The following is a 115,343-nucleotide window of genomic DNA, read 5'->3' as shown; positions in this document are numbered from 1 at the left end:
TGCGTCATCAAGGCATATCGTTCACTTTACCTCTGTTATGTATACAGGATTTTGTCGCTGTAGGTCATGTAATATAAGCCATGTGGCAAATGCTTAGCCCCGATTGTAGCGGATATACTGCTTAGAGAGACGAGTTGCAGTGGCTTGATTTGACGCGGCGCACGAAGTAAGCGACTCGTCAACTCTTAGCCAATGCCTCACATCGATAAGTAGATAGTAGCGAAAGCGGGAATGGCTCCATAAACCCTAACTACTTTTAATAATCTACTTTTATGTATTAAATATTAAATCCCTAAACTCTTTAGCTTCTTAATATTTAAATAACCGACATAGTCTTTATCTTCACTGACTGGCCGGCCATGACTCTCATCGCTATCAATCGGTGAAATAACAATTTTGCCTGAAGTCTTACTATAAGTAAGCAGACCGTTGACATCCTATATCTCATTAACATCTACCTGCATTTTTCATCGATATGCGAGGCGCCATTGATGATAGAGTCTGGGTCATTTACACTGAACATATTTTAAAGAAAGCGACTCATGAGGTCGCTTTCATTTGAAATGAACTTATTGCTTTAAGTTAGCTTCGATTTGAACTCAAAGCAGCTTTGACACGGCTGCTATTTCATTGAGACTACAGTTATACATTAAAACTAGAGTTTAAGGCGCTTGTCTTGCTCTATTCGAGTCATTACTTCTGGTAATTTATCACCTGCAGCCTGTAGTAATGATTGTGTTGCCGTGCTAACCAATCCTGATACCGCAGAATGAGCTGCATTAGCGAAACCTAGCTTTTCAGCTAAGGTTGGTTTTTGACGTGACATCAGCGCATAGACTTGATGCTTATCCATTTGCTTTAACAAATACGCGTCAGAGGTGGTTAACTCATCAACCAAGCTTAAATGCAACGCATCTTCACCATACCAATGATCACCATTGGCAACTTTCTCTAAATCAAGCTGCGGGCGATAGGTGGTCACAAAATGCTTAAATAACTTATGCGTTTGCTCAAGCTCTTCGCGATATTTGGCACGGTCTTCATCTTCATTTTCACCAAACATGGTTACCGTACGCTTATACTCGCCAGCAGTAAACATCTCATAATCGATGTCATGCTTTTTAAGCCACTTGTTAAAATTGGGCATTTGCGAGACCACACCGATAGAGCCTATCACCGCAAACGGTGCAGCCAAGATTTTATCTGCGACACACGCCATCATGTAACCACCGCTGGCCGCAATTTTATCGACCACAATGGTCAAGGTTAACCCTGCGTCTTTTAGGCGCACCAACTGAGCAGCTGCTAGACCATAGCTGTGTACCATACCGCCGCCAGACTCCAAACGTACAACGACCTCATCACCCTCTCGAGCTGTACTAATGATGGTGCTAATCTCTTCACGTAAATGCTTGACAGCAGACGCTTTAATATCACCATCGAAATCTAATACGAAAATGCGTTTTTCTTTAGATTTATTTTTGACTTTATCTTTTAAAGCTTGCTTAGCCTTTTTCGCTAAGGTCTTTCTAAATTGTTTGACCGCATTTTTGTCTTCTAACACTTCCATTAATTTGCTGCGGCGCTCATTTTGAGTCTTATTTAGATGTACAACTTTTAGTTCTACAGGGTTTTTGGCAGGGTGAAACAACATAAATAGTCCTTAGGGTCAATAAAACAATCAAATAATCGTGTTGTGTTAATACGGCAATCATTGAAATAGGGTATTATTAATATGCGTTTGCATTTGTATAATTTCAAGGGTGCTTGGTTGTATCAATGCCTAAGATTAGGCATAATGTGCGTTTGATAAAAATTCTTTGAGAGAACTTTTTTAATTTTATAATTATTTTTTTAATAACCGATAGGTAGTGGACAGTTTATGATGCGTACCGAGTATTGTGGGGCAGTAACCGAAGCGTTGCTAGAACAAACCATCCCTGTAACAGGATGGGTTCACCGTCGCCGTGACCATGGTGGTGTAATCTTTTTAGACATGCGTGATCGTGAAGGTATCTTACAGGTTGTCATCGATCCAGATACCCCAGAGGCATTTGCCACCGCTGATGCAGCACGTCCTGAATATGTATTAAAAATCACTGGCCGTGTGCGTAAACGTTATGAAGGCACTGAAAACCCAAATATGACCAGTGGTCAGGTTGAGCTTTTAGGTAAAGAAATCGAAGTCTTGGCTAAATCTGAAACGCCTCCGTTCCCATTGAACGATGAAAATACGACGGTAAACGAAGATTTACGCTTAAAGTATCGCTATTTAGATATGCGTCGTCCGCAAATGCAAGAGCGCATGATGTTCCGTGCTAAAGCGACCTCTACTATCCGTCGTTATTTAGACGATCACGGCTTCTTAGACGTAGAAACGCCTATCCTTACTCGTGCAACACCTGAAGGTGCACGTGATTATCTTGTACCATCACGTACGCGTCCTGGTAACTTCTTTGCATTACCTCAGTCGCCACAGCTATTTAAACAGCTATTAATGGTGTCTGGTTTTGATCGTTATTATCAAATCGCTAAATGTTTCCGTGATGAAGATTTACGTGCCGATCGTCAGCCAGAATTTACTCAGGTGGATATCGAAACGTCTTTCTTAGACGAAGAAGACATCATGGACATTAACGAAGGTCTAATCCAAGACTTATTCAAGAAAATGCTTGATGTTGATTTAGGTAAATTCCCACGCATGACTTACGCAGAAGCGATGCGTGACTATGCGTCAGATAAGCCTGACTTACGTATTCCATTAAAATTAGTCGACGTGGCTGATTTAATGCAGTCCGTTGAATTCAAAGTATTCGCTGGTCCTGCAAATGACCCTAAAGGCCGTGTTGCTGCGTTACGTGTACCAAACGGTGGTTCATTAACTCGTAAGCAGATCGATGAATACACCAAGTTTGTGGGCATTTATGGCGCGCGTGGTCTGGCTTATATCAAAGTAAATGATACCAGTAACATCAATAATGGCGTTGATAAAGACTCTGGTCTACAGTCACCAATCATCAAAAACATGAGCGATGACGTACTGGTTAGCCTAATTGAGCGTACTGGTGCAGAAAATGGCGATATCATCTTCTTCGGCGCAGATAAAGCCAAGGTTGTAAATGATGCGATGGGTGCACTACGTGTGAAAGTGGGTCTAGACATGAACATGGAGACCTGTGAATGGGCACCTCTATGGGTTGTTGACTTTCCAATGTTCGAAGAAACAGACGATGGTAAGTGGACCTCAATGCACCACCCATTCACTAAGCCAAAAGGCTCAGTTGACGAGCTGAAAAATAGCCCTGAAACTGCCCTGTCAGTTGCTTATGACATGGTATTAAACGGTACTGAAATTGGCGGCGGTAGCTTACGTATTAACACCGTTGAGATGCAGCGTGCCGTATTTGACGCACTAGGTATCTCTGAAGAAGAAGCCAATGAGAAATTCAGCTTCTTACTAGACGCGCTTAAATTTGGTGCGCCTCCTCACGGCGGCTTAGCATTCGGTTTAGACCGTCTAATCATGTTAATGGTAGGCGCAAGCTCTATCCGTGACGTGATTGCGTTCCCGAAAACTAAGACTGCTGAGGACCCATTAACTCAGGCGCCTGCTGAGGTGGACAATCGCCAACTACGCGAGCTTGGCATTCGTATTCGTGAAAAGGCGCAACCTGAAAATAAAGAATAAAGACCGTTAACCCCTTTTCTCTTTATTCTCACTCTTAGCCTACTTAACATACAAGACAGCGGCCACCTAATTATTAAAGCTTGATAATCGGGTGGCCTCTTTCTTGTTACGAGTTGATTATTATGAATCCATTAAATGTTGTGAAGTTTGTGCCATTGTCTGCTATGCGGGCCGTGGCACTATTTGTCGCTCCTCTGACAAATCATCTACCTAATGTCTCTATCAAACGTAATATTGATACCAACTTGCGTCTGGCTTATCCTGAATTAGACAATCAAGAACGCCAGCAATTTTCTGCGAAAGTCATTCGCAACCAATTTTTAAGTGCCGTTGAATCTATTAAGTGCTGGGCGATGGCGCCAGAATGGAGTGTTGAGCAAGTCAACACTGTTCACAATCAAGAAGTGCTCGAAAAAGCGTTAGAAAATCCCAACGGCCTGCTTGTGATTGTGCCTCATTTAGGCACGTGGGAGATTATGAATGCATGGTTCAATCAGTTCGACTCCCCCACCATTATGTACAAACCGGTCGAGAATAAATGGCAAAATAATTTTATTCTAAAAGGCCGTCAAAAACTTAAAGCCACCTTAGTGCCAACCGATGCCGTTGGTGTCAAAGCCATTTTTAAAACCTTAAAATCTGGTGGCTCTAGTATTGTTCTACCTGATCATGTGCCCAATCGCTCAAGTGGCGTGAATGCGCCATTTTTCGGTGTTGATACCTTAACCAGCACCTTGGCGCCCAAACTTGCTAGCAAAACCAAATGTTCGATGGTTGGTCTGATTTGCCTACGCAGTGACAATGCACATCCATTAAATAGTGGCTTTGATATTCACTGCATCGCCCTTGATGACCCTGATCTCTTTGATAAAGACATCACTGTCGCCACCACCGCATTAAATAAAGCCATTGAAAACATGGTTAGAGAACACCCTACTCATTATATGTGGGGCTATAGACGCTTTAAAAACCACCCTCTACTAAGAAATCCTTACAAAGCCAATGCAGAGCAATTAAAGGCATTTATCGCCTCTGTGGTAGCAAATAAACAAGCGACTCCTGCTTAACGGCTATATATTGTTAACCTATTAGGCCTTGCGATGGTGTTGTCTTTAAAATCAGCGCTCGTCTTACCTGATAATCTGTTAGAATTTTAAGCATCCTTAATTTGGTTTGAGTAACTCATGACAAAGCTATCAACAGACCCAAGCACCCCCTTAGACGCAGAGACCCGCTATGTTATCTGTATGAAATGGGGTAACAAATACGGTCCAGAGTACGTCAATCGTTTGTATAACATGGTCAAGCGTCATCTCACCTTAGACTTCCAGATGATATGCTTAACCGATGATGAAACGGGCATTGATAGTAATGTGACTTGCTACCCGATTCCTGAATTGAATCTACCTGAAGGGTTACCTGAGCGTGGCTGGAAGAAACTAACTACCTTTAAGCCTGAGCTGTATGATTTAAAAGGTACTGCCCTATTCTTAGATATCGACATTGTTATTGTTGATAACATCGATGCCTTTTTTGAATATAAAGCCAAGCATGACGACAGCGTGGTGATTATTCGTGATTGGAAAAAACCGTGGCGTATGGTAGGTAATAGCTCAGTGTACCGCTTTAAAGTGGGTCAAAATACTTACCCTAATCTGCTGAGTAACTTTGAACAAAATTTTGCCAAGATTAGCTCTGAGGTGCGCCATGAGCAGGCCTACTTGTCCAATTATTTGCGTAAATACCATCATCTGGAATATTGGGATAAGTCTTGGTGCGTGAGCTTTAAGTATCAATGTATGGCGCCTAGTCCATTGAACTTTGTCAAAGCACCGCGCTTGCCTGAGGGCGCAAAAATTGTCATTTTCCATGGAGAGATTAATCCACCAGATGCCATCAAAGGTGGCGGTGGTAAGTGGTATCGTCATGTGAAGCCCAGCCCTTGGCTTAAAGACTACTGGCAATAACCTTTGGGAGACGTCATGACTGAATCTAATGAACCGACAATAGACATTGTTATTGCCTGGGTAGACGGTGATGACCCTGCTCTCAAGCAAAAAAGAGCCCGCTATCAAAAGACGACCAAAGCGGCCTCCGATGCGATTAGCTCGACCCGCTTTGCCAGTAACAATGAAATCTACTATAACGTCGCCTCTATCTTAAAATACGTGCCTTTTTGCCGTTATATTTATATTGTCTCAGATGAGCAGCAACCGAAGTTTATTGAAGGTTTTGCCGCTCAAGGGATATGCGCCGAAGATAAGATTCGTATTATCGATCATAAAGTTATCTTTGCAGGCTATGAGCAGTATTTGCCTACCTTTAATACCCGCTCTATCGAAACCATGCTGTGGAATATACCAAGTCTGTCAGACTATTTTATTTACCTAAATGACGACTTTTATTTTAATCAGCCCGCCCATATTGAAGATTTTATTGATGACGGCAATATGGTGGTGTACGGACATTGGCGTAATAGCCTGCCGCTGCAAGCAAAGCTTGAATACCGAAAATCTTTAAACAAACTAACCGGTAAGCCGCTACAGCCAAAACATACCATTGCGCAAATGATGGGTGCTAAATTGGCAGGATTAAATAAGTTCTTTGAAATCCATCATTACCCACATATTGTCGATAAGAATATACTAAAAAACTATCTGCTTGAGCATCCGCAGCGACTAGAAAAACAAATCCAGTACAAGTTTCGCCATGTTGAGCAGTTCAACCCCATATCACTGATGAACCATTTAAAAATTCAGAAAAATGAGGTCACTTTACAGCCTGATATCAAGGTCAATTACCTTAAAGATGCCCGCAGCGTGAATAGCTTCGTTGAAGGACTGCAAGACCCTACCATTAAGTATGGCTGTATCCAAAGCATGGATATGCTCGATAGTGCGTCGTTTCAGCGTATCAGCAACGCCATGATTGACAAACTATCTGCTTATTTGCCGCATGCATTATTGACTGATACTAGGCAACACTAGACTTAAAATAGTCTTTATTAGACGAGATAACCTATGAAAGTATTGACCTACTTAATTAATTTAGACGGTAGCGATGAGCGCTTAGAGCGATCAAAACAACAGCTTGCAGCTATTGATTGGCCGTTTGAGAGAATTTCGGCTTATGATGGCCGCGGCAAGGCCTTATCTGAGTTTGCCGATTACGAAGACCAACAGACTCGATCCAACTTAGGGCGTAGTTTATTAAACTCAGAGATTGGCTGTTACTTAAGTCATTATCAGTGCGCTAAGCAGTTTCTTGAGACTGACGCTGATATGCTAGTGGTCTTAGAAGATGATATGAAAATGGCCGAGAGTTTTAAGACTGTTATTAATCAGACCTTAGCGTATTTACATGCCCATCCAGACTTAGACTGGTATTTGGTGAATATCGCCGCTAAAAAGAAAAAGCTGGCCAAAGACATCACTGAATTTGATGAACATACCCTGTGGCATGCATACTACTTCCCTATCCGAGGTCTAGGGCTGATTTGGTCAAGGAAAGGTGCTGAAGAATTTATTAAACAAGGCAAACCGATTAACATGCCTGTTGATATCTTCTTTCAAAGATGGCTTAGCCAAAATGGTAAAGGCTTAGGGGTTTGGCCTGCGGTAATTAGCCCAATGGGTATTGATAGCGATATTTTAGGAACGCAGGCTTCACAAAAGATATCCCGTAAAGAAAAAGAGGGCCGCGACGCCACTTATAATATAAAAAAGCAAAAAAGAATGCTGCAAGATAAAGCGGCGGCCATTAAAAACTTAGTCACTAGCAAATAATGCAGGATTATCCTTACTATGAAAAAATTTGTTATTAGCTTAACATCTGCGACTGATCGTAGAGCACATATCGAAGCAGAGTTTGGTAAACATAATGTTGATTACGAGTTCTTTGATGCGTTAACGCCGGATGTTGCTAAGCCTTATGCAGAGCGCCTTAATTTGGATTTGGCCTCTGCTAATTTAACCCCTGGAGAGCTGGCATGTATGATGAGTCATGTGGCTATCTGGGAGAAAATGATAGATGAAAACTTAGCCTATGCGACCATCTTTGAAGACGATATTTATCTGGGTGAAGATGCTGAAGCACTATTAAATAATGACGACTGGATTCGACCAGAATGGAATATTATTAAGATAGAAGCCTTTGCTAATAAAACCTACCTTGCCAAAGATAGTCATTCTATCTTATCTAACAAACGTCAGGTGACTGAATTAAAAGGTAAAAATCTAGGTACGGCAGGATATATCTTATCGCTACAGGGCGCAAAGATATACTTAGACTATATCAAGAATAATGCTTTATTACCGCTTGATAGGCTGATGTTTGATGACTTTATTGAGCACAGTGCTGAGCCGGTTCAACAGTTGGTCCCTGCTCTGTGTATTCAAGAAATGCTTTTGCATAAAAACAATCCTTCTTTACCGAGCGCACTGCTAAAAGAGCGTAAAGATCGCATGAAGTCAGAGAAGAAACAAGGCTTAGCCAAAGTAAATAAAGAAGCTAATCGACTGGTTAAACAAGCTAAAAAAGCACTATTTGCAAAAGAAGTAGCTTTTAAATAGCGATGATTAACAATCAACAATCTGCAATTACTCTATTGAAAATTATTATTGATAAACTACAGGAAAATTCAAATAATGCTTAAAGTTAAAGACTTAGAGTTTTTGGGTCAAGAAAAAGACAAAGTAATATAGAGTGACTTCGGCTCGTTTTTGTCTCTAAGCTTAGCCGTTTAAAAGCTACTTTTAAGCAGAGGGCTTGCTACTACAAATGAAGCGGCGGATATAAGTGAAATCGGTCTCTCAATCTAATAATCGAGGTTTGTATGCCATCTAATATATCTAATGAAAATAATGCCAATCGACCCTCTGTGGCTATCCTATATATCGCAACAGGTCGATACACGGTTTTCTGGGATTACTTTTATAAGTCTGCAGAAAAATACTTACTTCCTGATTGTCAGAAGCATTATATTTTGTTTACCGATGAAGATGAGATCATAGACGCAATTAGTACACAAAACAACGTAACGGCTTTCAAAAAAGAAGCGCTTGAATGGCCATTTAGCACGCTAATGAGATTTAAGTTCTTTTTAGACGCAGAGTCATTAATTAAACAACATGATTTTGTTTTCTTCTTTAATGCTAATACAGAGTTCCTAAAGACCGTTACCCAAGAAGACCTATTGCCATTAAAGCCTACTGAAAATTTAACGCTTTGTTTGCAGCCACATATGTTTCATAAAAATAGAAAAAAATACACCTATGACCGTAATCCGAAATCTTTGGCCTATATCCCTTATAACCAAGGTAAATACTACTTTACCGGTGCTTTGAATGGTGGTAAGAGTGCAGCTTACTTAGACTTATGTCGGACACTATACAATAATATCCAAACCGATTTAAAACAGGATGTCATAGCATTATGGCACGATGAAAGCCATCTAAATAAGTATGCTTTAGGAAGAGATGACGTTAAAATCCTTCCTCCTTATTTTACTCGTGGTGAACACGAATACTGGAAAAAGAAATCCAAAGTTATGTTTTCCAACAAATCTCATTACCGCTTTGGCGGGCATGCATATCTTAGAGGTGAGACAAATCAAAAAACCACAGCGGCAGAATGGAAGAAAAGTAATGCTAAACCTAAAAGAAAACTTAAATTCAGAGTCAAACAGTATATCGCCTCACTTCTTTTCAGACAGTGAGGCATATAAAGTACTAAAAAATAAGAAGAAAAAACCTTATCGTTATTTTTATAATTTGAAAAATTCTCATGATAAGCGTAAAGCCTTTGAGAAATCAGTGGATATCGAGCAGCAAAATCAAGTGGCAAAAGATTGGGCTGCTTTTATTGAGCTTTATAACCAAGGTAAGTTAGATACATTCTCCCTTCAGCCTAAAAAAGAGTTTCAGAATGAAAAGATAATTTGGCAATATTGGGGGCAAGGAATCTCTGAGAATCTATTACCTGAGACGGTTAAACTGTGTTTTAAATCCATCGATAACCATGCAGCAGATTATACTGTCATTCGATTAGATGACAGCAATATCCATGAATACCTAGATTTGCCTGATTTTGTTTGGGATAAAAAAACGTATCCAGGGTTTAGGCCGGCCTTTTTTGCTGATTTACTGCGTCTTGCTTTGCTTGAGGTCTATGGTGGTGTTTGGCTAGATGCTACTATTTACTTGACTGCACCACTACCTAATATGCTTAAAGACAGTGGCTTCTTTATGTATCAAAGGGCTGCTGGTGCGGATAACAAACAGCAGTGGTATCAATTTAATGGTTATTACTTTAACTGGGATGAAAGACATAGGGTAAACCTACTTAATAGTGTTATTTTCGCTCGTAAAAATAATCCGGTTATTCACACTTGCTTAGACTTATTATTAAACTTCTGGCAGACTCAAGAGTATATCCCACACTATTTTTTCTTCCAAATAATGTTTGATACACTAATGAAAGGAGAGCTTGCTGATCATCAATGCCCTATTGTAGATGATACTAAACCACATCTTTTAGCTGCTAACTTGCAAAAGCCCTTTAATGAAGCCGAATATCTACAGATCATTTCACAAGCTAGCATTCACAAAATGTCTTACGTCAAAGCGGTAAAGCCTGATACATTATATGAGTATCTTGTAAAACATACTTAGTTTAAAAGCACATTAGTTTAAGAGTATGGCTTAATAAATAAATATAAATTAAGGTAAATTCAAATGTTAACAATTGCAGATTTAGAGTATATAGGTAGAGGTGGTCATAAATATGTATATCAGCATCCACGTCATGATGATAAAGTTATTAAGGTCATGATTCCTGATAGAGCGACTGATGATGGAGGAAGAATCGAACAAAATGTCATCCGTGCTCATCGTCATCAGGGTATTTATCGTCAATTTAGACGTGAAATCATTCAATATTTACAGCTATGTAAAACACACTACAAGAAACATAAATATATTTTTCCTGTTGAAAAAGTGTATGGTTTTGAACCCACCGATAAAGGGTTGGGATTGGTTGCTGAAAAAATTGTCAGTCCTTTTGGTAAGCCAATGACTATTGAGCAGATTGTTCAAGAAGGTTTGTTCAACGACGACATTAAAAATGCTTTCAATCAGTTTTTTGATGACTGCTGTAAGTACCATATTATCTTCGGTGAAGTTAATTTAGGCGGTATCATGTATACCGAATCGCGTCATAATAAACCAGAATTTGTATTGGTCGATGGTATGGGAGAAAAAGTAATAATCCCTCTACGTTCAATGTTCAAATCGATTAATACTAGTAATATTAGAAAAGTTGAAAGAAAATTAAAAAATCAATTACTAAATATAGACGACTCTTTAAAATTCGATTAAGAACTCTTTAAACATTGATTATGTTACCCACAAGCCTCTCAGACTTAAACTGTTGACTTATCTATACAATCAATTTAATACTTTAACTATATCTTGGTGGCTGGGATACACTGCTTTTTTGGACGTTCTTTATGAAAATATTAGTAACAGGTGCTGCAGGATTTATTGGTTTCCATGTCTGTCAAAAGCTACTATCTCGTGGAGATGAGGTCGTCGGCATTGACAATCTGAATGATTATTATGACGTGTCGTTAAAATTAGCGCGGCTTAAAGAGTTAGGCGTCAGCATTGATAGTCAGTTATCCCCAGAGCCTTTGCAAAACCAGCAAAGACATCAATCCTCTACTCAGCCAAACTTTGCTTTTATTCGATTGGATATCTCAGATCGCAGTGGCATGGAAGCTTTATTTAATGAGTATCCATTTGATGCTGTCTGTCATCTGGCTGCTCAAGCAGGCGTTCGTTATTCACTAGAAAATCCGCATCAATATGTTGAAACCAATGTGGTTGGCTTTTTACATATATTAGAGGGCTGCCGTCAGAATAATATTGATAATTTATGCTTTGCGTCGAGCTCATCGGTTTATGGCCTAAATCAATCTCAACCCTTTAAAACTTCAGACCATACGGATCATCCCATCTCTCTATATGCAGCGACCAAAAAATCAAATGAGATGATGGCGCACACTTACGCTCATTTATTTGGCATTCGCTGTACAGGCTTGCGCTTTTTTACGGTTTATGGTCCTTGGGGTCGACCGGATATGGCACCGATGTTGTTTGCTGATGCTATTTTGCATAATCGTCCGATTAAAGTGTTTAATCATGGTGAGATGAGTCGAGATTTTACTTATGTCGATGATATTTCAGAGGGCGTGATTGCCATTTTAGATACGCCAGCAGCAAGTAAAGATGACGAGGTGTTCGACCCTCAAAATCCAAGTCCGCAGCTGTCTTCTGCGCCTTACCGGATTTACAACATCGGTAATAACTCTCCCGTTAAATTGATGGACTTTATTGCCACTTTAGAAAAAGAGCTTGGGGTTGATGCGGATACAATCATGATGGATATGCAACCTGGTGATGTGGCATCTACCTATGCAGACTCTAGCTCTCTAACCCAGCTAACAGGGTTTAAACCTAATACAGATTTGGCTGAAGGTATTAAACAGTTTGCCGCTTGGTATCGTGACTTTTATACTGTTTAAATGAAGCCTTGTTATACATTAAAAAAGACCGAACATATTATGCTCGGTCTTTTTATCACTTATTCTCTACTTAAAGATAGGCTTTATAACTTTTAGTCAATAAAAGTTAACCAATCTTTATACTGCTCATTACGCCCATGCACCACATCAAAATAGAGCGTTTGCAGCTTCTCAGTAATCTCTCCACGGCCACCATTACCAATCTCACGGTCATCATATTCACGAATCGGTGTGACTTCGGCTGCTGTACCGGTCATAAATACTTCATCTGCCAAATAAAACTCATCACGAGTAATACGGCGCTCGGTGACTTTAATTCCTAAGTCTTCTGCAAATTGAATAATCGTACGACGGGTAATACCATCTAATGCACCGCCGCCCAAGTCTGGTGTATGTAGCTCACCATTTTTAACTAAAAATAAGTTTTCACCAGAGCCTTGGCATACATAACCTTGTGGATCCATCAAGATGGCTTCATCATAGCCATTACGAGTCACCTCCTGATTGGCCATAATCGATACGGGATAATTGCTGGCTGCTTTGGCTTTACACATGGTCACGTTGGTCATGTGATGGGTATACGAAGAGGTTTTAACACGGATACCTTTTTCAATACCCTCTTCCCCAAGATATGCACCCCATTTCCAAGCCGCTACCATAGCGTTGATACTGTTATCGCGTGACGATAAACCTAACTTCTCTGCACCTACCCAAATTAGTGGACGAATGTAGGCAGACTCAAAGCCATTTTGCTTAACCACATCTTTTTGGGCTTGGTCTAAAGCCGTTTTATCATAAGGCACTTTCATTTGAAAAATCTTGGCTGAGCCTAATAGACGCTCGGTATGGTCGTCTAATCTAAATATAGCCGTACGACCGTCATCTGTTTGATACGCACGCACGCCCTCAAAGACAGCCATACCATAATGCAAGCTATGGGTTAATACGTGTACCTTTGCATCGGGTTGATTAATCATGTCACCGTTTAACCAGAGTTTTCCGTCAGTCGTTGCCATATTCATAAAGTTTATTCCATATTTTCAAATTCAATAAAACTAAAAACAATTTTTTTAACAAAAAATAAAGTATAGCATTGCTGACTAATTTGACTGTCAAATTTTAGTTTAATCAAACATATTTTTTGGTTATAACCCATTTCTAGTTATAGCCAAGCTTCAGTTATGGCTTAGTAAGCACCTTAACAAACCACTTACTAAAGACGCAATAAAGAACCGTCAAATAAGGATGGTCGCTATGCAATAATCTCATTCCATTTAGAGATAACATATTCGCGGCACTCTATCCAAATTGACTCATCAACAACCACATTTTCATTTGCCAAAGCCAATTGATGCATTGCAGCTCTCAATAATAAATAAGACTGAGTCAAACCTTCACAAGTCTCTCTATCCCAAACGCCATGCTCCGCTAAACTTTCAAAAATTCTAACATTATCGCTCCACTGCACCAAATCCGGATAGTCATGAGCGTGAGCAAGTACACCGTACTGCGCCATAAATTCGATATCAACAATACCGCCTGCGTCTTGTTTCAGATGGAACTTGCCTTGCTCTTGCATCTGTTTGTCACTGCCTAAATGATCTTTCATCTTGGCGCGCATCTCAATCACATTCTTCTTAAGCTCATTCAAATCACGGCTTTGTGTCAATACTTGCTTACGAATATGGTTAAAGGCATTCATGACACGATTGTCGCCGCATATCGCACGCGCTCTAACCAGTGCTTGATGCTCCCACACCCATGCTTTCTCTAGTTGATAACGCTCAAATGAGCGGCTAGAGACCACCATCATGCCTGCATTACCAGACGGTCTAAGGCGCATATCAATCTCATAAGCACGGCCATCGCGCGTTTGAGTATTAAGGTAAGTCATCAGCTTCTGAGCTAAACGAGCCGTAAATTTCATTCCACTTACTGGCTTATTACCCGTGGTCATCGCCTGCTCATTAATCTGATGAATAAATACCAAATCAAGGTCGGAGGTATACGACATTTCAATACCCCCAAGCTTGCCATAGCCAATAATTGCAAAGCCGCTATGCGCTTCAGTTACTGACTCGCCTTGCTGATTAATAGGATAGCCATGACGTTTCACTAATTCTGCAAAGGCGCGCTCTAAAGCAAATTCGAGCACCACCTCTGCCACATAGGTCAGCGAGTCCGAGACTTTCATAATCGGGCGTTCTGCTAGGACATCACTGGCTGCCACCGCCAATACTTGATTGTTTTTAAACAGCCTGAGCACGTTTAAAAGCATTTCTTCATCATCAGGCTCAACACGCAATAAGCGCTGACGCAAAATGTCGCGCAGCTCATCTTTATCCGGCAAATAACGATAGCGCTGCTGTAAGAACGAATCTAATAACACAGGATAACGGATTAACTCGCCAGCAATCCAAGGACTTGCAGAGAGCATCGGAATTAGATTAACCGTGGCATCTGGGTTCTCTGCAAGCATCACCAAATAAATAGATCGGCGTGAGATGGCTTCTAGCAAATCAATCAACCGAGGCAAAGCAATATTTGCCAGTCCCTGCTTAGCTTCATGGGTTAAAAGCGCATGTACCAACACAGGATAGGCAGCATCCAAACGCTCTCTGGCCTCCTCAGATAAATTTGCCACCATCTTACTGTCCCAAAACTGTTGCAGCTTTTGGGCATTCTCTTCGTTTAAAATATCTTCAAGACAGCTGATTTCGTTACCATCATAGTCGACAGTACTGGTCGGTGTCTGACGCTCAGTCACCATACGATCAAACGGTACATGTACATTACGGCGATGCTCGTTTAAGCGTTGTAGGAAAGACTGCCAATTCTCAAAGCCCAAAGTAATGGCTAGATTATGCTGACATTCAGGATTGCTCGGTAATCGCTGCGTCTGTTGATCATTCACCGCTTGAATCGCATGCTCCACTCGGCGGAAGAATCGATAAGCCGCTTCTAAATTACGGTAAGTTTCATCATCCAAGAAGTCAAAGTCATTGAGCACTTGCATTGCTTGCAAACAGGATTTCACTTCAAGTTGACTATGCCGCCCGCCATAAATAAGCTGAAACGCTTGTACCACAAATTCAATATCACGAATACCACCGGCACCTAATTTGACATTGTCTAAATCCTCACGCTGTGCGACCTGATTTTGAATCAAGGATTTCATTTCACGCAAAGCGGCAAAGGCACTGTAATCGACATAGTATCTAAAGACAAAAGGCTTAATAATATCTTCTAAATTATCAGCAAATACCTCATCGACCTCATTGACCACACGCGCTTTTAACCATGCAAAACGCTCCCAAGCTCGTCCATGCGCAGAAAAATACTTATCGAGCGCAGACAGATGAATGGCAAGGTCACTACCCTCACCCCATGGTCTAAGACGCATATCAACACGGAACACAAAGCCTTCTGCGGTATTACTATCCAATATTTTGATAATGCCTTGACCTAGGCGAATCATAAACCGCTTGTTATCAATGCACTTGGTACCTGTTGATTTATCGCCATCTGTCTCACCGCGGTGACGATGCACAAAAATCAAATCAATATCACTAGACAAGTTCAGCTCTTGTGCGCCAAGTTTACCCATAGCAAATATCGCCATATCATCAAACTGACGCTCACCTTTGGTATCGATATAGGTGGGACGACCGTAGCGTGCAACCAGCTGTTGCCAAACATAGTCTTTAGTAAAGATAATGCAAGTATCCGCAAAATCAGACAGCTCAAGCGTCAACTGCTCAAGAGAGATAATGCCCAGCGCATCTTCCCAAATCCAGCGCATCATAAGCAGCTCACGCAAGCGACGTAAACCTCGCATCACGCCTGCTTCATCAGCACGCTCAAGCCCGCCATCTAAACCATCATCTAACGTATAGTCATCTATCAAATCACTAATCTGCTGACGCGTTAAGCTCTCCCCTAAGGGATAACTGGTCAGAAAGTTCTGGCAAACAGCGGGTTTGTTTTCCCATATTTGATAGGCGAAAGGGCTAGCGATTTTAAGCGTTTGAATATGCTCTGTCGTTAATTGACTGGGGGTTAAGGGTGGCATGGACTGAGCTAAATGATTAACGAGACTGTTATCAGAAGGCATGGTAGGGAACGGCTCCTTGAAAGTGCTAGTGTGCTATAAGCCTACCACATAAAAAGAGGTTATAAGATGACTCTTCGTGTTAAATTTTTATATTGTTATGCTAAGAATAATGATGGCTTAAGTTACAGCGTGAGCCAAAACGGCAAGCTGCTTTCTATACCTGATTGTAGACTTGGCGCCCAAAAAGATAGGCCATAACCGATACCTGCACCAATCAAGACATCCGTTGGATAATGTAGACCTAACACCATACGTGATAACGCAACTAAGATGGCAAACGGTAACATTAAGGGTAATAACTCTGGGAAGTATCCGCCTAGTGTGGCCGTGAATAACACCGCTTGCAGTGTATGCCCAGATGGGAAACTAAACACATCTAGCGGACGCTCGCCTAATACAATTACTTGATGCACTTGATACGGTCTTGGGCGTACAGTTTTGACTTTTAATAGCTTATAAATAACCAGTCCGACCATACTCACAATCAAGGTAGTTATGAGAGGCAAGATGGCTGAAGTACCATAGAATATTAAGGCGGTGGCAAGCATGATATACCAGAAACAGCCATCACCCAATCGACTGATGGTTTTGAAGAATAAAGCGACCACATAGTTGGTTGAATAGCGATTAATATGGATACATAAGTTGGTATCCCAAGAGATGAACTGGTTAACATAAACTGCCACAACTGGGTTGCGTGAAAACAGGGTGAATATAGGGCTAGGTGCAACTGCTGGCTCTATTATTTTACGACTCGTAGCTGGCTTAGTTTTAACAGATTTCAAAGCGTATCCCCTTATGTATGATGGTTAAAATCAACCGGTTTGTGCGTTTGATTAAATCATCTTGTGTGCAGTACTCATTTAAATTAATCGTCAAATTTACATCTCATTAATTGCTTATCACCTCTATTTATCGCTCAGTTCAATGACTGTTTTAACTATACTCTTATTCAATCAAACTTTAGCTAAACGGTTGATTATATTTAATTTATAAAATACTTACGTAAAAATTTATTTCATATCATTCTTGGTTTAATATTAAGGTTAGTAGCTGGTGCTCATTTTGTTGGTATCAGCAACCGCATGATTGAACATGGTAAGCATCTGCTTTGCCGGACGTTGCCATGAAAATCCAGATACGCACTGTGCGGCATTAGCGCCCTGCTCTTTTAACTGCTGCATTTTTGGCAGTGCCGCCACTTGGCTAATAAAGGCCTTCTTATCCCCCATAGCGACCAGACCACCGCGACTTGACGTAACCAACATACCGGCTGCGGCATCATCAAAGGCATAAACGGGTAAACCGCTTGCCATTGCTTCAACTACCACGTTACCGAAGGTCTCAACTTGACTGGCGAAAACAAACACATCACCGCTGGCGTAGTGTCTGGATAAATCCTCGCCTGTCTGGAGGCCTGCAAACACAATATCGTCACCACTATCAGCCGCTAAGGCTTCAAGGCGTGCTCTATCAGGTCCGTCACCGACAATGACTAACTTAACTGCGCGGTGAAGTTGATCGCGCTGTAAGGCTTTGAAGCTTTGGATAACCAAATCGACGCCTTTTTCAGGAGACAATCGGCTCACCATAATTAGCACTGTATGCTGCTTTTGCGCGCCCCACTGTGCTCTTAACTCTTCACTACGGTATTGCGGATTAAAGCGCTCCAAATCGATACCACGACCCACTTCGACCAAGCCTTTAAAACCAAGTTGATCTAAGTCTTTAAAGGTCTTATGGCTTGGCACGCAGGTCGCTTTAGAGACGTTATGGAACCATTTAAAATAAGCCATAATCGGCCCTGCTAATACGCCTAGACCAAAGTGTTTACTAAAGTCATGAAACTGGGTGTGATACCCTGTCGTTGCTGGTATCTTAAGACGTTTTGCCGCCAATAATGCTGTCAGACCCAAAGGCCCCTCTGTTGCGATATGCACCACATCCGGCTGCAAACGCTCAAGCTCTTTTTTGATGGTAAAATAGGCCGGCAAGCCAAATTGCAAATCAGGATATTTGGGAATAGCAAGCCCTTTGACCTGAATATCATGGCTAATAAACTTTCTATTTACATGGTTTGTCAAAGCTGTATCACTGTGTTCAGCTACCTTATCCGGTGATACGCTATAGATATTCTCAGTTGAGGCGGATTTAGATCTAGGCTTGGGTCTCAGCAAGCTGATATCATGACCGGCTAAATGAAGCTGCTTCATCAATTGCTGTAAGCTCATTGCTACACCATTGACATCCGGTGCCCATGTTTCTGTGACCAATAGCACATGTAGCCCTTGCGAGGTATTTTGATGGGCTGTAGAGTTTGAGCTTACCGATGCGGTTTCAGGCATACTGGTTGCTGCGCTGACACTGTCCATAACTCGACGCTGTAATCCTGTATGACTGTCTGTGATAGCGTTATAAGTCATCGCCATATTACGTTTTACACTGTCTTTAACTTGGGTCACATTAACGTTTGCTGCTGACACGGTGTCCCTTAACATGTTGAACTCCATTTAATTATTTCTTCTATAATGTCACTGTACGTTAGTCATCTGACAGTTTTATGGCGTTTTAATCACAGTTTGATGACAGTCCTACCCTAATATCAGTACACCACCTATCCATCGATTTGAAATACGTGACAGACTTAAGAGAACTTAGTCCTTACGTGATAAAACGTTACTTTGCTTGAGAAATAAGCAACTGACCCTAATAATAGCGATAGATGATCATCAATCCCATTTGCTGCCATGTGATACCGCCTATGTCTACTTTATTACTGATTACTGCCGATCCTAGCCAGCCCATTGCTTGGCATGCGTATCGTTATGCCAAAGCATTTTTGCAGGCCAATACTGATGAGCAAGCAAACGTGCAAAAGCTGAGCATCTTTTTTTATGCAGATGCCGCTCATACAGCCAACAAATTGCGCTGGCAAACCGCTGACAGATCTAATTTAACCAAAGCGTGGATAAACTTAAGTGAGCAATATAAACAAAGCTTACCGGTCTGCGTCAGCACAGCATTAACTCGCGGCGTGACCGATAGCGACAATGCTGCCCGCCATCAATTAGACAGCGATAACATTGCCTCAGGCTTTGAGTTAGTAGGTTTAGGAGAATTGGCAGAACAACTGGCCAATGCCAATAAAGTTATTCAGTTTTAGCGTTGCTATCTATTAAAAGCTGTCGTCTATTTAACATTAGAGTAGATAGGCTATTAGATACAAAAGGCCCAATATTTAATAAGGAATGTGTGTGTCTATACTGATTCGTTTAACCACCCCGTCCGAAACTGCGACTTATGAAGGCTGTGCACTGGCGTTGACCATGGCGACCTTTGGTAATAATGTACAGCTAATGCTTGGTAGTTCAGTGTTTGGCATATTAATGCAGCCAGATAGCCGCTTGCATGGCATGATTAAGTCACTAGACTTATATGATTTACCGCCGGCTTGGCTCCCTGATGATGTCTTTAGCAGTTGGATTTTAGGTATGGTACCTAAAGAGATTGCTCAGCAGATTGAGTTTATCCCTGAAGACTTTGACTCTCAGCAATTTGAGCACGTTTTTACCTTTTAACACGCCCTAGTCATTACCTTTCTCTATCTGCGATTAATAAGTTGACCAATTATGACCACCTTGTTTCAAATACATGCCAATATGACCAATCTAAAGTCTCTTTTGCAAGAGATGGCAACCTTATGGCACGCCGGTGATAGCGTTTTATTATTGGGAGAAACTGCGGCTTATTTAGACTGGTTTCATGCGTATGTCGATGACATTAACGCTAATGATGAAATAGAGGCAGAGATTCGCGAAATTGACGGCTTATTTGTCTTATCTGATGATATTCAGGTGTTAAATGATAGCGCGAAAATTAACCTAATCTTAGGTCAGGTTAAACAGTTAACCGACAACGACTGGATAGCACTAACTGATAAAGTGGACCGAGTTATTACCCTAACCAGAACGGTTTAAATTTTTTGGCTTAGGCTATTTATGTCAGCGCATTTTTATTATCTTAACTTTCATTATCTTAAAAATTGATGAACCCTTTACCCTACCTTTAATAGAGCCTTTTTATGACCCACTCTAAAATTCATACTGAGGACAATCAGTCACCAAACGTTAATAATAGCGCTTCTTTGAATAACCTAGCACTTGATGAAGAAGGTCATCTGGTTGACCATACCGCATGGACACCTGAAATCGCTCAACAGCTTGCTAATACGCTTAATATCACCTTAACGGATACTCATTATGAAATCCTGACTCAAGTTCGCATGTTTCACCAAGAGTTTAATCACCCGCCTGCAACGCGGCCACTGATTAAATATTTGATGAGAACTCTGCCGAAGCATGACATTAGCAATCAGCAGTTACAGCAGCTGTTCAAGACTGGATTGGTTGCACGTCATGTAAATCGTATTGCCGGACTGCCTAAACCGCCTAATTGTTTATAATTAAATGCAAAAAATCCCGTCTATTTGTTAGACGGGTTTATTATTATTTGAACTTAATAAAAACAGCTTAGCTACTTAAGCTATTCAGAATTACTTGGGGTCATATGGCGTCAGCTCAGTGTACCCAGTACTGCGCCCCTCATCACCGAAGAACCCTTGTTGACGCCATACCTCATACAGGCAGATACCCACGCTATTGGCTAAATTAAGACTGCGCGAATCGGGCAACATCGGTAATCTTAGCCAGTTATGTTCGCCAATGTCCGCTCTGATATTATCGGCCAACCCTGCTGTTTCTGAACCAAATACTAAAGCGATATTTTCAGGTATCCCTTCAGCATCCGTGTCACTAAAGTCATACTCATAAAAAGGATGGCTTAGCTTTGTGGTTAATGCCACCATCCGCTTGCATCCTGATTGTTGCAGTGCGTCTTTTGCTTGCTGCCAATCTTTATGTACCTTCATGTTGGCATATTCGTGATAATCCAATCCCGCACGCTTTAACTTTTTATCTTCCAAATCAAATCCAAGTGGCTCTACTAAATGCAGCTGAGCGCCGGTGTTGGCACATAGGCGAATGGCACTACCCGTATTATTTGGGATTCTTGGATTTACAAGTACGATGTGGATGGTCATTAACACTGCCCTTTAATGGTCTAATAAAGATTTAGAAAATAGCTATTAAGTTTACAATTCTATGACATTTTACAGTAAATTCATCACATTTCTATGTTGTTGTGTCTGTCACTATTGATATATTATGTTACTAAGGATGACGCCTGTGTGTCTTACCTAATAATTGAATTTTCTGTTTCTATTTTGAGTTTTTATTTGCCGTTACGTATTAAAGTGACGATTAAATAATGAGCTTTAATAAATAGATAGCTCGTTGCATTCATAACGGGTTAAATTGATTATTGGTAAGCATTTTTATATTATTGCGACATTCTTAAATTTACCGTCATTATCTATTTTATTATTCTTTTTTCCTCACTATTAAGGACTAAATATGAAAAAGTTAGCTATCGCTTCTTTAACTGCTCTAGTTGTACTATCTGGTTGCAACACTTTCAAAGGTTTTGGTCAAGACGTTTCTAAAGCTGGCGACGGCGTTAGCAACGCAGCTGACAAAGTTGAAAAGAAAATCTAAGATACTTATTCTTAAGTTTTCTACCTTATTGCGTCTTAATTTGCAGGTATTATTCCCTGTACTTATTTCATATTAAGTCTGCGATAAGCATAATAGAAGCTCACCTTACGGTGGGCTTTTATTTTAGCTAGGTTTTGGTGTCTTAAAGGCCTTGAGACACGGCATATACCCTGTTGATAGTTGCTAATGTTAATTTGGAATAGTGTCATACCTTGGCATCTAACCAAAACTTGGTATAATCAGCATGACATTGATAACCATTACAATATAACGCTCATACTAGAGCCCCTACTGGAGAAAAAGATGGCAGATTTTAACGTAATTTTAGATGCAGGCGATGTTGACGGTGGCGAGATTAACGTTGTTGTTGAAATCCCAACAGGAAGCAACCACAAGATTGAGTGGAACCGTGAATTAGCGGTGTTTGAACTAGACCGTGTTGAGCCCGCTATCTTTGCTAAACCATGTAACTATGGCTTCATTCCACAAACTCTTGATGAAGATGGTGATGAGCTTGATGCCCTAATCATCACTGAGCAGCCACTAACGACTGGTATTTTCTTAAAAGCCAAAGTTATCGGCGTAATGAAGTTTGTTGATGATAACGAAGTAGATGATAAAATCGTTGTTGTTCCTGCAGACGACCGTAACAACGGCAATGCCTACAACAGCTTAGAAGACCTACCAAAACGTCTAATCGAACAGCTAGAGTTCCATTTCAGCCACTACAAAGACCTTAAGAAAGCAGGCACTACTGTTGTTCAGTCTTGGGGCGATGTTGCTGAAGCAAAAGAGGTTATCAAAGAAGCGATTCAGCGCTGGAAAGATAAATAAGCCCTTCTTTACTAGCTACCAATACTTACTATCATAAGATGATATGAGTATTGATATTAATAGCAGATAGTTTCACTAAAAGCACTTTGACACCAGTTGAAGTGCTTTTTTATTTGTCTATATTGTATCTATGCAGTGATAAAATAAAATGCAGTGATAAGATATAAGCCATTAAATGAATTATTTAAATCGGCAATTTAAAGTACTGTCCACTTCTATATAAGAGCTCATTTCTCATGTCTACAAAACTACCCAAACACATCGCTCAAATGGTTGAAAAAAATAACTTGGTATTAGCGATTAAAACACTAGCGCAAGAACAAGATATCAGTATGGGTGAGGCCAAAGTCATCATAGATGAACATGAGGAAAAGTTAAAAAATAAACAGCAACAAAAGGTAGAGGCTATCGCGGCAAAGCAGGACAAAAGAAAACCGGTTAAAGAAGCCAACGCAGCGCCTTCCTCGAATATCAATATGGAGAACCTTAATGCTGGATTGGATCAGCATTTACAACAAATTGGCTATAAAAAACCCTTAATGCCGTATTGGGCAAAAAGGGTATTAATTATATTAATCGTGACGATTGCGCTAAGCTTACTGTTTTGGCGCATGATGCCTTAACTCTTTATCTCTCATTTAAGATTAAGCCACTTCATTTAAATTTTAGCGCCTCATCTATTGCTGCGACTTAAGCTGGGCATAGCCTGCTAAACGCTTTTGCTCAGCTTCATTAAACAGCTGCTGCTCTAGCTCTTTAATTTGAGCTTGCTGAGTGGCTTTATCGTTGGTTGTCGTCATAATACGCTGCTTGGCACTTCGATACTGCTCAAAACGGCTATCAAAGTCTTTATTCTTCTGATCCACTTCAGCCAAACGCTCGGCAGCTGGAATTCCGACCAATTCTGCACGCATTGCAAACAACTCTGAATCACTGGCACCACTTTGCTTTAAGCGCTCTGTACGCGTCATTAGCGTTTCCATATTTTCTTTTTGTAACACACGCTCTTTGATTGTCGGGTCTGATAAACGGCTGACATAATCTAACCGAGCTTGTCTTTTTTGGTCCTCGGTCATGTTATCATTCTTAGCAATCTCTATCATCGCCACGTTATAATCGTGCAATTGATCGTCTGTCTCAAAAAAAGCCTGTACCGTCTCAGGATTAAATAACTGGTTACGGATACTTTTGACCTCAAATTGACGCTGACGTATAGTATTTAGATCAAGCTCGCCCGCTTGAGTTGCCTGCAATTGCAAATTACCGTAGCGCTCTTGAACGGCACTCAATTGCTGCAAGTATGTTTTGTATTGATGATATAAAGCAACCGCTGTACTCGCAGCAGGCTCTGGCGTGTGGCTTTTGATATAAGTCTCTACCCGAGCGTCAATGGTTTGCGCTGACTCCTCACCCATAGCCGATAAAAAATAATCAAACAGGCGGCGTAATCCACGCGTCGGCACTAAGTTTTTATTGCCATCGATAATAATCTCACCATCGACATCAGTACCTTGTAACGAGCGTGGTAAATTCTCTACACCAGTAACAAACGTTCCAGATTGACCAGATCCATTATTATTTGCGGTCTGCGAATCATCGTTAGCCATAAGCTCTGGCATATCATATTGCTGATTCTGAGAAGCAGTGGCTTCCTCTTTGACCTCTATCTCTTTATCACTGCTTAACCAGCGATAGAGCATAACTACCATAATAATTAGCAGTATTGCCAATAGTATTCGCTTTATCGTTTGACCCGTTTTCATATACTGTTCTCAATTATTCTAATATTTCTAACTCTTTTATTTATAAATTCTCTATCTATAGGTTATCTATTAATTACTGCTAAAACCCTTGCTTTTTAAGTCTATTAACTTGACTTCGATACACAGAGATTGGGTCTACCTCATCTTCTGCGACCAAGCCTAATACCTGATTGATAGAATCTAAATGATACATCTTATAGTTATCTCGAATTACGTAGCCGATTCGACTAGAGCAAGCGGATACTAATCCATCATTGGCATCGTTCTCATCAAAGGCCCGCGCCGTTAATGACAATAAGTAATCACTGGCATCTAGCTTATTCGTTAAAGTACTCACCCCTGAAAATGAATAGTAAGGGATACCATTGACGACATAATCTTTGGGCGGCTGACCACAGTATTGTGTTGGCATGGCAGCAGGGTATTTTTTATTAAAGTGGGTAGTCATATACTCTGTGGTAAGACCAATCGCTGCTTCAGCGCCATCTTGCATCTGGAACTCTTCACGAGAGATACCTGATCCGTAATCTAGAAACTCACCGATGAACTTAAAAAAAGCAATCAAAGAACGGCTCATAGCATTATATTCACCTTGCGGATATCCAGAAGCGGCACTACTGTCGGTTACCAATTTAAATACCCAGTCTGCCATTTTTGAGCCTTGCTCTGGACTAGCCACTGCGGTTACTGAGGCAACTTTATCAGGTGCAACAGCTGCCACGTAGCGAATATCAATACCGCCCAAGCTATGGCCTATTAAATTTACCTTATCTTTACCTGTTAAAGCAGTGATGACTCGAACTTGTTGTAATAACTGCTCTCCCCGAAACTCCGCATTATGCACAGAGGAGGTTTTAGTGATATAGACATCACTGCCCCCTTCTATCAGTGCTTCAGGAATGCCATTAAAATAATCAATCAGATGAAACAAGGAGTTAAAACCACCAAGACCATGCGCCAATATAATCGGATATTCTGTCGCGGTTCTATCATTGGTTGGGTTTTTGCTATCGACGGGCAAGCAGCCTGTGGGATTCGAACAGTTGTAGTAAGCAGTAGTCTTTTCAGCGGTGCGAAGGGTACTGCATCCGGCAAGTGAAAAGCTAATCGCCACTGACATAACAGCAACTGGCAATACTCTTCTTGAGACTATAGTTTTAGAAGTCGATGTACGGTGAGCAGTAATAGAGTTATTCGCCGAAGAGATACGGGGTTTATTGAATAAGCGCATTATTGTATGGAAATTGCCTTGTGGTTGATAGTCTTGGGGCTTTGGCTGCTGACTTAAAAGCTAAGTTTAGCCATTTGCGCTTAGTATAAGACAATCCACATACTAATAGTCAACTGAACCGATTAAGTCAAGCTTCGCGCCTATAACAAACACCTAAGCTGCAATAATTAAAATATTGCCCGACTCCTCTATTAAAACCAGATGAGCGGGCAATTTGCATTTAACTGTTAAACAGGTAAACCATGAAATCAAACTAGGCCGTTACAAGCCTTGCTTTTTAAGACGGTTTACTTGAGTGCGATACAGTGAAATAGGATCTGCGCGTCCCCAAGCAACTAAGCCCAGTACCTGATTCACAGAATCCAAATGATTCAGCTTATAGTCATCTTTAATCACATAACCCAAACGGCTTGAGCATGAAGATACTAGACCATCATTGGCATCATTTTTATCAAACGGCAAAGACGTTAAACCAAGCAAATAATCACTAGGATCAAGCGGGTTTAATACCGTACCGGTACCTGAAAATGAGTAATATTGAATATCGTTGACGACATTGTTAGCCGGTGGCTGACCGCAATAGGTGGTTGGCATGGCTTGCGGATACTTAACATTAAAGTAATTGGTCATGTAATCGGTGGTTAAGCCAGTGACTGCTTGAATACCGTCTTGCTCTTGCAGGTCCTGCACGCTAATGCCTGAACCAACATCCATAAATTCGCCAACGAATTTAAAGAAAGCAATGGTGGCACGGCTGGCAAGGTTATATTCGCCCTCAGCATAGCCACTCTTCGCACTACCCTCGGTAATCATTTTGACGACCCAATCCGCCATTTTAGAGCCTTGCTCTGGGCTAGATACAGCAGTGACCGACGCCACATATTCTGGTGCCACTGCGGCCACATATCGAATATCAATACCACCCAAGCTGTGTCCGATTAAGTTGACCTTCTCTTTACCAGTAATGGCAGAGATAGTCTGAACTTGCTGTAACAACTGCTCACCACGGTACTCAGCATTATGAATAGATGAGGTCTTTGTAATATAGACGTCTGTACCGCCTTTCATAAGCGCTTCTGGAATACCATTGAAGTAATCGATTAACCCAAACAAGCGCGTCCAACCGCCTAGCCCATGTGCTAATACGACAGGGTATTGGGTCGCAGTGGCATCATTTCTTGGATTTTTACTAGAGACAAGCTGACAGCCATTAGGATTAGAGCAGTCATAATATTCGGCGGCTTGAGCAGCGACAGGAACGGCGGCGAAGCTTGAAGCAAGCGTTGCTGCTGCAGCTAATTTGGGTAGTATTTTCATAAACATCCTTGTAAGGCCAGTGAACGTATTTTATTACACAATTGTAAGTATTTCAATATTTTAGTCACTTATTAGATTGCTAATAAGTGACTAGCACTACTGATAATATGCAATAACTCGACAACTTTCAAGTATTTAATTTTAATTAGCATTTTCAATGATTTACAAAACAAGTGTTTTAAATACCAATAATTAAAAAAGCAGCTTAGAGAATAGATAATCTATCCTACAAGGCGCTTTTATCTAAAATACAGAGCGGTTATCAATTATATGCCCGATAGCGATAGCTTAGCTCAATACATTATTTAACCACTGACCGATAGCTTTAATTTGTGGTAAGCAGACCTGATGCGCCATCGGATAAGTCGTGAATTCAACTGGATAGCCCAGCTGTTTAAGAGAGTCGCCGGCTCGTTGACCTAAAATTACAGGCACCACTGGATCTTGTGTGCCGTGATCAATTTTAACTGGTAATTTAGCATTCGCATCCGAGAAATTCTCGGCATCATCAATTGCCAGATAGGTCGATAAAGCAAGTAAACCTGCCAGCTTTTGTGGATGGGTTAACGCGACTTGATAGGCAATGGCGCCGCCTTGCGAGAAACCGGCAATAACAATATTCTCAGGTAATACGCCGCGCTCTATTTCACGCGTAATCAAATCATTAATGTGCTGTGCTGACTTTTGAATCTGTTCAACATCGACCTTACGCTCGAGGCTCATCTCCAAAATATCATACCAAGCCGGCATCACCATACCACCATTAATAGTAACCGGGATTTGCGGTGCGTGCGGAAAAACAAAGCGAACCGCCAAGTCTGAACTTAACCCAAGCTCCGGCACGACAGGTTCAAAATCATGACCACTAGCGCCCAAGCCATGCATCCAGATGACAGCTTTATCGATGGTTTTATTGGCAGGATTGTGCTCAACGGTGACACAGTCTAAATAAGTTGTCATAGTTATCCTTCTATTTTCATTGTTAGTTATAGGTTGTTCGTTTCTGGTTCTTAATAAATAGTTATTGATGTTGTTTATTGACAGTATCAAGGGGTTTGAACCTTGGTTTAAAAATATCGCAGCGTTGTCATACAATCGTCAATATCTTACGGTAGCTTAACGCTAACACACCTTATGATTCAATGTTGATTTTAACACATCCTCTTATTAGGAACCGTCCATGTTAGCTTGCCAAACGCTTCATTCTCACATTAATAAACTTAAGCCGTCGACTCCTTTTTTTCGTCAGCCTTATGCGCTACCTGTGTTCGCCATTGGTCTTGCCTCGCTTGCGATGACCGGCTGTAATAATGAGCGTAGTGTCACATCCTCTCATTCAGCCTCTACGCCACTGGTTGTAAATAAAGTGTCGAATAACACCTCCAATGGCCAAGGTAATTTTCAGGTCAAACAGGTCGGCTATAGCTATGGTACACGCCCCTTTTATCTGATTGATGATATGGATGAGGGCCCGTTAAAAGAAGAGCTCAAGTCATGTGAGGGACAGACACCTAAAAAGACTGATTTTTCTATCTCTCATCGCGGTGCGCCGCTGCAATATCCAGAACATACCTTCGATGGCTACATGGCAGCCGCTCGCATGGGTGCCGGTATTCTAGAGTGTGATGTGGCCTTTACCAAGGACAAGCAGCTGGTATGTCGTCACGCACAAAATGATTTGCATACCACCACCAATATTTTAGTCACTCCTTTAGCCAATCAGTGTACGCAGCCGCCTAAATTTGATGCGATAGGCAATTTAACCAACGCTGAGAACATTGAATGTCGTACCTCAGATATTAGCCTAGCGCAGTTTAAATCATTGCATGGCAAAATGGATGCAGCAAATAAAAAAGCCAAGACGCTTAAAGAATATATGAATGCCACTGCCCCATGGCGTACTGAGCTGTATAATCAAAACGGGCAGCTATTGAGCTTAGATGAGCACATTGCTCTAACCAAATCCTTGGGTCTTAAGCACACGCCTGAGTTAAAAAGCCCGAGCGAGACCATGCCATTTGGCGATTATACTCAAGCTGATTATCGACAGCAGCTCATTAATGCGTATCGCCGTGCCGGTGTCTCCGCTGACGATGTGTATGCGCAATCCTTTGATATCGAAGATGTGACCGCTTGGCTTAAGACCGCACCTGATTTTGGTAAAAATGCAGTCTATCTAATTGACGACAGCAATGAGACCGCTGCTAATAAAACCTTTGACAAAGATGACTCTACCACATGGAAACATTCACCGCAGCAGCTTAAAGCCATGGGTATTAATATCATTGCCCCAGCAACATGGCTACTGGTCAGCAGTGATGGACGCGGTCATTTGCAGCCATCAGAGTATGCCAAACAAGCCAATAAAGCAGGGCTTGAGATCATCACTTGGTCTATTGAACGCTCAGGTCCACTGGCCAGCGGTGGCGGTTGGTATTACACCGGTCTTGAAGATGCGATTAATAACGATGGTGATATGTTCAATTATATTGATGTGTTGGCCCAAGATGTTGGTGTTAAAGGTATCTTCTCAGACTGGCCAGCGACTGTGACCTATTATGCTAACTGTAAGGGGCTGTAAAGGGCTGTAAGCTAGAGACGGTAGTAAAAGAGTGCTTACACCTCTATTAAAGGGGTCAGATGTGAGTTAAATTAGTCCTTATTCAATAAGCACAAACATTGAGAGGTTTATTAAGGATTTAATTTATCATGCTCACCACTTTATTAGACACCCTACTGCAATTGCCACTCTGGCATCTATTGATATTATTTGCTTTAGGCATAGTCTCTTTTTTAATTTCGACCCTATCTGGCGGCGGCGGCGCGTTATTATTAATACCGGCGGTGTCTTGGTTAATAGGTGCCCCCGCCGCACCGCCGATTATTAACCTAGGTACGTTTTTATCACGCCCCTCACGCATGGTACTGTTTTGGCATGACATCGATTGGCGCCTTATTAAATATTATGTGCCCAGTGCCATTGCTGGTGCTTGGCTCTCTGGTCTCATCTTTAGTCGCTTAAATGCTGGCTGGATACAATTAGCAGTCGGTATCTTTTTGGTCTCCACTTTAGTTCAATACAAATTTGGCAAAGTAGATAAAACCTTTGATATGCCCAAATTAGGCTTTGCGCCTTTGGGCTTTATGGTGGCTTTTATTAGCACCTTGGTTGGTGGCCTTGGACCTGTATTAAATCCTTTTTATATGAATGCAGGGCTCAAAAAGGAGGACTTAATTGCTACCAAAACCGCCAACTCCTTTTTTGTGGGTATCGCTCAGATTAGTAGCTATGCTTTTTTTGGTATATTAACCGTTCAATTATGGATTTACGGTCTTGCGTTAGGCATCGGCGCAATTGTCGGTAATATTATTGGCAAGCACTTTTTAGCTGGCATGAGTGTCACCCAGTTTCGCACCGCTTTGCTGATTCTGATGAGCGTCAGCGGGGTGATTATGATAGTAGATAATATAGATGTGCTGTTAGACGCATTCTCATAATTATTTGTCAGCTTCTTATGCTTCATCAAATTTTCATAATCTGCTCATCGTAATCACACACCTGCCAATATGGGGTATGCTAGGATATAGAAATATTATTAACACTCTATTCTTCTTATATTTCCCCTATTTGGCCAATATTATGACTCCCTCTGCAACACATTCAGCCCCTTCTCATAGCGCTCAGCCGCATATTCTTTTGGTCGAAGACGATCCTGCCATTGCTACCTCATTAAAAGTCACTTTTAAGCGCGAGGGCTGGCAGGTTACTTGGCTCGATAACGCCACCAGTGTATTGCCAACCTTGACCGATTTTCATAATCATCAACAGCCATTATCGGGCATTATTTTGGATGTGGGCCTGCCAGATGGGGATGGCTTAAGTCTGTGTCAGAATATCCGTCATGCCGATCATATTGGCAACTTAATGCAGCTTCCCATTGTATTTCTGACTGCTCGCAGCGATGAAGTTGACCGTATTTTAGGTCTAGAGATGGGCGGTGATGATTATTGTCCAAAACCTTTTAGCCCAAGAGAGTTGGTCGCTCGTCTAAAAGCCATTTGGCGCCGAGAACAAATTACCGCGAGCAGTGTTGAAGCGCAGCCAGCCGAGACAGAAGAAGACATTACTCCGCAACAGTTTGAGCTTGATTCTGGTGTCTGGCGCTACGAGCCACTGACCTACACCTTGTATTGGAATGATCACAAGCTTGAACTGAGTAACACTGAACGCAAACTGTTATTGGCTTTATTAGCCAATCCCGACCGTGTATTTAGCCGTGAACAACTGCTCAGCGCCATTAGTGAATATCCAGATCACCGTCTAGCGCGCACTATTGATAGCCATGTGAAATCTATCCGCAAGCAGTTGGTACAAATCAATCCCTCTAATGATATTGAAATCATCCACACCCACCGCGGGCTCGGTTATGGACTGTGCGGCTCATGAGTAATGCCCTACCCGATGACGATGACGCTAATAAAATAGCCCAATCTAGTGAAAATACTGCGCATAATTGGTACGCCAAACTCCATCCCATTGGTAAAGACAATGGTACGGAGCCGCAGCAGCAACCGCCTAAGAAAATACTGAATCTAAGTTTGTTTTTTAGAATTTGGATAGCCGTTGGGGTGATCGTGATCATCTCTGGCATTGTGGTTTTTAATCAGCTGTTTAACTATGTGCGCCCGATTACCCAGCAGGTGATTGAAGATACCTTGGTCGATACCTCAAAGCTACTGGCGGCAAGTTTGCAGTCTGCGGTTGAGTCTGGAGAGATATACGACGAGCGATATCAGCAAATGCTAGACAATGCCTTTACCGACCCTAGCGATAGTAATCAAACAGCAAAGACCGTTAGTGAAAATGCGGATGCTCAACTCAATTCAAATATGACCGACGCCACTTGGTATCATCAAAAGACACACAGTAGCTTTCGTGTTTATGTTACCGATGCCAAAGGCAAAGTCATTTACGACTCTCTACCCAAGATTGATACTCAGCAAACAGCCATTTCACAAAATTCAGACACAGATACGCCTGATAGTAATGCCGAGGGAGAGGATTATTCGCGTTGGAATGATATTAATCTGACTCTAAAAGGTGAGTATGGGGCGCGTACTACCCGCAAAGACCCTAATGACTCGACCACTTCTATTATGTATGTGGCGCAGCCCATATATGACAGCAATAACAATCAAATCATTGGTGTGGTCAGCGTTGGTAAACCCACCTCAACCATTCTTCCCTACCTTGATGCCACCCGCCAGCGTATGTTAACTGCGTCGTTTATTATTAGCGTGATGGCGTTATTTATGGCAGGATTGATTGCTTGGTGGCTGCAACAAAGTACCTTATTGGTGACACGTTATACCCAAGCTTTGGCGCAAGATACCAAAAAGCCGTACTTTTATTTGGGGCGTGAACTAAATGAGTTGACCGATACAATTGAGAGCATGAAGCATCGACTGGAAAACCGTGCTTATGTAACCGATTATGTGCACACGTTAACGCACGAACTTAAAAGCCCATTGACTGCCATTCGCGCCAGCGGTGAGCTATTAGAAGAGACCGACTTAGACAGTGAAGACCGGCTAATGCTAAGCCAAACAATTACTGAGCAAAGCATCAAACTGCAATCTCTAATTGATAGGCTATTATTATTAGCAAAAATTGAGCAGCCGACCTTTAAATTAAGCAGGCAAGCAATTAATCCAGATGCCCTTTTAAAGACCTTGATTGATGGCAGTGAGATGCAGCGTCAGCATCAACACGTTGTGATTGACTATCAAAATAAGCTACAGCATCCAGAGGATACTCGCATACTTGCCGATGAGTTTTGGATGACCCAAGCGCTGCAAAATATTTTGGATAATGCGTTATATTTCGCTCATACGCAGGTCAATATGATACTCACCACTGATTATCATGGAAAAGCGCCTTATATTAAGCTTTCTATTGCCAACGATGGTGAAGCAATCCCTGAGTATGCATTAGATAAAGTATTCGACCGTTATTTTAGTTTGTCACATCAATATACCAAACCTACGACGCCATCCATGCAGCAATCGACCGCCAATCGCCAAGGCAAAAAAGGCACAGGACTGGGTTTAACCTTAGTTAAACAAGTTATTGAACGTCATGGCGGGCATGTTGATATTCATAATATAGTCTCGATTACTAACATCTCTACAGAGAATGCAGATAGCAATACTGCCGGTGTCGAGGTGACGATTCATCTGCCTATAGCGAACTTAACGCAAGTCGCAAATTAGATAGCTAAAGCGTTATCGCCAAGACAGCCAAACTAAATTGCATCCACAAAAAAGGCTCTACAGTTAATACTATAGAGCCTTTTAGTTAGGTGCTTGTTTTACAAGCTAATCCTTGCAGTTATTCCGCCTCGCTTAGTGGAATAATATGGTTTTTTTGACCACTACCGAGCATTACTTCACTGCCGATACCGTCAGGATTACCCTCTAAATATTCTTTTAGTTTGGCAATCGCCTGCTCATCACCACTGTCGATAATACGTTGCTGAATCAGTTCAACAGGCGGAATTGGCAAGTTTTTGAGTAATGACAACAGTTGGTCGTTATCGCCTTTGAGCGTTACCATCTCGATAAGCTTACGCGCATCAATAGGAAGGTCGGGCGTCGACTGTGCCATTAGCGCCAAGTGATAAGCACCAAACGTATCTTCGTCTTCTAAAACGCGTTCTTGAATCGCTTTATAAGTCTGATTGGTTGCTCCGCCTGCCACGCTGACTAAGTGAATACATCTCAGTGCTGATTGTGGCTCATTATTGATGATATCCAAAATCTCAGCAGACTGTTTTTGCATCTCTTGTTTTTTGGCAATTAATTTGGCTTCAGAGTTCATAATATCTTCCTATTTGTTGTTTTACTCTATTGTGAAAGGTTATCTAATATCTTATTAACCTAATCCGTTAACTGCTGCTTTGTCTTTTAAAAGAGTTTGCTAAGTTATTAAACCAATAGAGCTTTTGTACTTATTCTCTATATGGGGTCTATTAGAAAGTTATAAAGTTTAAATTGTATAAATTACGTTATTGATTAGTTTTATTAATCAAAATATGGCACTCAAAAAAAAGCCTCAGGGTTAGTCTGAGGCTCTTTTGTATGTTGAGCTGAATACTAACCATTAGCCGGCTGGGCTATGTTCTTCTACTAAGGTCTTTAATTCGCCTGACTGATACATCTCTAAAATAATATCAGAACCACCCATTAACTCACCGTTAATCCATAACTGTGGGAACGTTGGCCAGTTTGCAATTTTTGGTAACGTTGCACGGATATCTGGATTCTCAAGAATGTTAACAAACGCAAATGGACGACCGATTTGAGTCAATACTTCAATCGCACGTGCTGAGAAACCACACTGTGGAAATTGCGGTGTGCCTTTCATATATAAAAGCACTGGATTTTCTTTGATTTGGTTGCGAATCAACGTTTCGATGTCATTGGCTGCGTTTGGGGCTTGGTCAGTCATAATAAATCCTTCATTGGGATATCAGTTTGATAATGGCTAACTGCTTAGTTTGATTTACTATTTACGCTTATTGCTAATAATAAGGCCATAAAATCAAAATAAGTGGTTAAAATGTGTCAGATAACTCATTAATGGGGATGCAAATAAAAAAGTCAACAGTGGTGCTTTAGCAATAGAGGCTATCAGCTATTTATCGTTGCTAAGTAAAACAACAGCGCTTACCATAATACCTTCTTGACGTCCGGTAAAGCCCAGTTTTTCAGTCGTCGTCGCTTTGACGCTGATTATATCAATATCTGTCTGCAAATCCTCAGCTATATTACTGCGCATGGCCAAATTATGCTTAGCTAATTTAGGGCGCTCACACATTACTGTGATATCCGCATTCACCAGATGATAGCCTTTTTGCTTTACTAAATCATACACATGACGCAGCAGTACTCGAGAGTCAAGACCAGCGTTCTCTTCTGCAGTATCAGGAAAATGCTGTCCGATATCGCCTAAGGCCAATGCGCCCAGTAGCGCATCAGCAAGCGCATGCAGTACCACATCGCCATCAGAATGCGCCAGTAAGCTGTGCGTATGCTCGATATTCACGCCAGCTAATATGACATATTGCTGCGACTCGCCCGCTTCAAGCGGCCTGTCATAAAAGGCGTGTACGTCAATACCTTGTCCAATCCTTATCATTATTGCCTCATCAGTGTTATAATTCTCCCAAATTTTATCATAGTTTCTGACGCTTATGACGACCTCTCTCTCATCCCAAAATACCGACTATCATTTACCCGCTCTACGCCTAAGCGATGTACACAATCCGAGTCAAACTCGCGTCATTGTGGGTATGTCTGGTGGCGTGGATTCTTCTGTATCAGCAGTACTGCTGCAACAGGCCGGCTTTCAGGTAGAAGGCCTATTTATGAAAAACTGGGAAGAAGATGATGGCACCGAGTACTGCACTGCTATGGAAGACTTAGCCGATGCGCAGGCAGTGTGTGACAAGATCGGTATTACCTTACATACTGCAAACTTCGCGATGGAGTATTGGGACCGAGTGTTCGAGCATTTCTTAGCCGAATACCAATCCGGCCGTACGCCAAATCCAGATATTCTGTGTAATAAAGAAATTAAGTTCAAAGCCTTTTTGGACTACGCCGTGACCTTAGGTGCAGATTATATTGCCACCGGTCATTACACCCGCCGCAGCATTAATTATCAGCGCGAAGATGGCCTAGAAGTCGCTCATCTCATGCGTGGTCTCGATAATAATAAAGACCAAAGCTATTTCTTACATGCTGTTGGCGGTGACAAGATTGCTAAGACCTTGTTCCCTGTTGGCGAATTAGAGAAGCCTGAAGTACGCCGTATTGCTGAAGAGCATGACCTCGCAACGGCTAAAAAGAAAGATTCTACAGGTATTTGCTTTATTGGTGAGCGCCGCTTTAAGGACTTCTTGCAGCAGTACTTGCCGGCTAAGCCCGGTAATATCGTCACTGATGATGGCGTTACTATTGGCAAGCATGATGGCCTGATGTATTACACCTTAGGTCAGCGCGGCGGTATTGGCATTGGCGGCGTTAAAGACCGACCTGAAGAGCCATGGTTTGTGCTGCAAAAAGACTTGAGTAATAACGAGCTAATCGTGGGTCAAGGTCATGACCATGCTATGCTACTAAGCCAAAGCTTAACCGCTTATAAACTTGACTGGGTTGAGCGTGTCGCACCGGCCGCTATATTTAGTGAGCAAGGTCTAAAGTGTATGGCCAAAACCCGTTATCGTCAGCCTGATCAAAGCTGTACTGTATTTGTCGATAAAGAGGATGACAATAAAGTTAAGGTTATCTTTGATGAGCCGCAGCGTGCGGTTACTCCAGGTCAATCCGCTGTATTTTATATTGGTGAAGTTTGCTTAGGCGGCGGTGTGATTGAGTCGTTTGAGTAGCTTAGCTAATAACGCCAGTTTTTTAGACTTTACAAGTCACTGTGTGTAATTAGTTGCTATAATTACAAACCACGGTAATTACAAACTGTATTTCATTTAAGTTTTGCTATTTTGTCTGACTTTTGCTGCCAATCACGACATCCTTTTTTATTTATCGCTTTAAAGAATTAGCGTTTACTAAATTTATTTTTCACCCACTGAGCTAAAGGATATTTATGTCTGCCTCTTTATCTGCCTTAACCGCCCTATCTCCAATTGACGGTCGCTATGCCAGCCGTGCTGACTCATTACGCGCTCACTTATCAGAGTTTGGTCTTATTAAAGCCCGAGTTACTGTTGAGATTCGCTGGTTACAAGCCTTAGCTGATAACGACGCCATTACTGAATTGGCCAAATTTGATCACGATACCAATGCCTTTTTAGACGCCATCGTTGATAACTTTAGCGAAGACGACGCACAAGCGATTAAAGATATCGAAAAAACCACCAACCATGATGTTAAAGCGGTTGAGTACTTCATCAAAGACAAATTCCGCGGCAATGCTCAGTTAGAAGACAGCCTAGAATTTATTCACTTTGCTTGTACCTCGGAGGACATAAACAACCTATCTTATGCGTTAATGCTAAAAGACAGCCGTGACATCGTCGTTGCTAAATTGCAAGAAGTGACAGACTCTATTGTGGCACTGGCGAAAGAACACGCCAAACAGCCTATGTTGTCTCGTACCCACGGTCAGACTGCTAGCCCAACAACTTTGGGTAAAGAGATGGCCAATGTGGCTTATCGCCTAGCCCGTCAAATTAAGCAAATCAATCAAGTAGAACTATTAGGTAAAATTAACGGTGCCGTTGGTAATTACAATGCTCACCTATCTGCTTATCCAAATGTTGATTGGACAGCACATGCACAGCAATTTATCACTGAGCGCTTAGGCCTAACTTTTAACCCATACACCACTCAAATTGAGCCACACGACTATATCGCTGAGCTATTTGATGCGCTGCGCCGTTTTAACACTGTGCTAATCGATTTTAACCGTGATATCTGGCAGTACATCAGCTTAGGCTATTTCAAGCAAAAACTTAAAGACGGTGAAGTGGGTTCATCAACTATGCCGCATAAGGTTAACCCGATTGATTTTGAAAACTCTGAAGGTAACTTAGGCGTTGCAAATGCTATGCTTGCACATTTAGGCGAAAAACTGCCTATCTCTCGTATGCAGCGCGACCTATCTGACTCAACCGTTCTACGTAATATTGGTGTTGGCCTTGCTCAAGGTATGATTGCTTATGATGCATGCTTAAAAGGCGTTGGCAAACTAGAAGTCAATCCTGAGAAGCTTGATAGCGATTTAGATAATGCACAAGAAGTATTGGCAGAGCCTATCCAAACTGTGATGCGCCGCTACCGTGTAGAAAACCCATACGAGAAGCTAAAAGCCTTAACCCGTGGTCAAGCCATGACCCGTGAGAAAATGCTTGAGTTTGTCGATAGTAATGAGCTAGATGCTGTGCCAGATGCCGACAAAGCCCGCCTACGTGAGCTAACCCCTGCGACCTATATTGGTAATGCAGATGAGCAAGCATTGGCTATCGATGAGTGGATTGCCAAGCTATAAGTAATCACTTATTGCCGATAGTATGACAAAGACAGCAAGTCCTCGCTTGAATCACCCTATCGTCAATGCTTGCCTGATAGTGGTCACTTTAGTGATGCTACTGGCAAGCATTCATCCTTTAAATTGGAGCGATTATCTGCTGCATCAAGCAGGTACGGTTATTTTTATGGCGGTGCTATGGCTTTGTTATCGAAGGTGTGATAGCAGGCCTTTATCGTTTTTATTGGCCAGTGTGTTTATTATGATTCACATCATTGGGGCAAGATATTTATACTCTTACGTCCCTTATAATGATTGGACTCAGCAGCTATTTTCAATTGATTTAAATGAGGTGTTTGGTTGGCAGCGTAACATGTATGACAGGCTGGTACATTTCAGTTATGGCTTGCTATTACTTCCGCTAATGTACGATGTGTTTCGTCATTTTATGCCAAGCTTATCGCTCAAAACCTTACTACTGCTTGTGCTTCAGTTTAATCTGGCAAGCAGTGCTTTGTATGAGCTATTTGAATGGTCAATCGCCATCACCTTATCACCAGAAGCTGCTGAGGCGTATAATGGTCAGCAGGGTGATCTATGGGATGCACAAAAAGATATTGCCATCGCCTTTTTAGGCAGCATTATCAGTGCTTTGATTTATTGGTTTAAGCGTAAAACGATATCATCCGTGCTAGAAGACGGCTAGAGTCTTCAAACGAGTGGTCTACTCTTGATTGTGGCTTACCTTATTATTGTTAATTATCTCATACTGGCTAATCACCGCCTGGGATAACCGCACGAGTCACTGCTGCCGTGCCTTTTACCACGCCTTTGGTAGTTTTATAAGCCACTTTCACAGGCACAGTCACCACTTTGTGAATACATGCTTGCAAAATTATGCTACTAATAATGATGGTAATAAAGGTTAGCTTCTTCATAAATATCCTAAAATATTAAGGGATTTATCTGCACCTACAATCATAAACTATTCACGTCATTTGCTAAAGCTTTTCCTCGACACTTTTATTCATCGTATGACATGGACTTATCAATGAGCGCACTTAATTTTTGCTTACCGGATCATATTACCCCTGAACAGTTTTTGGCAGAATATTGGCAAAAAAAGCCGTTGTTAATCAAACAAGGCTTACCGCAACTTGCTGATATGTTTGAGCCTGAGGATATTTTAGGCCTCAGCTTAGATGAAGCAGCAACTGCCCGCTTGATTACTCAGCACAAAATAGACAATGATAGCGAACATAACGAGCAATGGAAACTGCAACAAAGCCCACTATCTGAAGAGATGTTTGCTGATTTACCTGAACAATGGACGGTACTGGTACAGAACTTAGAACAATGGTCACCAGAGCTTGGTCAATTATGGAATGCATTTGACTTTATTCCGCAGTGGCAGCGTGACGATATTATGGTGTCGTATGCACCTTTTGGCGGATCTGTGGGCAAGCATTATGATGACTATGATGTGTTCCTTGCTCAAGGCTATGGTCATAGACGCTGGCAACTGGGCAAATACTGCGACTTAACCACTGAGTTTATTCCAAATCAGCCGATTCGTATTTTTGATGACATGGGCGATATTATCTTTGATGAGATATTAGAGCCTGGCGACGTACTATATGTACCGCCTAAGCTGTCGCATTATGGGGTTGCTCAAGATGACTGTATAACCTTTTCATTTGGCTTTAGACGTCCGAACGTGATGCAAGTATTGGATAGTTTGGTCGATACGGCCACTACCGATGCGTCGCTTTTTGTGCCTATGTTACTTGAGCAAGCGATGCAGCCGGCAGGTCAGTTAGATAAAGCCAGTATTGACCAGATTAAAGCACAGCTACTTGAAATGCTACAGTCGCCCAAGGGAGATAAGATTATTGAGCAAGCCGTGAGTGAAGTGGTCAGTAAGCGTGAATATGAGCTGCTTATTCCAGAAGAGTCGCTAGATGCTCAACAGTTACAGCAAGCGTTATATGAAGGCGCTGTACTTCGCCCAGACTATAGTAGCCGTCTTATCTATACTCATATTGATAATGAGCTGCGCCTTTACGCGAACGGTCAATATTTGAATGATATTAGTGATTTTGAAGCCAGCTTATTAAGGCGCTTGGCAGATGGTGAGTCGTTAAGTGAAGAAGACTTATCATTAGCGGACAAATTATCTGTACAAACTGTTATGGCTTGGCTTGAAAACAGCTGGGTATGGTTAGACTTCTAATCAGGTTATTAGCACATCTTTATCTAGGCCATTTACAAATTTACGCTTATAAAATATTAGTTTACATATGTAAACACATTGAGCGATATTTCCTTCTATAATAAACTTATGATTTAGTAGAGGTGATAAGCTGCCTCTATTATGACTAAAAGGGACAACAACAAAATTAGACATCAAATAGAGCAATAATTTGTAGGAGACAGCAATCATGACAAACAAAACTGATAAAACGACCAAAATGGCACGTAACGATATTAACCAAGATCATTTAGATAAACAAGATCAGCAGCGTACTGATGACTGTGCGTTAGATATGATGAAAGGCATGCACGAGCATGAAGATCATGAAGAAGAAAAAGACAGCTAATTTGTCTTACGCACCTTTTAAACAAAAAGAAGACGCCTAATTTAGGCGTCTTCTTTTTTATTGATACCAATATATTGATATCAATTAGGGTCAGAGAAATCTAAAATAGCAACAACTCGACCGAGCGCCAGTACTACAAAAGTAGGCTTAGAGAGGTTAACACTGTAACAATTTAGTAGTTCGCTGACTATCAATTAGCTGTCTGAATCATCATCCATATTTAGTAATGCATCGCTCATGGCCACGGTATTAAAGCCGCCATCGACAAACAATATCTCACCCGTAATACCAGACGCCCAAGGTGACAATAAGAATAAGGCGGCATTGCCCACCTCTATCTGACTGACATTACGCTGTAGCGGTGCTATTTTGGCGTTAACATCGAGCATTTTACGAAATGACTTAATACCACTGGCTGCCAAGGTACGAATTGGCCCAGCAGAGATTGCATTGACTCGGATACCTTCAGGACCCAAGGACGCAGCCAGATAACGCACGCTGGCCTCCAGACTGGCTTTTGCCATACCCATAACATTATAATTAGGCAATACTGAGGTGCTGCCTTGATAGGTCAATGTCAGTAATGCGCCTTTACGTTTTGATAATAGCTCTCGTGATGCTTTTGCCAACGCGACAAAACTATAAGCAGAGATATCATGCGCAATCGCACTACCCTCACGAGTAGTGACGTCTGTAAAATCACCATTGAGCTCTTCAGCAGGTGCAAATCCAATGGCATGCACCACACCATCGATGCCATCGCTCCAATGTTCGCTGACCGTATCAAAGCAGTCTTTTATCTGCTCATCCGATGAGACGTCACAAGCGACAACCAATTCTGCACCAAATTTTTCGGCGGCCTTATCCACGCGTTTTTTCATTTTTTGGTTAGGATAAGTCAGAATTAGTGACGCCCCTTCGCGGTGTAATGCTTCTGCAATTGCCCAAGCGATTGATAATTTACTGGCAATGCCGGTCACCACAAATCGCTTTCCATGTAACAACATAGTTAAACTCCAAGATTTATTATTCTAATACGAGCATTTTCGATGAAAATTTAAAAATAATCCGCTATTTTTTGACAAAGACCTTTACAATTTATCTATAGCCGTTAAGCTATAGCATTCTTTTATTTTGCTACTGATGACTATGTGTGATTCTAATTCAAATTCGTCAAATACGCCACTAGATCCAAGGCTACCTAGCCCAGATCTTTATGCCAAACTCATCGCCTCAACCGGTGAGGATTTAAGCCGTCCAGGATTACTAGATACTCCGACCCGTGCGGCAAAGGCTTTTGGTTATCTTACCCAAGGGTATCATCAATCCTTAGAGGAAGTCACCAATCAAGCGGTATTTCCAACCGATAACTCAGAACTGGTACTAATACACAACATTGAGTTCTACTCTTTATGTGAACACCACCTATTGCCTTTCTATGGTGTGGCTCATGTTGGTTATCTGCCCGATGGCAAAGTATTGGGCCTATCTAAAGTTGCGCGTATTATAGATATGTTTGCACGCCGCTTACAGATTCAGGAGAACTTAACCGAGCAGGTTGCTGAAGCCATTATGGAGGTCACGGGTTGTCGCGGCGTCGCTGTAGTCATGGATGCCTCGCACATGTGTATGATGATGCGTGGTGTCAATAAACAGCGCTCAAGCACACGCACCACCTCTATGCTAGGCGTGTATAAAACTGACGTGCAAGCCCGTAATGAATTCTTATCGGCAGTGCCTCAGTCCAAACTGTAGATACCGTAACTGATGGTTTATGCTAAATAAACTGTGGTTCTTAGCAACTACGCATAAAAAATAGCACCTTCCTTAGGTGCTATTTTTTTGCTTTATTTATTAGGGCGTGTGGAACATTCGACCATGGCACTGGCGGCGACTATTTTTTAGTCAATATGCAGTGAAATTTTTGACGCTTAGTCATTCTAAGTTAGACAATTTCGCAATATATTGGCAAAAAAGAGTCCCGCCCCTGAGAACGGATTAAGCAAAGCACTGCTTTGCCCGTTCGCAAGGCGAGAGCTGTGCTCGAGTGAGGCTGATGCTAAAATCGCCCCAGACGTTGTTGCAAACCTAGTCAAGGTCTAGACATTAACGACGGTTTACGCCTAGTCTGAAACAATTTTAGCTATCAGCAGTGCTAATTTGCGAATGTTCCACACGCCCTAATAAAGAAACCATAAAAAAGCGACCCAATTCGGGTCGCTTTTTTAGCTAATAAGATGAACTATCTCATTTGTGCTTTAAGTTATCTATGCTTGAAGAAAGTGGCTTAACGCTCTAGATACTGAATCTTGCCTTCCACACCGTCCCACTTTTCAGCGTCAGGTAGTGGACCTTGCATTTCAATGATGTTTGGCCATTCTTCTGCAAGCTCAGCGTTTAGCTCAATAAACTCTTCTTGGCCTTTAGGCACTTCGTCTTCAGAGAAAATCGCATTTGCTGGACATTCAGGTTCACACAACGCACAGTCAATACATTCATCAGGGTGAATGACCAAGAAGTTAGGCCCTTCATAAAAGCAGTCCACAGGGCAGACTTCAACACAATCGGTGTATTTGCAGCGGATGCAATTATCAGTGACAACAAATGTCATAGCGAGCTACCTTTATAAAAGTTATCTTAGCAGTCTATGTCAGTCACTATGGCGTATGGTGCTCTTATGATAATCACTGGATAAAAATCTATTATCAGTGACCAAGAGTCCATCTCAAGCTAAGTGAAATGTGCAACCAAGATAAATTAGGAGTGAGTAATAAGATTAATTTAGGGTGCTATTTTACCCTGTTAAGGTCTATTTCACAAATTCGCATCAGTCAAGTTTTGTTGCCTGTTTTAATTCATAAATTAAATCCAGTGCTTGCTTCGGCGTAAGCTCATCAGGTTGCAGCTGCTGTAGCCTCTCTAAAAGAGCGTTAGCCTTAGCGTCTATAGGGCTAGGCGCTATATTTATAGCTGACTGCTGGGCAACTAAATCCTCTTTTTCTAAGTGAGAATTATAGTGTTCCGTCGCAGAACCAGCCTCGGTTTGTCGCTTATTTACACCGCTATCGTCAGCATTTGCATAAGCTTTATCGAATTTAGCATGATTATCATCAGTATCTAGCGATTCAAAATCGAATCCATTCTCAATGCTATCTATTGATTGGTTTAGTGGCTTGGTCAATAAAGTGTTTTGCTCGTTAAGATAATGCTGAGCGGCTTCTAAAACGCTGTCGGGGATACCGGCCATTTTTGCCACGTGCAGACCAAAGCTTGAGCTGGCAGCGCCTTGTTGAATTTTGTGCAGCAGTAATAGCTGTCCATCAATATGACTGGCTGCCACATGCACGTTGCGCAGTTGATGTCTAAGCGCGTCTTGATGGGCAAGCTCGGTCAACTCAAAATAATGGGTAGCAAATAAAGTCAGGCTACGCATAACACAAAGCTGTACTGCACAAGCATGAGCGATGGCCAGACCATCTGTGGTCGAGGTACCGCGTCCAACTTCATCCATCAGCACCAAGGAGCGATCAGTGGCTAAATTTAGAATTTGAGCGGTCTCAATCATCTCAACCATAAAGGTGGATTTACCGCCTGCCAAGTCATCGGCAGAGCCAATACGGGTAAAAATACGGTCGATATCACCGATAATGGCTTTTGAGGCAGGCACAAAGCTACCACAGCAGGCAAGCAATACAATCAAAGCTGTTTGACGCATATAAGTGGATTTACCACCCATATTCGGGCCAGTAATAAGTAAAAGTCGCTCGGGATTTTCTACCGTACCTAACTGGCAGTCATTTGCCACGAAGTGTTGAGGACTGGAGGTGCTGCCGGCTTGATGATTGGCGATTTTGGGCTGACTCATGGCTTCAACCACCAAGTGACGCCCGGCTTCGATATTAATATAACTGCTGCTGCTATCGAGAGCAGGACGCACCCAGTTATTCTCTTTGGCCAGTATTGCCCAATTAAGCAACACATCAATTTGAGCCACTGCCGCACTGAGACGCTGAAGATGGCTTAGCTGCTCGCTTAAATCGAGCAATAGCTTTTGATAGAGCGCCTTTTCAAGGGCCAGTGCATTAGTCTGCGCATCAAGATAGTTAATCTCTAAATCTTTTAGCGGCTCGGTAATAAAGCGCTCGCTGTTCTTTAAGGTTTGACGGCGGATAAAATGATCAGGTGCTTGAGCCGCTTGTCCTTTTGGCAGTTCAAAATAAAAACCGCTCACTTTATTAAAGCCAACTTTTAAGCTCGGCAATTGATGTTCATGGCGTGCGTCATTTGCCATGTCATCCAAGGTTTCTTGAATATTGTCATGCAAATGCACCAGACGATCAAAATCCTCATCAAAGCCTGTCGCAATCATACCGCCATCACGAATGTGCGCTGGTGGCTCTTCTACGATTGCAGACTCTAAAAGTGCTTTGATATCCAACAGCTCTACATGCTGTTCGGGCAGTTGACCGCTTAGCATCGGTAGCAAGCCTGAATCATCAGAATTTAGCCCCATATTTTGTAGGGAGTTTGCCAATTGCTGACTGTGATGGATACTGTCTGCTAAGCGGCGTAGGTCACGAGGCTTAGCACTGTGCAGACCAATACGACTGCTAATACGTTCAATATCAAAGATATTATGTAGCGTTTCTTGTAGTGTTATAAGGTTAGATAGCGTAGGCTGATTTACCAACCACTCAACTGCATCAAGGCGTTGTATTAAGGTGCCTTGTGATTGAGCCAAACGTAGGGGACGCTTTAATTGATTAGCGAGCAGGCGTTTACCCATAGGCGTTTGACACTGATTAACCACGGTCAATAGACTGGTGCCGGTCGGACTAACTGGCGCAAATAGCTCTAGGTTACGACTGCTGATATCATCAATAATCAGATAGTCTTCATCTCGTTCAACGATAAGCTCGGTCACTTGCGGCGTATGGCGCTGCTGCGTTTGCTGTGCATAATGAATCAGTGCTGCGCTACTGGTCTGAGCGACTATGCTATCAGCAATGCCAAGACCCTCTAATGTTTGTACATTAAATTGTCGGCATACGGTTTCGCCGGCATGCTGTGGATGAAAGTCACTGGCGGCGACACTAATCACCGGACAATACAGCTTGTCTTGTAGCCAGTGTCGCCAATCATCACTAAGGGTCTCAGAAATGATGACTTCACTTGGCGCAAAGCGGGTTAACACCGTAAGTAAGCGCTGTTTTAGGATATTTTCATAATCAGTACTCTGACTCTGCGACGCTAGCTGATTATCAGTGTTGAGCAGTGTTTGAGTGCGTAAAGTACCGGCATTGATGTCCAGTTGACTGACACCAATTTGCATGTATTTAAGCTTGTTAGCCCCTTTACCAAGCTTTAGGTCAATGGCGACCACGCTCGGTGTTTGATTGGGCGCAATGAGAGCATCATCGGTCAATGTTCCCGCAGTTAGCTTTTTAACTACTTCACGGCGCATAATGCCTTTATTGGCCGGTTTGTCTGCTTCATCATCGGCAGTAGGCTCTTCTTCGACTTGCTCACAAATCACTACAGTTTCGCCTGCCGCAATGAGACGTGCCATATAGCTTTCTGCGGCGTGAAAGGGAACCCCTGCCATGGCAATATTATTTCCGGCTTTGTCATTACCGCGGCGGGTTAGGGTGATGTCTAAGATATCAGCGGCGCGCTGTGCATCTTCAAAAAACAGCTCATAAAAGTCGCCCATACGGTATAGCAGTAATGCATGCGGATATTGAGCTTTTAAAGTGAGATATTGCACCATCATTGGCGTGTGGTCATCCAGATTATACTGGGTGCCAGCGATGTTTAAGATATTAGTATTACTTCGATTACTTGGGGTATTAGACATAGTAGACGCTTAAGCAAAGTCGCAAATAAAAATTAAAAAGAGAGGAGACAGCCGAATTCGATGTTATAAAAGAGGTTATCAAAAACCACCATTTTAACATCTATTGCCTAATAAATAATGGGGGCGCATACCTTATTGAACAACCAGAGATAGTAAACATTCATGCTGATTTTAGGAAAAAGAATAAATATATTGTGAGTGTAGAATCACTTGCCCTTGTATCTATCAATACTGTTACCATATATAATAAATAAAATTTTTTTCGGTCGGCACCTAAAGATGCCAGACTCAGTCGATAGATAGGTCCACAAAGTTATGTTGTCAAAAATAGTCGGAAGCGTTATTGGAACAAAGAACGATCGTGAGCTGAAACGTATGCGTCAGATTGTCGCAAAAGTGAATGCTCAAGAAGAGGCAGTTGCTGCGCTCACAGATGAGCAGCTTCGCGAAAAGACGGCAGAGTTTAAGCGTCGTTTCGATGAAGGCGCCAGTTTAGACTCTTTGTTGCCCGAAGCCTTTGCGGTGTGTCGTGAAGCCTCGAAGCGTGTACTGGGTATGCGCCATTATGATGTGCAGATTATCGGTGGTATCACCTTGCATGAAGGCAAAATTGCCGAGATGCGTACTGGTGAGGGTAAAACCTTAATGGCGACTCTTGCCATTTACCTAAATGCCATCAGCGGTAAAGGCGTGCACGTAGTTACTGTCAACGATTACTTAGCGGCGCGCGATGCAGAGTTAAACCGTCCATTATTTGACTTCTTAGGTTTAACGGTTGGCGTTATCTACTCGCAGCAGCCACCTCAAGAGAAGATTGAAGCCTATCAATCTGATATTACTTATGGTACTAACAACGAATACGGCTTTGATTATCTGCGCGATAACATGGTGTTTAGCCTGGCTGAGAAAAAACAGCGCCCGCTTAACTACTGTATTATTGATGAAATTGATTCTATCTTAATTGATGAGGCGCGAACGCCGCTGATTATCTCAGGTCAAGCCGATGATTCATCTGCAACTTATGCGCTGATTAATACCATTATTCCTCGATTGAACCGTTCGCAAGATGAAGAAGCTAATAAGAATAATGAAGATGGCGACTTCTGGATTGATGAGAAAAACCGCTCAATTGAGATTAGCGAAAAAGGTTACGAGAAGATTGAGTCTTTCTTAATCGAAGTGGGCGAGCTTGACGAGAATGAAAGTTTATATAGCCCAACCCGTCTGCCATTATTAGCTCATGTACAAGCAGCAATTCGTGCGCATCATATCTTTGTGAAAAACGTGCACTACATCGTTGATGATGGCGAAGTAATTATTGTTGATGAAAATACGGGCCGTACCATGCCGGGTCGCCGCTGGTCAGATGGTCTGCATCAGGCAGTTGAAGCTAAAGAGGGCGTTGAGATTCAAGCAGAAAACCAAACGCTTGCAACAACCACTTTCCAAAACTATTTCCGTCTCTATGAGAAGCTATCAGGTATGACTGGTACAGCCGATACCGAAGCGGCTGAATTTAAATCAACGTATGACATCGACGTCGTGGTTATCCCAACCCATAAGCCGATTGCACGTATTGATTTAGATGACCAGATTTTCTTAACCAAGCTTGGTAAATACAAAGGTATTATCCGCGAGATTAAAGAGATTCAGAAAAAAGGCGCACCAGTACTGGTTGGTACCGCAACCATTGAGGCCAGTGAAGAGCTGTCTTATTTGATGGATCAAGAAGGTATTAAGCACAACGTTCTAAACGCCAAACAGCACGAACGTGAAGCTGAGATTATTGCGCAGGCGGGTAGTCCACGTGCGGTGACCATCGCGACTAACATGGCCGGCCGTGGTACCGATATTATCTTGGGTGGTAACTGGCAGGCGTATATTACTGACCCTGACAATGTTAGCCCAGAGGAGATGGCGCGATTAAAAGCGGCTTGGCAGAAAAAGCATGACGAAGTCATCGCTGCTGGCGGCCTGCACATTATCGGTTCTGAGCGTCATGAGTCACGCCGTATTGATAATCAGCTGCGTGGTCGTGCCGGTCGTCAAGGTGACCCAGGTCAATCTCGATTCTTCCTATCGCTTGAAGATGACTTAATGCGTATCTTCGCCGGTGACCGCGTGGTGAATATGATGCGCGCCATGGGTCTAAAAGAAGATGAAGCGATTGAACATAAAATGGTGTCTCGCTCTATCGAGAACGCGCAAGGTAAAGTAGAAAGCCGCGACTTTGACGCGCGTAAAAACCTTCTAAAATACGATGATGTGGCAAACGAGCAGCGTAAGGTTATCTACTCACAGCGTGATGATTTGCTTGCAGAAGCGGACCTTAAAGAGGCGATTGAAGAGATGCATCGTGATGTTTATGATGCGTTAATCAGCCAGTTTGTGCCACCAGGCTCTATCGATGATCAGTGGGATATTGACGGCCTAGAAGATGAGCTTGAAAGCGAGTTCAAATACTATATGCCGATTAATGATTGGCTTGATGAAGATCGCCGCTTAGATGAAGATGGTCTGCGTGAGAAAATCATCGACACTGCAATTATGCGTTATCGTCATCGCCGCGAGCAAATGGCACCAGAGAATGCTGCACAGCTTGAGCGTCACTTTATGCTACAAAGCTTAGACCGTCACTGGAAAGAGCATTTAACCCAAATGGATCAGCTGCGTAAAGGGATTCACTTGCGTGGTTATGCTCAAAAAAATCCAGAGCAAGAGTATAAGCGTGAGTCGTTTGATTTATTCCAGATGATGCTGGGTGCTATTAAATCAGATACGGTACAAGATTTATCGCGTGTCCATATCCCGACTAAAGAAGAATTAGAGGCGATGGAAGCGGAGCGTCTGGCTCAAGCCGAACGTCAGAGAATGATGTTTGAGCACGACGAAGTCGATAGTTTGACCGGTGAGCGTCATAATTCACCAGAGGTTGATGCGCTTAACCAATCTCAGGCGAATAATAGTCCAGTAAACAACAATACACAACTGAATAACTTAGCAGCGGCACAAGCGGCAGGCGCAGCGGGAAATCAAGGTGAAAATCCTTATGCCAATATGGGTATCAGCCGTAATGCACCATGCCCATGTGGTTCTGGTCTACGCTACAAGCAGTGTCATGGCAAAATCTAGTTCTAATGTTGTCTGGTTTAATTTTAAAATATGGGTTAAATTAGATGAATTGGGTTCTAGCATAAGTCATGCTATTGCATATATAATTTGGTAAATGGCGTAGCCTTGATAGTAGTCAGTAGTAAATGGTTTCGCCAAATTAGGCTTGTTTTAAGGCCACTTTGCACATAAGGATAAGTAGTATGATAAACAACAAGTCATTAAAATTAAGTTTATGGACCGCCATGTTTGCCGCTACTATTGGGCTAAGTGCATGTCAAAAAGATGCTGCAGACGCACCAGAGCAAGAGACGGATGCTGAAGTAGCGACAATGTCAGCTGATCCAGCTGAGGGTAATCAGCCTGCGATTGTGGCAGATGATCTCGATGATTTAGACAGTGCAGACGCACATGAGCAGTCAGTAGAAACACCTGAAGTAGGTGCAGAAAGCAGTACTCCGTCAGCTTCTGCTATTGATGACAGCAGTGAAGTAGATGCTATTGATAATGCACCAGTAACTGACTCAGCGATTGGACCTGCCGAAGGTACAGTTCAAGAAGGGACAACCACCGCACAATAATATTTGTTGATTAGCTTTAGCTGTTATTGAATAGGTTATTTGTAGATTAACTGCTTACAATGATAACCATAAAAAAAGAGACCGCCCATTATGAGCGGTCTCTTTTTGGTTTAAATACTTTTGATTTACATACAATCAAATAGCCCGTTTTATTTAGGCTGAGTAGCTGCATTTTTATGAGTAAAGTCGCCTTCTTCAATAACCTCAAGCTCTTCATGACGCAGCTCAACCTCGAAGCTGTCTTTATGGACATGTGTTGATTTCTCAATAGCAATATCTTGCACTGCATACGTCTCTTTTTTGATAACAGCAACTTGGCGAGAGATAACAATCTCAACCGGACCATCTTCTAACGATATATCTGAACCGTTAACTTTGATAGTCGCTGTGTGATTTAAAGTAGGTTCGATATGGCGGATAATATCTTGATCGCCTACATCATTGGCTAAAAATCTTTGTGAGTCGGCATCGTAATACTCAGTATCAATAACCAATACTTCTTCACTTAGCTCAATAGGTACGTTGACGGTTCTGGTACGCACGTGCTTAGTAGCGGTAATTTTACCCACATCCAAACGCTCTTTATCTACCACAGCACGTTCTTCTAGCAGCTCAATTTTACCAACTGTTGTACGCTGCTCATTAATAGGCGCTTCATACGCTTCACGTCTCAGCGCACTGCGGCGTTCTTCTGATAATTCAGTGGTGGTATTTTGATTTTTATCATTGATATTATTATCCATAAGGTAGTTCTCCAAAATTAATGTTTAAGATAGGTATGAATCTTTATCAGTCTTAGTTTTTTAAGACAGGTTAAACTAATATTATGTATTATGATTTGTCTATCGTAGCGCATTGCCAGCGTGTGCACTGTATATTTTACTTATTAATCAGGTTAATAATATGCATAAATAGACAAACTTTGGTTTTATACTTGGGTTTAGTGGTCCAATATAACCAGTATTAAATTCAGTTATCAAGAAAGGTGCAGACATTAAAAAAGCCAGAGTAAAAACCCTGGCTTCTTGTTAAGAATACACTCAACTATTGTACTCATTAACCAGTTAGATAATTAATAATGATTACCTAAAGCTGGCCGAATACAATGCTGTCAATTACTTACCGCGAGCGGCACGAACGTCATCAGCAGTGATGTCATCACGGTTCACAATGTTACCTTCACGGTCTACAACGTTGCCATCACGGTCGATGTCAAGTTCTTCACGTTGGATAGTTTCGCGAATAGTTTCAGTATGACGCTCAGTTGTTTTACCAACGTTTACTTCTTCTGTTACGTAAGTTTCTTTACCAACACGAGCACGTTCAGCTTCAAGCTCAACTTCTACTGTATTGTGACCAGCGTCATCACCGATTTTACGGTCAGTACGGCGATCAACATCAGTACGCTCAATATGTGCATGCTCTTCTTCAAGCTCTACATCTACTTGACGATCTTCAGTTACTACGTGCTTACCAACTTTAACTAGGCCGGCAACGATGCGATCTTTATTCACTGTTAAGCGTTCTTCTAAAAGCTCTAACGTGTTTGGTGCATTGTAGAAATCTTCTTTAACATCTACACGCTCTTGCTCTGGTACAGTGTCAGCAACGAATGCAGCACGATCTTTATGAGTTTGTTCTTCATAGCTGTACTGATAGTCGTGGTCATACTCTTCCATCGCTTCAACTTGTGCTTTGGTTAAGCTGTCAAAGAATACATCATCACCAACGATACGAGCTAGACCTGCTGGTACTAATACTTCTTTAGATGAAAACCAACCACCAGCATCAACGATTAAGTAACGGATACGGCCTGTGCTGTCTTCAACTAGAGCACCTTCAATTTTACCGATTTTTTCTTCACCAGCACCATAAGCGCTTTTGCCAGTTGGATCATAATAATCATCACCAATTAGGTCGCGGTGAGTTGCTTGAATATCTTTTAATCGAATTAGTTGACTCATTATAATTTTCCTTTTATTTATTGTGAATGTTAAATCCGTAGATGGATTTTACAGGTTACTATTTTTCTAAGTAATTAAATTTGTCATAACCATCATCGGATTTGATTTTTAAAAACAAGGTTATTTAACTTAAATAGCCATTGGTTTAAAAACAGTCCTTACTCTTATTAACCAGTCCAATCTAATAATCAATAATTTAGATGGCTTAGCGAGAAGTGCTGTTGTTCCTCAAAGCTAATCTCGATGACTTGGTAGATACTTTAACAACTGGGTTTCGAGGTTTATATAGTAAACAGGTATCACTGTATTAAGGCTCGTAAAATCATGTAATCAGCTGTAATTGAAATAACACATCTTATTCCTTGCTTTACATTCGCTCACTATGATGTGCATTTTTCTGTTCTTTAGGTAACAAAAAAAGAGCCTCCCGAAGGAGACTCTCTTATAAGGCCTTGTTTATAGAGCCATCGAATTTATATTTAGTAATTAACTTAGGTTTGGGCTTTTATTTCAAACCTATAATTAATGCTTAAATACGCTTATGGGAGTTCAATAGCAACGGCTACTGCTTCACCGCCGCCGATACATAATGAGGCAACACCTTTTTTGCCACCAGTACGCTTCAATGAGTTGATAAGCGTTATTAGGATACGTGCGCCTGAACAGCCTACTGGGTGACCTAGAGCACAAGCACCGCCTTCGATGTTTACTTTGGCATGTGGAATGTTTAATTCATCCATTGCTACCATCGTTACCATAGCAAAAGCTTCGTTGATTTCCCAAAGATCCACATCATCAACTGACCAGCCTGCTTTTTCTAGTACTTTTTCTATAGAGCCGATAGGTGCAATGGTGAACTCTGAAGGGTGACGAGAATGTGTGGCAGTCGCAACGATACGCGCTTGAATATCAAGGCCTTTATCATTTGCTACTTGCTCTGAGGTGACAACAACCGCGGCTGCACCGTCAGAGATTGAGCTGGCGTTTGCTGCAGTGATTGTACCGTCTTTTGCGAAAGCTGGACGCAGGGTAGGGATACGCTCTGCATTAGCCAGACCTGGCTCTTCATCAGTATCAACAACCATTTCACCTTTACGGTTTTTAACGGTCACTGGCGTAACTTCATTATCAAAGTGGCGTTCAGAGATTGCTGTTAACGCACGATTTAATGACTCAATAGCAAAGTCATCCATCTGCTCACGGGTATACCCTATTTTGTCTGCCATTTCTTGAGCAAACTGACCCATTAGCTTACCGGTATCAGCATCTTCTAAGCCATCAAGGAACATATGGTCTTTGATTTCTTTGTGACCCATACGTAGGCCTGCACGTGCTTGCGGCAGAACATATGGAGCGTTAGTCATCGATTCCATACCACCTGCAACAATGATTTCAGCACTACCAGCTTTAATAGCGTCGTGTGCTTGCATCACGGCTTTAAGGCCTGAGCCACATAGTTTATTAATCGTCACTGCACCAGTGCTGTCTGGAATGCCTGCTTGACGCATGGCCTGACGAGCAGGACCTTGACCGACACCTGCGGTCAAGATACAGCCCATGATAACTTCATCAATCTCTTCGGGCTTAACACCGGCACGCTCTACAGCAGCCTTGATAGCTGTGGCACCAAGCTGAGGGGCATTAGCACCAGTAAGGGCGCCTTGGAAGCCGCCCATAGGAGTACGTGCGCCATTTACAATAACAATTGAATCTGATGACATAATATTATCCTTATTAAATGGCCTATACGTAAGCGCTGAATAGGCCGAAAACTGCTACGTTTATAGGGTTTAACGATATTTTGTTAAACAGTTATTTTTATAATATACAAATTACGAAAAACTAATCAAGCTCATGTAAGCGAATACGCACCACATCTGAGGTGATGGCGTCGAGCTTCTCAATCTTATTAATGGCGACATTCATCTGACTTTCAACAACCGGTAGGGTCAGGATAATAATAGGCACCTGACCTTTTTGATGCGCAGGCTTTTGCAAAATAGCATCAATGTTAATGCCTGCATCACTTAGGATACGAGTCACATCAGCAAGCACACCTGGGGTGTCTTTGGCTTGCAGGCGAAGATAATAACCTGTAATCATATCTTCTGCCGGTAAAATAGGCGTATCAGACAGCTGATTTGGCATAAAGGCCAAATGTGGGACATGGTGACCATAATCATCAACAGTTAGCACTCGGATTAAATCCATTACATCGGCCATAACCGCAGAAGCAGTCGCACCGGCACCCGCGCCATCACCGTAATATAAAGTCTGGCCCAGTGGGTGAGAATTGACCAATACTGCGTTTTTAACGCCATTGACGTTGGCCAGTAACTTATCTTCTGGAATTAGGGTTGGATGAACGCGTAGCTCAATACCGTCGGCTTTTTTGTTAATACTACGGCTGTTCTCATCGTTATAACGACGCACTGCAAAGCCTAGATGCTTAATGCGATAACCAAGCTCTTCGGCATAGGTCACATCTTGCAAAGTAATATTGGTGATACCTTCGCAGTACACCTTGTCAAATTGTAATGGGATACCAAAAGCGATAGAAGCAAGGAGGGTCAGCTTATGCGCCGCATCGATACCTTCGACATCAAAGGTCGGATCAGCTTCGGCATAACCGAGTGCTTGCGCTTCGGCTAAAACGTCATCAAAGTCGCGACCTTTGTCACGCATCTCAGACATAATAAAGTTACCCGTACCATTAATAATACCAGTTAGCCAGTTCACGTTATTGGCAGCAAGCGCTTCACGCATTACTTTGATAATAGGAATACCGCCAGCCACTGCTGCTTCATAGGCCACATGTACATTGTGCTTATCGGCTAAGGCAAAAATCTCATTACCATGTTCGGCCAGTAGCGCTTTGTTAGCAGTAACCACATGCTTGCCATTTTTGATCGCATGGATAATCACGTCTTTGGCGACAGTCATACCGCCAATGACCTCAACAATAATATCGACATCATCGCTTTCAGCGATCGCCATTAAATTGCTTTGTTGTTTGATGCTTTGGTCAATATCATCACGTTGGCGGCGGGTACCGACTTGGGTAATAACAATGTCATGACCACTACGTCTTTGTAGTTCTGACAAGTTATCTTTAAGTAGGTCAAGCACGCCCGTGCCGACAGTACCTAGCCCTAATATGGCAAGTTTAATTGATTTACTCACGGTATCCTCAGTAGTGTTATCAAGCATTATTATAAGTGTATATAGGGTTAAGCGGTGACAGTGGCCATTTGGATTTGCCTAACAATACGTCAGCAATCAAGGCAAGCTGTCAGGATTGTTTTAGGGTTAGTCCATTTGAGAGTATGGTCAGCCTATCTAGCAAATAGTACCACCCTGATATTAAAAAACTAAATAATACGGATTTAGAAGGTTAAAATATAGCGGTTAATAAACGGTAACACGGCAGCGCTTTAAAAGTCACTTAACTGTGCTGAGTTTAACTGACGGCTGAGTCCAAAACGTACTCTATATTAGCAGCCAATCTGCTGTGAATAAAGCGATTAGCATATTCCATACCGCGGTTACGTTAGGCAAATTAGTTAGCAATGGCTGCTTCTGCTAATTGCTGTGCAGGTAGATAGCCACCGATTTGATTGCCTGACTCGGTAAAGATAGCAGGGGTGCCGCTCACGCCCAAGCTTAAGCCAAGCTGCATATGTTTGCGAACTGGGTCATCGCAAGATTTAGTCGATAGTGGCAGACCTGATTTTGCTTGAGTCATCGCTTTAACGCGATCATCACTACACCAGATGGCTTGCATCTTAGGTACGCTTTGCTCACTGCGTGGCCAAGCTAAATAACGCACCTCAATGCCGAGCTTATTAATCTCATCCATCTCTGAATGCAGCTTGGTGCAATAAGGACAGTCGGCATCGGTAAAGACATAAACGGCCGCTTTGGTTTCGCCCTTAGCGGGATAAATAATCATCTCGTCTTTATCGACTTCAGCCAGTTTCTTTTTAGCCGATTTTGCGATAAGTGCGGAGCTGATATCGACCGGTTGCGGCTGACCAATTTCAACGATTTGACCTTGGATAATGTGTTTGCCTTCTTTGTCGCTAAAGAATGCGGGCATGCCCTCGCTGGTCACCCAGTAGATGTTCTCCATTTGAGTAGGCACAGCGGAGATAATCTTTTGCTCGAAACCTGAAGCTTTGAAGTTTTTCTCTAAGGCGGCGACCACTTGTGGGTCAGATTCAGGATCGGCCTGAGTGGCTGCGTTCACAGAGTTAGAAGCATTCGCATCATTTTGTTTGGCTTCGGTGCTGTTGCTATTACAGCCGGCGACCGCAATGGCGAGTGCTATCAATGAGGCTTTGGTTAAAGCTGGAGATTTTTTTAATAATTGTTTTTGGAATGTAAGGGTCATAACGGATGTCTCTTAAAGGGTAATTCTTAAAAATATGAGGGGTAATATGTAGTGTTAATCAAAGTCAGCGTCAGTTTAGCATATTATATTGACGATATAATTGAGATAAACAAAAGCCCCACTGCGGTTAACAGTGAGGCAATTATTATGTCAAGTTTATGGCGAATTTAGTCTAAATAGCTAATCTGCTATTTTGTAGCGCGTGGCGGTAAACCAGTATGCTGAGTTTGGAAATTACCCTTTTTAATTTGCTTACCACTTGAGCGCTTATTGGTTGCAGGCTTACCCGCTGAGTTATTCTGACGCTTCACTGAGTCTGAACCCACACGGCTGTTTTTCTTACGAGCCGATTGATAGGTATCTTGACTGTCACGACCTTCTAAACGTGAGTTAAATGGCGGAATTAAACAGTGACGTGCAGTACCAATCAAATCTTCACGGCCCAAGCTTTTAAGCGCAGCACGTAACATACCCCAGTTTTTCGGGTCATGATAACGAAGGAATGCTTTGTGCAATTTACGCTGTTTGCCTGATTTCACAATGTCCACATCGCCTTCGCTGCGTGTCACTTTGTGCAGCGGATCTTTGTGGGTGTGGTACATAGTGGTCGCTGTCGCCATTGGGCTTGGGTAGAAGGCTTGAACCTGATCGGTTCTAAAGTCATTCCGCTTGAGCCACAATGCTAAATTCATCATATCTTCATCCGTAGTACCTGGATGCGCTGCGATGAAATAGGGAATCAAATACTGCTCTTTACCAGCTTCTTGACTGTATTGCTCAAACATCTGTTTGAACAAATCATATGAGCCCATACCCGGTTTCATCATCTTCGATAACACGCCTTCTTCTGAATGCTCAGGCGCAATTTTTAGATAACCACCGACGTGATGGGTCACCAGCTCTTTCACATATTCTGGGTCTTTTACCGCTAAGTCATAGCGTAGACCAGAGGCAATTAGAATTTTCTTCACACCCTTAATATCACGGGCCTTACGATACAGCTTGGTCAGATTGCTGTGATCGGTTAATAGGTTTTCACAGATGTCTGGATAGACACAAGATGGCTTACGGCAATTCTTCTCAATATTCTCATCTTTACAGCTGAGACGATACATATTGGCAGTCGGGCCACCCAAATCTGAAATCACACCCGTAAAGTTCGGTGCGGTATCCCGAATGGCTTCCACTTCACGTAAGATAGAGTCTTCAGAGCGGTTTTGAATAATACGGCCTTCGTGTTCAGTGATTGAACAGAAGGTACAGCCGCCAAAACAGCCACGCATGATATTGACCGAAAATTTAATCATATCAAACGCCGGAATACGCGCATCGCCATAACTTGGGTGTGGTACACGGGCATACGGTAAATCAAAAACAAAATCCATCTCTTCGGTTGATAATGGAATTGCTGGCGGATTTAACCATACATCAATGTCAGTTCTTGAGTTACCACCGCCGGTACCATGACGCTGAACCAGCGCACGCGCGTTACCAGGGTTGGTCTCTAAATGCAAAATACGGTTGGCATGTGCATAAAGTACGGAATCTGATTTTACTTGCTCATAATCTGGCAAGCGAATTACCGTCTTTTCGCGAGGCGGCAGCTTTAGCTTGTGCTTACGTGCTGTTTTAGGTGCATTGTTCTTAGGTCTGTGCTCAGGCTCAGGGATTTCAAGCCCCACCATTTTGACCACTTGCACGTCATCGTTAACTTGATCGGCATTGATAATCTTATTATCGACAGGCTCGGCTTTAAAGCCTTTATATTGACGCTCCATCGCTGATAAGCTTTGGCTGACTTTACTTTCAGAATGGCCTTTTTCTTTTTCGATAGAGCAGCTGTCTAAATCTTCGGTCATCACATACGGATTGATAATAGGATCAACACGGCCGACCGTGTCCACATCATTACTTTCTATCTCAATCATGCCCGCTTTCCAGTGCCGACGTGATGGCGTCAATAGATAAGCGGTACCGCGCAAATCGCTCATTTGCTCAAAGGTATAGCCCTTTGATAATCCATGTACAATATCGACAATCGCACGCTCGGCATTACCATATAACAGTACATCTGCACGGCTGTCGAGCAAGATACTACGGCGTACTTTATCTGACCAATAATCGTAATGTGCGATACGGCGTAAGCTGCCTTCAATACCACCTAAAAGAATTGGCACATCAGGATAAGCCTCGCGGCAGCGCTGACTGTACACAATTGCCGCACGATCAGGACGTTTGTCTGGTGCATTATTAGGTGAATACGCATCATCACTGCGAATACGGCGATCGGCCGTATAGCGGTTAATCATACTGTCCATATTACCGGCGGTTACGCCATAAGCATAAACTGGCTTACCTAGCTCCATAAACGCATCTTTGCTGGTCCAATCAGGCTGCGCAATGATACCGACTCGGAAGCCTTGTGCTTCTAGCAAACGACCAATAATCGCCATGCCAAAGCTTGGGTGATCGACATAGGCATCGCCTGAGATGATGATGACATCACACGCATCCCAGCCTAGCTCGTCCATTTCGGCGCGGCTCATCGGCAAGAAGGGGGCAGGCTCGTAGCAGCTTGCCCAGTGCTTATCGTAGTCGTATAAAGGAGTCACGCCTTGTTTAAAGGCAGTGCGAGCGATGGTTTCAGCAGACATGGGGATGACCTAGGTAATGATTTAAATAAACAATAGAATATAAAAGAGGTAGTGCAGAGGGTAGGCAAAAAAGAATAACGCTCATTTTACCATGAATTTGGTTCAAGTTGAGCGTTATAAATGACTATATCTATTTCTAATAGCTTGGCTTATGAAAAATGCTGAATACTGGTATTCGCTTTATTCAAACTCTTACTTAGTTGTTAAATATATCTTTGATAGCTTTCAATTAATTGTTTGTGATGGTCTGGATCATCTTGTAGATAAGTGAGATTTATTGCTAAGTAGGTGTAGCCAAGCTAGAATTATTAGATTAAGCGGATGTAATAAAAGCTAAATATAGTGACTATTAATTAGGTGAGAATTATTATATGAAAAGAACGGCATTAGCACTTTTTTTAGGGTTGTTTATGGTTGCATGCTCATCATCAGATGATACATCTAAATTGTCGGCCGAAGATTCGGTAAGTGATGCATCTGAGGGTATCTCAATACCAATGTCAGATTCGCATGAAAACGGTCGATATTTCTTAACCTCGCAAACCACCGAAGATGGTATTGAAACAATTGAATATACTCGTAAAGGAAATACGAGTGATACCTATGCAAGGATGCAGATTAACTGTTCTAGTAATGAGATGAGGAAATACTCATCGGAGAATCTTGAAAGTGTTCACCAAGCTGATCTTGGTGATTGGATTGTGACCCCACCTGATTGGACAGATGAAGACATTGTAAAATTCGTCTGTACACAAAAATAGGCTGATAGTATGTACATATTTAAAAGCCTTTTAATTCTTCTTCCTTCCATGATGCTATTAGGATGTGGGAATAGTAGTGATTCACATTCATCAGGAGTCACAAGTTCTCAGGCTGTCGGTGGAGAGTCGTATACTATGGAGCAATGCAAAAACCGAATTGATGAAACTGCTAAAAAATACAATGTAACCTACCAAGTTAATTTCGATGAACCTGACTACTTTTCTGGATATATCGTTAAGGACGGTATTCAAACAGACTTATTAGTATCTTGTGATAAGAAAGGTGATTATTATCAAGGACTATTTGAAATACCAGACTAAGTAGGTTTATTAATATCTGACTTGTTAAAGATCTTGTTTGAGTATTACTTCTCTAGTAGTTTGGGCAATATTATTATCTATTGCCCAATTTTTTGTACAACATATAATCGTTTGAAGATTAGACTAGTGGCCTTTCATCTTCAATGATTTGTACTGATCGCAACCGTCTTGCTCTCCATTGTCACAAGACTTTCCAAACCACTCTTTGGCAATACTATAGCTTTGTCTAACCCCCTCTCCATCGAGGTACATATAACCAATCATAAGTTGCGCCATTCCATCATCGTGTTCTGCAGCTTTTTTAAACCATTTCAAAGACTCAAAGTAATCGTTTTTTTCGCTATAAAGAAACCCTAACATAGTGTATGCCTTAGAATTACCTAACTCGACAGCCTTGGTGTAAAATAAAATAGCTTCATTATAATCTTGTTTAGTGCCTGTACCGCTTTGATACATATGTCCAAGATATAATAGGGCCATAGTAAAATCCTGATCGGCAGACTTCTTATACCACTCCATAGCTTTATTATAATCCTGTTTGACACCTTCACCTTCATAATACATTGTTCCAAGCTGCCACTGTGATGGTGGATGCCCCTTCTCAGCAGCTACCTTAAACCATTTGAAGGCTAGGGCATGATTCTGTGGTGTCTCACTAGCGTAGAAATTTAGCATTGTGGCTGTACCAAATAGAGCATCTAAATCACCTTTCTCAGCTTCAATCTTAGCAGCGCTTTCAAACCACTTCGTAGACTCAATAGGATCGGACTTTGCTAGCATTACAGCTAAGACATATTGCGCACCTGAACTACCGTTTTGGGCAGCTTTTAAGCGCAAGTCATTAGCCTTTTTAGTGTCTTTCTGAACTCCATGACCATTGTGATACATAATACTAAGCCCATAGTAACCATCAGCATCTCCTTTCTCGGCAGCCTCTTTAAACCATTTATATGCTTTCGAGTAACTATGTTCATTATGAGTTTCATCGTAATAGATATGCCCAGCCAGTACCATTGCTTTAATATGGCCTTGTTTTGCAGCTTTTTCAGCCCAGATTAATGCTTGTGTCACATCGTTATTAGTATCTTTATGCTCCATATAACTCTTAGCGAGATTAAACTGAGCATTTACATCCCCTTGCTGAGCTAGTCTATTAATCTCTATTAAGTTTGAAGCAGAAGCGGTGAAAGTGTATATATTGAAGATAAATAAAAACAATATAAGTTTGTGTAGTAATAATTTCATCTTTTTCATGATTTAATTAAATTATCTTAGTTGATTTGAGTGGTTTTCATATAAGGGTTTAAATAATGGTATTTTGAACATCATAGACCAAGTGATAAGAATACCAGTTTTTAATTTGAAGAGTAGTGGATTGAAAAAGGATAATTTCGAAATTGATTTCACAAGAGGCTAAAACTCAATATTCGCATTACAGTTACTGCATTAAATGGCTTTTGCTCATAGTTTTTTAAGATATATTCCATGAAAAAGCCCCATGCTAGGGGCTTTTTCTGTGCAAAATTAAACTACTAAAACCATCGTACATTTAAATCACGGTAAGCATCACAACCTTTTTAAATTCTATTAATGGTAAGTATTAACCTAAGCACTCGGCTTATTCACCTGACCCATAAACAAAATCGTATTGGTTTTATCGTCCTGAATTACAAACATAAAGGGGTGGTCTGCTTTAAATTCAGTTGTCATCTTCGCACTTTCCGCATTAATAGTAACGGCAGTTGCCGCAGCAGCTTCAGTACCGGTTTCATCCACTTCGACTACCGCTTTATGAATCACATCATCCACATACAGCAGTTCATTAATATCATTGGCTTTATCAAAAATATCGAACTCAGCATTACTGGTGAACGCTTTGGGCATACCCATATTACCTAATACAGGCTTTAATTTATAGCTCTCTTGCAGCTTAAACTTAGGCAGATACAAATCAAGCAGTTGCCGGTTTAAACCTTGATTCCACTGTTTAAGCGTATCAACGGTTAAACCATTAACCAGATTATCCATCGCTTGTTTGGATATTTCTTTGGGTAATACCACCAGCATTGATAAATCGTCACCCTTATAAGGCAGGCGGATAATTTGGGCTTGGTTATTTTCAAGATAATCCACGGACTTTTCTTGATACATCAGATGACTATCAACTTGACCACCGTCGAAGGTATAAAACGGCTGAGTACTCGTGTTTCTAGGCTGAAATGGCATCTGCCAATCACCCTTAAAATACACTGAATTGGTCAATACAGTGACGGTATTATTGGCAATACTACCGGAGGGCAATAAATCAACAATCATATTATTGGTTTGCTGCTCGATGGTGTCATTAATGGTTTTACGTGACCCCTCAGGATTGCCACTGAAATTAAGATTTTTGACCTCGCCACCATAGTATTTCTTGACCGTATCGATATAGTGCTTGTTGGCTATAAGACCTTGCTGCATCCATAAGTTATTGGTAGTTGCCAGTTTATAATCGTCATGTTGCGCATTAAAACGATGATAAAGCTCGCCACTGTTAGGATTAAGGATATTTAGAGCAGGGTAGTGGAATGTATCTTGAATCTGCTGTTTTGTCTCACCCTCAGCGCTGACATATAGCATCGCCATTGCCGTTGATAAGCTATAGGGAGAGAAGAACACGTTGCTCGCAGATTTTGTAGGATGATTATTAATATAGCGATACAGAGATAACGCAAATTGGTTGTTTGCATTCACGACCTGCTCGACACCCTCTGGCGTAGCGGATAATTCTGGGGTTTGGTCTTGAGTGGTATTTGTGGATGACTTATTTGAATGAGAGGCCGCTGATTGATTGGTGTTATCTGCTTTGCTGGCGAGAATCGGATTAGACTCAGAGTTTTGAGGTAGTTTATCGCTACACCCTGTTAAGCCTATGCCAAGCGTACAAGCGACGAGTAAGCCGAGAGTACTGCGATGGAAGTTTGGTTGATTAGCGTTTGATTTTTCGATGTCATGATTTGACATAAAGATAGGCTCGATCCATTAGAAAGTTTAGGCTTTTGCTTAGAAGAGGGTGTAGTTAATTGCACAGTGGGTAAAAAAGAGAATAAATAAAAAAAGAGAATGAACGCAGAGGTAAATTACTTCTGCCCCGTAATCCGCTTATATTTTGCCATCAAATCATTATCAGATTCGACATGGTTTGGGTCATTAGGAATACAGTCAATCGGGCAAATCTCAACACATTGTGGCTCATCAAAATGGCCAACACATTCAGTGCAAAGGTCAGGATTAATCTCGTAGATATCCTCGCCTTCATAAATAGCATCGTTAGGGCAAACAGGCTCACACACATCACAGTTGATGCATTCATCAGTAATCATTAAGGCCATTTTATGCTCCTAGTCAATTTAGAATAAACGGCTCAAAAGTGATTTAATAGGCCGTTATATAACGCCCATCTATTAAATCAGCAATACATTATCGCTAAACCTCTAAAATATTTGCCTATTTCCAGTCATTCGCACGTTTGTCATGAAACGCTTGCTGCACATTGTTCGGTACAAACTTTTTGACATCACCGTTTAGCTTAGCTATTTCGCGAATCATGGTCGATGAGATAAACGAATACTCAGGCGCAGGCGTTAAGAATACGGCTTCAAAGTTATCATCAAGTTCACGGTTCATATTGGCCAACTGAAATTCATATTCAAAGTCGGACATGGCGCGAAGTCCACGCAATACGGCAGTCGCTTTTTGCTCACGCATAAAGTCAACTAGGAGACCTTCAAAGCCGACGACCGATACTTGGGGTAGGTCGGCAAACACCTCTTCTACCAAGGTGACACGCTCTTCGAAGCTAAACATGGGTTTTTTGTGATGTCCAAGTGCCACAGAGATAACCACTTCATCAAAGAGCTTGACGGCGCGGTTAACCAAATCAATATGACCATTGGTAATGGGGTCGAAGGTGCCAGGGTAGACGACTTTTGTGTACAGCGATGACGATTTATTCATGATGATTAAATAGGCTTTAAAATAAGCGCTTATCGTAACAAATTTTAGGCATTGAGGTAAGCTAATTAGCAAGGTGTTTGGTGAGTTTGGGTAGTTTTTTAGCAGTCACAGGGAGAATATTGTCTAAATCTCAACCTGTTTGTTGCAAGCTTACGACCTATACTTGCTTACAAAGCGACGAAAAAGTGAGCCGGTCAAATTTGGTATACTGTCGGCTCGACCTAACTTAAAGGCTACTTTATTATTCTGTGGCTATTTTAAGATTAGGGACATGCACGACAAACCATTGGCAATATAGATATTACGTAGCCAGTCGGTTTAAATTTTAATGAGACATTATTTATGGCGAAGAAATCAAGAAAACCGTCCAATCAGATTGCCGCTAACAAAAAAGCGCGGCATGAGTATTTTATTGAAGAGACCTTTGAAGCTGGTCTGGTATTGCAAGGCTGGGAAGTGAAAGCAATTCGCGCTGGCAAGATGAGTATCACAGAGGCTTATGTAGTGTTCCGTGGTAATGAAGCCTTCTTATTCGGTGCACACATTCAGCCGCTGTTATCGAGCTCAACCCATGTTGATCCTGACAGCATTCGTACCCGTAAGCTGCTATTAAACCGTAAAGAGATTGATACTTTATTCGGTGCGGTAAATCAAAAAGGCTATGCTTGTGTGCCGTTAGAGGTCTATTGGAAAAACTCGCTAGTGAAATGTAAAATCGGCTTAGCCAAAGGTAAAAAGCTGCACGATAAGCGTAAGACACTGAAAGATAGAGATTGGGAACGCGATCAGCAGCGCGGTTTCAAACAGCATTTGGATTAGATGCTTTTCTATATAGCGCTTAATATCATTAAAAAAGGTAGGCATTAAGCGAAGATAAATTTACAACAAACTCAGTAGATGGCTCTAAGAACAAAACAAATAGTACAGTTACTAAAGTTACTGGTCCTGCTGTAGTCTATCAAGACTCAAGAAATATGAGTTATTTTCCATGGGTATCTTGGGACTTGGTTTCTTAGCATTCTGCGTTATGGGTGCTGTTAAATGCTCAAGCGGTGACCACTTTGAAGTGCCTTTCAATATTCGTCTGATTAAATAAGCTTTAACGAAGCTCGACTTTCACTAAAGACAAAAAGGCAGAATCTATATAAATAGATTCTGCCTTTCTTATATTCTAAAAATATCAAGTTAAAAGAGCAGACTGCTACTTGCCCAATGACTGTCATTTGAATCAATTTCACGAAGAGGTGTTTGTTGAGGCGTGGTATCGAAGAGCGCTTTATATTGTTCAGTTATTGCTTGGGTTATTTGCTCAAACTGTGGCAAATCTGCCTCATTGATATTAATGCGAATGGATTTTTGTAATGATTCAATTTGTAGCGCTTGTGCCAATACATAGTCAAAGGCACGATGCTCAAGACTATAAATCTCTGTCTGCGCTAATGCTTGACGCTGAAAAAGCTGGTCTTGATAAACACTACCATCGCATTTAGCCTCATCATATATATACAACGCCATAATTTTATAACGCATTTGGGCATCTTGTAGCGCCGGATTGGCCATGATACTTGATAGGTAATAAGACACTTCAGATTGAAGCCCATTACCAGACTCTATGGCATTGATAATGTCATATTTATCCGTCGTATCAATCACTAGAAAGTCGCATTGCTGCTCAACAGCTTGCGCGATAAGCTGAATGCCAGCATCCATTTTATGGATATCATTAATAGTATCAGTACGATAGCTATAACTATTATCCACAGTATCAGTATCAGTATCAGTATCAGAGTCTGGCAGCATAAATGCCTGAGTAATCAGCTCAAAGCCTCTCTCATAAATCGCGTTGACTTCATTTGCTGCAATGGCTTGTTCAGTGAGTGCTTTTGCTTGAGCGAGGGCCTGCTCTTTGCTGAGATCAAGCTCTAGTGCTTCCCGCAATTCAGCATTTTTTAGAACGTGTGCATAGAGCCATTTATCTGTGGCAGGACTGTCTGCTTTGAGTGCTTGTTGCTGATTTTGCTGCAGCACACTAAGCGATTGAGCATCGATATCCTCCTCTTCATAACTACCACTACCACTACCACCACCTATATCAGATAGCATAGCCACACACATACCACCGCCAATTAATAAGGTAGCCACCATACCTAATAAAAAGCTGCCAATCATATTTCCTTTTGACTGCTCATCGTTTGGGGTTTGGTTATGATTATCGCGGCGGTATTCTGGTGATTGATTGTTCATAAACGGCCTTGTGCTAGGTGGCTTTGTTATTGATGGAGGTAGGGCTTTTTAAAAATACATAACGTATTATCAGGTTTTTAACTATATCAAATAAGACCAGCTAATGTTATTAAAATCACAAAGAGTGATTAACTATTCTTTATCAAAAGCAGTTGCATAGAGAGAGACAGATAGCAAAAAGCCACTCAGATTTGAGTGACTTTTGACTAATAAATTATATAAATCTACATACCATTAACGCATGGTCACAAACTCTTCAGAACCGGTCGGGTGAATAGCGACTGTGTTATCGAAGTCGGCTTTGGTAGCGCCCATTTTAATAGCGACTGCAAAGCCTTGAATCATCTCATCCACACCGAAGCCAATACCGTGTAGGCCGATGACTTTCTCTTCTTCACCCAAACATACCAATTTCATGGTACATCTTTGGCGGTGCTGAGTAACGGCGCTGTACATTGGGGTAAAGGTTGAGGTGTAGCATTTAATATCATCTTTGCCATACTGCTCAATCGCCTGTATTTCAGACAGACCAATGGTTCCGATAGGCGGGTGTGTAAAAATAACCGTTGGTACTAGGCTATAATCTAAATGCTCGTTTGGCTTGTTATTAAATAGGCGCTCTGACAGACGACGACCGGCAGCAATGGCCACAGGCGTTAAATCGATGCTATTTTCAATAATGTCACCAACGGCATAGATGCCATCTACGTTGGTATTTTGGAACTTATCGACTTTGATTTTACCCGCTGAGTTAGTCTTCACGCCAGTAACTTCTAGGTTAATGGTATCGGTTGAAGGCTCACGACCTACTGCCCAAATTAAACAATCAACCGTTTTCTCGTTGCCGTCTGCTAGGCGGATAGTTAAGCTGCCATCATCATTTTTGGTGACTTCTTCAATTTGGCTATGAGTGTGTAGACGAATGCCGTCTTGCTCAAAGACTTCGAGTAATAGGTTAGTGATGCTGTGGTCAAATGAGCGAAGTGGCTTATGTTGACGCACATACAAATCAACTTCAGAGCCTAGACTGCGTAATACACCGGCAACCTCTACGGCGATATAGCCTGCGCCAGCAATAGCCACCCGCTTTGGTTGCTCGGTCAATGCAAAGAAGCCGTCTGAATCAATACCGTATTCTGCACCTTTAACATCAGGCATAATAGGACGACCACCGGTTGCAATCAATATATGGTCTGCTGTAATGTGCTCGCCATTGACTTCAACAGTCTTGGCATCGACAAATTTAGCAAAGCCATTGATAACTTCGACGTTATTTTTGGCCAGGTTGGTCTCATAAGAGCGGTGGATATTACCAATATACTTCTCGCGTGTTTCTACCAGTTTACTAAAATCAAAGCTTTTAACATCAACATCAAAGCCATAATCTGGGGCGTATTTGTGCATGGCTTCGGCTACTTGAGCGCCATACCACATGACTTTTTTGGGTACGCAGCCGAGGTTAACGCAAGTGCCACCTAAATGATTGGCTTCGATGATGGCGCATTTTTTGCCATACATGGCTGCTCGGTTGATAGAAGCGATGCCGCCGCTACCGCCGCCAATGGCGATATAGTCATAGTGTCTGCTCATAATGAGTCCTTTTTTATTTGTGATCAAAAATATGATGTCGCTTATCTCGATAGCAAATAATGCCGTAGTTTAGCGAATGATATTAGATTAACAATGTTTGCAAGCGTCTAGAAGTAGAGTAGATCCAACGCCGCTTGTCAGATGGATTAATTGTAAAGGTTATTGAGCCTAGTGTTTACTTGAATTGCTTATCCTTAACCAAAACAATACCTTTGATATATTATCTGCTTCAGCTTTGACATGTCACTAGAACAGGTTCGGTTATTACACAATAGGCCGGCGGCGATAGAATAGCAGTCCTGGAATAGAGATACCTAATACCAAGCCTGAAGTGACAAACAGCGCTTCAAACAGATAAATCATCATCTGGCTAAATAACGCGTCTGAGAAACCAAAATAGCCAATTTGCACCATGCTGACCATGGCTTTATAAGCGGCGATACCTGGCATCATACAGATAACGCTAGGCGAGATAAGCGCCTTGGGTGGCAAGGTGTATTTTTTGGAAAAATAAACGCCCAAGAAGCTCGATAACATCGCACCGCAGAAGCTTGCAACGACCAAATGAACATTTTCATGAACCAGTGCAGTCTTTAAGCCAAACCCAAACGCCGTCATTAACAAACAAGGCAAAATATAGCGTTTGGGCACAGTAAACATTAGCGTCCAACCTAGGGTGATAATACAGGCGAGTATTGCACTTTCAATAAGCCACATATCAAAACCCCCAATGCTGAATTTGAAGTAGAATCAGCGCGATGACAATACCCACGCACGATGACAATGTCAACATATAGGTAAAGACTGCACGTCCAATACCGATATTGACATAGCCCTTTAAAATATCAGATAACGAGTTAATCAAAGGGAAGCTAGGCACCAGTAGTAGCACGCTTGAGGCCACAGCAATATCGGCATTATGACCAATATCTAGATAATAAGTAGTCGCACCGATTAATGAGGCGATAAAGGCAGTTACGATGACCGTAATAAACGGATTAAAATGATGATTTGACAGGAAGATACGGGTGAACATCGCCACCATGCCAGCCATAAAGGTCACTACCGAAATCATCCATCCGCCGCCATTTAGATAGGCAAAAGTAGCACAAGATAAGCCAACGAATATGGCTACGAGCCACGTCGGGTAGACCGTCTTATCAAGCTCATCAAGCGCACGTGAGGTCGTTACCACCAACTCGCCACTACAGGGCGTCTCTTCGGTCTTATTGACGATTTGCTGAATCTGCACCAATAAATTAACGTTAATACTTTGGTTAATCGTATCGCGAGTGGTGGTAATGCAGCGCTCATTGTAGATAGTGGTCAAGGTGATGGCATTAAAGTTCAGCGCACACTCGACGCTGTCCATGCCAAGAGCCAGTCCCAGACGCTTTGATAAATCCACCACGACGGCTGACTCAGCGCCATATTGCATGAGTAATAATCCGCAGCGCACGCATAGTCGGGTAGTAAGTTGCTGCTGAGTGTAGGTGATTTGAGTCATGATGGTCTTTGATTCTATAGGTTTGCGAGCGATTGTTATATGTATTGTCATGCAAATTGGGGTCTAAAAGCAAAGTAAAATAGCACTGTTTACATCAAAAAAGCCATTCCTATTATTTAGAAATGGCTTTTTGTTTGCTAGCTATAAATCTCTGTATTTAAGAGCAGGTGTTATAGGGCAATTTAGAGGTGGATTATGACCTTTTCGCGTTGGTACGCTGTCCCCACCACGACAATGCTGATACCAATACCGCACCTAAAATCATTAAACCAATAGTGGTGAACCACTGCGCGCCGGCAGGATAGTTCCATGGTGCCACATTGTGTACAGCCTCAGTATTTAACGCGCCTAACGCATCGACTTTCCAAGGCCAGACCTTGACCAAAGAGCCTGCGATAAAGCCAGTTAACAAGGCCAATGTGCCTTGATAATAACGTGCTAATAACCATTTTAATGCGCGGGTAAATAGCAATAGTCCCGTGACCATGCCGGCCATCAGGGTGACAATGACAGGTTGATTAAAGTTATGCACTGCCTCTAATACCGCATCGTAAACACCAAGCAGCAGTAATATAAAGGAGCCTGATATTCCAGGTAAAATCATTGCACAAATAGCAATCGCGCCAGCAAAGAAGATATAAGGAAGGCTAGGCTCCGTGCTTAGTATCGGCATATTACTAACACCGACAGCAGCGACGATACCGAAGATAAATAAGGCGCCGCGGGTTATATTCCACTGCTTAATCTCGGCCAGCAAAATGACTACGGTGGTCATTACTAGGCCAAAGAAGAACGACCAGATAAATAGGGGCTGATTGTCCAACAGGTATTTAATCATGCCCGCTAATGTGGCAAAGCTGGTGACGATACCTAACATCAACACCAATAAGAACGTCGCATCGACTTCACGCCAAATCGCCATTAAGCCTTTTAATCCGCCATGCTCACGAAACACATGCCATAAGCTTGGACCAATACTGCCCAGCGCATTAATAAGGCGCTCATAAATACCGGCAATCAGTGCAATGGTACCACCGGACACACCGGGTACGATGTCTGCAGCGCCCATCGCCATACCCTTGACATAGGTGGCAGCTAGATTTTTGGGGCTGTTGTCTGGGCTAGTCTGAACATCGGGGTTATGCGGTTGTGACGACGATTCTTGATGAGGCGGTCTGGGTGAGTGTGATGTCGTCATAGACATTCCTTGCAAGATAAGAGATAAAAAAAGAGTATATAAATTTTGAGAGCAAAGCGAAAGACACTTTACTAAACGGCTATTTTAACCCATCTGGATAACAAAAAAGGCCATTCTATCAACAATAGCCTTTCTATAAATACTTAAGCGTGCTATTGATAAGCAATTAGCCAAATTTTTTTACAACTGGTTAGATTTGGTTAGTAACTAATGATTACAGTTCACAGAAATTTTATCTACAAATCATATTGGATTGTGTGGCTGAGTATGAAATAAGCTAGGATACAGTAGTAAATTTAATATTTTGGGAGACAACTATGCCAATCGGAATTTTAACCCTGACTTTCTCACTTCCTGGTTGTGGTTCATTAAAAGAAAAGAGGATGCGTATGGGCGGATTGCATGAGCGTTTTGGGCGCAATCCTGCGGTAGCGGTGTGTGAAAGCGGTGAGCGTAACCGTCATGATGCCAGTGAATGGACGTTTGTGGTGGTAGGGCTAAACAAGCGTGAGATTGAATCCGAATTTAGTCAGATTGAAGACAAGATTCAGCGTGTGGTTGAGGCACGGATTATGGATGTGAGACGGGAGTTTATTTAAATATTTTTTCAAGTGAACCGCCCTGACTATATCGGAGAGTGGATTACTTGAGTCAGGCAGCTTTGTCTGACTCACTAAGACTATCATAGCATCGTCTATCAAACTCAAAAGGCCACACATAACCAATCGTACTATGCAAACGTGTTTTGTTAAACCTGAGACGGGTTAAGAATCGTTTAAGTATCGATTTAGCTTTGCAAGGCGAGAGCTGTGCTCGAGTAGATCACCTGTCGTGCCAACAGATGCAATGACGCCAGAATCAGCCATCTTATCAGTATAGCGAATGGATAAATACTGAACCCCTCTATCACTTCTGTCAGGGCCCACGTTAACCTCTATGTTCAATTATGAAAGTATGAGTTTTGGAAGCGCCACGCAAACCTACGGAATATGCAAGAATATGAGAAGAATATTACGCCGCACAGTTTGTCTCCTTAATACAAGCGACAAACATAATAGGCAAAATAATTAACAAGTAAAGTCTAAGCCCTAAACCTCCACTGAGCATACGTATAGGAGACTCTTGGATATGTTCTGGGACTGAATATTCTGTGATAGTAATTGGATAACTATGATAAGTCTGAATAGCATTAGCGGCAACGTCAGTCGCTGTATAGACGTCTCCAACTAATGCTATCTCAAAGTGCTCACTGCCATCTGGTAAACACACCCTAGGGGCACATTTCTTAACCTCAAATATTGTTGTTGTGATGCCATGAATCTAGGGGCCGTTAATACCTATGAAGGCACTCATGATATTCATGCTCTTATTTTGAGGCGTACAAAACAGGCATCCAAGCATTCACCTAAGTTGACTGGTAATTAAAAATAAATTATAGAACATTTGTCGATTATATGATATAAAATATCAAAATTAGAATGATGATTTAATAAATCAATCATAGTTTTTCCTAATATAAAGTTCACTATGGGTGACGTCTGGTATATCTTGTTTGTTAAGGGATAGGCAAGGGAGAAAGCTTGTCGATTCTTGTAATACCACATACATAATCTGAACTTATAGTAACGATCATAAAATCAACGCTTTAACCAACAGTTTGGTGAAAAGGCTCACTGAGGAGTGGACTATCTCTACTAAACTGAAAACAGAGCATTAAATTGCTCCAAACCATCATAGGAAATTAAAAGTGTCTAATACTGATAATACCCAAAACAACCCAAACACCAACACCACTTACGATCAAGGGAATGGTGAAGGTCCTACAATTCACAGCGAAAATGCGGATCAAACCCATACTCCTGAACGTCCAAGTGCTGGCGTGTGTCCTGTAATGCATCAAGCGCACACCACTAAGGCGTCTTCAGTCACTGATTGGTGGCCAAACACGCTTAACCTAGATATCTTGCATCAACATGATCAAAAGACCAACCCAATGGATCCAGACTTTGATTATGCCAAAGCATTCTCTGAGTTAGATTTGGAAGCGGTAAAACAAGATTTAAAACAATTCATGACAGATTCGCAAGAATGGTGGCCAGCGGATTGGGGTCATTACGGCGGCTTAATGATTCGTATGGCGTGGCACTCGGCAGGTACTTATCGCCGTGCGGATGGTCGTGGCGGTTCAGGTACGGGCAATCAACGTTTTGCGCCTTTAAACAGCTGGCCAGACAACGCAAACTTAGATAAGGCCCGTCGATTGTTATGGCCTATTAAGCGCAAATATGGCAACAAGCTATCTTGGGCAGACCTTATGATTCTAGCGGGTAATATGGCTTATGAGTCAATGGGCTTTAAAACATTAGGATTCGCTGGTGGCCGTGAAGATATCTGGCACCCAGAAAAAGATATTTATTGGGGTTCAGAGCGTGAATGGTTGGCAGAAACTAAAAACCGTTATGAAGATGATGCCAAACGTGAAAGTCTTGAAAATCCTCTTGCTGCCGTGCAGATGGGTCTAATCTATGTGAACCCAGAAGGTGTGGATGGTAATCCTGATCCATTGAAAACCGCTGCTGATATTCGTACGACCTTTGGCCGTATGTCTATGAATGACGAAGAGACAGTTGCTTTGACAGCAGGTGGTCACACAGTAGGTAAAACTCACGGTAATGGCGATGCTTCATTATTAGAAGATGAGCCAGAAGCTGCGGATGTGAAAGAGCAAGGTCTAGGTTGGCGCAATCCTAAAGGTAAAGGTAATGCGGGCGACACGGTAACCAGTGGTATTGAAGGTGCGTGGACCACTCATCCGACGCAGTGGGACTATGGCTACTTTGACTTATTATTCAAGTATGACTGGGAGCTTACTAAGAGCCCTGCCGGTGCTTGGCAGTGGGAACCTGTTAACATCGCTGAAGAAGACCGTCCAGTCGATGCTCATGATCCAAGTGTACGCCGTAACCCAATCATGACAGATGCTGATATGGCCATGATTAAAGATCCTGAGTATCGTAAAATCTCTGAGAAGTTCCATAACGATCCAGAGTATTTTGATCAAGTATTCGCCAAAGCTTGGTTTAAATTGACGCACCGTGATTTGGGTCCAAAGTCTCGCTATTTAGGTGCAGATGTTCCTGCTGAAGACTTCATTTGGCAAGATCCTATCCCAGAGGGCAATGCTAATTTAACCGATGATGATATCGCTAAACTAAGCGCTCAAATTCTAGACAGCGGTTTAGAAAGACGCGAGCTGATCATTACGGCTTGGGATAGCGCACGTACTTATCGTCAGTCAGATTATCGTGGTGGCGCTAATGGCGCTCGTATTCGTCTTGCTCCACAAAAGGACTGGATTGGTAATGAGCCTGAACAGTTAAAACGTGTATTAGATACTTTAACTCGCATTCAGTCTGAATTTGATAAACCAGTTAGCCTAGCTGATTTAATTGTATTAGGTGGTAATGCTGCGATTGAGGAAGCGGCTAAAGAGGCTGGCGTTGATGTCAAAGTACCTTTTGTAGCTGGCCGTGGTGATGCGACAGATGAGATGACAGACGTTGATTCTTTCTCTGACCTTGAGCCTTTACACGATGGCTATCGTAACTGGGTGAAGAGAGACTATGCGGTGTCTCCAGAAGAGATGCTATTGGATCGCACTCAGTTAATGGGTCTAACTGCTCCTGAAATGGTCGTATTAATCGGTGGTATGCGTGTACTTGATACTAATTATGGTCACAGTAATAAAGGTGTATTTACCGATCGCCCAGGTGTGTTAACCAATGATTTCTTCGTTAACTTAACGGATATGAATTACACTTGGGAACCTGTTAAGACCGATAATACTGCTGCTCAATCTTATATTATTCGTGAACGTCGTACGGGTAATATGAAATGGGAAGCGACGCGTGTTGACCTAGTCTTTGGTTCAAACTCTATCTTACGCTCTTATGCAGAGCTTTATGCACAAGACGATAACTTAGAGAAATTTGTCAAAGACTTCGTGAACGCTTGGAACAAAGTTATGATGGCCGATCGTTATGATGTTAACCAAGCTGGTTAATCTATTTAGCTTGCTTTGATATCATTAGACTTTAGAGTCTTAAATTAAAAAGCAGCTACCTAATTAGGTGGCTGCTTTTTTTATATGGCGCAAAAACATATCGGTTAAAATAAAGTTATATCAAATCTAGAAATTAACCTATCGAGGAAGACGCGTGCATACGCTAAAAATAGTAGGTTCAGCGAGACTGAAAAAGATAGGTTGTTTTATAGAAAAGGTATCATTAACGTTTTAAGCGCTAATCAAAGGATGCTAAATGAACCACCTCTTTGTGCAACAGACCCTAATTTAACTTTTATCTGTAGTTACGCATATATCTCTTCCAGTCTAATACACGACACCAACCGTTCCTCCCACTCCCGCAATTCAGGCTCAACTTGCGCACACTCTGCTGTTGCATAAGGGCAGCGCTTATGTAGTGCACACCCAGAAGGTGGATTTAATGGACTTGGAAGCTCCCCCTTTAATGTTAATGCTTTTTTATGCCCATGAATACTGGGAGCGGCACTTAACAAGGCGATGGTATAGGGATGTTTTGGATTGTTATAGATAGCTTCTTTTGGGCCATGCTCGACAACTTTACCGAGATACATGACCATAAGGTCGTCTGCCACATGCCTAACGACGGACAAATCATGCGAAATAAAGACGTAAGCGGTATGGTATTCGTCTTGCAAATCCATAAATAGATTAAGTACCTGAGCTTGGATGGACACATCAAGTGCCGAAGTCGGCTCATCAGCCACCACAATCTTTGGATTAAGCATCATAGCGCGGGCAAGGGCGATACGTTGTCTTTGACCCCCTGAAAACATATGCGGGTATCGACCTGAGTGTTCAGGACGTAGACCCACAAGGCGCATCATCTTATGTATTTTTTCTTTTTTCTCATTCGCGGAAAGATTGGTATGAATATCTAAAGGTTCTGTCAGTTGATACCCAATCGTATGGCGAGGATTGAGACTGCCATAAGGATTTTGGAATACCATCTGAATTTCAGTACGGATTTTTTTAAGCGCGCGGCGACCAAAGCTGGTGGTATTGACGTCATTAATAAAAAGCTGACCTTGGGTGGGCTGCTCAATTAAGGTCAACTGTCTAGCAAGGGTTGATTTTCCACATCCTGACTCACCGACGACTGCTAAGGTTTTCCCCGCTTTAAGCTCGAAGGATATCCCATTTAACGCCTTAACTTGCCCTTTGGGTTTTCCGATACCTTGAGACACTGGGTAGTGCTTATGTAGGTTTTCTGCTTTTAAAACGACTTTGTCCGAGTTCATATTAAGCTCCCCATTGACGCAGGGTCATTCTGTGAAGGTGTTGTAGTAGGCTTGGTTGGGAGAGTGGTGTGGATACAACGTACCTTTCCGTGTTCAGTCTTTAGTATCGGCGGCGGTACCTCGCAGGCCTCTTCTTTATAAGGACACCGAGGTGATAGCAAACAGCCTTTAGGTCGATCATACTGACTGGGCACCACACCAGGTAGACTGTTAAGCCGAGCTTGTCCGATGGCAAGCTCAGGTATGGCTTGCAGTAGTGCTTCGGTGTAGGGATGCACAGGTTGTTCAAAAATATGGGGAACGGTATTGGTTTCAACCATTTGACCAGCATACATGACGGCGACATCGCGCGCATTTTGTGAGACCAAACCAAGATCATGAGTGATGAGTACCATCGCCATTTGTTTTTCACGTTGCAGACGACTTAATAAATCCATAATCTGGGCTTGAACGGTGACATCGAGGGCGGTAGTTGGTTCGTCGGCAATCAGGAGTTTGGGCTCACAAGCCAGCGCCATGGCGATCATAACCCGTTGACTCATTCCCCCTGACAGTTGATGTGGATATACTTTTAGTCGGTTCTTAGCATCAGGAATCTCAACCAACTCTAGCAGTTCTAATATACGCTGACGAACCGCGTCACCTTTAAGTCCTAAATGTGTCTTTAACACTTCCGCTATCTGAAATTCAATGGTAAAGCTTGGGTTAAGGCAAGACATGGCGTTTTGAAAAATCATAGAGATATCTTTACCGATGACCTGACGTCTGTCACGGTCGTTAAGGGTAAGCATATCCTTACCATCAAACTGCATCTTATTAGCAGCGACAGTCGCACTTGATGGTAGTAGACCCATTAATGCCATCATAGTGACTGATTTCCCAGAGCCTGATTCACCCACTACAGCTAGAACTTCGCCTTGATGAAGTTGCAGTGACACATCATCGACAGCCCGAAAGGCACGTGCGCCTTTACCAAAGGTCACTGATAGATTGTCAATATCAAGCAAAAGAGGTTTGGTATCTTTAGTCATAGCAGCGTCATTCATTGGATAATTATTAAACTCATCAGCATTATTTGCAGTGGTCTTATCATTTTTCGTCGTATGTGTCGTAGTATGTGTCGTAAGTCGGCTCATTAGGATACCTGCTTTAATTTAGGGTCAAGCGCATCACGTAAGCCATCACCGGTTAGGTTAATGGACAAAGCCGCTAAGAAAATCGCTAAACCAGGCCAGATTGCCAACCACACATTACTTTGAATATATTGGCGGGCAGTACCTAGCATTGCTCCCCATTCAGCATCAGGAGGCTGAACGCCGAAACCTAAGAAACCAATAGCACCTGCTTCCAAAATAGCAGAAGAGAATATCATCGTTGCTTGTACGATCAAAGGTGCCATACAGTTCGGTAATATAGTGATAAATAGCAAGCGTATGACACTAGCACCCATGACTTTTGAGGCAACAAAATACTCACGTTGAAGTTCAACCATAGCTGTTGCACGGGTTAAGCGAATAAAAGGTGGCGTACATACCAAGGCAATAGTGATAATGGTATTGGTCATTGACGGCCCTAATATCGCAGCGATGATAATCGCTAATAATAGACTTGGATAAGACATCAAAATATCATTGACCAACATGACCGCCTTACCCCAGATCTTAGGCCAAAAGGCAGCACTAAGACCAAGACTGACCCCCGAAATCATAGCTAATGTTGTGGCGCTTAGCCCAATAAATAAGGAGTAGCGGGCGCCATACATGACCCGAGAAAGGGTGTCACGGCCGGCGTCATCAGTGCCTAAAAAAAACTGAGCATCGCCGCCACTAAAAAAAGATGGTGGCAGTTGCTCTTGGCCTGTATATAGCTCATAGGGATCATGAGGAGCAATGGCAGGCGCTAATAGTGCCACTATCACCATAATGATTAATACCAATAGACCTAGGACCGCTCCTCGGTTACGACAAAATGTTGACACAAACAGTCGCATCGATGAGGGTGGGTTGGCAGAGAGAAGATCTTCATCTTCAATAAGTACGGTAGGCTTCATCAAGATTTCCTATTTTCAAATGCTTTTATTTAAGATTGCTAGGGTTGTTTGCTCGACCTATTGAGTTAGGAGGTATGACGTACACGAGGATTGATGAGCCCGTATAAAATATCCACCATCAAACTCACTAAGATTAGCGCCGTTGCCACCAGCAAAATACCGTTTTGAACGATGGGATAGTCTCGGGTGAAGAACCCATCGAGGAGCCAGTTGCCAACACCTGGCCAACTAAAGATTGTCTCCGTGATAATTGCCCCTGCCAATAAGGTCGCCATCTGTAAGCCAATAACGGTCACGACAGTTATAAGAGCATTTCGCATCACATGAATTAATATGACACGCTTCGGAGATAAGCCCTTGGCTTTTGCAGTGCGCACGTAGTCTTCATCCAACACCTCAAGCATGGCAGAGCGTGTCATACGGGCAATCATAGCCAAAGGAATTGTTGATAACGCGATAGAAGGTAGAATAAAGTGTTTTACCACATTCCAAAAAGCTCCAGGAATGCCTGAGGACAGTGAGCCCAATAGCCAAGAGCCATATAGAGGCTTAACATCCAAAAACTGAGCGACAGAGATGACCCCTGATACAGGAAGCAATCCTAAATAGTGTGCAAATATACCCGTCAAGATAGGGCCTAATAGATAAATAGGCATTGAGTAACCAGCCAATGCCCCTGACATAAGGGTGTAATCAAGCCAAGACCCCCGTCTCAATGCTGCCAAAATTCCAAGGCTGACACCAACGATACTGGCGATGACAATGGCACATAGCGCTAATTCTAACGTTGGCACAAAGTGGGCAAAGAAGTCTTGTAAAACAGGGGTTCGGGTCCTAAAAGAGGCACCGAAATCCCCTTGCAAGATACCGGTAATATAATCCCAATACTGGATAGGCAAAGGTTTGTCTAGTCCTAGTCGGGCTAAGGCCTGTGCATGCATTTCAGGATCAACCATGCGTTCACCCATCATAATTTCTACCGCGTCACCCGGTACAAGGCGTATCAGGGTAAAGGTGGACAGAGTGAGACCAATATAAACGGGGATAAGAATCATTATTCGGCGAAGAATATACAATAGCATGAGTAAGCTCGAATTTTAGAAGAATGAGTTTGCTATAAACGTCACGTCAACAAGGTAACGTATCAGAAGTTTTAGAGATATGGACACCAATAATATTAGGACTGACATAATTAGTATTGACGCAAAACAATATTTGACAAGTGACATGCGACTGGACGTTATATACTGCGCCTGATGGAGATTCCATACAATCAGCGTCAATAAATGATTAGCAGTCGCTACAAGTCAATGATGTGTCAGTCCTAAATATAAAAAAGGCTGGAACAGAGTTTGTCTGAACCAGCCAATTTACCTAGCTATCGATTGATAGGTTTACTGGGTAAGGTTCTTAACATTATTGGTGTCTTAATTACTGAAAATATTGCTTAGTAATCATTAACTAATTGCTCAGTAAATAGTCAGCAACTATTAAGTAGTTAATAAGTAGCTACTCAATATCGACACCATCAAAACGAATCGAACCCAATGGACTAATTTTATAGTCTTTAACATTCGGCGTTGTTAGTACGGTTACAACTGAGTTGGCTACCGTGGTCCAAGGCAATTGTTCTTTGAAGATAACTTGCGCTTGTTTGTAGTTCTCAATACGCTCGTCTTGATCAGTAATGGCTCTGGCGTCCATCACCAACTTATCGAAGTCCTCATTACACCAGCGTGCATAGTTATTGCCATTTACCGCATCGCACGATAATAAGACACCTAACCAGTTATCAGGATCACCATTATCGCCCGTCCAGCCTGCTAGGATCACATCATGCTCACCTTTGTTGGCGCGTTTTAGATACTCACCCCACTCAAAGGTTTTAAGGTTGGCTTTAACCCCAATCTTAGCCCAGTCAGCTTGTATCATTTCAGCCATTAGCTTGGCGTTAGGATTGTAAGGGCGTTGAACGGGCATATACCATAAGTCAGTTTCAAAGCCACTAACACCTGCCTCATCTAAGATAGCTTTGGCCTTAGCTGTGTCATAAGGCGCATCTTTTAAGGTCTCATTGTAGCCCCACTGCGATGGTGGCATAGGATTAGTTGATTTGACACCCGCACCTTGATAAACCGCATCAATTAAGGCGTCTTTGTTGATCGCCATATCAAGCGCTTGACGCACACGAAGATCACTAAGCTCTGGTCTGTCCGTGTTATACGCAATATATCCAACGTTAAATCCGGGCTGTTCAAGGACATTGGCTTTGCCTGACGCTTTAGCAGATTCGACTTCAGAAGGGTTGGCATAGGCCGATACGTTACATTCGCCAGCCTGCACTTTTTGAGCCCTTACCGCAGAATCTTTGGTAATGACAAAGACAAGATTGTCGATATGGATATCGTCTTTATTCCAGTAGTCTGGATTTTTGGTATAACGAATTTGTGAGTCTTTTTGATAAGAGGTAAATACAAATGGTCCTGTACCCACCGGCTTGGTATTTATGTCAGCAGCATGACCGGCATCTAATAAGGATTGTGCATATTCGGCAGAGTCTATGTAAGCAAATGGCATGGCTAGATTCTGCAGGAACGGTGCATTTACTTCATTGAGCGTGATTTTAACGGTATAGTCGTTAACTTTCTCGATATTAGCAATGTTCTCGGGTAGCCCCATATCGACAGAGTAGGGGAATTCAGCTTGATAGGCTTTGTTAAACTCAAACTCTGGATCGGTCAGACGTTTTAATGTAAAGACCACATCATCCGCGTTAAAGTCACGTGTTGGCGTAAAATAATCGGTTTTTCCAAACTTCACGCCTTTTCGCAAGTGTAGCGTATAGGTTTTTCCATCATCACTAATTTCCCAACTTTCTGCTAAACCCGGCTGAATCTCAGTTTCACCACGTTTAAACTCAACCAATCCGTTATAGATAGGGTAGGAGCTTGCATCAAAATCTGTACCGGCGGTGTATTGGGCAGGATCAAAACCAGCGGGACTCCCTTCTGAACAGTAAATAAGCGTTTTTGCGGCCTCTGAACCATTACTAGCAGCAGTTTCTTTATTACCACCACCACAAGCTGTGACGGCTAGAGTTGCTGCCGCTAATAAACTGAGTTTAAAAAGAGGGTATTTCATGTTGGCTTCCTAATTGGCTATTTGAAATAAAGAGAAAAATAAACGATTTAAGTGTGACAAGAAGTTCAGTAAATGGCGTTATGAATTCGTTGAACTTTGAATGATAAAGATGCAAAACGTATGCCAATAGTTGAGGGGGATAATCAGAAACGTCCTTGTCATTTGCCTAAATAAATCTGCGCTTTAAATTAAAAATTAAGAGCAGTATGAATAATATATATGTTAAGTCAATGTTGCGCAAGTCAACACTTAAGTTAATTTATATAAATAGCCTGTTAAAAAGATATTTTTGTTAAATGATTGATTACATAAATTTATGTATTGAAATTAATAAAACAATTGATTACAATCTGCAATTATTAATACAAATGATAATGATTCGCATTAACGTTTAAGTATTTCTTATTATAAACTGTTGTTTTAAGCTTACGTTTTCTTATTAAAAATTTCTCCTCAAACACAGTCAACCCTTGTCATAGACAGCGCTAAACTATCGTACTTGTCTATTATTTACTATCTGTATCTGGCCTATCCGGTAAGTACTTTAGTGCAGTCTATGAATTTTATTGAGAGTAAGTCATATGTCTATATCAATTTCTTATCGTTTATCTCCTTTAGCATTGTGAGTGACAACGGTACTCGTTAGCCAAGCTTCAAATGCAGCACCGACGACAAATAGCGATATACCTATTATGACCGCACAAACCATAACGGTGACAGCCAATCGCTCCGTGCATGATAGGGTACAAAATGATGCTGTTTATATTGATCAATACTTACCTGCACAGCAAGCCAGTATGCTTAGTGACTTTTTGGGTGCTGTACCTAGTGTTGATGTGGGTGGTACGTCAGCCATTACTCAACGTATGCAAATCCGTGGAATGAGTGATACGGATTTAAAAGTAACTGTTGATGGTGCCCGTCAAGAAGGGTATATGTTCTATCATATGGGTGATATTACACTAGACCCTGACTTGCTAAAGCAGGCTGAAGTTGCCGTGGGTAATAACTCAGTCACACTAGGCAACCACGCATTAGGTGGTGCTGTGCAATTTAGTACGGTTGATGCTGCTGATTTATTGGCGCCTGATCAGCAAATGGGCGGCAAAGTCCATGTGGGGTATGCGGATAACAATGATGAGTGGTTAACCGCTGCGACACTATTTGCCGCACCAACTGAAGATGTTGATTTATTGGCTTATTATGGCAGACGAGATGCCAAAGCAGGGGAAGATGGGAAAGGGGATGAAATTCAAACCAAAGACAGTAAAAGCGAAAATATATTGTTAAAAGCAGGCACTTATATCACACCAGATCAACATATCAAAGCAAGCTTTAGCCGTACTAAAAATACGGGCGACTATCCCCTACGTCCAGATTTTCCAATGACACAGGGCGATCAGAGTTTTAACCCTATTATCCCACAAGAAGTTAAGCGTGATACCTATACGCTTGAATACAACTTCGACCCATCGAATGACCTGATCGATATAGATGCTAATCTGTATCAAACTAAAACCGAAATGCACCGTAATTTTGATTCAAGTCTTAAAACAACAGGGGGTAAAATTCAAAACACTAGTTTAGTTGATTCAAGTTTTGGTTCACACAGGGTTATCACAGGCGTTGAACATTATAAAAAAGAATCTAAATTTGATGGACAAGATTTTGGCACACGTCGTCCAACTCACGGTACAGATGAAGCGAAAAGCACATCAGTATTTTTAGAGGATCAATGGCGTTTGAATAAGTTAACGCTGACTCCAGGGGTACGTTACGACCGCTATGAGTCACCAAAATATATTGCTGATGGTAAAAAATATAATAATGTTGTCGGTGCTTTAGCTGCCAGCTATGATATTGCGCCGCATACAACTGTGTTTGTAAGTTATACCGAGTTATTTAATGGTCCTAACTTAGGTCAAGTATTATATAACCGTAATGGGGAAGATACTTTTGTAAGTCGTAATTTAAAGCCAGAAGAAGGGGATAACTCAGAAGATGGTTTTACAACAACATTGCGCGGTCTCAATACAGCAAATGATACTTTGCAGCTCAGTGCAAAATACTTTGTGACAGATTTAGAGAACTATATTGACTTTGTACGAGTGCTACCGGGTGGCAGAGGGGGTATAGACTGTGAAACAGGGCTACCTGGAGGTCGTTGTAATGGCGCCTTAAATAAAGATGAAGAAGTCAGAATCAAAGGGGGAGAAGTTTCTGCCACCTATAGCGCTGACAATTATAATATTGGTCTAAGCTATGCTCGTGCCCGCAGTAACGGTAAAGAAACCGGCTATAACTTATACCGAGATACGGGTGATAAAGTCATGCTAAACTTGGCGACTCAACCAAGTGATGAAATGGAAATTGGATGGCGCAGTACTTTTGTTAGCTCTCTCACACCAAAAACAGCCGGCAATGATCCGAAAAAACCAAGCTATGATGTTCATGATGTATTTATGAGCTACACACCAAAACAGGTCAAAGGCTTAAAAGCAACTTTCGGGGTTTATAATCTATTTGATGAAACCTATGCAGATCATGCCTCACGTAACTTAGGTACGAATATGTCAGCTAATGGCGTGCGCTATCAAACTGACTATGAACCAGGTCGTAACTTTAAAGCCGCATTAACCTATCAGTTCTAAGAACAAACTCCTCGTGATATACGATGAGGCCAAAACAGAGGGTTATGAGATCAAAAAAAGGGCTTTTAAGACAAACAATTAAAGGAAGAGCGGTAGTTAAAGTAGTTAAAGCAATGGCAGCTACTCCTGCTTTACGCTACTATCTGCCAGTGTTGGCAATGCGTTTGCTATAGTTTGTCGTGTCGCTTGCTTCACGTCGCCACGACAAAGCTAAGCAACGCAGTATGCCAACTCTAGCAGTATATCCGCTGCAATCAGGGCTAAACCTCTTTTGGCACTCTTGTGCAGCAGCAGGTTAGACTTAATTTTAAGTTTGATATTCATTAAGCCATTAGTTAACAATGAAACCCCTATTGCTCAACATAGCAATGGAGGTTTTTCAATCGTTATTTATCCAAAAGGGCGGGATGATATGTCAATAATACGACAGAGGGAAAAACCGCAAACCTTTATAGTCTTATTGAGTCGGAATATTCAGACTTTGCGGAGGCGGTTGATGAGTTAGAGAAACTGGTGAAATAGCTCATGAAAAACGTTATGTAACTTTAGGTGTAATTGGTATTTTAGCAGCTAGTTTCTATTTCTACATGTTATTCTTTTTTTGGGTGATTACCGAGGTACGAGACTCAACATTTAATATCTATAACGTAATATTTGCTATGGTTAGCACACATTCTACACTCTAATGACGTTATGCATTATCGTCGACACTATCAACAAGGTGCGACTTACTTTTTTACGATTGTTTTGCAAGATAGGTATAGCGACTTGTTAATAGCTCATATCGACTTCTAAACAAATCCTGATAAAATCCATAGCACTGAGCTTATGATGCTTTTACGAAGGGTTCTCGGTTTAATTAGCAGGGAACGGGTATAGATAACTGTCCTCATCAATAATCTTGCGTTTTCTACCCTCAATATAATACTCACCTCCGTGTTCTAGGCGTATCATAAAGTCCCAATCTCCATTGGCGGCTAATAGCTCGTTAAATAGTTGCTGGCGTAGGCCTGCATAGGCATCTAAAGTATCTTTGCCAGACTTTAATAATAGCGGGGTGTCGGACACATAAAAGATGACAAAGGTATTGTCCGCACGCTTTTCAAGCCGTTGTAAGTCAATACCATATTTATCCAGCACCGTTTTAGTGGGATGATTAAAACGAGTGACATCATTAATCCAAACTGGTTTTTCAATATACTGATACCTTAGGTTATAGGTGTCATCCGTGGTTCTATATTCAAAGATACGACCATACTTGTCGATGACGTAAGAGGCAAAACGAGGAGAGGTGTGGGGGTCACCGCCACAGGCGCTATTGTGCTTTTCGTATATAGTCACCTCGACATTGCTATTTAATATCTCATTGTCGTAAGGCCCAATAGTGTATTGATAGCACTGTGTAAAGTGGCGCATGAGCAGGTCATAACTACGCTTTTGCTTAGGATTGAAATTTGCAAACGGGTTTATATCAAGGTTGGTGATAGAGATTGTACGATCATTCATAACAGGTGAATTATAAGAGGGATGCGCTAATACAGGCAAGCTTACCATATTTAGCAAGCTTGCCATAAAAGAGGTCAGCAGTTTTATCCGAGGCAATGATGACATCTGACACATCCTTTTGAAATAGGCTTTAATAAATAGTCAAGGCTATTTTAACAATGATTCCGCTATATTAATACAGACAGTTAGCTATCTATCTATCAGACTTAAACAACGATCAGATAATTACTATATTAAACAGTTATCGACGTCTAAATTTAAGTCTGGTTTGCATAGAGTTCACGCATTAATTTTTATCGTGCTTACCTCCACCCAACCTTGGCTGAATATATAAAAGTAATTATCCATCATAGGTTATATTACAAATCTCTTTACCATTAAAAGATACGTCTAATATATGACTGATATCAAAGATATAACTATCTCCTTAAAATAAAAACCGCCTATAGCGTTGGCTATGAGCGGTTTTATAATAATCTATCTTTGAGTTTGACTTTAGTGCAACTTATAGCGCAGGGTAGGCTTCTTTTAATGCCGCAATAATTTGTTCTTTTGCTGCATCATTATAAAGAGCGCACTCATTTTTATCAGCTTCTGTCAGTGTTTCACTGCCTGGCCAGTAATAGATGCCGTAATAAGTTTTATTGTCATATTTTACATAGGCGCTAGATGTATTATCTTCATACTCATCTTTATTAGATGATGCCTTCCATGGAATACCTGCCCATGTCCCTTCAAGTAGGTCAGTATTATAACTACCATCAAAGCCATTATCGCTAATACTGTCAGTTTCAAAATCGATATAAGGTATATCACCATGCGATATTGAAACGAGCTTTTTACAAGTGGCGTTGTTATTAAACACACTTAGCTGATTCGGTAAGTTATTTAGACGTTCAAGAGTTTCAGCTGAAATATACTCGTCGTCGATATTCTCAAGTGCAAACACATCTCCAATTTTCTGATTAGCAATTGATACGTCTTTCATTTTGAAAGTATAAGTTGCACCGTTACTTAATCGCTGAGTGAGAATATTATTGTTATATGTGGTCTTATACCACTCAACTTTTCGGAAGTTATTATCAGCGATAAGTGTAGATTTTGATCTCGCTTCAAGCCCATTTACTGTTAGGGCGTATTCAATCGTGTCCTCTACATTATCATTGATATAGTCGCTTTTGTTGTACAGGGATTGCTCAATGAATTCCATGGTATTGCTGTTTGTCGCACGGAAGCTTTCTAAATGGACGTCATTTAATTGCTCAGTGTTAGTCCCATTATAGCGCTCATCAAAGTAGAAAAAATGACCAATGATACCGGCTTGAGTATCAACAGGCTTCGGATCGATAGTCGTTAAAGGCGGCTTAGGTTGCGGGTTTGGCGTTACTGGTACAGGTACCAGTGGTAGCGTCTGGAACACATCGACATAGGTAAAGACATCATCTGAGCTAGGGTCTTTGGCAGTAATACAATCACCGTTATTGATCTTGTAAATGGTGTTTTGTTTTAACGCAGGAATATCAACGGCGTTGAAGCTGTTTTTATTGTAATGAGGTGCTAACGTCAACGGTGTATTGATAGGCACACGTGCGCTAAATTTGCCTTCATCATCAATACTGCCGTAATTAACAAAGCCGCGCCCTTTTATCATGGCATCGATGCCACCAGCGATTGGCTTTTGAGTATTTTCTTCAACAAAACAGCCTTGCACCAGTGCTGAATATTCAAGCACAGCAATGTCGAGGTTCCATAAAGTAAAGTGAGTGACCTGTCCTTGATAGGTGCCGTCAGACTGACGTATTGCGACACCATCTTTGATCCAAATCATCTGCTCTTCATCGTAATACCATAATGGTATTTGTGCTAAATCTTGATCGGTGGTGGCTTCTGGAAAGGTTAGTGTTGCTCTAGTATCTTCTTTTAAATTGAGCTTGGCACCTGTATTAGGGTCAGTCAATTTCACATCAATCACACCAACGGTGACCAGACCTGTCTCATTTCGGCCGTCTTTGTCTTGACCAGCAAAGGGCTGTGCAAAAGATTGAGCACCTTCAACTGAGTCAGGATTGTAGTAGTTGCTGGCAATATTAACTTTGCCGATGTAGTCTTTACCATCAGCGGTCACAATACTATTACTTGGAATAGTAACAGTGGCGCCTGATACTTGAAGCTGATTGATACCATTACTGCTGAAAAACTCAGTAGTAACTTGGTCAGCAGACAAGATGACATCGACAGTATAGATACCACTTGTCACTGCATTAATTTCTTTAGCAGTAGTCATATAGCCATCTTTTTTAATTAAGATGATTATGCTTGAGTCGTCTGCATCGATATCTGCTAACTCTAGCGTATATTTTCCAGTGGCGTCAGTAGTCACTGTCTTGTCAGCGGCTTGAATGGTCACGCCTTGGATAGGGTTGCCTGATTTATCACTAACCATGCCACTAACGGTAAGGTTTGAGGTGTCTTTGCTACTGGTTATTTTTTGAGTGCCTGATGAATCATCACCACCGCAGCCGGCTAAGCTAAGGGTTGCAATCAATAAACCTGATGTTAGTGCATGTAAGTTTTTCATGAGATATTCTCTTATACTAAATAATAGTAGTGTACACATTTTTCGTGACACTTTGAATATCTTTTTAAATATAGATTAATAAAACTTAAAGGGTGGTTTCATACATTAAGAATAGGCCGGTAGTGTTTTGGTTAGCTAGCTAGGACGGTTTCCTGAGTATGAAAAGCACCACGCCAACCCCCTATGTCAGGATAGTTGTCACCCCCTAAGAATAAACTAAATGGGGGCAACAAGGAATAATGATGCCAAGATATAGTGAAGAGAGAAAGCAAGCGATACTAAGCAAACTATCGCCACCACATAACTTAAGTGTAGCCCAAGCTGCAAGGAGTGAAGGCATAGGATTACAGACCCTGTATAATTGGCGCAATCAAGCCCAAAAGCAAGGACAGCCCATGCCCGGCAATAAAAACACCCCCGACAACTGGTCAAGCGAAGCCAAGCTTGCCACCATAATAGAAACCAGCAGACTGACAGAGACCGAACTTAGCGAATACTGCCGCAGTAAAGGCCTATACGTCGAACAAATCAAAGCATGGCGAGCAGGTGCCTTATCAGGCTTTAACCAAACACAGAAACAAAGCTTAGCAAGCAGACGACAACAACAAGCTGACCGCAAAAAGATTAAAAAACTAGAGCGTGAGCTTAATCGCAAAGAGAAAGCTTTAGCAGAAACAGCGGCTTTACTGGTGCTCAGAAAAAAGCTGGATGCGCTCTGGGAGACCGCTGGTCTCAATGATGGTGGCAAGCTTGGCTTCGCTTTGTAACCCCTAATGAGCGTCATACAGGTAAAGATAAAGAGATACTTGCTAAACGGAAACAGACGATAGAACACGCTAAAAGTCTTAACCCTACTCGTTGGGGGAGCCGAGCCGTAAGAAATTGTACGCTAGTTAAGCCAACGACTTTAAATCCGTTAAAAGCGCCTAAATCGATTGATGAAATGAGAGTCGCCTAGTTCGTAAAAAGGTGACAACTATGTTGACAAACACCGGCTTTGTAGTATTAGATCAAACTAATATTGATTCAGATTAATTTGCATATTTTGGTTGTTGTTGCATTCAGCTAAGTGCTACTTTCTATAGTAGTCTTTCTTTTAGGTTGTTACATTCCATTAAATAATTACTTGAAATTTCATTTTCGCCCAATTTAGAATAATATATAGATAAATTATCTAAAATCTTAATCTGTTGAATTAAATTACATGTTTCAATAGACAGATTAAGTCCAGTATTTAAGTAATCAATAGCAGAGTTTAAATCATTTTTTTCCAAATACATAACTCCCAAATTTCCAGTCCAAACTGCGATATTGAACTTATGTCCAACATCTATTGCGATACTTAAAGCCTCTCTATAAAAAATTTCAGCTTTATCAAAATCCTTATAATAATACAAATAAATATTGCCTAAATTACCCAAACTCCATCCTTTGTCAATTATGCTTCCTAAATAGTCAAATATTTTAAGGGCTTTATAAAAATGTAACATTGCTCCATTAAAATCTTTAAGTTTGTAAAGAGTTTTTCCTAACTCCATATGAATTTTTCCTTCGAAGGTATCATTATTAGGATACCAATATAGAGCTTCTGTAAAAGTTTTAATAGATGTCTCAAAGTCTTCTCTCTGGCGTTGAATAACCCCAATATGTCTATAATGAATGCCAATTAGTTCGCGATCATTTAAACTTTTAGCAATTTTCAGCCCTTTTATAGCGTGCGAGTAAGCTTCCTCGGGATGGTTAGAAGAGTATAGATAAGCTAAGTGACCTCTAACTTGACACTCTTCCTTAAGCAATTTTTTTTCAACTAATGTAGGAAGTATAGTATTATAAAATTTGAAAACATGCTTTTTTCCATGTGAATTATTTAACAACTCACCAGCAATAAAATATTTTAATACAAAGAAATTATCTTGTTGAGCCCATTTTCTTATGATGGACATCGTCATAGATTGATGTTGTTTCAAATTTGATTCATATACTGATAGACTAAAACCTAATTCACTTGATAAATAATTAATTAAATTATTTGTATCTCCCTTTATCCAATGCCCCTTACTATCTTTATGATAAATACTATCTGCTGTATTTATATCTGTGCACTTGAAAACTATTCTATTAAAAGGAAGTTTGATATGATCAATATGAATAATATTATTTCTAATTACATTATTTTTAAAAATGGGAGTTAAATCAAATATATCAGAGCAGCTATATCCCATAACTATAAAATCTGAAAAGGCTGTAGAAGATGTTAGATTATTTATAACCCTTTTTCTAGCTTCAAATGATATAGATTTAGCAACTTTCTCAATAGTTATAACCAGATTCTCTTTGTCTGTAATACATCCATGAATTTTAGTAATTACTGGCTTGCTTGAGGCAAAGTCGAAACTTAAAAACTCAACTTCATTTCTGAGTACATGATAATCTTCAGATTCAATAAGCCCATTATTATTAAGAGCTACCTCTAATAGATTTGTAAAGTTTGTAGTTACAATATGAGTAATTAAGCCTTTTTTTATAGCTTTTGCTATTAGGTCATGATTCTCACATGGTTCTCCTAATTCAAAAATATTTAACAGTAAGCTTGTGTCGCTATGTTTGTTTAAAATACTAAAAAACGCCTCAAATGGCATTTTTGAAGACTTAATAATTAACTCTTTCTCTGACGCCGTCATTGGTAAGCAGTCTAGAATTAAATTCATAATGCCAAACTCACCTTTAACTAAAGGTATGCCTGAATTAAAATCAAAACCAGCTCCTAAAAAAATCCCTGCATTATTTTTAAAAGACTTTACAATCAGATTAAGTATTCCGGATTCAGAGATTACCATTTAAATTATTCCAAGTAAGCCTTAAAAATTTTAATATATTACGAGTGCAATTGGAGAATAGTATTTTAAATTTATTTAAAAATCTCTGTGTCTTCATTATCTTCATTCAAAATAATACGAGCACGTAGTCTCGAGCTCTTGGGTGTTAAGGGTGCATATGCTGCAACAACTGCCCATCGTACCTGAAGATCTTTACAGAACTCTTCTACATTTTTTGAATCATTATTTTCTCTAACTAGATATTGTTCTACATCTCGTCTCAATATGCCATAACTTGAGCCACACTGATTATGAATTAGAGACTTCTCAGACGGTCTTAGTAAAACTTGAAGGCCAGCTAATAATGATATGACAATACTCATAAGCACAATAATAAACTGTGTCTTTTCGTCAGTAGACTTCAAGAATAAAAGACCACTATTAAATGAAGATAAAATAACTAAAGGTATTCCGATAAACTTATCAATTTGTGAATATCGTTCAGACTGATTAAAGTGACCAACTTGAGCTTTCTTTAGTCGAACCTTCCATTCTTCTAGTGTTTTCCTTTGTTTATCGTTCACAAATATCACCGCAACATTGAACAGCATGATCAAATAATAAAAAAAAGTATAGAGTCTACACCACTATCAATTCTTAAAAAAAGTTTGAAGAAAATGACATTTGATTATCCTATAAATTATTGTAAACAAGGGTAGCTTTTTAACTTATTAAGATTTGTATACTCTTTTAAATTATAAAAAAACACTAATACTTTAAATCCCACTTAAACAAAAAAGCTACTCTATATAGAGTAGCTTTTCTTAAATCAATTATCAATAAAAATTTATCAACCCGCCAGCATCGGCTTCAAAAACGCGCCCGTAAATGAGGCTTTATTTTCAGCAACTTCCTCAGGCGTGCCTTCCGCGATAATCATGCCACCATTCTTGCCGCCTTCAGGACCTAAGTCGACAATCCAGTCGGCAGTCTTAATGACGTCTAGGTTATGCTCAATGACAATAATGGTATTACCCTTGTCGCGCAGTGCATGCAGAATATTAAGTAGCTTATAAATATCGTGGAAATGCAAGCCAGTGGTTGGCTCATCCAATATATAGAGCGTCTGACCGGTATCGCGTTTGGCAAGCTCACGCGCCAGCTTAACACGTTGCGCCTCACCACCCGATAATGTCGGGGCAGACTGACCCAATCGAATATAGCTCAAGCCCACATCCATAAGCGCTTGTAGCCGGCGATGAATCGGCGGAATGGCTGAGAAGAATTCAGTCGCATCTTCTACTGTCATGTCCAATACTTCGGCGATGCTCTTACCTTTGTAATGAATCTCAAGCGTCTCACGGTTATAACGCTTGCCATGACAGCTGTCACAGGGCACGTACATATCGGGTAAGAAGTGCATTTCAACTTTAATAAGGCCATCACCCTGACAGGTCTCACAGCGACCGCCTTTGACGTTGAAGCTAAAGCGACCAGCTTTATAGCCTCGAGCTTTGGCCTCTTGAGTTTGCGAGAACAAGTCACGAATAGGGGTGAACACGCCAGTATAGGTCGCTGGGTTAGAGCGAGGGGTACGCCCAATTGGGCTTTGGTCAATATCGACCATTTTATCGAGATATTCAAGCCCAGTGATACTGTTGTATTTATCAGGCACTAAAGTCGATGCGTTGTTTAATTGGGTGGCGGCCAACGGCATCAAGGTACGGTTAATCAAGGTCGATTTACCTGAGCCTGAGACTCCAGTAATACAGGTAAAGGTGCCGATAGGAATGGTGAGATCGACATCCTGTAAGTTGTTACCTGAGGCGCCTTTTAGCTCAATCTGCATTGGCACTATCTTTTTGGGCTTGGGTTTTGCATTTTTAGCTGCTTTTTTAGCCGCCGCCGCTTTGGCTTTACCCATTGGCATAATACGTGCTTTTTCAGGCGGATTATTGAGATCAATGGTTTTGGCTTTATGACGGGTTTTAGGGATTTCGATTTTCTTTTTACCTGACAAGTATTGACCGGTTAATGACTCTTCGACATCCATAATGTCTTGCATCGTACCCTCAGCAATGACATGACCACCATGCACGCCAGCACCGACACCGATATCAATCACATGATCGGCTTGGCGAATGGCATCTTCATCGTGCTCAACGACCAACACGGTATTGCCAAGATCACGTAGACGCACAAGGGTCTGTAGCAGACGGTCGTTATCCCGTTGATGCAGACCGATAGAGGGCTCATCAAGTACATACATCACGCCCATCAAACCTGCCCCGATTTGGCTAGCAAGACGGATACGCTGAGCTTCACCGCCTGACAAGGTTTCAGCTGAGCGCGCAAGGTTTAGGTAATCAAGCCCGACACTGACTAAGAAATTCAGACGCTCGTTAATCTCTTTGAAAATCTTGTCGCTGACCTCCCCTTTGGCACCGCCCATGTGCAAATCGCTATAATAGTTTGCCGCATCGCCAATAGACAGCTGCACAATGTCAGCAATGCCTCGACCGTCCACACGCACGTTACGGGCTATCTCATTGAGACGGGCGCCATCACAGACGTTACAGGTGGTATCGGCTAAATATTTTGCCAATTCATCACGCACAAAGTTACTTTGCGTCTTGGCATAGCGGCGCTCAAGGTAGGGCAATACCCCTTCAAAAGGGGTGGTTTTTTTGGTTTTACGACCACGCTCATCGGTAAAGTTAAATTGGATCTTCTCTTTACCTGAGCCATTTAGGATAATATCGCGGTGCTCTTTATCCAGCTCCTGCCACGGTGTATCCATATCAATGTCAAAGTGCTTAGCGACTGTGGTCAATAGGCCAAAGTAATAGGCATGACGTCTGTCCCAACCGTTAATCGCGCCTTGGTTTAAGGTTTTCTCAGGATTGGTCACCAGCTTTTCAGCAGAAAAATATTGACGTTTGCCAAGGCCGTCACAGGCAGGGCAAGCGCCGTAAGGATTGTTAAAACTAAATAGGCGAGGCTCAAGCTCTGATACCGCACGGTCACAAATTGGGCAAGAGTGCTTGGCAGATAATACTTGGTCGTCGCTATCTTGATTGGACGCGTCTGGGTTTGGGTTGCCATCCATATAATGCAAAATAGCTAAATCACCACCTAAGCGCAGTGCGGTCTCTAAGCTCTCGGCAACACGGTTGCCTAAGTCATCCCGTACTTTGAAGCGGTCAACCACCACCTCAATCGTGTGTTTTTTATTCTTTTCAAGGGCAGGCAACTCATCCATATCATAGACGTTACCATCGACCCGCACGCGCACAAAACCTTGTCCCACAAGCTGCTCGAGTAGCACCACATGCTCACCCTTACGGTCACGCACCACAGGCGCTAATATCATCAGCTTAGTATTTTCAGGCAATGCCATAATGTCATCGACCATTTCGGTGATGGTTTGTGCCACCATCGGTAGGTCATGCACTGGGCAATAAGGCGTGCCAACACGGGCGTATAATAAACGAAGATAATCGTAAATCTCGGTAATGGTACCGACCGTAGAGCGCGGGTTATGGTTGGTAGATTTCTGTTCAATAGCAATGGCCGGCGATAAGCCTTCGATACTATCGACTTCCGGCTTATCCATTTGCGATAAAAACTGGCGCGCATACGCTGACAAGCTCTCGACGTAACGGCGCTGACCTTCAGCATACAAGGTGTCAAAGGCCAGAGATGACTTACCGGAACCAGAAAGCCCAGTGATAACCACAAATTTATCACGGGGAATGTCGATATTGATATTTTTTAAGTTATGCGTACGTGCGCCGCGAATTTTAATGTGTTCGTGTGCCATATAAAGCCTTTGTTATTGAATGTGTTAAATAGATAACTAGATAAATAATAAAGTAATGAATAATATGAGAGACATGCTGACTAATTTAAATAAGGTCAACATGAGGTTGTTAAGGTTAATCAAATAGTAAAAGGGTAGAAACAAACGCATAAATTGTCTGTTATTTTATAATAAAGTTATGACAATAAATGTGACTGTATAATGTAATAAGATATGTCTTTAATGGTTATAATTTAGCCGAAATTCAAGGGCGATTAACGAATCGTTGCCAAATACCGTTACTGGTCAGTTCAATAAAAGACGCTTTAAATACCAGCCCTTTTGCACAACATTGAGCGCATAATCGTAGGTTCACACCATATTTTGCATAGATACTTTATAATGTACCCCTAACAAATCATAATGTACCCCTAACAAATCCATTGTCTATGATTCGTCCTAAAATAGAGGGTCATAGATGACATTGTGGCAGCGACAAAGCGAGGCAATAGCATGAATAGCATTGAGAAACGAGCCATTGCAGGGATAGGTGGTATATTTGCTTTGCGAATGATCGGGCTATTTATGATCGTGCCAGTGTTTTCAGTCTATGGTCATGATTATGCGCATGCCACACCGCTATTAATCGGCTTGGCAGTGGGTATTTACGGTCTTGGGCAGGCGATATTTCAGATACCAATGAGCCTTGCTGCCGATAAGTTTCCGCGTAAGCCGATGATTCTGTTGGGTCTGGCTTTATTTGCCATTGGCGGTATTGTTGCAGCGACGGCCACCGATATCTATCAAGTGATTATTGGCCGTGCGCTGGCAGGTAGTGGGGCAGTATCTGCGATATTGATGGCGCTATTGGCCGATGTGACCCGTGAGCAGGTGCGTACCAAAGCCATGGCGACCATGGGCCTGACGATTGCGACCTCTATTATGTTGTCCTTCGCCATTGGGCCGATGATGGTAGCAAGTGTGGGGATCTCAGGGTTGTTTTGGTTAACCACCGTCTTTGCGGTATTGGCGATGATTTTGCTGCTGGTAGTGCCGACACCGCTGCGGGTGCTCAGGCACAACTTGGCCAACAAATCGATTGGCGAGCAATTAAAAGACGTGCTAAAGATTGGCGATTTAAATCGCTTACATATCGGTATCTTTGCACTGCATTTGACCATGACCGCTATTTTTGTGATTGTTCCGCAGCAGTTGTCAGATGTGCTTGGACTAAGCGTGCGTCAGCAAGGTTTGGTCTATTTACCGCTACTATTTATTGGTTTTGCGATTGCCATTCCGTTTATTATCATCGCCGAAAAGAAGCATAAAATGCGTCAGGTATTTTTGACTGCATTAACCACGATTGTATTGGCGTTTGTTTGTTTGGCATTGGGCAGTGGTTTAAGCGTTGGTCTGATTGTCGGTCTGGGTCTGTATTTTATTGGCTTTAATTTATTAGAAGCGACCATTCCCTCCTGGATTTCCAAAAAAGCACCAGTGGCGAATAAAGCGACGGCGATGGGCATTAATTCATCCAGTCAGTTTTTGGGCGCCTTCTTTGGTGGTGCGTTGGGCGGGCTACTATTAACACACAGCCCACTGCTCTCATGGGGCATATTGGGTGTGGTGATGGCGGTAGCGCTATTATTGATTATTCCGATTTCGCAGCCGCCGTATCTGACCAGTACCACTTTGGCGATTCCTAAGCAGACCAATATCAGTGCATGGTCGCAACAAGTGATGAATATTGGCGGAGTCGATGAAGTGGTAGTGATGCCAAAAGATGGTGTGGCTTATTTAAAACTGGATAAACAAAAACTTACCGATAATTCACGACAATTACTGTCGCAACTAACCGAAACTAAGCTAGATATTTAACCAAAATTTCGGTAGAGTGATGCTCAATAAACGTGACTATCGAATGATAAATAAAATCAATACGAAACCCTAAAGGAAGTATTATGCGTGGTATTAACAAAGTAATTATCGTAGGCCATTTAGGCAATGACCCTGAGACCCGTCAATTCAGTAATGGCGGCAGTGTAACCAACATTTCTGTTGCGACCTCTGAGCAGTGGACAGACAAACAAACCGGCGAGAAGCGTGAAGCGACCGAATGGCACCGCATTGCTCTATTTAACCGTTTGGGTGAAATTGCCGCTCAGTATCTACGTAAAGGCAGCCAAGTCTATATTGAGGGCAGCCTACGTACGCGTAAATGGCAGGATCAAAACGGCCAAGACCGTTATACAACCGAAATCCGTGCTGACCAAATGCAAATGTTAGGCGGCGGTTCTGGCGGCGGTGGCAACTTTGGTGGCCAGCAACAACCTCAGCAAGGTGGTAGCTATGGCAATCAAGGCGGTAATAACCAAGGTGGCTTTGGTGGTAATCAAGACCCACAAGGCGGTTTCCAAGGTCAGCAAGGCGGCGCTCAAGGTGGTAATACCTTTAATCAAGCGCCAAGCAGCCCGCAAAATACGGCACCGCAAGCACCAAGCGCACCTGCACAAGCGCCTGGTTTTAACAACCAAACCACGATACCTGCTGGCGGCATGACAGACACGCCAAAAGATGACGACATCCCATTCTGACGTTTACCTCAGACAATATTGTAAAGTCTAACTCTGAAACCCCGCCACTAGCGGGGTTTCTTGTTATTAAAATAACAAAAATAATGTAAAAAAATATTGATGCTATAGTTGATATAGTGTACCTTTATAATATGTAAAATATTTAGGTAAATAAATGAATATTCATCCTTCAACGACATCATTCATATTGGATAGTGGAGAACGATACTGCTTAGTTATAAATCAACTAACTGGCTTGCCTGTACATCACCCTAATTTATTTATTACTACTCAATTGCGAAACAAATCTGACTCTTTCTCCACGATGATATCTGCCGCAAATAACTTAGTTGTTTTTTTGAGGTTCTTGAATGACCGTGGTATTAATCTTGAACACAGGATCATGAGTCGTATTTTTCTAACTGTAAATGAAATAGATGATCTGCGTGACTATACACAAATAAAAGTTTCAAGCTTGCCAAGCAAGAAAATTAATAATAAAAAGGATATAGATACTGTTGTTAGTCCAATAACTCATTATATGAGGCTGACCACTATTTCTGATTATTGTGCATGGTATGCTAATCATCTAATTCAGCAGCCGGACCTTAATGAATCAAGGCAAATCAAGAGACTTCAATCTCAAATTAAATCTAGACGACCTACAAAGAAAGGAAGGAATAATAGACAGGACAAGTCTCTTGATGACTCACAGCTCGAAGTATTGTTTGAAGTAATAAGAATTAACTCAGAATTTAATCCATTTAGTAAAGATGTTCAGCGTAGAAATAGACTAATTATTTTGCTGCTATATCATCTCGGTCTAAGGGGTGGTGAGCTTCTTAATTTAAGAATTCAAGATATAGATTTTTCTAAAAAAGTCTTACGGGTAATTAGACGAGCTGATGAAAAAAATGATCCTAGAGTATTTGAGCCCAATGCTAAAACTCTAGAACGTTTAATTCCCCTTGGCGATATCTTAGTTAAAGAGCTACATGACTACATAACCCTTGATAGACGCAAAATAAAGAATGCTAAAAAGAATGATTTTTTATTCGTAACTCATAAATCAGGTCCTACAGTTGGACTACCAATCACGAAATCTGGCTACTATAAAGTGATCAATGTCGTTAGGTCGGTTTCACCGGAACTGTATAGGTTGACTGGTCATAAGTTGCGACATACATGGAATAGAAAGTTCTCGGAAAAAATGGATTCTCTAGACAAAGTGCCTAGTGAAGAGAGGCAGGAGCAAATGAGATCATTCCTTATGGGCTGGAAGCCTGGTTCTAAAACTGCTGCACACTACAATAGAAGGTATATTGAAGAACAGGCTAAAATAGCAGCTATTCAGCTGCAGTCAAATACTGGAATGAGACTACCAGAGGAAAATCTTAATGGCGAGTAATACTGCTATAAAAGTTGTTGAAATTCCACCAATTGTGAATACTGATGAAGATAGTAAATTTTACTGTAGATCTAAAAGTAAAGGCTATTCCTTTCATCTAGATGATGATATTTGGGTATTGGATAAAGATAAGTCAATAAACTTAATCAAAATAAAGAGCTTACTATCTGGAGTTGTTTTAAATAGTTTTTTAAAAGTATTGAGTTTTTATGCAAGTAATTTATCAGCAGCACATACAGCTAACATTGCTGCAACTTTTTTACATATGATCAAAACTACAGATGCTAAAGAAATATCAGAAACTGTTTTAATAAATTATAGGAGTTCGTTATCTAAAGATAAGGAATACTATTTAGGGGTAGTTATAGGTTTTCTACGTAAATGGTACGAGATGGGATATGAAGGTATCAATGAAGAGGTTATAAATCTTTTAGATAGCTGGCGAATCAAAGGGAACAGAAAAGGTGATGCTGTAAGGCGTCTAGATCCTATAGAAGGCCCATTGACAAATAACGAGCTACAAGCTTTCAATGAAGGTGCAATACATGCTTTTGAGCGAAGTATTATAACCTTAGATGAGCTTGCCTTGTCATTAATTATTAGTCATACAGGGCGTCGTCCTATTCAAATATCTCATTTAAAGGTAGCAGACGTTTTATGCGGTAAGAACAAAAGAGGTGAGCCCTATTTTATTCTTAATACCCCTAGAGCTAAGCATGGAGAAGGCTTTAGAACTCAATTTAAGCATTTTGCAATCACTGAAGAGCTGTGGTCAATACTTTCAGCTCAGACGAAAAATGCAATAGAAAAAGTTGAATCACAGCTAAAATTTGAACTAAATGAAGCTGATAGGCAGCTTATACCATTATTTCCAGACTATTCAAGGATAAAAGTTGTAGATTCTTTGTTTGAGTTTAGGGTCATGTCTGGAACAGATAAGTTACACATAGCTTCGGGTAAAGTAACTGATACGCTTCATTTTATAGTAGAAGCATCTGAAGTAAAATCTGAAAGAACAGGTGAGATTCTATCTATTAATGCACGTAGGTTTAGATATACAACAGGTACTAGGGCTGCTCGAGAGGGTTTTGGTGAACTTGTGATAGCAGAGCTTCTTGATCATAGTGATACTCAAAACGCTAGTGTATATATTAAAAACATCCCCGAACATGTTGAAAGGCTAGATGCTGCAGTTGGGTTTCAATTAGCTCCTTATGCTCAAGCATTCGCTGGTTTTTTAGTGGATTCTGAAAAAGAAGCTGAACGCGGCAATGATCCGAGCAGTAGGATTCGTACGCAAGAAGGATCTGGTATAGGGACATGTGGTGAACATGGCTTTTGTGGGGCAAACGTTCCCATTCCCTGTTATACCTGTATGCACTTTCAGCCGTGGCTAGATGGTCCTCATCAAGAGGTATATGAAAATCTTTTAAGTGAAAGAGAACGGGTAAAAAGTATTACTGGTGATATTGAGGTAGCTGCAATATTAGATAGAAGTATCTTGGCGGTAGCTGAGGTAATCTCACGTTGTGAGAAGCGTCGTTCTGAGCTTCAATTAGAGCGTGGAGTTGGCTATGAGTAATATCATACAATTCAAATCTAGAGCAGACTTATCTGCAGAAGCTAATTTAGAATCATTTATTGACATGTGTCGAGATGAATTAATCGTTTTTGGTTCTAATTTAGACTGGGATGCTAATGTATGGCCTAACGTCGGTGTGTTTTCTAAATTAGGCGTAAAGACTCGAAAGCCAAAAACTCATCAGGTAATGAGTCTCAGCTTTTTAGACTTCGCCAAAGCATATTTTCGTTATCAACAAGGCCATAATCCAACTGGTGCAAAGAATGAGTTAAAAGCATTGCGAGCTATAGAGTCTGCGCTAGAACAAGTAAATGATAATACATCGATTTCAGGACTATCTATAACTTGTTTAGATGAAGCAGCTCTTTTAGCACGGAATTATTATAGTGCGGGATCTGCTTATGACTGTGGTCGAGAGATTGAAAGATTGGCTAAATTTGTGTCTCAAAACAGTCTAATCAATGCAAACCTTAATGAATGGGTAAATCCTATTCCATGTCCTTCGAGCTTTGTTAAAACTGGCAAAAAAGCTAAAGAAAATAGGGAGAAAAAACTACCTGATTCTAAGGCGCTAGATGCTTTAGCGGAGATATTTGCGAGCAATCCTACAGAGGGCCGTGATATCTTTACAACTTCTGTGTTTGCAATGCTTATGTCTGCCCCTTCTCGTATTTCTGAAGTTCTCGCACTACCAGTTGATTGTGAAGTTACTGAAGTAGACAGTAAAGGTGTAGAGCGATATGGTTGGCGTTTTTATGCTGGTAAAGGCTATGGGGGAGATATTAAGTGGATACCTACTGTTATGGTGGAAACAGCGAAAACTGCTGTGGAAAGAGCAAAAGGGCTTTCATTAGAGGCTCGAAAACTCGCCAAGTGGATAGAAGAGAATCCAAATAAATTTTATCGTCATGAAAACTGTCCAAATGTTCCGGATAATCAACCATTGACTGGTGAACAAGCCTGTCAAGCACTGGGGTTGTCATTTAAGAACAAGGATACAGTTTATTCTAGTCTAAACTCTAGAGGCTTGGATCATCATGATGGTGCTAATACTCTAGAGAGCTTATGGGTACATGTTAATGACAGGCTTCCTAAAAGCTTTCCATGGTTGGATAAAGAAAAAGGAATTAAGCTCTCGAATGCACTTTTCGTATTAAATAAGAATCAGTTCCATGGTAATCGCCCCAGACTGTTAACTGAGCTTATGGCACCAGATGTGAACTTTTTTAATAATGATATTGGAACACGGCCAGCAGTAAAAGCACATAAAAATATTTTTGATAGATATGGATACTATGGTGAAAATGGAGAAAGATTAAAGGTTACATCGCATCAGGCAAGGCATTTATTAAATACGATTGCTCAACGTGGTGGATTATCTAACCTAGAGATAGCCAAGTGGTCTGGAAGGGCTAATATTAATCAAAATCGCACCTATAATCATATGACAGAGTATGAGTTAGTATCTATGGCTGAACGCATTGATCCATCAAAGTCATTATATGGGCCATTAGGAGAGGTTGAAAAGCACCTACCTGTTACATCTCAGGAATTTAATACATTAGAACAGGCTGCTGTACATGTGACAGAGTATGGCTATTGTGTGCATGACTATACTATGAGTCCTTGCGAAAAGTTTAGAGACTGTATTAATTGCACTGAACAGGTTTGTATCAAAGGAGATGACATTAAGCTAGTAAGAATGAAGGAGAGGCTGGCTCACATTGAAGCTCTCATCTCAAAAGCGCAGAAATCGTATGAAGAAGAGGATTACGGATCAGATAGGTGGCTTGAATACCAACTTAAAACATCAAAAAGACTTAGAGAGCTTATTGATATATTAGAGAATCCATCCATTGAAGATGGTGCGCAGGTTAAGCTTCGCGGGAGTGATTTCTCACAATTACGACGAGTAGCACAAAAGAAATCAATTTCAGCTGTGATAGGTAATGAAAGTCAGAGAGATGAAAAATTTATTTTAGAGGACCTAACTGGTTTGCTAGGAGGCGGTTTTGGCTAAACATCTTAACAGGCAAGATATTGAGGCTATTGTAAATTTAATTCGTGGTTGGGATGAACCTAAAATTACGTGGGCTGCGATTTGCGACGAAGTAGAGTCCTTAGTAGGGAAGAGGCCTACCCGACAATCTTTAAGCGCACAGGAGGCTATTAAAGACGCATATCAATCCAAAAAAGATTCGATTAAGGGTAAGGCCCCAGCTAAACCTAGGCCAGCCAGTTTAAACGCAGCTGCTTCTAGAATAGCCAATTTAGAAGCAGAGGTAGCAGAATTAAAAGAACAAAACAGGAAGTATAAGCAGATGTTTGTTGTATGGCAGTATAATGCATATCGGCGTGGTATGACCGAAGAGAGTTTAAATGCAGATATGCCTAAGATTGATCGAGAAAGATCTGACGAATCTTTGCGTTGATTTATATTACAGTTCAATAGTCAATTAAGAGTTTTATCAAGAATAAGTAAGTATATTTAGCATTTTAAGCTTTTGATTTATTCTTTATAAAACTCGCATTATGCACACTACTAAGCACCATAATTATTTGACTTATTAATCTGTAAATAATACTAAATTCTCGATGATTAAATTTTTGAAGACTATGAGTTCAAGGGTATTAAATGCATCATTATATATTGTTTTAATATTTTAAATACCTGAGTTAATAACTTGAAATTCGAAAGATTTATGTTCATTTTGAATTATTTTCAATCTTTCAAGTGTAATATCAGATATTTTTTTATAACCATATTTCCTGGCTGAATGCTTTAGCGGTATATCGCAATCCGTTTCCATCAAAATACATCTTCTATTACCATTATCAATTTGATTGAGTTCAGCTACTGCATGTGCTGTAGTTCCTGATCCAGCAAAGAAGTCGAGAATCACGGCCTCATCGTTAGAGCAAATATCAATAATTTTTTTTATATAAGACATAGGCTTAGGTGTGTCAAATATTTTAGAACCGAATAACTCTTTAATTTCTTTAGTAGCTTGTTCTGTATAAAAACTAGTGTCTTCCCAAATTGTTCTCACTTTAGTGCGTTTGATATTTATCGAGTCTCCAGCGTAGTTTTTAACATAAATTACGCCATTCTTACTAGCATATAATCTCCATTCTCTTTCTTTGGCAGTGTCAACCCCCCAAAGCCATCGCCTTTCAATACCTTTAGAATCAACAGGGGTAGTGCTAAGCCATCCAGGAATAGGATCTACGGATACTTTACCATTCTTAGGATTATAAAATAGAGGATAGAACATATTGGGTCTATCAACTCTTGAACTAGCTGCTCCTTTTTTACGAAACAGCCCATCGACTCGATATTGACCAAACTCATCAAGCTTATCATATGTTGTTTCATCTATTTGACCACGAAGTTTAGACTGTTTTGACTTACCATATATAAGAAGATATTCATGATTAGTAGCAAGATTATTTCTACTTCCTTTTCCATTTTTAGATCGACAAACGATTATGCTTCCAATAAAGTTGTCTTCTCCAAAAATTTTATCCATTAAAAATTTTAAGTACGCTTGTTCGTAGTCATCAACACTAACAGCTATAATCCCTGATTGTTTTAATAGTTCCTTAGCGTAAATTAAACGTGGCAACATAAAACTCATCCAAGAAGAATGTGTACCAAATATTCCATTTGACTTAGATTTACGGGTATCATTGTAGATAAAATTTGAACCAGTGTTGTAGGGAGGATCTATATAGCATAGATCTATTGATTCTTTAGAATAATGTGAAAGTCCTTTTAAGTATGATAAATTATCTCCTACGTATAGAGTAGTAACAAATTCAGACCAAGTTTGAACCTTATCTTCAATTGAATAGTTAACCTCTTCGGGTTGCAGGTCATTATCAAGTCCCAACTTTAAAGTCAATTTTTTAATTATTAGATCTATATTAGAGATCATGATTTACCCCTTTTTAAAAATGTATTATAGCGACTAAATCTAATTTTAACAGAAGGATTAATATGAAGTTTTACCCTGAGAATTTAACTTTAACTGAACAACTAGGTGAATTTGATCAATGGCTTACTGCGAGGCTTGAACGTGTTAAGGATAATGAAAAATTTACTTCTGAAATAGAATCTCTTTCTCAATGTATTGAAGTTATTTCTCCTTATCTTGATGATTTTTCGAGCTATGAAGTATTTGATATAGACAGTATATGCAATGCCATAGTAAGTGCTAGCGAACTATTTGTAACTGGGAAGAGCTTTGTAAAGGATGAGATAAATGTAACAGAGTTCTATGATACATTTTTCAATTTATTATTCTTAGCTTCCGGGGCTACTGATAATAATTTAAAAAATCACTTCTTAATACAGTTAAAAGAGGATGAAATTAAACCTTTTATACCTAAAAGAAGTGGAATCAAAAATACTATAAAATTTAGTCTAAAGGAACTTCCGTCTACCACTAAATCTGGATTTATTGCTAAATCGCTAGCCTCTTGCTTTGTGGGATCTCACAGATATTATAATTCTAAAGTAAAAACTGAACCAATATTCGATTTAAAAGTATATCTTACCTTACTTTTAAAGGAGTATATAAAACTAATTCTTGAAGATGAAGAAGAGATAAAGCAACTTTGGGCGGTCTGTTATGCTTACACGCAATTAAATGATATTGAATTAGAGGTTAATTTAGGTAAATACTTAATTAATGCTTGTACGATATTTAAAATACGAGGTAGTGTATCCGCTACTGGAGGCCATATTCCAGAAGATTTACTCAGGGAAAAGTTATCATACATGGGTTTGAGGCCTGACTTTGATTTTAATACTGCTGACGTTAAGATCGGTGAAGATGAGATAATTGAAAATAACAAGAGGAAAAAAAAGACTAGAGCTTACGATTTCATACTCCCATATAATATAGATGGTTGGGACCCAAAGCCAAAACTATTTATACAATCACAATTTTATGCAGGCGATTCTGGAAGTGTTTCCCATAAAGTAGTTGACCAAACACAAAGCTCTAGAGCTTTTACGCTTAAGAAATACAATAACGCTCGCTTTGTAGAGTACCTCGATGGTGCCGGTTATTATGCATCTTTACGAGGTGATTTGAAACATATGCTATCTTATGAAAATACCGCTTCATTTTTCCAAGTCAAAAGTATATTAGTACGACTAAGAAGAGAGTTGCAGTGCATTAATTTTTTAACTCCTATTGAATTTGAGCATGCTATTCTAATTAGTGAGAAGGGTCTTAAAGATGAAGTATATGAAGCCTTAGAAATTGACGGCTATCCACTTGAAGAAATAGAGCGAATATCATTTGTCTGCAAGAAACAGGGTTATATTACTGAAAATAATTCAAGATTAATCATATCTCCGGATCGTATAGAAATAGCAAGAAGATTACTAATTCTAGATATTGCGGCCAATAATGCTAGCCATATATCAAGAGAACAAAAAAATAGCTTTAAATATTTATTAGTTCCAGGTTACGGTGCTAATTGGGGTATTTTAGAATCTGAGCTAACTAATTTAGTCTGTACTATTTGTAAACAGACTGAAATTTTTGCTCCTGTTTTCTCGAGTGATATTGAATGGCTATTGGACGAAGGGGTTTTCAAACGTCGTTGATTATTCAGGATTAGCAAACTAGTATTTATAAAATACATTAGTTTGAATATAAGTTAATATTCAACTGGCCTTTATTAGAAATTGTAAATTTTTAGATTATATATTTATTTAAATTGACATTATTCTTTACTTATTTTATGAATTTACTAGGATAAGCTTTAATATAAAGGATATTTATTAAAATATTAAATATCAGGTGTACTTAAGTCTTCTAAGGAATACATAGTATAATAATGTTGATTAAGCCAAAGAGAGCCTATGTAGATAGGCTCTTTTTTTATAGATACCGAATAGAAAAATATCTAGTGCACAGATTTTATTGTTCAATTAAACCAAGCGAAGCAATATCGCTTTTTATATTATTCACCACGTCTTCAATATCTTGTTTGGTTAATAATGGGTTGATAGCACAGAATCTTAAAACAATTTTGTTATTTAACATGGTGGTGAAATAGATGGATTGATTTCTTTGTTCTGCCATTTCCGACAATTTATGGTTAATCTCATTGATCTCATCTTCAGTGTGGCGGTCGTCATAATATCTTATATTCACAATACCTAACTGAGCAGGCGAGACAATGTCGAAGTAGTCTTCAGCGCGGAACAATTGCTCAAAATATTCAGCATTATCAAAGCCTTTATCAATGGCTCGTCTCATCTCTTTAAGGCCCACTCTTTGTAGGGTGTACCATAAGCGCATACCACGGGCGGGCGCCGTTAACTCAATCCCCATATCCCAGAAGTTAATATTAGAATCATCTGATTTAATGTCGGTTAAATATTCAGGATTCTCCATAAACGTACGTGACATAGCTTGGCGGTCTTTACAAATGACAGTGGCGCAGCCATACGATTGAAACAGCCATTTATGACCGTCCCAGCTCACTGAGTCACTACGCTCAATACCCTCTAATAACTCACGATGAGAGGACAATAGTGCGCTCGCACCATAGGCACCATCAATGTGTAGCCAAGTATTGTATGCTTCACTGATATCTGCCAACTCATGTAGCGGGTCAATAGAGCCCGTATTGGTGGTACCGCAAGTACCTACGATTAAGAAGGGAATAAAGCCATCTTTTTTGTCTTGTTCGATTTGCGCTCTTAAGTCATCTGGGATGATTTGAAAGCGCTCATTGGTTTTGACTTTGCGGATATTGGCTTTAGGGATACCCATGACACGGATGCCTTTTGCCACGGACGAGTGGGTTTGGTCTGAGACGTAAACGGTGCCTTTACCGAATTCCTCATCTTTCAGCTTCTCATCTCGAGCCACAATGGACGCGGTTAAGTTTGCCATTGAGCCCCCGGAGACAAACAATCCACCAAGCTCTTTGACGGGATAACCAATTTGCTCACCCATCCAGTTAAGCAGTCTTTTTTCAGCGATTGCCATGCCCTGACTCAGCGTATGGCTACCACCATAAGGCGAATAAAAAGCATTAATCGCATCGCCAACCACAGATATGGGAGATAAGGCTAAAGGGATAAAAGAGAAAAATCTTGGGTTGTTTTGCTTGGTGCGATATTTATAAATCAGATCATGCATATCCTGTAAAACATCCTCTGCAGAACGCGACTCTTCAAGAAAGGGGATGTTTTTGATAGCCTCTTGTTTTTCCTTAGGCAAAGGGTTGAGGATATCAGTTTTGGCAACATTTGCCTGTTCTTCAACCATGATGGGCATGAATTTTTTCAGAGTTTTTTCAGCTTCTTCCCATTGAAATAAAATTGACTGATCTTGGGTCATCATTCTCTCCTTTTATTTATACTTATTTTAGGATTTAGTAGAGTGGTCTGCCTATTCGTATCATAACAGTCACTCGTTTTAAATTATTACTTAATAGTTTAAATAGTTAAGTTGTAAAAGTAAGTATTAAAGCTATGAACGTTAATATTATGAAGTTAATATCATAAGGATAGATAATTAATGGGTGTTCGAAATATTAAAGGTAGATTATTTTGTTAAACTAACCATTATCTTAACTAAAATGATGTGATTTATGATCAAAACCATTTATATAATATGACAAGATGCATTATAGTGTATTGTTTAATGTTGTCAGTCTGTATTAAATGTTAATAGAATAAATGAAAAGGCTTATTTCTTAAAAGTCTGGGCTTAATCTACAAGGCAAATCTAGTTTGATTCTGACTTAAAAAGAATATGTAATCCTCTTGTCATCATTAGGTATAATAATTAACGATTTTTAGTTATGCTAACCCTAACGTCATTCATTTAACATATTTAGGCTTTATATATCTTGCAATCGACTCTTTCCTCCTCTGGGCAAAACAAGAATGTCAAAGCGGCTCAACCAAGTAAGCTTTGGTGGCTCTTCGGTGCTTTGATACTGATGCTGTGCGTCATGATTCAAATGCCAGCGGTGTGGTTGGTCAATCAGTTTTTGCCAAGCTCCCCATATATTCAGCAGGTCTCTGGTAATATCTGGCAAGGTTCAGTGGTGGCTAAAGTTCCGCAGCAGTCGTCGAATATAGGCGCGTCACCTTTATCAGGCACAATCACTTGGCAATTAAAACCCTTATCACTATTCTTGGGACGGCTTGGTGCGGATGTAGAAATGACATCAGGGCAGACGCGTCTTACCGGAGAGGTAAGTCGAGGGTTCAGTGGTTGGCGAGTGACCGATTTATCAGGTCGAATTAATAAACAAACCTTGGCCTCTTTAGTCAGTTGGCGCCTACCGGATGCACCTATTCAGGTTAATGCTGTTTCTGCGACGCTCAATAAAGACAAAGGCTTTAGTGATGTCGATGGCCAATTAACATGGGCTGGCGGTGAGCTGGGTTATCCGAGTGGTGGTCAGACTTATACGTTATTATTACCCTCAATGCAGGCGGATTTAAGTCAAGAGAGCCGTAATAACAGCGAAGTGATACATGCCAACTTGATCGACAAAAATAGCAAGCGCTTGGGGGATATCTACTTAGATGCAGAGGGTATGCTCGATGTGGGCTTAACTCAGCGTATGCTTGAGCATATGCCAAGTTATAAAGGCAGCGCGCCGGCTGATACGGCTGTTGTTAGCGTGCGTCAGCCGCTACTGAGTAGTCTTGGTAGTGGAGGGGCTCAGTAATGGCGAAATCCTTTGGCTCACTGGCTACTCTCAATAAATCCTTAACAGATTGGCTCAATAAATTATCAGGTTGGCTGTTACTGGTGGCTATTGTTTGGCTGTGTTGGGGTATAGCACGTATTGTTTGGTTACTTTTAGCACCGCCGCAAGTGCCTAATTTGCCGCTTGCACAATTACAAGTCAAACCGCCTTCTAGTATTAATGCCAGTGCCGCTTTGTCTATTTTTGAGTCGCCACAAGTTCAGAGCCAGCCAACGCAGCCGCCACCTGATGTGATATTAGCAGGGGTACTGTTGGCGTCTCCTAGTAGCTTGTCGTCGGCTATGTTGAGTGTCAATGGGGTGATGGAGAATTATCGCGTTGGCGAGACACTAGCAGGTACCAACTATAAGTTGGTTAAAGTAGACTGGAACCAGGCCGTCATTGCCGACAGTAACAATAATGAGGTAGTGGTGGATATGCCCGAGCGGATGCCGCTTGATCAAAGCGGGCTGTATGATGAGGCGGGTAACCCAAATCTGCCACTAAACTCTGGTATGGCTAATGGTAGTAGTATACCTACCATGCCGGCGCAGCAGACGCCTTCTGGTTATGCTGACAATCAGCAAGATGAAGACAATATGCAGCAGCCAGCAAGCCCTGCACCCAGTGGTACAAGTCCGATGGCTGCCATTGATAATGCGGTCAGTGAGCTGAAGCAAAATCCCGCTAATTATCTAAGCAGCATGGGCGTTATGGCAACCGGTCAAGGTTATCAGGTGACAGACGCCATGCCATCTGGGCTGCGTAGTAAGCTTGGATTAGAGGCAGGTGACCGAGTGCTGTCAGTCAATGGTCAAAGCGTGGGCAATAACCCTGCCAGTGATGCTGATATACTTAGTCAGGTCAAGCAGTCGGGTCAAGCCACTATAGAAGTCCAGCGCGGCGATCAGATATTTACCGTCCGTCAGCAGTTTTAAACTCTTTAAAATAAGCGTCACCCTTTGGTGCTTGTTATTTGATTCATTAACAGAACGTCATTATTTAGGTACGATATAGCATGTTGAATTTGCGACCCTCTCAAGCCGTTAAACCGTTAGTCAAAAAGCTATCTCAGGCTATATTATCAGTCAGATTGAATCACTCTCCAATATCACCGAGTGCCCTCTCGGGTAGCTTATCTGCTAAGTCGATCAGCTGGCTGGTGCTGCCTGTAGCAATCGGCTTATCTACTCAAGCGGCTTATGCCGAAAGCTGGAAAGTGAATCTGCAAGATGCCAATATCAAGGCATTTATTAATGAAGTGGCGACCATTACCAATCAAAACTTTGTGTTAGATCCTCGTATTAACGGTAATGTGACGGTCATATCTAACCGAGCGCTATCGAGTGATGAGATTTACGAGCTGTTTTTAAGTGTCATGCAAGTCAACGGTATTGCTGCCATTGATACCGGCACCACGATTAAACTGGTACCAGATAACGTTGCCAAACAATCGGGTATTGCGGTTGATTTAGAGGGCAACTCACAAGGCGAGGCGCTTAAAACGCGGGTGGTTTATTTAGAGAATACTCAGGCCGCTGAGATACTTACGGTTATCCGTCCGCTAATGCCGCAGTCAGCCCATGCCGCTGCCGTTCCTGGTATTAACGCTTTAGTATTATCAGACCGTGCCGATAGCCTAAATCAAATTACTACCTTGATTCGTGATCTAGATGACAGCAACCATAATGCCTTAAGTGTTATTCCACTACAACACGTCGACCCTGAGCGTATGATGGATTTAATCAGTGGATTAACAGGTACTGCGGCTAATGGCGCCGGTACCGGTGGACAGCTTAAAGTCATTGCCGATGCTGCCAGCGATCGTTTACTGGTGCAGGGCAGTCCGGAGATGATTGCCAAAGTGCGTACCATGGTTAATCAACTCGATGTCAGCTCATCCAAACGCTTAAGTGGCCTGCGAGTCTTTCGTCTAAAATACGCCAGTGCCCCGCATGTGGCTGATATGCTGCGCGGTTTACTGTCCAATCAATCGATTAATAGCTCGGGTGCGGTATCTACCTTAGAGTCGGCCTCATTGACTGATAGTGCGGCGCAAGGCTCAAGCCTTAATAGCAGTAGCACGATAAATAGCAGTGCTAATAATAGTAGTTCGTCGACGTCCTCAGCAAGTAGCACGCCTCGTGCCGGACTTAGTCGCTCAAGTGGTGAAGCCTTTAGTATTATTGCTGATGAAACTCAAAATGCAGTGATTGTTAATGGTAAACCTGAGCTGATTGCTGAAGTAGAAGAAGCGGTGAATCAATTAGATACCCGCCGTGCGCAGGTGCTTATTCAGGCGGCAATTATCGAGGTATCGGGTAACGATGCCAAGCAATTGGGCGTACAGTGGGCGCTGGGGAATGCTAATAGTGGTTATGGCGTGGTGAACTTTAATAATGTGGGCGCTACAGCAACCTCATTGGCATCAGCGGCATTAACTGGAGCAGGCGTTAGTGAAGCGGCCAGTGCCATTGCCGGTGCCTTTTTAGGTATTGGAGATAGCAAAACCGATAGCCGTGGTAACCGTGAATTCTATGGTGCTATTTTGCAAGCGCTGGATTCAACCACCAGTGCTAACTTGTTATCTATGCCGTCTATTTTGACACTCGATAATGAGAAAGCCAGTATCTTGGTCGGCCAAAACGTGCCATTTGTGACCGGCTCTTACACCACCAGTGGTAACTCCTCGACTAACCCATTCCAGACCATTGAGCGTCAAGATGTGGGTATTAATTTAAATGTGATACCGCATATTGGTGATAATGGCACTGTGCGTTTGGAAGTGTCGCAGGAGGTGTCTTCGGTGGTGAATGGTAGTACCAGTAATGCCAGCGGATTGACTACCAACAAAAGCCTAATCAATACCACCATTTTGGCAGACGATCAGCAAACCATCGCACTTGGTGGCTTAATGCGTGACAACACTACTAATGGCGCTCAAAAGGTACCGGTATTGGGTGATATTCCACTTTTGGGTCGCTTGTTCCGCTCAGACAGCAGCAATACTGAAAAAAGCAACCTGATTATCTTTTTGCAGCCGACTATCTTAAGAGATGGTGGGGCGGTCGCCAGTGTTACCGAGAAGCGTTATGACCAAATGCGCGTCATGCAGCTGGTTATCGATCAAAACGGTACTATCAAAAAGATACCTATGTCAGGGGCAGCCAATTGGGGCGATGAGAGCAGTACCAATTATGAATTAGCGCCATTAAGCCCGGTATCACCTGCCTCGAACCGCAGTATCAGCTTGCCAAAATCGGATACGTTCCCTGTCTATAGTCAGCCTGATAATGGTCAGCAAGATGCCTATATTGATTTAAGCTCTGGCTCTAAAAATCGTTAATTCATCCTTGCTGATACACAGGAGCAATTAAATACGCTTACATATTGGCTAAACGTACCCTCTTGAAGAATCGCCGACTAGGTAGCATCCTAAAGGCAATTAGATACAAAAGAGGACTTGCACATGCGTTATACAAAATTAATGAAGCTTGGCGCTGTTGGGTTGGCGTTATTATTGATTCCACGCCGCAGTAGCCGATTAGCTAGTGGATATCCTAGACCTACTGATAGCGCTGACAATACGGTTGATGGTGAGTCATATTTCATCAATAATCAAAATAAAAAGTTAGCCGATAGTACCTCTATTCATCCTAATTCTGAATGAAATACAGACGGTAATCGCTAAAGCCCCAGAAGAAAGTTTGTAAATTCAAACAGAGGGGCAAGGGCAATAGGGTTAACGTCTGTTGCTTTCTATATGATTATCTAGATTATTTGCTATATATATCACTTTTATCCAATATTTAACTCACTGCTCATACTTAACGGTGAAATTTATTATGTCTCATAATTTAGATGACCAACCATCCGTAATCTATCCGCTCATCGATACGCACACTCACTTTGATGATTTTGTGTTCGATGACGACAGGGTAGCGCTTGCTCAGTCTGCTTATCAATCAGGCGTGCAGCATCTACTGCTTATCGGTTATCTAGCAAAATACTTTCAGCGCCTAAAAGACACCCAAGACCAATTAGATGAATTGAGTCAAACCTATCAAGTGCCCCAAGCGCATCTAACATCAGGATTGCACCCTGCTTATATTGCTGATCATACTGAGCAAGACTTAGAGGATTTAGCAGATTTTGTAAGGGCGCATCATCACATTGCGATTGGCGAGATTGGTTTGGATACTTTTACCGATGAGCTAAAGACAGAGAAGTCTGTTAAAAAGCAAAAGCAGTTTTTTAGAGCACAGCTTGATTTAGCGGTAGAACATCAATTGCCAGTGCTGTTACACATTCGCAAGGCACATGCTGAATGTTTAGCGCTGCTCAAAGAGCATGACTACGATGCACACAAATTAGGCGGTATTGCACACAGCTTCAGCGGCGGTGAGCAAGAAGCAAAAGCCTTTGTGAAACTTGGATTTAGACTGGGCGTGACTGGCCAAGTGACCAATACCAATGCCAAAAAGCTGCGCCGTGCCATTACTGAAGCGGTGAATGAGTACGGCATTGAATATCTAGTATTAGAAACAGACTGCCCTGATATGACGCCGGTTTGCTGCCAACATGGCGTTACGCCCACGCGTAATGTACCGGGTAATTTAAACTTTGTGCTCGACGCATTAAGTGAGCTGCTTAATATTGAAAAACCCAAGTTGGCCAAACAGCTTTGGCAAAACAGTTGTGATGCGTTAAGAGTCGACTGGGCATATCCTGAATAAGTGCCATCAACCTCACTAACACAAGATAAATTCGCATATGTTGTACAGTGGCTATTGGCTAAAATAGCTGCCTGATTTAATTTATATCGATTAATTTAACCATCTATTAGGATTGAACGCCTTATGACGAACTCAAATTCTGATCAGCCACAAGACACCACACAATATGACCGCCGTTTCCAAGGGACACGTACTCTTTATGGTCAAAATAGCTTTTTAAATTTTGAGAAGGCGCATGTGGTAGTGATAGGCGTTGGCGGCGTTGGAACTTGGGTAGTTGAGGGATTGGCACGTACCGGTGTCGGAAAATTAACCTTGATTGATATGGATGTATTGGTAGCATCAAACGTCAATCGTCAGCTGCCGGCGATGGACAGTACTTTTGGACGCAGTAAAATTGCATCAATGGCAGAGCGTGCTACGCAGATTAACCCTAAGATTACACTCAATTTAGTGGACGACTTTTTGACTGCAGATAATGTGGCACAGCTTTTGCCAAATAGAGCTGCAGCAAAGCAGGCGGCAGCCGCAGGCGAGCAAATGGTAATACTTGATTGTACCGATGATATGTCGGCAAAATTAGCGATTGCACTGCATTGCCGTTTTAATAAATTAAAGCTGATTTGTGCGGGCGGCGCCGGCGGTAAAACTGATCCGCTACAGATTACGGTCAGTGATTTAAAAGATACCTATCAAGATCCATTGTTGGCACGCCTGCGTAGTAAGCTGCGTCATGAACACAATATAAATAAAGAGATGAAAGAGAAATTTGGCATTAAATGCGTCTATTCTACTCAGCCGCCGATTGTTAATAAATCGGCTGATGGCAGCTGTCAGGTCGGCGGGCTACACTGCGGCGGCTATGGCTCTGCAGTAGCGGTGACCTCGGTCGTGGGCATGACGATGGTGAGTGAGACCTTAGCCTTGCTAAGTAGTAAGTATAGTCAGTGAGCTACTAATGAGCAGCTACTAAACAGTTACGGTGTTAACCTTGCTAAGCCTACACTTGTGGTAATTGCGCTTGGTTGCCTTGTCACCATTTTAGAATTCTCGGACTATAAACCGCTGATATAGATTTGAATAAAAAGCCCTTAGATTGACTCTAAGGGCTTTTTTAATGATGTTGTCCCGTCCTAAAATAAGTTTACGAAAAGGAAGCTTATAAATGGACAAAGCAGAAAGATCAAGGATTAAACGAACACAGAAAGATTACACACTCGGCTTTAAATTAGCTATTGTAGAGCAAGTAGAAAAAGGCGACATGACCTACAAACAAGCCCAAAAGCACTATGGCATACAAGGACGTAGTACCGTCCTAACTTGGCTTAGGAAACATGGTACATTAGACTGGAATACACCGCCAAAGAGCCTAAGAATGCCACACAAAGAAACCCCAGCCCAAATCATAAAAAGACTTGAGCGACAACTGGCTGATGAAAAAA

The 115,343-nt window shown here is 41.5% G+C and carries 94 protein-coding genes and 1 pseudogene; 51 read left to right on the top strand and 44 right to left on the bottom strand.

Annotated elements, in window-relative coordinates:
• Positions 1–655: 655 nt before the first annotated feature.
• Complete coding sequence (gene sohB, locus AC2SLM_RS02060) at positions 656–1,654, bottom strand: protease SohB (RefSeq protein ID WP_486551679.1); 999 nt, start codon at positions 1,652–1,654, stop codon at positions 656–658.
• Between the two features lie 228 nt (positions 1,655–1,882).
• Between sohB and aspS the strand changes: the two genes are divergently transcribed.
• The 10 genes from aspS (at position 1,883) to AC2SLM_RS02010 (ending at position 12,272) form a co-directional block, all read left to right on the top strand.
• On the top strand, positions 1,883–3,688 hold the full coding sequence (gene aspS / locus AC2SLM_RS02055) for an aspartate--tRNA ligase (protein WP_486551678.1): 1,806 nt from the start codon (positions 1,883–1,885) through the stop codon (positions 3,686–3,688).
• 122 nt (positions 3,689–3,810) lie between these two features.
• The gene (locus AC2SLM_RS02050; RefSeq protein ID WP_486551676.1) at positions 3,811–4,755 is read left to right on the top strand and encodes a lysophospholipid acyltransferase family protein; all 945 of its coding nucleotides are present in this window, start codon (positions 3,811–3,813) and stop codon (positions 4,753–4,755) included.
• A gap of 117 nt (positions 4,756–4,872) precedes the next feature.
• The gene (locus tag AC2SLM_RS02045; RefSeq protein WP_486543625.1) at positions 4,873–5,655 is read left to right on the top strand and encodes a glycosyltransferase; all 783 of its coding nucleotides are present in this window, start codon (positions 4,873–4,875) and stop codon (positions 5,653–5,655) included.
• A gap of 15 nt (positions 5,656–5,670) precedes the next feature.
• Positions 5,671–6,675: a Stealth CR1 domain-containing protein gene (locus AC2SLM_RS02040; RefSeq protein WP_486551674.1), complete on the top strand. Its 1,005-nt coding sequence runs from the start codon at positions 5,671–5,673 to the stop codon at positions 6,673–6,675.
• A 33-nt stretch (positions 6,676–6,708) separates the two neighbouring features.
• Positions 6,709–7,473 (top strand): glycosyltransferase family 25 protein, encoded by a 765-nt coding sequence (locus tag AC2SLM_RS02035; RefSeq protein ID WP_486551672.1) that lies wholly within the window; start codon positions 6,709–6,711, stop codon positions 7,471–7,473.
• Between the two features lie 18 nt (positions 7,474–7,491).
• Entirely contained in the window at positions 7,492–8,259 is a 768-nt protein-coding gene (locus AC2SLM_RS02030; protein ID WP_486551670.1) for a glycosyltransferase family 25 protein, read from the top strand.
• 263 nt (positions 8,260–8,522) lie between these two features.
• Positions 8,523–9,404, top strand: a complete 882-nt coding sequence (locus AC2SLM_RS02025; protein ID WP_486551668.1) for a family 6 glucosyltransferase — start codon at positions 8,523–8,525, stop codon at positions 9,402–9,404.
• Positions 9,334–10,359, top strand: coding sequence for a capsular polysaccharide synthesis protein (locus AC2SLM_RS02020; protein WP_486551666.1), 1,026 nt, complete (start codon positions 9,334–9,336; stop codon positions 10,357–10,359). The genes AC2SLM_RS02025 and AC2SLM_RS02020 overlap by 71 nt, the downstream gene beginning before the upstream one ends.
• A gap of 63 nt (positions 10,360–10,422) precedes the next feature.
• Entirely contained in the window at positions 10,423–11,064 is a 642-nt protein-coding gene (locus tag AC2SLM_RS02015; RefSeq protein ID WP_486551665.1) for a YrbL family protein, read from the top strand.
• A 131-nt stretch (positions 11,065–11,195) separates the two neighbouring features.
• Entirely contained in the window at positions 11,196–12,272 is a 1,077-nt protein-coding gene (locus AC2SLM_RS02010) for an NAD-dependent epimerase (protein ID WP_486551663.1), read from the top strand.
• Between the two features lie 92 nt (positions 12,273–12,364).
• On the opposite strand, the gene AC2SLM_RS02005 is transcribed toward AC2SLM_RS02010, so the two are convergent.
• The 4 genes from AC2SLM_RS02005 to AC2SLM_RS01990 all read right to left on the bottom strand — a co-directional run bounded on the left by AC2SLM_RS02005 (position 12,365) and on the right by AC2SLM_RS01990 (position 18,884).
• Positions 12,365–13,294 (bottom strand): branched-chain amino acid transaminase, encoded by a 930-nt coding sequence (locus AC2SLM_RS02005; RefSeq protein ID WP_486551661.1) that lies wholly within the window; start codon positions 13,292–13,294, stop codon positions 12,365–12,367.
• Positions 13,295–13,524: 230 nt separating this feature from the next.
• The gene (glnE, locus tag AC2SLM_RS02000; RefSeq protein WP_486551725.1) at positions 13,525–16,344 is read right to left on the bottom strand and encodes a bifunctional [glutamate--ammonia ligase]-adenylyl-L-tyrosine phosphorylase/[glutamate--ammonia-ligase] adenylyltransferase; all 2,820 of its coding nucleotides are present in this window, start codon (positions 16,342–16,344) and stop codon (positions 13,525–13,527) included.
• A 164-nt stretch (positions 16,345–16,508) separates the two neighbouring features.
• A complete protein-coding gene (locus tag AC2SLM_RS01995; protein WP_486551724.1) occupies positions 16,509–17,102 on the bottom strand; it encodes a phosphatase PAP2 family protein in 594 nt (197 codons plus the stop codon).
• Positions 17,103–17,432: 330 nt separating this feature from the next.
• Complete coding sequence (locus tag AC2SLM_RS01990) at positions 17,433–18,884, bottom strand: glycosyltransferase family 4 protein (protein ID WP_486551660.1); 1,452 nt, start codon at positions 18,882–18,884, stop codon at positions 17,433–17,435.
• Positions 18,885–19,147: 263 nt separating this feature from the next.
• Here AC2SLM_RS01990 and tusD point away from each other — a divergent pair, with 263 nt between their 5' ends.
• From tusD to AC2SLM_RS01970, 4 genes are all read left to right on the top strand, one after another.
• Entirely contained in the window at positions 19,148–19,549 is a 402-nt protein-coding gene (gene tusD / locus AC2SLM_RS01985) for a sulfurtransferase complex subunit TusD (RefSeq protein ID WP_486551658.1), read from the top strand.
• Between the two features lie 85 nt (positions 19,550–19,634).
• Positions 19,635–19,964, top strand: coding sequence for a hypothetical protein (locus tag AC2SLM_RS01980; RefSeq protein WP_486551656.1), 330 nt, complete (start codon positions 19,635–19,637; stop codon positions 19,962–19,964).
• 51 nt (positions 19,965–20,015) lie between these two features.
• Positions 20,016–20,363: a hypothetical protein gene (locus tag AC2SLM_RS01975; protein WP_486551655.1), complete on the top strand. Its 348-nt coding sequence runs from the start codon at positions 20,016–20,018 to the stop codon at positions 20,361–20,363.
• A 167-nt stretch (positions 20,364–20,530) separates the two neighbouring features.
• Positions 20,531–20,848, top strand: coding sequence for a TusE/DsrC/DsvC family sulfur relay protein (locus AC2SLM_RS01970; protein ID WP_486543639.1), 318 nt, complete (start codon positions 20,531–20,533; stop codon positions 20,846–20,848).
• A gap of 90 nt (positions 20,849–20,938) precedes the next feature.
• Here AC2SLM_RS01970 and AC2SLM_RS01965 read toward each other — a convergent pair whose 3' ends face one another.
• Positions 20,939–21,484, bottom strand: a complete 546-nt coding sequence (locus AC2SLM_RS01965; RefSeq protein WP_486551653.1) for a tRNA (cytidine(34)-2'-O)-methyltransferase — start codon at positions 21,482–21,484, stop codon at positions 20,939–20,941.
• 373 nt (positions 21,485–21,857) lie between these two features.
• On the opposite strand from AC2SLM_RS01965, the gene AC2SLM_RS01960 reads away from it, so the two are divergent.
• From AC2SLM_RS01960 to AC2SLM_RS01950, 3 genes are all read left to right on the top strand, one after another.
• Positions 21,858–21,998: an entericidin A/B family lipoprotein gene (locus tag AC2SLM_RS01960; RefSeq protein WP_486543606.1), complete on the top strand. Its 141-nt coding sequence runs from the start codon at positions 21,858–21,860 to the stop codon at positions 21,996–21,998.
• 303 nt (positions 21,999–22,301) lie between these two features.
• Positions 22,302–22,832: an inorganic diphosphatase gene (locus AC2SLM_RS01955; protein WP_486551651.1), complete on the top strand. Its 531-nt coding sequence runs from the start codon at positions 22,302–22,304 to the stop codon at positions 22,830–22,832.
• A gap of 236 nt (positions 22,833–23,068) precedes the next feature.
• Positions 23,069–23,455: a hypothetical protein gene (locus AC2SLM_RS01950; protein WP_486551650.1), complete on the top strand. Its 387-nt coding sequence runs from the start codon at positions 23,069–23,071 to the stop codon at positions 23,453–23,455.
• A gap of 54 nt (positions 23,456–23,509) precedes the next feature.
• Here AC2SLM_RS01950 and AC2SLM_RS01945 read toward each other — a convergent pair whose 3' ends face one another.
• From AC2SLM_RS01945 to AC2SLM_RS01930, 4 genes are all read right to left on the bottom strand, one after another.
• A complete protein-coding gene (locus tag AC2SLM_RS01945) occupies positions 23,510–24,595 on the bottom strand; it encodes a lipase secretion chaperone (protein ID WP_486551648.1) in 1,086 nt (361 codons plus the stop codon).
• 79 nt (positions 24,596–24,674) lie between these two features.
• Positions 24,675–25,826, bottom strand: a complete 1,152-nt coding sequence (locus tag AC2SLM_RS01940; RefSeq protein WP_486551646.1) for an esterase/lipase family protein — start codon at positions 25,824–25,826, stop codon at positions 24,675–24,677.
• A 261-nt stretch (positions 25,827–26,087) separates the two neighbouring features.
• Positions 26,088–27,143, bottom strand: coding sequence for a lipase family alpha/beta hydrolase (locus AC2SLM_RS01935; protein WP_486551644.1), 1,056 nt, complete (start codon positions 27,141–27,143; stop codon positions 26,088–26,090).
• 288 nt (positions 27,144–27,431) lie between these two features.
• Positions 27,432–28,103: an alpha/beta hydrolase gene (locus AC2SLM_RS01930; RefSeq protein WP_486551643.1), complete on the bottom strand. Its 672-nt coding sequence runs from the start codon at positions 28,101–28,103 to the stop codon at positions 27,432–27,434.
• A gap of 220 nt (positions 28,104–28,323) precedes the next feature.
• Between AC2SLM_RS01930 and AC2SLM_RS01925 the strand changes: the two genes are divergently transcribed.
• From AC2SLM_RS01925 to creC, 4 genes are all read left to right on the top strand, one after another.
• Complete coding sequence (locus AC2SLM_RS01925) at positions 28,324–29,724, top strand: glycerophosphodiester phosphodiesterase family protein (RefSeq protein ID WP_486551641.1); 1,401 nt, start codon at positions 28,324–28,326, stop codon at positions 29,722–29,724.
• A 128-nt stretch (positions 29,725–29,852) separates the two neighbouring features.
• Positions 29,853–30,641, top strand: a complete 789-nt coding sequence (locus AC2SLM_RS01920; RefSeq protein ID WP_486551639.1) for a sulfite exporter TauE/SafE family protein — start codon at positions 29,853–29,855, stop codon at positions 30,639–30,641.
• Positions 30,642–30,783: 142 nt separating this feature from the next.
• Entirely contained in the window at positions 30,784–31,590 is an 807-nt protein-coding gene (locus tag AC2SLM_RS01915) for a response regulator (RefSeq protein WP_486551638.1), read from the top strand.
• A complete protein-coding gene (creC, locus tag AC2SLM_RS01910; protein ID WP_486551636.1) occupies positions 31,587–33,416 on the top strand; it encodes a two-component system sensor histidine kinase CreC in 1,830 nt (609 codons plus the stop codon). Before AC2SLM_RS01915 ends, creC begins: the two co-directional genes overlap by 4 nt.
• Before the next feature lie 118 nt (positions 33,417–33,534).
• On the opposite strand, the gene AC2SLM_RS01905 is transcribed toward creC, so the two are convergent.
• The 3 genes from AC2SLM_RS01905 to ispF all read right to left on the bottom strand — a co-directional run bounded on the left by AC2SLM_RS01905 (position 33,535) and on the right by ispF (position 35,343).
• Complete coding sequence (locus AC2SLM_RS01905; RefSeq protein ID WP_486543595.1) at positions 33,535–34,023, bottom strand: hypothetical protein; 489 nt, start codon at positions 34,021–34,023, stop codon at positions 33,535–33,537.
• Between the two features lie 282 nt (positions 34,024–34,305).
• Positions 34,306–34,653, bottom strand: coding sequence for a Grx4 family monothiol glutaredoxin (gene grxD, locus AC2SLM_RS01900; protein ID WP_486543863.1), 348 nt, complete (start codon positions 34,651–34,653; stop codon positions 34,306–34,308).
• A 186-nt stretch (positions 34,654–34,839) separates the two neighbouring features.
• Positions 34,840–35,343, bottom strand: coding sequence for a 2-C-methyl-D-erythritol 2,4-cyclodiphosphate synthase (ispF, locus tag AC2SLM_RS01895; protein ID WP_486551634.1), 504 nt, complete (start codon positions 35,341–35,343; stop codon positions 34,840–34,842).
• A gap of 55 nt (positions 35,344–35,398) precedes the next feature.
• On the opposite strand from ispF, the gene mnmA reads away from it, so the two are divergent.
• From mnmA to AC2SLM_RS01880, 3 genes are all read left to right on the top strand, one after another.
• A complete protein-coding gene (gene mnmA, locus AC2SLM_RS01890; protein WP_486551632.1) occupies positions 35,399–36,595 on the top strand; it encodes a tRNA 2-thiouridine(34) synthase MnmA in 1,197 nt (398 codons plus the stop codon).
• 215 nt (positions 36,596–36,810) lie between these two features.
• The gene (gene purB, locus AC2SLM_RS01885; protein ID WP_486551630.1) at positions 36,811–38,214 is read left to right on the top strand and encodes an adenylosuccinate lyase; all 1,404 of its coding nucleotides are present in this window, start codon (positions 36,811–36,813) and stop codon (positions 38,212–38,214) included.
• A 22-nt stretch (positions 38,215–38,236) separates the two neighbouring features.
• The gene (locus AC2SLM_RS01880; RefSeq protein WP_486551629.1) at positions 38,237–38,899 is read left to right on the top strand and encodes a DUF2238 domain-containing protein; all 663 of its coding nucleotides are present in this window, start codon (positions 38,237–38,239) and stop codon (positions 38,897–38,899) included.
• Between the two features lie 67 nt (positions 38,900–38,966).
• Here AC2SLM_RS01880 and AC2SLM_RS01875 read toward each other — a convergent pair whose 3' ends face one another.
• Positions 38,967–39,131, bottom strand: coding sequence for an NF038104 family lipoprotein (locus tag AC2SLM_RS01875; RefSeq protein ID WP_486551627.1), 165 nt, complete (start codon positions 39,129–39,131; stop codon positions 38,967–38,969).
• A 113-nt stretch (positions 39,132–39,244) separates the two neighbouring features.
• Here AC2SLM_RS01875 and AC2SLM_RS01870 point away from each other — a divergent pair, with 113 nt between their 5' ends.
• On the top strand, positions 39,245–40,426 hold the full coding sequence (locus tag AC2SLM_RS01870; RefSeq protein WP_486551626.1) for a JmjC domain-containing protein: 1,182 nt from the start codon (positions 39,245–39,247) through the stop codon (positions 40,424–40,426).
• A gap of 208 nt (positions 40,427–40,634) precedes the next feature.
• Positions 40,635–40,793: a hypothetical protein gene (locus AC2SLM_RS01865; protein ID WP_486543870.1), complete on the top strand. Its 159-nt coding sequence runs from the start codon at positions 40,635–40,637 to the stop codon at positions 40,791–40,793.
• Between the two features lie 194 nt (positions 40,794–40,987).
• Here the strand turns inward: AC2SLM_RS01865 and AC2SLM_RS01860 are convergent, their stop codons facing one another.
• The gene (locus AC2SLM_RS01860; RefSeq protein WP_486551625.1) at positions 40,988–41,800 is read right to left on the bottom strand and encodes an enoyl-ACP reductase FabI; all 813 of its coding nucleotides are present in this window, start codon (positions 41,798–41,800) and stop codon (positions 40,988–40,990) included.
• Positions 41,801–41,942: 142 nt separating this feature from the next.
• Between AC2SLM_RS01860 and folE the strand changes: the two genes are divergently transcribed.
• Positions 41,943–42,548, top strand: a complete 606-nt coding sequence (gene folE, locus AC2SLM_RS01855) for a GTP cyclohydrolase I FolE (protein ID WP_486540667.1) — start codon at positions 41,943–41,945, stop codon at positions 42,546–42,548.
• A gap of 532 nt (positions 42,549–43,080) precedes the next feature.
• On the opposite strand, the gene fdxA is transcribed toward folE, so the two are convergent.
• Both fdxA and mutS read right to left on the bottom strand, forming a co-directional pair.
• Positions 43,081–43,404 (bottom strand): ferredoxin FdxA, encoded by a 324-nt coding sequence (gene fdxA / locus AC2SLM_RS01850; protein ID WP_486551623.1) that lies wholly within the window; start codon positions 43,402–43,404, stop codon positions 43,081–43,083.
• Between the two features lie 216 nt (positions 43,405–43,620).
• Positions 43,621–46,650 carry a DNA mismatch repair protein MutS gene (mutS, locus tag AC2SLM_RS01845; protein WP_486551622.1) on the bottom strand — a complete coding sequence of 1,010 codons (3,030 nt, stop codon included), beginning with the start codon at positions 46,648–46,650 and terminating at the stop codon, positions 43,621–43,623.
• A 315-nt stretch (positions 46,651–46,965) separates the two neighbouring features.
• On the opposite strand from mutS, the gene secA reads away from it, so the two are divergent.
• Both secA and AC2SLM_RS01835 read left to right on the top strand, forming a co-directional pair.
• Positions 46,966–49,782 (top strand): preprotein translocase subunit SecA, encoded by a 2,817-nt coding sequence (secA, locus tag AC2SLM_RS01840; RefSeq protein ID WP_486551621.1) that lies wholly within the window; start codon positions 46,966–46,968, stop codon positions 49,780–49,782.
• A gap of 182 nt (positions 49,783–49,964) precedes the next feature.
• Positions 49,965–50,342, top strand: a complete 378-nt coding sequence (locus AC2SLM_RS01835) for a hypothetical protein (protein ID WP_486543302.1) — start codon at positions 49,965–49,967, stop codon at positions 50,340–50,342.
• Positions 50,343–50,491: 149 nt separating this feature from the next.
• Here the strand turns inward: AC2SLM_RS01835 and AC2SLM_RS01830 are convergent, their stop codons facing one another.
• The 6 genes from AC2SLM_RS01830 to AC2SLM_RS01805 form a co-directional block, all read right to left on the bottom strand.
• Positions 50,492–51,085 carry a YsnF/AvaK domain-containing protein gene (locus AC2SLM_RS01830; protein WP_486551619.1) on the bottom strand — a complete coding sequence of 198 codons (594 nt, stop codon included), beginning with the start codon at positions 51,083–51,085 and terminating at the stop codon, positions 50,492–50,494.
• A gap of 372 nt (positions 51,086–51,457) precedes the next feature.
• Positions 51,458–52,306, bottom strand: coding sequence for a DUF2382 domain-containing protein (locus tag AC2SLM_RS01825; RefSeq protein ID WP_486543306.1), 849 nt, complete (start codon positions 52,304–52,306; stop codon positions 51,458–51,460).
• A gap of 539 nt (positions 52,307–52,845) precedes the next feature.
• Positions 52,846–54,027, bottom strand: a complete 1,182-nt coding sequence (locus tag AC2SLM_RS01820; protein WP_486551618.1) for a thiolase family protein — start codon at positions 54,025–54,027, stop codon at positions 52,846–52,848.
• Positions 54,028–54,148: 121 nt separating this feature from the next.
• Entirely contained in the window at positions 54,149–55,489 is a 1,341-nt protein-coding gene (locus AC2SLM_RS01815) for a homoserine dehydrogenase (RefSeq protein WP_486543310.1), read from the bottom strand.
• Between the two features lie 376 nt (positions 55,490–55,865).
• The gene (locus tag AC2SLM_RS01810; protein ID WP_486551616.1) at positions 55,866–56,699 is read right to left on the bottom strand and encodes a DsbC family protein; all 834 of its coding nucleotides are present in this window, start codon (positions 56,697–56,699) and stop codon (positions 55,866–55,868) included.
• Between the two features lie 188 nt (positions 56,700–56,887).
• Positions 56,888–59,353 (bottom strand): YgiQ family radical SAM protein, encoded by a 2,466-nt coding sequence (locus AC2SLM_RS01805; RefSeq protein WP_486551614.1) that lies wholly within the window; start codon positions 59,351–59,353, stop codon positions 56,888–56,890.
• Between the two features lie 410 nt (positions 59,354–59,763).
• On the opposite strand from AC2SLM_RS01805, the gene AC2SLM_RS01800 reads away from it, so the two are divergent.
• The gene (locus AC2SLM_RS01800) at positions 59,764–60,114 is read left to right on the top strand and encodes a hypothetical protein (protein WP_486551612.1); all 351 of its coding nucleotides are present in this window, start codon (positions 59,764–59,766) and stop codon (positions 60,112–60,114) included.
• Between the two features lie 9 nt (positions 60,115–60,123).
• Complete coding sequence (locus AC2SLM_RS01795) at positions 60,124–60,435, top strand: hypothetical protein (protein ID WP_486551611.1); 312 nt, start codon at positions 60,124–60,126, stop codon at positions 60,433–60,435.
• 123 nt (positions 60,436–60,558) lie between these two features.
• On the opposite strand, the gene AC2SLM_RS01790 is transcribed toward AC2SLM_RS01795, so the two are convergent.
• From AC2SLM_RS01790 to coaD, 4 genes are all read right to left on the bottom strand, one after another.
• A complete protein-coding gene (locus AC2SLM_RS01790; RefSeq protein WP_486551609.1) occupies positions 60,559–61,689 on the bottom strand; it encodes an SEL1-like repeat protein in 1,131 nt (376 codons plus the stop codon).
• Positions 61,690–62,040: 351 nt separating this feature from the next.
• Complete coding sequence (locus AC2SLM_RS01785; RefSeq protein ID WP_486551607.1) at positions 62,041–63,441, bottom strand: serpin family protein; 1,401 nt, start codon at positions 63,439–63,441, stop codon at positions 62,041–62,043.
• A gap of 116 nt (positions 63,442–63,557) precedes the next feature.
• Positions 63,558–63,809, bottom strand: coding sequence for a YfhL family 4Fe-4S dicluster ferredoxin (locus AC2SLM_RS01780; RefSeq protein WP_486551605.1), 252 nt, complete (start codon positions 63,807–63,809; stop codon positions 63,558–63,560).
• A 115-nt stretch (positions 63,810–63,924) separates the two neighbouring features.
• Positions 63,925–64,434, bottom strand: a complete 510-nt coding sequence (gene coaD, locus AC2SLM_RS01775) for a pantetheine-phosphate adenylyltransferase (protein WP_486543320.1) — start codon at positions 64,432–64,434, stop codon at positions 63,925–63,927.
• A 342-nt stretch (positions 64,435–64,776) separates the two neighbouring features.
• On the opposite strand from coaD, the gene smpB reads away from it, so the two are divergent.
• Complete coding sequence (gene smpB / locus AC2SLM_RS01770; RefSeq protein ID WP_486543322.1) at positions 64,777–65,253, top strand: SsrA-binding protein SmpB; 477 nt, start codon at positions 64,777–64,779, stop codon at positions 65,251–65,253.
• A 366-nt stretch (positions 65,254–65,619) separates the two neighbouring features.
• Here smpB and AC2SLM_RS01765 read toward each other — a convergent pair whose 3' ends face one another.
• From AC2SLM_RS01765 to AC2SLM_RS01745, 5 genes are all read right to left on the bottom strand, one after another.
• Positions 65,620–66,678: a hypothetical protein gene (locus AC2SLM_RS01765; RefSeq protein WP_486551604.1), complete on the bottom strand. Its 1,059-nt coding sequence runs from the start codon at positions 66,676–66,678 to the stop codon at positions 65,620–65,622.
• A gap of 234 nt (positions 66,679–66,912) precedes the next feature.
• Positions 66,913–68,268 carry a glutathione-disulfide reductase gene (gorA, locus tag AC2SLM_RS01760; RefSeq protein ID WP_486551602.1) on the bottom strand — a complete coding sequence of 452 codons (1,356 nt, stop codon included), beginning with the start codon at positions 68,266–68,268 and terminating at the stop codon, positions 66,913–66,915.
• Between the two features lie 264 nt (positions 68,269–68,532).
• Positions 68,533–68,985: a threonine/serine exporter family protein gene (locus AC2SLM_RS01755; protein WP_486543328.1), complete on the bottom strand. Its 453-nt coding sequence runs from the start codon at positions 68,983–68,985 to the stop codon at positions 68,533–68,535.
• Position 68,986: 1 nt separating this feature from the next.
• The gene (locus AC2SLM_RS01750) at positions 68,987–69,775 is read right to left on the bottom strand and encodes a threonine/serine exporter family protein (protein ID WP_486543330.1); all 789 of its coding nucleotides are present in this window, start codon (positions 69,773–69,775) and stop codon (positions 68,987–68,989) included.
• Positions 69,776–69,968: 193 nt separating this feature from the next.
• Positions 69,969–70,973: a DUF368 domain-containing protein gene (locus AC2SLM_RS01745; protein WP_486551601.1), complete on the bottom strand. Its 1,005-nt coding sequence runs from the start codon at positions 70,971–70,973 to the stop codon at positions 69,969–69,971.
• A gap of 317 nt (positions 70,974–71,290) precedes the next feature.
• Between AC2SLM_RS01745 and AC2SLM_RS01740 the strand changes: the two genes are divergently transcribed.
• From AC2SLM_RS01740 to katG, 3 genes and pseudogenes are all read left to right on the top strand, one after another.
• Positions 71,291–71,572 carry a DUF503 domain-containing protein gene (locus AC2SLM_RS01740; protein WP_486543334.1) on the top strand — a complete coding sequence of 94 codons (282 nt, stop codon included), beginning with the start codon at positions 71,291–71,293 and terminating at the stop codon, positions 71,570–71,572.
• A 715-nt stretch (positions 71,573–72,287) separates the two neighbouring features.
• Positions 72,288–72,382, top strand: a pseudogene (locus tag AC2SLM_RS01735) (hypothetical protein); the annotation flags it as partial.
• A 482-nt stretch (positions 72,383–72,864) separates the two neighbouring features.
• Positions 72,865–75,036 (top strand): catalase/peroxidase HPI, encoded by a 2,172-nt coding sequence (katG, locus tag AC2SLM_RS01730; protein WP_486551722.1) that lies wholly within the window; start codon positions 72,865–72,867, stop codon positions 75,034–75,036.
• 305 nt (positions 75,037–75,341) lie between these two features.
• Here the strand turns inward: katG and AC2SLM_RS01725 are convergent, their stop codons facing one another.
• The 5 genes from AC2SLM_RS01725 to AC2SLM_RS01705 form a co-directional block, all read right to left on the bottom strand.
• Positions 75,342–76,316: a peptide ABC transporter ATP-binding protein gene (locus tag AC2SLM_RS01725; protein ID WP_486551600.1), complete on the bottom strand. Its 975-nt coding sequence runs from the start codon at positions 76,314–76,316 to the stop codon at positions 75,342–75,344.
• Entirely contained in the window at positions 76,313–77,452 is a 1,140-nt protein-coding gene (locus AC2SLM_RS01720) for an ABC transporter ATP-binding protein (protein ID WP_486551599.1), read from the bottom strand. Before AC2SLM_RS01720 ends, AC2SLM_RS01725 begins: the two co-directional genes overlap by 4 nt.
• A complete protein-coding gene (locus AC2SLM_RS01715; protein ID WP_486546538.1) occupies positions 77,452–78,366 on the bottom strand; it encodes an ABC transporter permease in 915 nt (304 codons plus the stop codon). The genes AC2SLM_RS01720 and AC2SLM_RS01715 overlap by 1 nt, the downstream gene beginning before the upstream one ends.
• A 65-nt stretch (positions 78,367–78,431) precedes the next feature.
• Positions 78,432–79,448: an ABC transporter permease gene (locus AC2SLM_RS01710; RefSeq protein WP_486551597.1), complete on the bottom strand. Its 1,017-nt coding sequence runs from the start codon at positions 79,446–79,448 to the stop codon at positions 78,432–78,434.
• A 427-nt stretch (positions 79,449–79,875) separates the two neighbouring features.
• Complete coding sequence (locus AC2SLM_RS01705) at positions 79,876–81,507, bottom strand: ABC transporter substrate-binding protein (protein WP_486551596.1); 1,632 nt, start codon at positions 81,505–81,507, stop codon at positions 79,876–79,878.
• A 626-nt stretch (positions 81,508–82,133) separates the two neighbouring features.
• On the opposite strand from AC2SLM_RS01705, the gene AC2SLM_RS01700 reads away from it, so the two are divergent.
• Complete coding sequence (locus AC2SLM_RS01700; protein WP_486551594.1) at positions 82,134–84,158, top strand: TonB-dependent receptor domain-containing protein; 2,025 nt, start codon at positions 82,134–82,136, stop codon at positions 84,156–84,158.
• Between the two features lie 855 nt (positions 84,159–85,013).
• Here the strand turns inward: AC2SLM_RS01700 and AC2SLM_RS01695 are convergent.
• Together AC2SLM_RS01695 and AC2SLM_RS01690 are read right to left on the bottom strand one after the other, a co-directional pair.
• Positions 85,014–85,769 carry a hypothetical protein gene (locus AC2SLM_RS01695; protein ID WP_486551592.1) on the bottom strand — a complete coding sequence of 252 codons (756 nt, stop codon included), beginning with the start codon at positions 85,767–85,769 and terminating at the stop codon, positions 85,014–85,016.
• Positions 85,770–86,169: 400 nt separating this feature from the next.
• Positions 86,170–88,242 carry a carboxypeptidase regulatory-like domain-containing protein gene (locus AC2SLM_RS01690; RefSeq protein ID WP_486551590.1) on the bottom strand — a complete coding sequence of 691 codons (2,073 nt, stop codon included), beginning with the start codon at positions 88,240–88,242 and terminating at the stop codon, positions 86,170–86,172.
• A 242-nt stretch (positions 88,243–88,484) separates the two neighbouring features.
• Here AC2SLM_RS01690 and AC2SLM_RS01685 point away from each other — a divergent pair, with 242 nt between their 5' ends.
• A complete protein-coding gene (locus tag AC2SLM_RS01685) occupies positions 88,485–89,009 on the top strand; it encodes a transposase (RefSeq protein ID WP_486551589.1) in 525 nt (174 codons plus the stop codon).
• A 312-nt stretch (positions 89,010–89,321) separates the two neighbouring features.
• On the opposite strand, the gene AC2SLM_RS01680 is transcribed toward AC2SLM_RS01685, so the two are convergent.
• The 3 genes from AC2SLM_RS01680 to uvrA all read right to left on the bottom strand — a co-directional run bounded on the left by AC2SLM_RS01680 (position 89,322) and on the right by uvrA (position 94,881).
• Positions 89,322–91,079, bottom strand: a complete 1,758-nt coding sequence (locus AC2SLM_RS01680; protein WP_486551587.1) for a tetratricopeptide repeat protein — start codon at positions 91,077–91,079, stop codon at positions 89,322–89,324.
• Between the two features lie 71 nt (positions 91,080–91,150).
• Positions 91,151–91,642 carry an SLATT domain-containing protein gene (locus AC2SLM_RS01675; RefSeq protein WP_486551586.1) on the bottom strand — a complete coding sequence of 164 codons (492 nt, stop codon included), beginning with the start codon at positions 91,640–91,642 and terminating at the stop codon, positions 91,151–91,153.
• Positions 91,643–91,908: 266 nt separating this feature from the next.
• A complete protein-coding gene (gene uvrA, locus AC2SLM_RS01670) occupies positions 91,909–94,881 on the bottom strand; it encodes an excinuclease ABC subunit UvrA (RefSeq protein WP_486551585.1) in 2,973 nt (990 codons plus the stop codon).
• A gap of 492 nt (positions 94,882–95,373) precedes the next feature.
• Here uvrA and AC2SLM_RS01665 point away from each other — a divergent pair, with 492 nt between their 5' ends.
• The 6 genes from AC2SLM_RS01665 to AC2SLM_RS01640 all read left to right on the top strand — a co-directional run bounded on the left by AC2SLM_RS01665 (position 95,374) and on the right by AC2SLM_RS01640 (position 102,855).
• Entirely contained in the window at positions 95,374–96,738 is a 1,365-nt protein-coding gene (locus AC2SLM_RS01665) for an MFS transporter (protein WP_486551584.1), read from the top strand.
• Positions 96,739–96,821: 83 nt separating this feature from the next.
• A complete protein-coding gene (gene ssb / locus AC2SLM_RS01660; RefSeq protein ID WP_486543365.1) occupies positions 96,822–97,454 on the top strand; it encodes a single-stranded DNA-binding protein in 633 nt (210 codons plus the stop codon).
• A 154-nt stretch (positions 97,455–97,608) separates the two neighbouring features.
• A complete protein-coding gene (locus AC2SLM_RS01655; protein ID WP_486551582.1) occupies positions 97,609–98,841 on the top strand; it encodes a tyrosine-type recombinase/integrase in 1,233 nt (410 codons plus the stop codon).
• On the top strand, positions 98,831–100,423 hold the full coding sequence (locus AC2SLM_RS01650) for a site-specific integrase (RefSeq protein WP_486551581.1): 1,593 nt from the start codon (positions 98,831–98,833) through the stop codon (positions 100,421–100,423). Before AC2SLM_RS01655 ends, AC2SLM_RS01650 begins: the two co-directional genes overlap by 11 nt.
• Positions 100,416–102,443 carry a hypothetical protein gene (locus tag AC2SLM_RS01645; protein WP_486551580.1) on the top strand — a complete coding sequence of 676 codons (2,028 nt, stop codon included), beginning with the start codon at positions 100,416–100,418 and terminating at the stop codon, positions 102,441–102,443. Before AC2SLM_RS01650 ends, AC2SLM_RS01645 begins: the two co-directional genes overlap by 8 nt.
• Positions 102,436–102,855 (top strand): hypothetical protein, encoded by a 420-nt coding sequence (locus tag AC2SLM_RS01640; RefSeq protein WP_486551578.1) that lies wholly within the window; start codon positions 102,436–102,438, stop codon positions 102,853–102,855. The genes AC2SLM_RS01645 and AC2SLM_RS01640 overlap by 8 nt, the downstream gene beginning before the upstream one ends.
• A 231-nt stretch (positions 102,856–103,086) precedes the next feature.
• Here the strand turns inward: AC2SLM_RS01640 and AC2SLM_RS01635 are convergent, their stop codons facing one another.
• Positions 103,087–104,361 (bottom strand): site-specific DNA-methyltransferase, encoded by a 1,275-nt coding sequence (locus AC2SLM_RS01635; protein WP_486551576.1) that lies wholly within the window; start codon positions 104,359–104,361, stop codon positions 103,087–103,089.
• Positions 104,362–104,423: 62 nt separating this feature from the next.
• Between AC2SLM_RS01635 and AC2SLM_RS01630 the strand changes: the two genes are divergently transcribed.
• A complete protein-coding gene (locus AC2SLM_RS01630) occupies positions 104,424–106,046 on the top strand; it encodes a hypothetical protein (RefSeq protein ID WP_486551575.1) in 1,623 nt (540 codons plus the stop codon).
• A 316-nt stretch (positions 106,047–106,362) separates the two neighbouring features.
• On the opposite strand, the gene AC2SLM_RS01625 is transcribed toward AC2SLM_RS01630, so the two are convergent.
• Positions 106,363–107,796 carry a pyridoxal phosphate-dependent decarboxylase family protein gene (locus AC2SLM_RS01625; protein WP_486551574.1) on the bottom strand — a complete coding sequence of 478 codons (1,434 nt, stop codon included), beginning with the start codon at positions 107,794–107,796 and terminating at the stop codon, positions 106,363–106,365.
• A gap of 514 nt (positions 107,797–108,310) precedes the next feature.
• Between AC2SLM_RS01625 and gspN the strand changes: the two genes are divergently transcribed.
• The 7 genes from gspN to AC2SLM_RS01590 all read left to right on the top strand — a co-directional run.
• Positions 108,311–109,144, top strand: a complete 834-nt coding sequence (gspN, locus tag AC2SLM_RS01620; protein WP_486551572.1) for a type II secretion system protein N — start codon at positions 108,311–108,313, stop codon at positions 109,142–109,144.
• The gene (locus tag AC2SLM_RS01615) at positions 109,144–110,103 is read left to right on the top strand and encodes a type II secretion system protein N (RefSeq protein ID WP_486551570.1); all 960 of its coding nucleotides are present in this window, start codon (positions 109,144–109,146) and stop codon (positions 110,101–110,103) included. The genes gspN and AC2SLM_RS01615 overlap by 1 nt, the downstream gene beginning before the upstream one ends.
• 224 nt (positions 110,104–110,327) lie before the next feature.
• The gene (gene gspD, locus AC2SLM_RS01610) at positions 110,328–112,511 is read left to right on the top strand and encodes a type II secretion system secretin GspD (protein ID WP_486551720.1); all 2,184 of its coding nucleotides are present in this window, start codon (positions 110,328–110,330) and stop codon (positions 112,509–112,511) included.
• 123 nt (positions 112,512–112,634) lie between these two features.
• Positions 112,635–112,835: a hypothetical protein gene (locus AC2SLM_RS01605; RefSeq protein WP_486551569.1), complete on the top strand. Its 201-nt coding sequence runs from the start codon at positions 112,635–112,637 to the stop codon at positions 112,833–112,835.
• A 175-nt stretch (positions 112,836–113,010) separates the two neighbouring features.
• Positions 113,011–113,901, top strand: a complete 891-nt coding sequence (locus AC2SLM_RS01600) for a TatD family hydrolase (RefSeq protein WP_486543377.1) — start codon at positions 113,011–113,013, stop codon at positions 113,899–113,901.
• 123 nt (positions 113,902–114,024) lie between these two features.
• A complete protein-coding gene (locus AC2SLM_RS01595; protein ID WP_486551567.1) occupies positions 114,025–114,852 on the top strand; it encodes a tRNA threonylcarbamoyladenosine dehydratase in 828 nt (275 codons plus the stop codon).
• A gap of 214 nt (positions 114,853–115,066) precedes the next feature.
• Positions 115,067–115,343, top strand: a 277-nt coding sequence (locus AC2SLM_RS01590; RefSeq protein ID WP_486551566.1) for a helix-turn-helix domain-containing protein, incomplete at its 3' end; no start/stop codon positions are given.

This window comes from Psychrobacter sp. CX16 (genome assembly GCF_057396245.1).
The sequence above is the reverse complement of the archived record's forward strand: the minus strand, read 5'-3'. Positions and strand labels throughout refer to the sequence as shown.

Coding starts and splice junctions, on each gene's coding strand:
- sohB (WP_486551679.1), bottom strand. CDS start 1,654: ATGTTGTTTCACCCTGCCAAAAACCCTGTAGAACTAAAAGTTGTACAT.
- aspS (WP_486551678.1), top strand. CDS start 1,883: ATGATGCGTACCGAGTATTGTGGGGCAGTAACCGAAGCGTTGCTAGAA.
- AC2SLM_RS02050 (WP_486551676.1), top strand. CDS start 3,811: ATGAATCCATTAAATGTTGTGAAGTTTGTGCCATTGTCTGCTATGCGG.
- AC2SLM_RS02045 (WP_486543625.1), top strand. CDS start 4,873: ATGACAAAGCTATCAACAGACCCAAGCACCCCCTTAGACGCAGAGACC.
- AC2SLM_RS02040 (WP_486551674.1), top strand. CDS start 5,671: ATGACTGAATCTAATGAACCGACAATAGACATTGTTATTGCCTGGGTA.
- AC2SLM_RS02035 (WP_486551672.1), top strand. CDS start 6,709: ATGAAAGTATTGACCTACTTAATTAATTTAGACGGTAGCGATGAGCGC.
- AC2SLM_RS02030 (WP_486551670.1), top strand. CDS start 7,492: ATGAAAAAATTTGTTATTAGCTTAACATCTGCGACTGATCGTAGAGCA.
- AC2SLM_RS02025 (WP_486551668.1), top strand. CDS start 8,523: ATGCCATCTAATATATCTAATGAAAATAATGCCAATCGACCCTCTGTG.
- AC2SLM_RS02020 (WP_486551666.1), top strand. CDS start 9,334: ATGCTAAACCTAAAAGAAAACTTAAATTCAGAGTCAAACAGTATATCG.
- AC2SLM_RS02015 (WP_486551665.1), top strand. CDS start 10,423: ATGTTAACAATTGCAGATTTAGAGTATATAGGTAGAGGTGGTCATAAA.
- AC2SLM_RS02010 (WP_486551663.1), top strand. CDS start 11,196: ATGAAAATATTAGTAACAGGTGCTGCAGGATTTATTGGTTTCCATGTC.
- AC2SLM_RS02005 (WP_486551661.1), bottom strand. CDS start 13,294: ATGAATATGGCAACGACTGACGGAAAACTCTGGTTAAACGGTGACATG.
- glnE (WP_486551725.1), bottom strand. CDS start 16,344: ATGCCACCCTTAACCCCCAGTCAATTAACGACAGAGCATATTCAAACG.
- AC2SLM_RS01990 (WP_486551660.1), bottom strand. CDS start 18,884: ATGTTAAGGGACACCGTGTCAGCAGCAAACGTTAATGTGACCCAAGTT.
- tusD (WP_486551658.1), top strand. CDS start 19,148: ATGTCTACTTTATTACTGATTACTGCCGATCCTAGCCAGCCCATTGCT.
- AC2SLM_RS01980 (WP_486551656.1), top strand. CDS start 19,635: ATGTGTGTGTCTATACTGATTCGTTTAACCACCCCGTCCGAAACTGCG.
- AC2SLM_RS01975 (WP_486551655.1), top strand. CDS start 20,016: ATGACCACCTTGTTTCAAATACATGCCAATATGACCAATCTAAAGTCT.
- AC2SLM_RS01965 (WP_486551653.1), bottom strand. CDS start 21,484: ATGACCATCCACATCGTACTTGTAAATCCAAGAATCCCAAATAATACG.
- AC2SLM_RS01960 (WP_486543606.1), top strand. CDS start 21,858: ATGAAAAAGTTAGCTATCGCTTCTTTAACTGCTCTAGTTGTACTATCT.
- AC2SLM_RS01955 (WP_486551651.1), top strand. CDS start 22,302: ATGGCAGATTTTAACGTAATTTTAGATGCAGGCGATGTTGACGGTGGC.
- AC2SLM_RS01950 (WP_486551650.1), top strand. CDS start 23,069: ATGTCTACAAAACTACCCAAACACATCGCTCAAATGGTTGAAAAAAAT.
- AC2SLM_RS01945 (WP_486551648.1), bottom strand. CDS start 24,595: ATGAAAACGGGTCAAACGATAAAGCGAATACTATTGGCAATACTGCTA.
- AC2SLM_RS01940 (WP_486551646.1), bottom strand. CDS start 25,826: ATGCGCTTATTCAATAAACCCCGTATCTCTTCGGCGAATAACTCTATT.
- AC2SLM_RS01935 (WP_486551644.1), bottom strand. CDS start 27,143: ATGAAAATACTACCCAAATTAGCTGCAGCAGCAACGCTTGCTTCAAGC.
- AC2SLM_RS01930 (WP_486551643.1), bottom strand. CDS start 28,103: ATGACAACTTATTTAGACTGTGTCACCGTTGAGCACAATCCTGCCAAT.
- AC2SLM_RS01925 (WP_486551641.1), top strand. CDS start 28,324: ATGTTAGCTTGCCAAACGCTTCATTCTCACATTAATAAACTTAAGCCG.
- AC2SLM_RS01920 (WP_486551639.1), top strand. CDS start 29,853: ATGCTCACCACTTTATTAGACACCCTACTGCAATTGCCACTCTGGCAT.
- AC2SLM_RS01915 (WP_486551638.1), top strand. CDS start 30,784: ATGACTCCCTCTGCAACACATTCAGCCCCTTCTCATAGCGCTCAGCCG.
- creC (WP_486551636.1), top strand. CDS start 31,587: ATGAGTAATGCCCTACCCGATGACGATGACGCTAATAAAATAGCCCAA.
- AC2SLM_RS01905 (WP_486543595.1), bottom strand. CDS start 34,023: ATGAACTCTGAAGCCAAATTAATTGCCAAAAAACAAGAGATGCAAAAA.
- grxD (WP_486543863.1), bottom strand. CDS start 34,653: ATGACTGACCAAGCCCCAAACGCAGCCAATGACATCGAAACGTTGATT.
- ispF (WP_486551634.1), bottom strand. CDS start 35,343: ATGATAAGGATTGGACAAGGTATTGACGTACACGCCTTTTATGACAGG.
- mnmA (WP_486551632.1), top strand. CDS start 35,399: ATGACGACCTCTCTCTCATCCCAAAATACCGACTATCATTTACCCGCT.
- purB (WP_486551630.1), top strand. CDS start 36,811: ATGTCTGCCTCTTTATCTGCCTTAACCGCCCTATCTCCAATTGACGGT.
- AC2SLM_RS01880 (WP_486551629.1), top strand. CDS start 38,237: ATGACAAAGACAGCAAGTCCTCGCTTGAATCACCCTATCGTCAATGCT.
- AC2SLM_RS01875 (WP_486551627.1), bottom strand. CDS start 39,131: ATGAAGAAGCTAACCTTTATTACCATCATTATTAGTAGCATAATTTTG.
- AC2SLM_RS01870 (WP_486551626.1), top strand. CDS start 39,245: ATGAGCGCACTTAATTTTTGCTTACCGGATCATATTACCCCTGAACAG.
- AC2SLM_RS01865 (WP_486543870.1), top strand. CDS start 40,635: ATGACAAACAAAACTGATAAAACGACCAAAATGGCACGTAACGATATT.
- AC2SLM_RS01860 (WP_486551625.1), bottom strand. CDS start 41,800: ATGTTGTTACATGGAAAGCGATTTGTGGTGACCGGCATTGCCAGTAAA.
- folE (WP_486540667.1), top strand. CDS start 41,943: ATGTGTGATTCTAATTCAAATTCGTCAAATACGCCACTAGATCCAAGG.
- fdxA (WP_486551623.1), bottom strand. CDS start 43,404: ATGACATTTGTTGTCACTGATAATTGCATCCGCTGCAAATACACCGAT.
- mutS (WP_486551622.1), bottom strand. CDS start 46,650: ATGTCTAATACCCCAAGTAATCGAAGTAATACTAATATCTTAAACATC.
- secA (WP_486551621.1), top strand. CDS start 46,966: ATGTTGTCAAAAATAGTCGGAAGCGTTATTGGAACAAAGAACGATCGT.
- AC2SLM_RS01835 (WP_486543302.1), top strand. CDS start 49,965: ATGATAAACAACAAGTCATTAAAATTAAGTTTATGGACCGCCATGTTT.
- AC2SLM_RS01830 (WP_486551619.1), bottom strand. CDS start 51,085: ATGGATAATAATATCAATGATAAAAATCAAAATACCACCACTGAATTA.
- AC2SLM_RS01825 (WP_486543306.1), bottom strand. CDS start 52,306: ATGAGTCAACTAATTCGATTAAAAGATATTCAAGCAACTCACCGCGAC.
- AC2SLM_RS01820 (WP_486551618.1), bottom strand. CDS start 54,027: ATGTCATCAGATTCAATTGTTATTGTAAATGGCGCACGTACTCCTATG.
- AC2SLM_RS01810 (WP_486551616.1), bottom strand. CDS start 56,699: ATGACCCTTACATTCCAAAAACAATTATTAAAAAAATCTCCAGCTTTA.
- AC2SLM_RS01805 (WP_486551614.1), bottom strand. CDS start 59,353: ATGTCTGCTGAAACCATCGCTCGCACTGCCTTTAAACAAGGCGTGACT.
- AC2SLM_RS01800 (WP_486551612.1), top strand. CDS start 59,764: ATGGTTGCATGCTCATCATCAGATGATACATCTAAATTGTCGGCCGAA.
- AC2SLM_RS01795 (WP_486551611.1), top strand. CDS start 60,124: ATGTACATATTTAAAAGCCTTTTAATTCTTCTTCCTTCCATGATGCTA.
- AC2SLM_RS01790 (WP_486551609.1), bottom strand. CDS start 61,689: ATGAAAAAGATGAAATTATTACTACACAAACTTATATTGTTTTTATTT.
- AC2SLM_RS01785 (WP_486551607.1), bottom strand. CDS start 63,441: ATGTCAAATCATGACATCGAAAAATCAAACGCTAATCAACCAAACTTC.
- AC2SLM_RS01780 (WP_486551605.1), bottom strand. CDS start 63,809: ATGGCCTTAATGATTACTGATGAATGCATCAACTGTGATGTGTGTGAG.
- coaD (WP_486543320.1), bottom strand. CDS start 64,434: ATGAATAAATCGTCATCGCTGTACACAAAAGTCGTCTACCCTGGCACC.
- smpB (WP_486543322.1), top strand. CDS start 64,777: ATGGCGAAGAAATCAAGAAAACCGTCCAATCAGATTGCCGCTAACAAA.
- AC2SLM_RS01765 (WP_486551604.1), bottom strand. CDS start 66,678: ATGAACAATCAATCACCAGAATACCGCCGCGATAATCATAACCAAACC.
- gorA (WP_486551602.1), bottom strand. CDS start 68,268: ATGAGCAGACACTATGACTATATCGCCATTGGCGGCGGTAGCGGCGGC.
- AC2SLM_RS01755 (WP_486543328.1), bottom strand. CDS start 68,985: ATGTGGCTTATTGAAAGTGCAATACTCGCCTGTATTATCACCCTAGGT.
- AC2SLM_RS01750 (WP_486543330.1), bottom strand. CDS start 69,775: ATGACTCAAATCACCTACACTCAGCAGCAACTTACTACCCGACTATGC.
- AC2SLM_RS01745 (WP_486551601.1), bottom strand. CDS start 70,973: ATGACGACATCACACTCACCCAGACCGCCTCATCAAGAATCGTCGTCA.
- AC2SLM_RS01740 (WP_486543334.1), top strand. CDS start 71,291: ATGCCAATCGGAATTTTAACCCTGACTTTCTCACTTCCTGGTTGTGGT.
- katG (WP_486551722.1), top strand. CDS start 72,865: ATGCATCAAGCGCACACCACTAAGGCGTCTTCAGTCACTGATTGGTGG.
- AC2SLM_RS01725 (WP_486551600.1), bottom strand. CDS start 76,316: ATGAACTCGGACAAAGTCGTTTTAAAAGCAGAAAACCTACATAAGCAC.
- AC2SLM_RS01720 (WP_486551599.1), bottom strand. CDS start 77,452: ATGAGCCGACTTACGACACATACTACGACACATACGACGAAAAATGAT.
- AC2SLM_RS01715 (WP_486546538.1), bottom strand. CDS start 78,366: ATGAAGCCTACCGTACTTATTGAAGATGAAGATCTTCTCTCTGCCAAC.
- AC2SLM_RS01710 (WP_486551597.1), bottom strand. CDS start 79,448: ATGCTATTGTATATTCTTCGCCGAATAATGATTCTTATCCCCGTTTAT.
- AC2SLM_RS01705 (WP_486551596.1), bottom strand. CDS start 81,507: ATGAAATACCCTCTTTTTAAACTCAGTTTATTAGCGGCAGCAACTCTA.
- AC2SLM_RS01695 (WP_486551592.1), bottom strand. CDS start 85,769: ATGTCATCATTGCCTCGGATAAAACTGCTGACCTCTTTTATGGCAAGC.
- AC2SLM_RS01690 (WP_486551590.1), bottom strand. CDS start 88,242: ATGAAAAACTTACATGCACTAACATCAGGTTTATTGATTGCAACCCTT.
- AC2SLM_RS01685 (WP_486551589.1), top strand. CDS start 88,485: ATGCCAAGATATAGTGAAGAGAGAAAGCAAGCGATACTAAGCAAACTA.
- AC2SLM_RS01680 (WP_486551587.1), bottom strand. CDS start 91,079: ATGGTAATCTCTGAATCCGGAATACTTAATCTGATTGTAAAGTCTTTT.
- uvrA (WP_486551585.1), bottom strand. CDS start 94,881: ATGGCACACGAACACATTAAAATTCGCGGCGCACGTACGCATAACTTA.
- AC2SLM_RS01665 (WP_486551584.1), top strand. CDS start 95,374: ATGAATAGCATTGAGAAACGAGCCATTGCAGGGATAGGTGGTATATTT.
- ssb (WP_486543365.1), top strand. CDS start 96,822: ATGCGTGGTATTAACAAAGTAATTATCGTAGGCCATTTAGGCAATGAC.
- AC2SLM_RS01655 (WP_486551582.1), top strand. CDS start 97,609: ATGAATATTCATCCTTCAACGACATCATTCATATTGGATAGTGGAGAA.
- AC2SLM_RS01650 (WP_486551581.1), top strand. CDS start 98,831: ATGGCGAGTAATACTGCTATAAAAGTTGTTGAAATTCCACCAATTGTG.
- AC2SLM_RS01645 (WP_486551580.1), top strand. CDS start 100,416: ATGAGTAATATCATACAATTCAAATCTAGAGCAGACTTATCTGCAGAA.
- AC2SLM_RS01635 (WP_486551576.1), bottom strand. CDS start 104,361: ATGATCTCTAATATAGATCTAATAATTAAAAAATTGACTTTAAAGTTG.
- AC2SLM_RS01630 (WP_486551575.1), top strand. CDS start 104,424: ATGAAGTTTTACCCTGAGAATTTAACTTTAACTGAACAACTAGGTGAA.
- AC2SLM_RS01625 (WP_486551574.1), bottom strand. CDS start 107,796: ATGACCCAAGATCAGTCAATTTTATTTCAATGGGAAGAAGCTGAAAAA.
- AC2SLM_RS01615 (WP_486551570.1), top strand. CDS start 109,144: ATGGCGAAATCCTTTGGCTCACTGGCTACTCTCAATAAATCCTTAACA.
- AC2SLM_RS01605 (WP_486551569.1), top strand. CDS start 112,635: ATGCGTTATACAAAATTAATGAAGCTTGGCGCTGTTGGGTTGGCGTTA.
- AC2SLM_RS01600 (WP_486543377.1), top strand. CDS start 113,011: ATGTCTCATAATTTAGATGACCAACCATCCGTAATCTATCCGCTCATC.
- AC2SLM_RS01595 (WP_486551567.1), top strand. CDS start 114,025: ATGACGAACTCAAATTCTGATCAGCCACAAGACACCACACAATATGAC.